The sequence below is a fragment of the Shimazuella sp. NTD248 genome (assembly GCF_059510395.1).
Window position 1 is genome coordinate 229,233 of sequence record NZ_JCAJZT010000002.1, and the last position, 115,343, is coordinate 344,575.

Consider the following 115,343-nt stretch of genomic DNA (forward strand, 5'->3'; position numbering starts at 1 on the left):
CATAAGTCCCCTTGCTTGTACATAAGTTGATAACATAACTTATGGAACAGGGGCATTTTAATATGAACTCAGACCTAATACTTGTATTGCTCATCATAACAGGACTAATTGGACGCTCTCCTATTATCGCGACAGCAGCAAGTTTTTTGCTCATTTTAAAGCTGATTCATTTGGAGCGATTTTTCCCTGGTGTGGAAAGAAGAGGTCTCGAGTTTGGTTTACTGTTTCTAACGATCGCCGTATTGGTACCTTTTGCATCTGGCAAAGTTACCATAAAAGATATTGGAGATATATTTACGACTCTTCCCGGTTTGTTTGCTTTAATCGGTGGACTTCTGGCAACTTATATGAATGGAAAAGGCTTGGACTTACTAAAGTTAGATCCCGGGCTGGTGATCGGGTTGGTTGTTGGTTCTATTGTCGGTATTGTATTTTTGCGTGGAATCCCTGTTGGTCCGCTGATGGCAGCAGGGATCACTGCATTTTTACTCAAAGTTTTCCAATATTTCGCTAAATGAATGATAGTTTTTTCACAAATAGGATTCGATCTTGCCCTTCACCATCATAATCTTCATGTACTTCCATGTCATTTATGACAATACTTCCTTTTTCCATCGTAAAACCTAACTTTGTGTGGTAAGCTATTGAATTTTTATTTACTGGAGAAGTTACACAGCGAACAGTATCCACTCCTTTTTTCTTAACTGTTTGAAAAAATAGGTCATATAATTTACGACCCAATCCACTTTTCCGGTAATTTGGATGAATTCCAACAAAATGAATATAAGCTTCTCGTTTTCGAGACTGGGATAGAATACCGATCAAAAAGCCAATTAATTCTCCGTTTTCTTCCACGATAAAACTCGTATCTTGAAAATGATCAAAAAATAACTTAGGTAACATATCACCCATATGACGACCATTCCACCAATCATTTATGACAGAAATCACAGGCTTATAATCATAAGATTCTACTGTTCGAATAAGCATAAATTTCTCCTTTTTATGTCCTTGTATTATTTTTCATTCTTCCGCTTTTGAACTGCCTTTCTTTACCTGATGAGCATACGATAAGAATACACTCCGTCTGGAGGTATTCCTATGACACAACCAACATCAAAAGATAATTGGGTAATCTTTTTATTTACTTCGTTTCTCTTTATATGGTTATACCTCGCTATTTCTCCTGTAAATCGATTGAATTGGGCGATAGAAAATGTTCTTCTTATTTTGTTTATCCTCTGCTTATATTCATTCTATAACAAAATACCTTTATCCCTCACTAGTTACACACTTTTAGCTGTTTTTCTTACCCTTCATACAATTGGTGCTCACTACTCCTATCATACACCGCTGGACAGATGGCTATCGTTCAAACGGGCTTATTTTGACCGTGTTGTACACTTTTCCTTTGGTCTCTGTTTTCTTTTGCCAGTCTATCAGATCATACGATTTTTTCATCCAATCAGCCGTTTATCAGCAATCCTCTTTGCAAATATATGTCTCCTCGCAGCAGGCGGCATGTATGAACTAATAGAAGTTTGGGTGGTGTCTTTCGTTGCACCTAGAGAAGGCGCCTTATTTCTCGGATTACAAGGTGATCCGTGGGATGCTCAACACGATATGCAAATTGCTTTAGTCGGTTCGATCATCGCTTCAGTCTTTTTCCTACTCTATTTATTTGTAAAAAAACAAAGAGCATGAACCTATCAAGCTCTTTGTTTTCATAGAAATCGATACTAACTTATGAAGTAGAAACAACAAACAAATCTTTTTACGTCTGTTATCCAAGTTGTGCCTCTATTTCTTGCACAAACTCCCAAAATGCAGAAGTTTTTCGCACTTCAAAACGAACAGATCGAGGAAATGGGTTGATGATTTCTTTTGGCTTTCCTTGTAAACCATGTGTAAACAGAAGAATTCGATCGGAGAGCAGGACAGCTTCCTCAATCTGATGGGTAATCAACAAAAACGTTTGGTCGACAGCCATCAAACTAGCCAGCCACTTTTGCATTTTGGTACGAGTAAGGGCATCTAAAGAAGCAAATGGTTCATCTAAACAAATCATATTGTGTCCGCTGGCTAATGCCCGTAGAAAGGAAACTCGCTGTTTCATACCTCCTGATAACTGGTGGGGGAAACTATCGGCTGCATCGACTAAACCAGCACGTTCTAACCACTGGCCCAGAGAAAAAGGATGTTTCTTTCTTGCCAGCTTATTCCCAAGAAGTATGTTTTCTTTCACTGTCTTCCAAGGAAACAAAGAACTGTCTTGCGGCATATATCCTACCATTCCACTACTTTTCAGTTCATGCTTACCTAGTTTCATCCCTCCAGTTGTGGGTGAATAGAGGCCGGCTAACAAATAAAACAAGGTACTCTTCCCACTGCCAGAAGGGCCTAAAATACTGACCGAGGTCCCTGATGATACTTCAAACGACACATTCTCTAACAATTTTTCTTGCTCTGGATAGTGAAAGGAGATATTCTCCACTGTTAAATCACTCATGATAGTTTCCTCTTATGCTTCCACCATTGTTCGATTAAACTGATCAAAAAGAAAAAACATCCACTCAACACAACTATCGTAATAATCGACACAAAGACGCGGTCTGTCCGAAATGAACTCGCTGCTTGTGTCATGATCATTCCTAGACCACGCTCGGTTCCCAGCCATTCCGCCACTACTGCTCCCATCACGCTGTATGTCGCAGATAATTTACAACTGGAAAAAAGAACTGGGATCGCAGACGGAAATGCTAAGTGACGAAATTTTTCCCACTTTGTAGCTCCTGACATCTCCAAATATCTCAGCAAGTTCCGATCGACTTGTGCAAATGCATCTACTAATGCAATTGTGATCGGGAAAAAACAAACCAAAATGACGACAAGCAACTTAGCCTCTATACCAAACCCAAACCATACGACTAATAATGGAGCTAATACAATGATCGGGACATTTTGGCTGAAAAGGAGAAGCGGAGTGACGATTCTTTTTAAGAACGTAGAAAAATAGAGACATACAGCCACCCCGACTCCAACCAAAATACTAAGAATAAAGCCGATAGATGCTATGACAAATGTTGCCTCTACATGCAAGAGGTACTCACTGCTTGTCCAAGATCGCCAGAGCTCTAATCCAACTACATAAGGCTTGGGCAACTGCCAAACAGGAAAATTACCAATGATTGAGATGATTTCCCATATAAACACAAGCACAGCGATCGAAAGTACAAGAGGGAATATTCTACGTTTCATCATCATATTTGTGAGTCAGCGCAGAAATGGTGATTCCTTCAGGTTTGTGTAAGATTTTAATTTGAAACATCGTCTGCGTGGCGCCTAAATCTAAAACCCTTTGATTCATCTCCGTTATCAGGTTTAATAAGTCCTCCCAATCCCCTTCTACAGTAGTATCCAATGCTCCAACTCGATATGTCAGCCCTGACGCCTCAATAATGCCTATTGCTTCTTCTATGAGCGGGATAGAGATTGAGCGATTGGTATCTTGCGGCAGGATTTGAATGCTTAAGAGCGTATTCATTCTAGTTGCCTCCTTGTGGAAGGAATTGATTGGTGTATGCTTTTTTCGGATCAAAATTCCCTTCTAATAATTGATGGCTTTTCATCCAGTTTGTATATCCACTCCATACCGACTCTTTTTGTAATCCCCAACTTTTCGCGTCTGCTTGATACCGAGGACTGAGCCACTTTTGACTCTCATGAACGAGTTTACTGTCTAAAGTAGGATTTTGTTTTATTAAAATATCTGCTGCTTCATCTGGATGTGCAATCGCAAATTGATATCCTTTGCTCACTGCTCGCATAAACGCTTTTACCACATTGGGGTCTTGCTTTATTTTTGCTTCTGAAGTGATCAAGACAGGAGTATAGTAATCGAGATCTTTATTTTGATCTGCTAGATATACCATATTTAGCTTGACGCCCTTTTGCTCTGCTTCGATCCCTTGCCATCCATAATAAATCCAGTAAAAATCAATTCCTTGTTTCAATGCTGTAAAGAAGTCAGTGGAGCCAACGTTTGTAATTTTTACTTTGCTCACATCCGCTTGATCCTTTTCCATCAAAGATTGAATCATTGCTTTCTCTACCAATGAACCAAATCCACCATATGTCTTCCCTTCAAAATCTTTTGGACTTTTAATCCCAGAAGTGGAAAGTGAAGCAAACCCAGAAGTATTGTGTTGCAGTACAGCTGCAATGGAGACGATGGGTACACCTGCAACCCTTGCCTGCGTTACCCCCTCTTGGTAACTAACGCCAAAATCCGCTTTGCCTGAGGCCACCAGTTGTTCCGCCGTTGATTTCCCCGGTTGTATAATGTGTACCTGTAATCCAGCTTCTTTGAAGTAGTTTTTCACCTGTGCAACATATAAGCCCGTATGGTTGGTATTAGGAGTCCAGTCCAATACAACTGTTACTTCTTTTTCTTGTGTTTTTTCAGATGAACAAGCTATTAATCCCAAACATAAAACGGAAATAAATCCAAAAATAAATAGTTTTTTCCAATACAATGTAGATATCCTCCTAGTCAAAATAAAAAACCACCCTGATCAAAGGATGGCCAAAATTGCGCACAAAAAAATATCCTTCCTACGCCGGCATTATCCGGATCAGGTGAAAGGGTCAGTATATCGATATACTATCTCAGCCGGCCATTCTCCAGCACCCCTGATTTTTATTCCGTTTTCAAATGAATTATATATTTTATACTATTGTTTGTCTATGAAAAGCGTATAAGTGGAGGAGAAAAAAATTTTCATAACATATTGATTCTTTGTTTGTTACCACATACAATGAAGTTGTCAGTCCCACATACAGCGGAAGAAAAAAGAACCGCTGGGGAGCCACCCTCCAAACATTTGGGAGGAGGACTCATGGATCTGAATGACATGCTCACTCGGAAGCCGAAGAAGCGCGAGAAGCGCTTCAACAGCTCCTGAGCACAAGGCCCCCTGTCCAGTTGGACAGGGGGCCACCTATATAAATAGATGCGCCCCCCTAGCAGTTTGCAGGGGGGCATGCTTCTGCCACAAACCGTGGAAAAGCAAAAGCTATTTTCTCTCTACACTGAGCAGCCTTACTTTCCGCTCGCTTGCTGCGGCGGCATGAGGAAAAACCTCTTTCCAGTCGTCGCAGTACACCGTAGGATGATCAAAACTGCCATCCTTACCGTAACGGTGCGAAGGGTTACCCCCTCCACACTTGATGTTGAAAACACAGTTTCCGCATTCAGTAGGCACTCCGTCTGGACCACTCTGACGTGCCATGATACCCGGATGCAGTAGCGCCTCATCAAATCGTGAAGACACTACATTTAGTCCAGTGGAAGTTGCGTTTTCACCGTTGAACTGGAGGTCGTCATCCTGCTCGATACTGCCGTCTACTTCGACAACCACCACAGCAGAAGGGGAGATACCAATCTCATCACTACTGCTGTCACCCATGCGGTTGACGTCGATCAGCGCCTCAAACAACGGAATATCTGGTCGCTGGCTATCCGCCAACCAACAGTCAAACAACTCGTTAATCCAGTTACCATAGGGCGTCAGACGCTTTGGCACTCGATCGGCATCATATGCCAACAGCCGATCAAACTGATGCACAGCCCGCTGTATCAAACTTCCTTGCGGCATTGGCGGTGGAGTTACATGATTGGCGTGTGGCAACAGGAAATTGATCCTTGGAATCCTCGCACCAATCTCTTCCTCCAGCTGATGGAAGGAGTCGTATACTCTCTTTGCCTTGTGCTCGATATCAATCACACACAGGATACCCTTGAACACTCGGAATCCATCTTCCGTCTGAGGGTATGCCGCAACGTGCTTTAGTCCGCGCAGAATTTGATCATAGCCGGGCTTCCTCCCACTACGAGTGATCCGGGACGCATTCATTTCCCGAAGTCCGCCATCCATACTGACACCAACCGTGATCCTTGCTTCTGCCAGCTGACGAACATTTCCTCGATTAAGCATGGAGCCATTCGTCTGGACAGTGGCAATTACCTTGCAAGGACTAACTGCCTCTTCTACCTTTTGCTTGTACTTGATCATCTTACTCACACCAGCGAGGAGCGGTTCCCCGCCATGAAAGACGATTTCGATCTCCTCTAGTTGATGCATCCGCACATGCTCCCCGATGCGGAAAGCAACTACGTCCATCAATTCTTCGGTGATCACTGCCGACTGAGCCTCAGACAGCCATTGCTCACTACGGTTTTTGTAGTAGTAACAGTACGGACAATCAAAGTTGCACCATTTATGCATCTTGAGCACGAAGATACTGAACGGTACTTGCGTGTCAATCATGCTTCCTCTTTTCTTCTCTCTTTGCCGTGATCATCACTTACCGCCTTGTCTTGATGGAAGTGATCAGGTAACTCAACCTGACCCTGTTGTAGTAGGCGATGCCGATCAAGGCGAACGGAATCAATGACAACACCATTCCTAGCCGGGTCATGGAGAACAATGCCACCACACAGCCAAGGCACTGACCAATACCAGTAATGAAAAAGAAGGTGTAGGTCCCTCTTCCCGTTTGCTTACACTGAGTGATCTCCAAGTAGGTGAACACCCTCACCGCCACACCAATCATGACTGCACCAAAAATACACAACACTACATCAATTTTGCCCGAAGTCGCAGCACCTGTCCAGATGAAAAGGAGGGCGATGGCAAACGCAACCAACGTACCGTGGGATACATTTCGACTGATCTGCCGCTGGACAGCTTTGTTTTTCTTTTCCAGCCGTTGAGTCAGCCAAACTTGCAGGGGACCACACACCCCATTGGTAAGTTCTCCAAAGAAGATCATCGCAACCGCGATCCATTCTCCCATGAAGAACACTGGCCACATCCTCACCGCAAGGGAACCTGCGATTACCAGCACATATTCCCATGAAAATTGTACTGACTTGTCTCGGGCGAGAAGTTGCTGGTAAAACGGCACCTTATCCTCATCAGGCTCTACAAAGGGGCGCTCCTTCACTGCTACTTCTTCCTTGAGACGCATCACTGCAATTGCTGCACCGATGAGAGCAGCCATGGAAATCGCAAACCATATCGTGGTCCACCCATGATGAATCATCGGAATGGCAAAGGCGGTACAAGCCGCAGATACATAGTTGAGTGTTCCCCAACCACTACGACCCCGAATGAGCAGCTTCTTGTCATCTCCAAGGAAATCATGATTGAGATGACCAGTCACACTGATAACTGGGAAGTATCCGAGTGCCATCAACATATATACCAAAGCAAACAGACCAAAGCTGTTTACAAAATTGACAGCGATCGTCCCCAAGGTCATCAAAACTAGTCCCATAGTCAGGACTGTTTTCCTGCTAATCGTACGAGCAAGGAGACCAGAAAATCCAGTGAAAAGAGCACCGAATAGATAAAAGAAGAGAAGGATGCCAGGGACAACCTCTTTTCCTACCTTTTCAGCGATCAACAGATTGGATCCAATGAGGGTAAACGAGACCCAAAAGGCCACGCAAATCCCCAGAATACTCGTCTTCCTAGTGCTTGCATTTGCCCATCGAAAGGGCTTTTCCAGCTTGAAATGGGGCAGCAAAACCATTACTTCTCTCTTTTCTACGAGTCCTACATGCCTAGTCAAATCATACCACAAGGAAATAAAAATAATCTATTTAATCATTTTATTGAAAAAAAACCTCTATTTCATTCAAAAACGGGACAACGCTTGAGAATCTCCTACTTAGCAAAGATTCTCAAGCGTTGTATACTTGCCCATCAAGACTTAGCTTTCCGCTTCATCATAATGGTGGAAATCAGGTTGCTCAACCTGATTCTGTTGTAGTAAACGATACCGATCATGACGAACGGCAGCAGCACCAAGATGATTCCCAGCATGGACAGGGAAACCAATCCAGGGACACATCCGAGACATTGAGCGATGCTACGGACAAAGAAATAGGTATATGCACCTCTTCCTGTCTGTGGGGACATGGTGATCTCCAAGTAAGTAAACACCCTCACCGCCACACCGATCGCGGCTGCACCAAGGATGCACAGCGTCGCACCAATTTTGCCCGGCGTCGCAGCACCTATCCAGATGAACAGGAGGGCGATGGCAAACACAACCAATGTACCGTGGGATACATCCCGACTGATCTGCCGCTGGGTGAATTTATTTTTCTTTTCCAGCCGCTGAGACAGCCACACTTGAAGTGGACCACACAGCCCATTGGCAAGCTCTCCACAAAAGATCATCGCTACCGCAATCCACTCTTCCATGAAGAACACTGGCCACATTCTCACTGCCTGCGAACCAGCGGTCACCAACACATACTGCCACGAAAAGTGAACCGACTTGTCTTTGGACAAGAGCTGCCGATAAAACGGCAGTCGATCTTCGTCAGGAACCGGAAACGGTTGCCCCTTGACAGCCACTTCTTCTTTGAGATGCAGGATTACATATATTGCGCCAACGAGAACAGACATGGAAATCACAAACCATCCCGTTGTCCACTCAAAAGTGATCATCGGAATGGCAAATGCAGCAAATGCCACCGTCACGTAATTGAGTGATCCGAAAAAGCTCCGACCTCGACCACGTGAATTATTGTCATCCGGAAGGAAATCCATGTGGAGACTAGCGGTAATGCTGATAACCGGGAAATATCCAATCGCCATCAAGATATAAACCAACACAAACAGCCCAAAGCTATTGACAAAGTTGACCGCGATCGTTCCCATCATCATCAGCACTAGACCAATAAGCAGTACGGCTTTCCTGCTTACTGTTCTTCCGATGAGACCGGAAAAACCAGAGAAGAGGGTTCCAAACATGTAAAAAAAGAGGAGGATACCAGGAACAACCTCTCTCCCTACTTTTTCGGCAACCAACAGATTAGATCCGAGGAGGGTAAACGTGACCCAAAAGGCCACTAAGTCACCCAGAGCGTTCGTTTTCCACGTACTTGCATTTGCCCATTGGAAAGGCTTTACAGGTTTGACTTGCAGCAAAACCATCATTTTCTCTTTCTGTGAGTCCTGCTTACCTAGTCACATCATACCACAACGAAAATAAGAAAATTCCGTCCATCACTAGAAAAACCTCTATTTTGTTTCTTCTTGTTATTATTCTATTGTTTATACTGTATATCATCAAAGACACAGCTGATAAAATCTACACACAGAAATTCAGCAAAGATATTTTTTCGAAACATACTGTCTTTTCATTTTCTCAAAGAGTATACTGAAATTGAAAGCTCAGCTAGAAAAACAAAAAGGATTAGCTGAGCCCGCTTGAGAGAGGTAGACCATGAACACCAACCAGCAGCAGCAGGGGAAGCATCCCTGGCTGGACAAGATCCCCACGTCGACGAACAACCAGCGCGGGTTCCAGAGCCGCGCCTGACAAGTGCCCTACTGATGTAGGGTGACTGGTCCCTCCTTCGGCCTTGCTGAAGGAGGGATTAAACATATAAAAATCTTACTATAAATGAGTTGATCCCCTCTTGTCATAATCACAGGAGGGGATCTTCGCTAAGCTCTCTTTCTAGTGCTTAGACCACTTTCATGATTCGGAGCGAGATGTGTCTGATGAGGTACTCCAAATCACGACAGTACACAGAAGGATTATTGAAATGACCATCCTTGTAGCGATGTGTGTGGTTTCCTCCACCACACAAGGTTTTCAGGGTGCACATTTGACATTTAGGAGAAAGTCCCTCAACACCCATCTGACGAGCAATGATCGCAGGATGATCAAGCGCAAGATCAAAACTGTCGGTCTGTACATTCAGCCCCGTGTATGGTGCACCTGCAAAAGCTGTTTTCAGGGCATCAACCTGTTCGATCTCCCCATCCGTTTCAACTACGACCGCAACATATGGGGACAACCCTACCTCTTCACTTGAACTCGTACCTCCCCTCAACAAGGAGATAATCGATTCGAAAAGAAGAATATGAGTTGTCAATTTCTTGTCGAAAAACCACCGGTCAAACAACTCACCAAGCCATACTCCATATGGTTTGTCGAGTTCCGTTGATACTTGGTGTGGATCAGGCGAGATAAGAAGCTTGAACTGTTCGATTACTAGATCAGTCCATCTTCTATTCACCGGAGCCTGTGGAAGTGTTTCATGGTTGGCGTGAGGCAGCAAAAAATTCACTGACGGTGGATTGAACCTCAGCAAAGATTCAAAGACCTCAATTGGTAGATTGTTCACATCAATCGTGCAGAGTATTCCTCGATACACACGGAAACCATCTCGTTCCTCACGGGAAGCGAGCAGATTTAGACCCCTTACTGTTTGTTTCAGTGCTGGTTTTCCCGCTAGGAACACACGATGACGATTGAGTTTTGCAGTTCCACCATCCAGACTAACTCCAATGCCGATTCTCGCCTCCTCCAACATTTGGATTCTCTTTTCGGTGAGGAGAGTTCCATTGGTTTGAATCGTCGCAAGGACATGGCAGCCGTCCCCAACTGCTTCCCGAATCAACTCGACGTAGTGAATCAGCAGCTTAACACCTGCCATCAATGGTTCTCCACCATGCAAAACCACAGAGATTTCTTCAAGCCCATATGCCCTCACATGCTCAGCAATTTGCCTTGCTGTGTCACGCATGACCTGCTCGGATACAACCCTCGGCTTTTCTTTCCAACTCTGATCTTTGCCGAAGTAGACATAGCAATAGCTGCATCGCAAGTTGCAGTCACCGAACACCTTCAAGACAAATTCTGTGAAAGGAAACTTCCTAATACGAACTGTCATCCTTTTTCTCTCTACCACTCCATCTCCTTCACTACCGTGTGTAGTAAAATCATAGAGTGGATTTATATCATTCTATCACAATTTTCAGAAAGAGTATGTAATATCACCTATTCGAATCTTTTATTAGGCGGCTGAACTTTCTTCCCTATTTTTAGCTTCATTATAAGAAACAAAGAACACCTATTGGGCGTAGATTATTCTTTCCCTTTAAAACGAGACAACGCTTGAGAGCCTCTTTCAAACCTAAACTCTCAAGCGTTGCTTATATCTACATCATGCCTTGCGAGCTTTCCACAAAGGCTTAGCGTAGAAATAGATGCCAATCAAGATAAATGGCAACGGAATCAGAAACATGCTCGATGAAAGGATTACCATCCCCATCATACAAGCGAAACAATGGCCGATACAACTAACAACAAAGTAGGTATATGACCCTCTTCCTGTCTGTTCCGCCAAATGAATTCCTAGATAGGTAAAGATACGATTAGTCACACCGATCAAGACTGCACCAACGATGCACAGAAAGTCAATCCTTGTCTGGATCAGAACAACTGCAATCGCCAGTGTAACCAAGGTAGCCAATGATACAACTTGAACAATATGTTTCTTTGCAAGTGTATCTTTGTTGTCCATCCACTCAGACAAGCAAACCTGAATCGGCCCGCACACCGCAATGATCATATCTCCACAGAAGATCATTGCGATAGCCACCCACTCATCCACAAAAAAGACAGGAGCCATCCTTGTAGCCAATGTACAACACACTACTAGAGAGTAGGCCCATGGAATGTTAATCGATTTCACGTTGATGATTTGCGGGAAAAATGGCAAAATATTTCTGTCAGGAACCTTCCATGGATGTTTCTTGACTGCCAAACCATCCTTTGTACAGATCAATACACCTGCTGCAACAAGAAGAACAGAGAGGGAAATGCAGATCCATACCATTGCCATTCCCTGAAGGATCAAATGAATAGCGAATGAACCAAAGGCCGATGTCGCAAAATTGAGGGTACCAAAAAAACTGCGACCTCGACTCCGTGAGTCCTTGTCGTCGGCTAGGAAATCCATATAAAGATTGGCTGTAATGCTGATTGCAGGAAAATACCCGATAGACATTAGCATATAAACCAATGCAAGCATGCCCACACTATTTACAAAGTAAACAGCAATGGTCCCACCTGTCATCACTGCTAGAGCAATGAACAAGACAAGTCTTCTGCTTACTGTTCGCCCAATGATACCGGAAATAGAAGTGGCGTCTTTCCCCAGCAGATAAAACAGGAGAACAACGACAAACACAAAAGACTTATCAATCTTTTGTGCAACCAATAGATTCGAACCGAAGATTGTGAACGAAATCCAGAAAGCCAAACAGGCTCCTATGACATTCGTCTTTACGGTATTTCGATTCGCCCATCGGAAATACTTTTGAATATGCAATCTCATTTTCTCTCTTTCTCTCGAAGGGAGATTACATGTTTAATCTCATTATAACACATATAATATTCTGTGAAATATGATCAAGCATCGATGTGAAACCAAAATATTAACTTCGTGATTCGAATAAGAAATCTTTTAAGATCTTGATTTAAAATAACCACTATTTACTTCAAATAGTGGTTATCTACAAGAGTTATTATTTTTTTGGTTTACCCAATAATGCAAACATGTGCTGTTTGTATGCTTCTACTCCTGGTTGATCAAAAGGATTTACACCTTGCAAGTAACTGCTGATACCACAGGCTTTCTCAAAGAAATAGACCAATTGACCAAAGATATAGCTGGATAGTTCTGGGACTCGTACAACGAGATTTGGAACGCCGCCTTCGGTGTGGGCAAGCAGGGTTCCCTCAAACGCTTTTTCATTGACAAAGTCCATAGGTTTTCCTGCCAAATAATTTAGCCCGTCCAAGTCTTGAGCATCACTTGGAATCGTGATCTGGTGCTCAGATTTATCCACAAACAGGACGGTCTCGTATAAATTTCGCAATCCTTGTTGAATATATTGCCCCATAGAATGGAGGTCTGTTGTAAATTGAACAGACGCAGGAAATACTCCCTTTTGGTTTTTCCCTTCACTCTCTCCGAACAATTGCTTCCACCATTCAGCAAAATAAGCTAAGGCAGGTTGGTATGTAACGAACAATTCTGTTGTATATCCTTTGCGGTATAACACTTGCCTTGCGATTGCATATTGGTAACAGCTATTTTTACTCCAATCTGTTACTCTATAATCATTCATCGCTTGGGCGGCACCTGCTAGCATCGCATCCGTATCCAATCCAGATACAGCTAGCGGAAGCAAGCCTACAGGGGTAAGAACCGAATACCGGCCACCAATATCATCATCGATCGTAAATGTCTCATATCCTTCATCATTTGCTAAGGTTTTTAATGCCCCTCTTTCTCGGTCTGTGGTCGCGTAGATCCGTTTACTTGCCTCTTCTTTTCCATAACGCTTCTCCATGTATTCCCGAAGAATACGAAACGCTACTGCTGGTTCTGTAGTTGTTCCTGATTTGGAAATAACATTGATACTAACATCTTTTCCTTCCAGCAAAGAATACAGATCTTGTACATAATCACTGCTTAAATGATGACCGAGGAAATAGACCTCTGGACCTTTGCGAACATCTTTTGATAGTTGGTTGTAAAAACGATGATGCAGCATCTCAATTCCAGCACGAGCTCCAAGATAGGAACCACCGATACCTATCACAAGTAAAACATCTGAGTTTCCCCGAATTCGTTTGGCTGCTTCTTTTAAACGACTATACTCTTCTTTGTCATATGTCTCTGGCCATTTCACCCAGCCAAGAAAGTCTGCTCCAGCAGCTTCTTTCATTTCACCCTGTAATTTTCTTTCTGCTAACTCTGCTTCTGCTGCTAATTGACTCAGTTCTTTTTCTCCCATAAAGGAAAGCGCATGCCCGTAATCAAAACGAATGGAACTCATCCCAAACCCTCCATAATAGAAATCTAAAAGCCTATTTAACCATCATAACATAACCTAAAATAATACCAATTACACCATAGTCTGTATCTCTAAAAGTGGTGGTATTTGAAATTAAATTACCCAAAAATGATAGTAATAATGCCGGTATACTCACCGATTTATCCAAAAAGATCACGCTTTGCACGTGATCTTCCAAATAAATTTCTACCTTTATGCTCTTGATATATAGGCTCCACTTCGAGTATCTACAATGAGACGATCTCCAACGTTCACAAACAAAGGAACTTGTACAGAGAACCCTGTCGATAATTTTGCTGGTTTACTTCCACCAGTTGCAGTATCACCACGGATACCAGGATCTGTTTCTACTACTTCAAGTTCTACTGTATTTGGCAACTGAATTCCAATTGTTTCTCCTTTATAGGAAACAATTTGGACTTCCATATTTTCTTGTAAAAAGTTAAGTTCGTACTCCAAACGCTCTTCTGGAAGACTAATCTGATCATAAGTTTGATTATCCATGAAGGTATACTCGCCGCCACTTTCATATAGATACTGCATCCGATGAGTTTCAACAAGAGCTTTTTGCACTTTTTCTCCAGCACGAAAAGTTTTTTCTTGGATGTTTCCACTCCGTAAATTGCGCAGCTTAGAGCGTACAAACGCTGCTCCTTTTCCCGGTTTTACATGCTGGAATTCAATGACAGACCATACATCGTTGTCAATTTCAATCGTGAGACCAGTTTTAAAATCGTTTACACTAATCATAATGCCTATTCACCTTTTCATTTACAAAATAATTAATTCCTTTGGTAAACTCGTTAATACTTTGTTTCCTTCTGGAGTTATCAAAATATCGTCTTCAATACGCACACCAAATCGATCTTTTAAATAAATACCTGGTTCAACTGTAACAACCATACCTGGAAGAAGAATATCGTCGCTTGTCATTCCAAGTCGTGGAAACTCATGTATATCCAATCCGATACCATGACCAGTTCCATGACCAAAACAATCTGCATAACCAGCTTGCTCAATAAAATCACGAGCAATCGCATCAGCGTCACTTGCTCGCATTCCTGGTACGATACCATCGATTGCCTTCTCATTCGCAGCAAGTACTATCTCATAAACTGTTCGCTGTTCATTCGAACAATGACCGATTGAAATGGTACGTGTAATATCAGAAACATATCCCTGATAATAACATCCAAAATCAAACGTTACCAGTTCACCCTTCTCTACTGATTTATCAGAAGCTACCCCATGTGGCAGGGCGGAACGAATTCCAGAAGCTACTATCATATCAAAAGATACCCCGCTTGCGCCACGCTCACGCATCAGCCATTCCAATCGGAGAGCAACCTGTTTTTCCGTCCATCCAGGTCTCAGTTCTGTCAGTAATTGGCGAAAAGAATCTTCTGCAATATGAATCGCCTTTTGAATATATGATAATTCTTTTTCATCTTTTTGCCCTCGAATCTGTTCCACTACACTTTCTAATGGTTCTAAATCAATATGCCCAAGAGCTGTACGAAGTTCTTGATACTCTGCATAGGAGAGATGTTCCGATTCAAAATGAAGGGAAGAAACACCTAAACTCCGACAAGTTTCTGCTACTTTTGGATACATTTGATTCCCTAGGTGTTCTACAACAGTAAAATCAGGCGATTGTTCTTTTACTTGTGACAAATAGCGAAAATCTGTAAGTAGATAAGCATCATCTTTCGTCAGTAGTACCACGCCAGATGATCCAGTAAAACCACTTATGTAATAACAATTACGTCGGTTTGTAAGGAGCAAAGCTTCTATTTCTCGCTTCCTCATGACATCTTGCAATCGAACAACTCGCTGATTCATCTTCATTCTCCTTCTAGCCACTCTCGAACTGCTGACAAAGCTAAATCATAGCTTTGGGTTCCAAACCCTACGATCTGACCTTTGCATGCTGGAGCAATAACAGAAGTATGGCGGAATGTTTCTCGAGTGTGGATGTTAGATATATGTACTTCAATCACTGGGACAGAAATCGCCCCAATCGCATCAAAGATCGCATAACTATAATGTGTATAAGCACCAGGATTTATAATAATTGCCTCATATGTATCAACCGATGAATGAATTTGGTTGATCAGCTCTCCCTCTATGTTAGATTGGAAGGTATCAACTTGACAACCCCATTTTTGAGCTTTTTCCACTAAACGCTTATTGACATCTTCCAGTGTCTCTGATCCATAATGTTCAGGTTCTCTCTTTCCTAATGTGTTCAAATTAGGACCATGTAAAACCAAAATGCGTGCCATTGATTTTCCTCCTTTGTCTCTTCCATATCTTATCATATTGCCACCACCTCTATTAATCTAGGCAAATATGGTACAATAGGAGAAATTAATGAGGATCTCTATTTGCAAATTCACTAACATTTCATTTGAATCCCGCTTGATATGCATGTCTTCCGCGTTGTTGTAAAGAACACAAAGGACGCTTCAGCCAAAACATATCTTCGCTGGGATCATTTGTATCTATTTTGGCTCAAGTTAGAGAAGGATGTTCATTTTAAGGTGGTGTATATATGCCTGATAAAATTGTCCCCTATGGTGGACAGGCTGTTATTGAAGGAGTGATGTTCGGAGGACGAAATACACAAGTAACTGCGGTTAGAAGAAAAAACGGTAAAATAGAAACATTAGAATTAGAAAAGAAACATATACCATGGGTTAATATGTTGAAGCGGATCCCTTTGATTAGAGGAATTGTTTCGCTTATAGAAGCTAGTGCAAGCGGTGCCAAGCATCTGCAATATGCCACTGAAATGTATGAACAAGATGAAGAAGGAACTACGATTGAAAAAGAAGAAACAAAAAAGACAGGAAAATTGGAAATGATGATTGGTGTTGCAATCGTCGGTGTTCTTTCGTTGATCGCGGGGAAAGTTATTTTCACCTTATTGCCAGCGGCACTTGCAAGTTGGATCTTCGATCCTTATGTCAAAAATATGATCCTGCAAAACTTGATCGAAGGCGGCATTAAAACCATACTGCTGCTCAGTTACTTATGGGCAATATCAAGAACCCCCATCATGAAACGAGTTTTTCAATACCATGGAGCAGAACACAAAGTTATCAGTGCCTATGAAAATTCAGAAGAATTAACAGTACAAAATGTACAAAAATATTCTACCTTACATTATCGCTGTGGAAGCAGTTTTATGATTTTCACTGTTATTGTTGGAGTGATTGTGTATTCCTTCTTCACTTATGATTCCGTATGGGACCGAGTATTGACGAGGCTGCTCCTATTACCACTTGTTATCGGTTTATCTTTTGAAGTATTAAAATTAACCAATTCAGCGCGTAACATCCCTGTTTTGCAATATCTAGGTTATCCCGGACTCTGGTTACAAAAACTAACTACTCGTGAACCGGACGATGATCAAGTAGAAGTTGCAATTGCTGCTTTTAAGCGCATGCGTGAATTAGATGAAGCATATGTAGAAAAAAAACAACTCTCCAGTACGGTTACTGAATCTGTCCAAACCTAAGCGAAAGGATGCGAAATCCATGAAAAAGGAAACCTCAAATAAACTGGTTACCTGGATAATATTTTCGTTTATCGGTATTGCTTTAGTGGCCGAGCTGATTCAAAATACTGTCCCAACACTTGTTTTTTTAGCATTTATAGCAGCTGTTATATATCTATATAAATTTCCACCAAAATGGCTTTTTAAGCTTTCCACACCAGGTAGGAAACCAAAATCAGCGACGAAGGCAAAAAAGCGCAAAAAATACCCATTTCGTGTGATTGATGGTAAGAAAAAAAGCAGTTAAATCGTAAACCTCCTGTGAAGTTAGAGTTGATCTCTACTTTTCACAGGAGGTTTACGATTTTGTAACAAAACAATCAATTATCTTATGATATCTAAATTGACTTTCACGAATGTTTGTACTATATTAAAAAAGCGTACATATGATTCCATTTTAAGCAGGGAGCGACATCATGGGTAAAATCACAGAGAAAGATACAAAAGCAACTATTCTTGGAGCACTCCGCCAAGCAGAAAAACAAATTGCTGATCTTGAAAAAGGAAAATTAAAAGCTGAACAAGAAACTACACAAAAAAAAGCAGTTGAAACGATAAAAAAAGCCGATACTCTCGTAGAAGTGAGCATGGAAGACAAAATCACTGATCTGAACAAATCCATCAATCAAGTACTAGGAAAAATCGGGGAAGATATCGCAACAGAATCCAAAAACCTGGAAACGATCAAGGATGCAATCGCTCTAAAAGAGACAGAACTAAAAGATTTGTTTGGAATCGAAAAGCAAGCGAATACATTAGCTGCACTAGTAGATGCTCATCAAGAATTAAAGTTAGCTCAAGAAAATGAGCTGATTAATGCTCGTGAAACTGCCGAAAATAAACTATCTGAAATCGAAACTATCATAAAAACAAAAACAGAAGAACATCAACAGCTACTAAAAGAGCAAGCTAAAGAATTATCCCAAAAGCAAAAGCGAGAAAATGAAGAGTTTACCTATGATTTTGCTAGACGTCAAAAAATCGAAAGCGATAAATTAGCAGATGAGCTTGCTGCTAAAAGAAAAGAATTCCAACAAGAATTAGAAATCAAAAACGCAGAACTCGCCGAACATAAAAAATCATTGAACGAACGCCAAACAGAAGTAGAAAAACGTGAACAGAAAGTAGAAAAATTAGAAGCAGAAGTAGAAGCTTTTCCAGTTAAACTTCAAGAAGTTAAAACAGAAGCAGATGCAAAAGCTAGTGCAGAAATCAAAAGAGTACTTGCAATCCGTGAGGCAGCGATGAAAAAAGAAGTAGAAGCTGATAAACGAATTCTTGAAGCCGAAAGAGATAACTTAAAAGGACAATTAGAAACATCTCTAAATACTAATAACATACTACAAACAAAACTTGATGAAGCTTACAAACGAATTCAGGAAATGGGAATTCAAATGGTCTCTAGTTCAAACGAATCCAAAGCATTTGATAAATTTGCTGCTCTTCTTCCTGAAAAAAATAACAGTAAATAAGTTGAATTATAAAAAGTCTAAGTTCTCATTTTTGAACTCAGACTTTTTTCTAACTATCCTGTAAAACGTCTTCTCCTAGAATCATCAGCCAAATCTGCTTTGCTTCGCATTTCCAGATAGCCAGAAAAGGTGAATTTCGTAAAGAAATTTTCCGCTGCTTTGACACCAGATTGAAACAATGCTTCTCGCTTTTTCATATCTATTGAAAAATCAGTTAATTTAACATCCAAGGCAGGTACAGTAATGGTTCTAACTTGATCCTGTTCTCGAATATAGCGATTATCATGTGCATCCATCATTGTCTCTAGTAGAGCTTTAAACATAGAGAGTGGACTATCGATGTTGTGCCCTGTTGGAGGATCATCGGAAGTCAAACGAAAACCAAATGTCGGCCATTCAGGATTGTCAGAGTCAAACAACCAAATTGGATAATTACTCAAAACAGCTCCGTCTACTAAGTAACAAGTCTTATTAATTCCTTTATTCTCCAACCGAGCTGGTTCGAAGAAGAAAGGGATGCTGCAACTCATACTCACTGCTTTAGCAACGGAAAAATGTGCGGGATCATGACCGTACACTGCTAAATCTTGAGGAAAGACAAGAAGATTTTCTAAAGTGATATCAGAAACGATGATATGAAGTCTCGTCTCTTTTTTTTCAAAATCTTTAAAGGTGCATACACCTTTTTGTGCTAATAATTGTTCCAGCCATTTTTCCAATCGATTTGTTGGATGAAGCCCCTTTTTAAACCAAAGTCTCGCACTAGGACCAAGAAAGGGAATATAGTCATACCAAGTAGGTGCCAAAAAATCAGCAAAATTTTTATTGATCATAATTTCATATAATTCTTGTCCAGAGTAACCAGCTGCCAAGAGTGCTGCTAATATAGATCCAGCAGATGTTCCTGCGATTCGTTTCCATTTATATCCCTTTTCTTCTGCTACACATAAAGCACCAACCAAGCCAATTCCCTTTACTCCCCCACCTTCAAACACGGCATCTGCCCACATGCTTTACACCTCCTACGTTTATAACAAATATATGTAGAAAAAAATCCCCTAGAATGTGAAATGTCTAGGGGATGATTTTCTCCTGAGATTTAAGGTCTTCCAAGTCCTCATAATCCTCAGTTTTAGGTGCCATTTGTAGTTGTTCTTTTACTGTTTTATTCTTTTCGATTATTTCCATTAAATTCTCAATACAAGTAATGGAATTCCAACTGAGATGATGTTCTATACCTTCAACGTCTTCATAGACGAATTCTTCTTTTACTCCGATCATGCGTAGAAATTGTTCTAATAGTTCATGCCGATGCACCAATCGCTTACCCATTTTTTTCCCTTTTGTTGTGAGCATTAAACCTCTGTATTTTTCGTAAACCAAATATTGGTTTTGATCTAACTTTTGTACCATTTTGGTAACCGATGAGGGATGTACTTCCAACGCTTCTGCGATATCGGAAACACGGGCATAACCTTTTTGATCTATTAATTTGTAAATATTTTCCAGATAATCCTCCATGCTAGGCGTTGGCATGTAAGTAAAACCCCCTGAAACTTCTTTTTATAAATAGTACCTACTATTTTATCACAAATAAACCTTCCATCGAAAGCAAAATAATTACACTATACAGTATGAGCTGCAAGCCGGATATAATCTACAAATATCTTCCCGTTCACCCCAGAAAAAGAAACAGCGACATTTCTAGTCCTAGAAGGAGGTGGAGGAACAATATCAAAATAAGATTTAAAGGCTAGTTTACTTGCTTTTGGGAGTAATATTTGTAGAGGTGTAGATCGTAGAATTTTTCCATTTTTATCCAAATACGATACAGTGGCAAATAAATTTGCTTCCTTACCGCCAGCTGTTGCATTAAGCAAACGAAAATAAAAATAATACGCGCAACCTTTTTCAATGGTGATAGGTTGTTTCTGTTTTAGTACGCTGCCGTTTTGAAGTAAAACGGATGCATCACCTTTGTATACAGGATTATGGACAAGTTTTACATTGACCCCTGTCCACGGAGCTAAACCATGACGAAATCCACCATTGGCAAGAATATTCGTATTTGTACAAGCCATCGAAACTCCCCACCCTTCTTCTATTACCTTTACCGTATGCGGAATAGTGGGAATTGATTGGGACTGTACAAAAGAAGAGCAGTATTTATTTAGTCCATAATCACTATCGGACAAAATTGCAGGGCGTCACAAGAAACTAATTTCAACTGAATTCCATCAATGTTGCCTTCAACTGCCTCATGAATTGCTTTTCCATGAAGATGACCATAAATACAATATTTTACGTTGTATTGTTTCATTAACTCCCAAAATCCAGAATTTGCCCCATTTTTATTAAGAGGAGGATAGTGGAGCATTACAATGATATCTTTTCCAAACTGTTTGGCAACTGCTGTTTCTAACGACAGACGTAAACGACCGATTTGGCGATCATAAATTTTTCGATCCTCTGTTTCATCAAAATTTCGATCAGTTGGCAATGTCCAACCTCTTGTTGCACAAATAACCTTTTCTTCCACCACTGTATAATCTGCATCTATCCATTCCATATCGGAAGGAAGAGCTTTTCTGATTTTATTTTTACTGTGATAATAATACTCATGATTTCCAGGAGAGAGAACTTTGCGACCGGGTAACTGCCCTATCCATTGTAAATCGTTCTGTGCTGTCTCTAGCTTCAATGCCCAGCTTATATCACCAGGGATCAAAACTGTGTCTGTATCCTTTATCAGCTTTCTCCAATTATCTCGGATATGATCATAATGTTTCTCCCACCCAAAAAGCTCCATTGGTTTAGTTATATCGTTTTCTGGATCTATTTGATCGATATCTACAGATTTATTAAAAGAAAGGTGAAGATCACTTATTGCATAAATAGCCACGCTTTTTTTCATTCCTTTCGATGTTTCTCCATAATAATAGGAATGTCAACAATAATGGTAGGATTCGAATTATCGATTATCTCTTAAAGTTCCAAGCCTCTGTGCGATACTTTTCCGCTGCTAATTGTTCTGCCAGTTGATATTCATATGTAGTAAGATTACTTCTTTGAAAAGTAATCCCTAATCCTTCTTCAAAACCATGATAAATAGCACGAATTACCTCGTCTGGATTCACATCTCTGTTCAAAAGTTGAGATAATGTACCCATTCTACTTACTAGCTGTGCTTTACTTTCTTCATTTGGAAATAAAAAAATTTTATCAAATGTCTTCCAATCGAAATCTAGCAAGATGCTCCCATGTTGTAATAAAACTCCTTGCTGTCTAGTTTGTGCACTCCCAATTGCTTTTCGTCCTTCAATTAAAAATTCCCCAGAACCCGGAGCATCAAAACATGCAGCTGATGTATTGCTTTGCATATAGTTTGGTGTTTCTAGATTTAGACTTAACTTTAAATTTTCTAATCCTACTGTAAAAGCTTGATTTAATTTTCGGTATGTTTCTTGAACAGAAGAAGAAACAAGTTCGTTCTTTTCAGAAAGTACAACACTATAAGTTAATTCTCGATCATGAAATACTGCCCTGCCACCTGTTATTCTGCGAACAAAACCTAAGTTTAATTTTTTCCTATTGTCATGATCGATTTGTCGATAGGATCGTTGAAAATATCCAATACTCAAAGTCGCTGGGCTCCATCCATAAAAGCGCAGTGTAGGAGGCACCCGATTTTCCCGATGCGCGATCAGGATAGCTTCATCGATCGCCATATTCCAATAAGGGTCTTTCCTCTCATAAGGGATATATCTCCAAAGCATTGTAACCTAGTCTCCTTTTTATCTTGATCAGAGTATATCAGAAAATACTGTTTCCGTCCCAATGTTATCAAGAATCAGGAGATACTGTTGTGGGCATAGCTAATGTATGGATAATACAGAAAGGAGTCAAATGATGAATCAATCTGTACAAGACGCAATAAATAAACAAGTAGCGAATTGGAGCCTACTCTATACCAAATTTCACAACTACCATTGGTATATAAAAGGGAGCACTTTTTTTGAGTTGCATGCAAAATTCGAAGAGCTATACCGGGAAGCCGATGAAATTCTCGATGAACTAGCAGAACGACTATTAGCTATTGGCGGTAAACCAGTTGCTACTTTTCAAGATATTTTAGCAAAAGCGAGTTTGAAAGAAGCAAATGGAAACGAATCAACTAATCAAATGGTGCAACAATTAGTAAGTGACTTTCAACAATTGACTAGCGAGCTACGGGAAGCGATTCATGCAGCAGATGAAACAAAAGATTACCCAACCGCCGATATATTAACTGGTATTCTTACCAAAATTGAAAAACACAACTGGATGCTGGAAGCATATCTCGGATAGCATTTATTTCAATCGCCTATAAAAATATTTGTCCCCCAGAGCGAATCACTTGCTCTGAGGGTCTTTGTGTGAACGAGACAACCATTTGCACAGACTGCATGTCTGTACTCTACTTGTTTTTTTTGGGCAGCTCCCATTCACCAGAGTAAAAGTATCGAGTGAAAATGGCCATCTGCATGAACCAGAACACTGAATCCAGGGTCATGATGGTAAGGAGACTTGCACCTAGCGAGTGTGCGATCCAAAGGGAAACTAGAAACACGAAGTTAGACCATCGGCCACTCTTCCGAAAAATTTTGGTCGCCTGTACGCCATCCAATGATCTCTGTACGATCATAGAAGGAAGTGAGACCAATTCGTTGATCATCTGAAAGATGATCCATGTCCCTGTCATTTCCACTACTTGTGTATTGTCGGAGAAAAAGAATGATGCGATACTCTCTCCCGTGAGGATAAGGATAGTCCCCACCACAACAACTACACCTGCAACAAACTTGACCGTACTCCATGTGTACCGCCTTACCAAGGAGAAGTCAGCGTTCCCATATGATTTAGACACATGGTAATTAACGGCCGATCCTAGTCCTGCAAGAAAGGCGAAGGCAATATCGCTGATCGTATCAGAAATGCGCTTGGCAGGCAGTGTCACTTCTCCATATCCTTGAAGAATATGCCAAAAGACTCCCATGCTCACACGATAGATCAGCATATTTTCCAATTTCGGGAATGCTTTCTTGAGGAGATACTTCTGAACATCCCAAATCGGCCCTGAAAACGCCAGTTTTCTTGCAAATACTCCCTCACGGAGCTTGTTCAGCAAGAAAACCATTTCTACTATGCGCCCTAGAATCGTTGCCCAAGCGACACCTTCAAGGCCAAATCCTAGAAGATATACCCCTAGAGTCCCAGCAACTACATGGGTGATGTTCCCAATCACACCACTGGTAGCGCTGATCCCCATTTGCTTAGTTCCTTGAAAGATCGACTTCATGGCCGATACAAGAAAGGTCAATCCGATACATCCTCCAACAATTTGGAAGTAGGAAGCGCCATATACCGCTACTGTCTCCTCTGTACCAGAAAATCGCAGGATTTGCACTGGAAAGACAGCAGCCAGTAAACCCACCAAAACCCCAAGGATCGCTGTGAGCACTACAGCGTTGATACTTACGGTTTGTACAAGCAGCGTTTCTTGATCACCACTAGCAACCAGTTTTTTCAACTTCTTCAGACTTTCTGGGAAGTTTTTTTTCTCTTCACTGGTCGACTGTCCGATCAACGAACGAGCCACTTCATTGATGGCATTGTCGAAAGCACTGCAAAAAAGCTGTACGATCAGCACTGCTGACACAGCAGAAATCGCAGCAATTCCTAGGTGAGATAGCAAAAGCATGTTGATTATGCTATATGCTAGTGTTGAAAAGCTATCCAAACTTCCCCACTTGGAAGTTTGGAGGACAGGGTACACCGTCAGTTGCTTTATTCTGTAAGTCCATGCGAACTGGAAAATGCCCAACAGTAACATTGTCGCTCCATGATTCGAGTGTTTTCTATCTACATTTATCTTAAATATCGGAATGTTCAATTGCAATAAAAACGGAAGTTTAAACAAATTTTATGTAGGTCGAAATTTATTTTTTCGCGAGTAGAAATGTTATATCATGATAAGGGGTTAGAATACTTATATGTCTTTTCGCAAATGAAACGAGGTTACAAGACCATGACATCTTATACACAAACAGAACCCTTTTCGGAGTCCAGCAAAAAAACAAAACGAACACGTGTATTTGTCTTTTTGTTGATTACGATGTTTATGATATCCATCGAATCCACAATAGTAGCAACAGCTGTACCTGAAATAGTAGCAGAATTAGGCAATTTTTCTGCTTATAGCTGGGTTTTTTCAGCATTTTTACTCATGCAATCAGTCACCACTCCTATATATGGAAAGCTGTCTGATTTATTTGGACGAAAGCCAGTTTTTTTGATTGGAACAGCCATTTTTTTAGTAGGTTCTCTTTTGTGTGGACTGGCCACATCGATGGGATTGCTCATTTTTTATCGATTTATCCAAGGGATCGGTGCTGGAGCTGTGATGCCGATTGCGACAACATTAGTGGGGGATTTGTATTCGCTAGAAGAACGTTCCAAGATCCAAGGCTATTTATCAAGTGTTTGGGGTATTTCTTCGGTGATAGGTCCCCTTGCTGGTGGATTGATTGTCCAATATGTAAGCTGGGCTTGGGTGTTCTGGGTCAATATCCCACTTGGCATCGCCAGTTTAATTGGGATTCAGCTGTACCTACATGAAAAAGTGGAAAAGAAAAAGCCATCGATTGATTACCTTGGTGCGAGTCTATTTTCCATTTCTATTTCCGCTTTGATGCTTATTTTGATTGAGGGTGGTTCTAACTGGGGTTGGATCTCTTCTCCTACTATTTCTTTATTTGTTGTATTTGTCATTACGATCGCAATTTTTCTCTGGTGGGAAACAAAAGCGACTTCTCCAATGATTCCACTATCTTTATGGAAAAATAAACTGATCGCGGTAGCAAATGTATCCACTCTACTAGCAGGTGCATCGATGATCGGATTGGCAAGTTTCTTACCTACCTACGTTCAAGGAATCATGGGATCTTCTGCACTTGTTGCTGGATTTGCCCTGACAGCTATGTCAGTAGGATGGCCAATCGCCGCAAGTGCTACTGCAAAATTGTTTCCAAAAATAGGATTCCGTTACACTGCTATTCTTGGTGGGATTTTTCTTATTTTGGGCTCCCTCTTTTTTATTACACTCGATCCGAGTAAAGGCCCTATTTGGGCTGGAATAGGTTCATTTGTAATCGGGGTTGGAATGGGGTTTGCTACTTCTACTTTTACGATTTCCATCCAGAGCAGCGTTGGTTGGGAGATGAGAGGGGTAGCAACTGCTTCTAGTATGTTTATGCGATCTGTTGGCACAACACTAGGAACCGCAATTCTTGGCGGGGTTCTCAATTTTCAATTGAAATACTATTTAGATCAGCATCATACAAACAATCTAAAACTCTCTTCAATCGACGCAGCTAATATTTTATTAGACCCTGTCAAAAAAGGCCAACTGAGTGAGGAAGCTCTGCACTTACTTCAGAATGGGCTGCAAACTGCTCTGCATACCGTGTTTTGGGGTGTTGGTGTATTTGCAGTATTAACCTTTTTGTCAACCTTATACTTTCCCTCTCTTCAAAAGGAAAAACAGCCGGAATCATAATCCCGGCTGTTTCTTTAATTTCGGCTCCATCTCAGTTTTGGCTTACGGGCAGCTAGTACTTCATCAAGTCGTTTCACTAAAGTATGGTGGGGTGCTTCTTGTACCATTTCAGGTGTTTCTTCTGCTTCTTTGGCGATTTGGATCATGGTATCGATAAAGTGATCGAGTGTTTCTTTACTCTCTGTTTCTGTTGGTTCAATCATCAAACATTCTTCTACAATGAGCGGGAAATAAATAGTCGGTGGATGAACACCAAAATCAAGTAATCGTTTAGCTATATCTAAGGTACGAACACCTGACTTTTTCTGACGATTACCAGAAAGGACAAATTCATGTTTACAAACCTGCTCAAATGGCAGATCATAATAGTCTTTTAATCTTGCTTTCATGTAATTCGCATTTAGTACTGCATTTTCGGACACTAGGCGAAGACCTACAGCTCCCATCGTCCGAATATAAGCAAAAGCTCGTACTAAGATCCCAAAGTTACCATAAAATCCTTTGACCCTGCCAATAGTATTAGGCAAGTCGGTTTCCAGATAATAGGTTCCGTCTTCTCTTCTTGCAGCAAGAGGTTTTGGCAGAAAAGGTACTAATTCTTTTTTCACTCCAACTGGACCTGCTCCAGGGCCTCCCCCACCATGTGGTGTCGTAAATGTTTTATGCAAATTGAGATGCACAACATCAAAGCCCATGTCACCAGGCCGAGCAATTCCTAATATCGCATTGGCATTTGCTCCATCGTAATAGAGTAAACCACCTGCTTCATGCACAAGCCTGGCTATCTCTACGATTTCTTCTTCAAAAAGTCCAAGTGTATTAGGGTTTGTCAGCATTAAAGCAGCTGTATCATCACCCAATACTTCTTGAAGAGCAGCTACATCTACAAGCCCTTTTTCGTTGGAAGGAATAGTAATAGTCTCAAACCCAGCAACTGTTGCACTAGCAGGATTGGTACCATGCGCAGAATCTGGTACGATAACTTTGTTTCGCAAGCCTTCCCCTCGACTTTGATGATAAGCTTTTATCATCATCAATCCGGTCCATTCCCCTTGGGCTCCTGCTGCTGATTGTAAGGTAACTCCATCCATACCTGTTATTTCAGCTAAGTCTTGTTGTAATTCAAATAAAAGCTGTAAGGCTCCTTGTACCGTTTCTTCTGCTTGATAAGGGTGAATTTTTGCCAATCCTGATAGTCTTGCAACATCTTCATGCACTTTTGGGTTGTATTTCATCGTACAGGAACCCAGTGGATAAAATCCATTGTCCACCCCATGATTTCTCCGCGAAAGTTCGGTGTAGTGACGCATGAGATCGAGTTCAGACACCTCCGGCAGATCTGCTGCTTCTTCTCGTGCATATTCATTTGGTAACGTTTCTACTTCTGGAACATCAAGTACTGGCAAACTATGGGCAATTCGTCCGGTACGACTCAATTCAAAGATGAGAGATTTGTGTGCTTTCATACCAATAATTCCTCCAATGCCTGACATAGCGCTGCAATATCTTCTTTTGTTCTCTCTTCTGTTACCGCAATGAGCATATGATCCGCTAGTTCTGGATAAGAAGTACCAAGATCGTAACCACCGATAATCCCGAAAGAAAGCAATTTATGATTGATCTCTTTGATCGGTTTGGATAATTGAACAACAAACTCATTATAGAATGGTGTTGAAAAAACTACTTCTACTTCATTGATCTTACTTAATTCTTGTCTGGCATAATGAGCTTTGTGGAAATTTTGTCTCGCCACCTCCTGCATTCCCTCTTTCCCCATCGCACTCATATAGACAGAAGCTGCTAAGGCGTTTAAAGCTTGATTGGAGCAGATATTAGATGTCGCTTTGTCACGGCGAATATGTTGTTCTCTCGCTTGTAAGCTCAGAACAAAGCCGCGGTTTCCATCTTCATCTACTGTTTCTCCAACAATTCTACCGGGAATACGACGCATCAAAGCTTTGGTAGTAGCAAAAAATCCACAGTGTGGACCACCGAAAGACGCAGATATACCAAGAGGCTGCGCATCACCAACCACGATATCTGCTCCATATTTGCCAGGCGGTTTTAACATTCCTAGTGAATTAGGATTACTACTGACAACAAATAAACCTTTATCCCGATGAGTTAGTTTCTCAATTGCCGTCAAATCTTCCAAATGACCAAAGAAATTAGGAGATTGGACGATGACAGCCGCTGTTTGGGAGTTTACTAATTCTTCTAATGCTAAAGTATCTGTTATCCCAGCTTTATAAGGTATTTCAATGATTTCATAGCCCAATCCATCAGAATTGGTTTGAAGAATTTCTCGAGCTTCTGGATGGACAGTACGAGAGACGAGAATCTGTTTTCTCTTTGTGACTCCTGTTGCGAGATTTGCTGCTTCTGCTAGGGCTGTTGGACCATCATACATGGAGGAGTTAGCTACATCCATAGCTGTTAGCTCTGCGATCATCGTCTGAAATTCAAAGATTGCTTGAAGCTCTCCTTGGCTGATCTCCGGTTGATAAGGAGTATAAGCAGTATAAAATTCAGATCGAGAAATAACATGACCAACTACACTTGGAATATGATGATCATATACCCCTGCACCAAGAAAAGAAGCGTGTGTATCAGTGGATATATTTTTACTTGCTAACTGCCGCATGTGACGAACTAATGTGGACTCCGCCATGGGAGCTGGTATTTTCATCTCCCCTTGAAAACGAATACTAGCAGGGATTTCATGGAATAAATCTTCTACTGTATCTACCCCAATAGTTGCAAGCATCTCAGTACGATCTTTTTCTGTCATTGGTAGATAGCGCTGTTTCATCCTCTTGCCCTCCTGTAAAATGGCGTTGGTACAAGCTTTGCTTTCACTCGTTTTCCTCTGATCTCTACTTCTACTATTTGGTCCATCTGAGCAAAATATGAATCAATAAGAGCTAAACCAATATTTCGTTTGGTCAATGGGGATTGTGTTCCAGAAGTCACTTCTCCTACTAATTGATCTTCTATATAAATGGAATAGTGACTTCGAGGAATTCCTCTGTCGATCATTTCAATTCCAACTTTTTTCCGCTTTACTCCTGCTTCTTTCTTAGAAAGTAACGCATTTGATCCAATAAACGCTCCCTTGTCTAACTTCACAGCAAATCCCAATCCTGCTTCCAAAGGAGAAATCTGAGCCGATAATTCTTGTCCATAGAGGGGTAATGCTGCTTCCAGTCTCAAAGTATCTCTTGCTCCAAGTCCACAAGGAATTAACTGATATTCCTCACCTGCTTGAAGCAGTTGTTTCCAGAGTTTCTCTGCATCTTTTGCATTTACATATAGTTCGAAACCAGCTTCCCCTGTATAACCTGAACGAGAGACCATAGTTCGAATTCCACATATATCGATGTTCATAGCAAATTGAAAGGAAGACAAAATCGCCAGATCAAAAGTCGTACAACGTTGTAAAATTTCCTCTGCAAAAGGTCCTTGCAAAGCGAGTAATGCCGTATCTAGGGAACGGTCTACAATCGTTACTTGATCATCTTGGAGTTGATCTTTTAACCAAGCAATATCTTTATCGATATTGGATGCATTGATAACGAGCAAAAATCCATTTTCCTGCGTTTGATACACTAATAAGTCATCAACTGTTCCACCATCTGGGTAACAAAGCAAGGAGTACTGAGCCTGACCTACCGTCAGTTTATGAATATCGTTGGTAGTCACGCGATTTACAAATTTCTTTGCATCCTCTCCCGTGATCTCCACTTCCCCCATATGAGAGACATCAAATAGTCCAGCACGTGTTCGAACTGCTTCGTGTTCATCCTTAATACTGGAAAATTGAACGGGCATCTCCCATCCACCAAAAGGAACTAGTTTTGCTTCATTTTTATATACCGAATAAAGGGCTGTTCGTTTTAATGCTGTCATCCTTGCACCTCCAAATCATTTCCATCAAAAAAGACAGAGAAATTCCTTATCTCATAAAGAATTCCTCTGTCCTTGGTACCTGAGAGTTCTGTCCTTGAGTGGACATGCCCCTTTGGCGGCTCATAAAGAGCGCTCTCCAGAGTGACGTCCGACGAGCCTCCTTTTGCCTGAGAGATTCACCTGTACAGGTTTGCTCCTTCGGCGCCAACCCCTAACAATACTGGGGTGTGGTCTCTCCTCTCGTCTTCAACCGTCAAAAGTTATGTATTTGTCTCCTCCATTTTGCCATAAAAACCGATCATTTGCATGCTTTATTTGAAAGAAAGTACGTCTTTTCCAGCTTGCCAAATTCTTTGTTTTTTTATAATTAAAATAGATCAAAATATTGAAGTGTACGATGGAGACACATGCGATACATCACTTTTTCCAGAATGCTATTCCTGCTAACTTCTTGTTCCTCTTTGGCTCAACTCCCCATTCAACTAGACAAGTTGGGCCTTAATATTGGTGAAGTAGTCGCTACCTACACTCTCATTCAATGTATCTTCATTGTTGTTGGCTCCGGTTTTTTTGTTTGGCTCACCGATTTCCTGAAAAAAGGAATTCGAGGGGTAGTGATGCTCTCACTTATCCTTTTCATCTGTGCCAACATTCTATACGCGATTGGTTACTGTTATGTAAACGTAGGAGTAATTTATACCGCGCAGTCGTTTCATGCTATGGCATCTTCTCTGTTTATGCCACATTTACCTCCATGATGCATTATTTACCAAAAAATAACTCATACTACATCAGATACCAATTATCTAAATGGAGAAGAAAAATGAATACACCTCCGATTCGTTTTCATCGTGAATGGCTGCCTATTTTCCAAGACCAAGTTGAAACAGATTCTGGATGGGCAAACTGGGATCGGTTTCAGCTTGCCATCGAAGCTGCCAAAGTTACTGCTGTACCTGAATTCGACACCCTTTTATGCCTAAATCAACTTCAAGGGATAGAGCCACTTCCTCATCAAATTGATGTCACCAAACGGGTCATCCAAGAAATGCGAGGCAGGGCGATTCTTGCTGACGAAGTCGGTTTGGGTAAAACCATCGAAGCAGGGTTGATTTTAAAAGAATATCTCATACGTGGTTTGGTACAAAAAGTATTGATCCTTGTACCTTCTTCACTCGTTTTACAATGGACAAGAGAACTAAACCAAAAATTTCAAATTCCAGCAGTCCCACAAAAAAAAGCATGGATGTGGGATAAATATGATATTGTGGTCGCTTCGATGGATACAGCAAAACGTGATCCTCATCGGGAAGTAGTTCTTTCCCAACCCTACGACCTGTTAATAGTGGACGAAGCGCACAAACTAAAAAATCGCCGAACAAAAAATTGGCAGTTTATCAGTGAAATGCAAAAAAAGTATTGTTTACTGTTGACTGCAACTCCTGTACAAAATGAAATGGAAGAACTATATAATCTAGTTTCCCTTTTAAAACCAGGGCAACTTGGCAACGAATCTCGTTTTAACAAAGATTTTGTTGCGGGAAAACGCTTAGCAAAAAATGAAGATCAACTGCGTCAAGAGATCAGCCGCGTCTTGATCCGTAATCGACGTAAAGAGAGCGATCTTCCCCTTACAGAGCGGATTGTCCAAACCATCCCAATCGAACTTACTCCAGAAGAAAAGGCCTTGTATGAAGGGGTGAGCGATTTTGTCAGAGATCGTTATTCTTCTGCTGCTGATCTCAAAAGTATGTTATCATTGCTCGTTTTACAAAAAGAAGTATGCAGTAGCCGTGATGCTGTTTTTTTGACGCTTTTTAAATTATTCCAAAAAGGTAATGGAGAGGAAGCATCTATACCTCCTGAAGTGAATCATTTGATTCACTTATTACGTGCAGTGACGACTTCTTCCAAAGTAGAAGCAGCGGTTAACTTAATTAGCGGTTTGGACGATAAAGTAATCTTATTCACAGAATATCGTGCAACCCAAGAAATGCTGATGCGGGCACTGGCAGCGAAAGGAATACATGCTGTACCTTTTCGAGGTGGATTTAATCGAAACAAAAAAGATTACATGATGGAGATTTTTCAAAAAAGAGCTCAAGTCATGATCGCAACAGAAGCCGGAGGCGAGGGAATCAATCTTCAATTTTGCCATCATATCATCAATTACGATATGCCTTGGAATCCGATGAGAGTAGAACAACGCATTGGACGCGTTCACCGTTTAGGTCAAAAAAATGATGTCCATATCTACAATTTTGCTACGATCGGGACAATTGAAGAACATATCATATGGCTGCTTCATGAGAAAATAGCACTTTTTGAGTCCGTTATCGGTGAGCTGGAAACCATTTTAGAGAGTCTAGAAAAGGACACTTCCTTAGAAAAAAATCTGATGGATATTATGATAAAAAGCAAAACCGATGAAGAAATTCGAATTCAACTCAGTCAAATCGGGGATCGCTTCCAAAACGTGAAAGAGGAGCACCTTCAGGAGAATGCTAAGAAAGAGGAGTTACTGTGGACCAAATAGCACTAAGAAATTTTACCGAAAGATACCTAGAAACCAATGGTTGCCGAATTATGGAATCTACTCCTTTCTATCTACATACTCAATTATCTATAGAAGCAGATAAAGATTTGGTCAATCGTCCCTATTATTGGATGTATGTAGAAAAAATGAATTTACCAGCAAATCCCCTGCAACTCTGCCTTGTTTTTGACCCTGAAAATCCACCTGAAGATAGACGAGCAGAATACCTTTTTTATGGATCACCAAGGTTTCGACAACTGTTACGATCCGCTCAGAAACAAGGTAAATTTGTCCGTCTCTATCAAGAACCTTCAGGCTGGTCCCAGTATTCTTCTCAATCAAAAGGCTACACACCTTGGCTATCTGTGCATTTTCTGATTTCCTATGTCTGTGATCAGAAAAAAGATCGAGTATCGTCTTATGGTATCAACTTGCAAACTGGTCAAATTAATACCAATTTTGCAGATGAACTCCATCAGTATAAATGGACACTCAAGCTTCCAGAAAAAAGGTATACATTAAGCCCCCGCATGACCATACAAGAAGCTGTTGGAGAAATCGAATATTTCCTTACCGAAGAATTGACAGAAGAAGATCATGGATGGGCGGAAGATGCCCAAAAGCGGCTGAAAGAGGAACTAAAACAAGTAAATACCTATTTTCCTGACGAAGCAAAACAAACGGATGAGCAAAAATCAACAAAAACAGCACGCCAAAGAGAATGTATCTGGCAATATCATCCACGGATCGAAGTAGACTTAATCTCCGCAGGTCTCTTTTATCTAGAAAGTGGATCGCAAAAGCAATAAGGCTAAGCAATTGTATGCTCAGCCTTAATATTTATCGTTTCCTACATAAATTTCGACGGCTCGGACTGGGGGGTCCGAGCCTCTTTCTAGTTCTTCGGCTTACTCTTGTAGGTATGGAAGCCTCCAAACCACACAGCAGCTGCCGCGAGGACCAGAAGGAGAAGAAAGGCAAATCCTATTCCAGACAACGGAAAAAGGAATACAACCACCACAACCAAAAGAAGCACGGCGACTGCGATCTTCCCGCCAAACACCGAACGCTCGTTGGTCGCAGAAGTTATCTCAGGAGTTTCCACACCAGTACCTTTCAGATCTACTAATTATAAATAGTATACTTATTTAACATGGAAATCACAACTGACTAAATCTTTCCAAAAATTGCTTTGTTCGCTCCATTTGTGGTGTTTCAAATATATCTTTTGGCTTTCCTTGCTCCACGATCTGTCCTTGATCAATGAAGATAATTCGATCAGCTACTTCTTTTGCAAACGATAATTCATGAGTCACGATCAACATCGTCTGGTCTCCCAATGCAAGTTGGCGAATGGTTGCTAATACTTCCCCGACGAGTTCTGGATCTAGTGCGGAAGTTGGTTCATCTAACAAAAGAACTTCTGGTTCCATTGCTAGTGCTCGGGCAATGGCTACCCGTTGCTGCTGACCGCCAGATAACTGATCAGGATAAGCATCTTGTTTTTCTTGTAAACCTACCTGTCTTAATAGTTGGTCAGCTTGTGACGCTGCTTTGCTGGGTGAAACACCTTTCACTTGAATCGGGCCTTCCATTACATTTTGTTTTGCTGTCATATGTGGAAAGAGATGAAAACTTTGAAAGACCATGCCCGTTTTCGCTCGTAATTGTCTTATTTCTCGTTCTGCTACTTTCTTTTTCTCTTGGAAGGAAAGAACAGCATTATTAATTTGAACAGTTCCAGATGTTGGTTTTTCTAATAAATTTAAACACCGTAAAAAAGTTGACTTCCCTGATCCACTCGGACCAATAATCGCAAGAACTTCTCCTCTTTTCACCTCGACATCTATCCCATGCAACACTGCTTGATCACCAAAACGTTTTACCAGATTGGAAACTTGAATCATCTGTCTTTCCTCCTATTTCGTAAATTTCCCATATCGATCTTCTAAACGGTCTTGGACCCAAGCAAGTATCGTACATACAATCCAGTAAAAAATAGCAACCAAAATATACATGGTAAGGTAATCAAATTCTCTACCGCCAATAATTTTGGCTTGATAGAGCATTTCTGGGACTGTGATCATCGAGAGTAAGGAAGTATCTTTCACCAAACTGAGCAATGTATTAGCCAGAGATGGCAGTGCCACTCGAAGTGCTTGAGGCATCACAATGCGTCTTAATGCTTGTCCATATGTCATATTTATCGAATAAGCTGCCTCCCACTGCCCTCTGGGAATCGAAAGCAGTGCTCCCCGGAAAGTTTCAGCAGAATACCCGCCCACATTCAACGAAAGACCAATAATCGCCGCAAGAAAAGGAGTCAGGTTAATTCCGATCACAGGCAAGCCAAAATATAAAATAAATAATTGTACCAACAATGGTGTCCCTCGAATGATAGATATGTATACCCTTGCTGGGTAACGTAAAATTTTGGCGGAAGACATTCTCATCAGAGCTACAATTAATCCGATTAATAATCCGATAACAATCGTGATCAATGTAATAATAATCGTATATTTTAACCCTTGCAAAACAAACCATGCAGAGCTTTTCGCTAACTGGAAATCAAATAAATTATTCCATTGTATTCCACCCAATGCGTTTCTCGTCCCCTCTTATATAGCTCCCTCTTACTATGCTCATGAAGGATTGTAGATAAACGGAAAAGTAGCTTGCCATAAAAGCTACTTTTCCTTAAACATCATTCTTATTTGGATACATCCATGCCAAAGTATTTATTTGATATTTTCGCAAGGGTACCGTCTTTCTTCATTGCTTCTAGTGCCTTATTCACTTCATCTACCAATTTTTTACTGTCTTTTGGAAACGCCAGCGCAGAAGATGACTTCTCTACTTGTTCTCCTACTGTTTTAAGAGGGAGATGAGTTTGCTTCATCATTTCTGCAATTGCTAAGCGGTCATTCATGCTCAAATCAATCCGGCCAGCTGCTACATCACGCATCGCACTCATCATATCTTCATAAGGAACGATAGTTGCACCAGCATCTTGAGCCATCTTTCCGTAATTACTTGTTGTAGTTTGACCTGCTTTTTTGCCTTTTACATCTTTAATAGAATGGATCGTAGTATTATCATTTTTCACCACAATTTGCGCATAAGACACCGTGTAAGGAGTAGAGAAATCAAATTTCTTTTGTCTCTCCGGTTTAATCCCTACTTGGTTTGCCACCATATCTATTTTTTTGGAAGAGAGACTAGTCAACATTCCATCCCAAGGAATTTCTTTGAACTGGACTTTGAGCCCTAATCTTTTTCCTACTTCACGAGCTACTTCTACATCAAATCCTGTTAATGCATTTGTTTTTTCATCATGATAACTAAATGGTTTATAAGTTCCTTCTGTACCAACTACCAATACTCCGCTTTCTTTTACTTTTGTATAGATGTCATTGGTGGTTCCGACACTACACCCTGCTAATAACAGAAAAGCCAATAGAAAGGGAGCAAACCATATTAAACGCTTCATACATCCGACTCCTCTTACCTTTATTAGTAAAAGCATGTTCCAAACTAATATTATTATACATAACTAAAAATTTAAGTCAATAAAACCAACTTGATAAGTCGGATTTAAATCAAAATAAAAATAGATAAGATAACATTGCCCTCTTATCTATTTCACATTTTTAGAAACGCTTCCGATTCGATTTTGGTAGATTTTCACTGTTCTGCATAAACAGCAACTGTGTCTCCACGTCATGAATTCTTTCTTGAAGATAACGTATCTCTCGATTCAGTCGATAAAATTCTTCTTCATACAGATTTTCTAATCGATCCATTCTCTTTTCTATTTCGCGTGTTTGATTGCTATATTGATTTTCCATCAACTCATAACGCCGGTCTACACTCTCTAAGAGAACTCGGATAATGTCATGCAACTCATCCATGCAAAAACACTCCTTACCGTGACGATAAAACTTGCAAACCCTAGAAAGAGATTTTGTTTATATTTATCCAAATAATACCATTTTTTAGTTTCTCTTATCAAGCAGGAATTTAGACTAGAGATGTGGAATAAAAGATGCCCCATCTCCTCTTCCAAAAAGCTGTTGGTATACTTTCATTGCATACGGATCAGTCATACCTGATATATAATCACAGACCACTCTTGCTTTATCAAAAGTAGATATCCCTTTCTTGATCGTCAGCCGATCATTATGGGGTAATAAATTTGGTTCGTTCATCATCGCTTCAAATAACTGCTTAACGACAAATCTACCCTTCCAAGCCATCGTTTGGACGGTTTGTGAATATACTACTTCATCGATTACTAATTGTTTTAAAATACGAAGCAGCTCAAATCGCTCTGCCATTAATTCAACGCGATACTTCAATCGAGGCGAACTCGCATCTACTTCGTTTTCTTTTAGCTCTACACCAAAAACAAAATAAGAAATCATTGCAGATATTAACTGTTTTAAATCATATTTAAAGTGATCGGTTCGCAAAAAATGTTTTTCAAACCCTGGAAAGGAAGACAATATTTTCGTCAAAGCAGAAGAATGAATGAAACCTAGATTGATCGCGTCCTCCACATCATGGGTTACATAGGCAATATCATCAGATAGTTCTAATAAGGAACACTCCCATGATTTCCGAACTGTCTTTTGGAAACCTTCCTCTGTCGTCTTGGTTTCCATGTAATAATTTTTTTCTTCCTGTGACAGAGGCTCCATCATCCAGTGAAAAGCTTCTTCGTCTACTTTATATATATTAGCCTTAGGCGGGTGTTCTTTGTTGGTACTTTTGCCAATCGCATCATCGAGAATGATAGGATATTTTACAATAGAATAGAGAAGAGCACGCGTTAAATTTAATCCTACGACTTTATCTCCTTCTATGCGGGATAAAATGCGAAACGTCTGGGCGTTCCCTTCAAATCCTCCATAATGATACATACAATCATGTAGAGCTTGTTCGCCATGGTGACCAAAGGGGGGATGACCAAGATCGTGAGCTAATGCTGCTGCTTCAAGTAGAGACACGTCAAGAGAAAAATCAGCTCCAAGTTTTGGATCATGTGCATTTAAAAAAATAACAATGCTGCGAGCTATCTGCGCTGCCTCCATGGAGTGCGTCAGTCTTGTACGATGTAAATCACCTGCTTCTGAGCCTATCACTTGGGTTTTGGCTTGAAGCCTACGAAATGAAGCACTATGTACGATTCGCCCATAATCCCGTTCAAATGGGTCTCTTGTTTCAAGTGGAGAAGTGAAGGCAGACTTCCTTCTCGCTGAATCATCTTGGGTATAACATCTATTCGTTAGATCGGAAGAAATAATCATTTTCTCAGCCCCATCTCAAAGAAAGTTGCAAATACTTGTGCTTTTTTCTACTATTTAAATTAAAGCAAAAGATTGTCGAAGGGAGTATGAAATGGATTTTTTTCATAACGTGTCCAAAGATTTCCGAAATGCTCAGTGGGATTTTCCCAAAGTCGATATCCCGATATTTAAAAACTTCCATCCTTTTTCCAATGAACAAGATTTTATTCTGACGATTGTTTTTATTATTCTACTATTACTACTCATTTTATCTCAACAAAAGTAAAAAAGTACAACCACATGGATTGTACTTTTTTACTTATTTACGCTCGAACTGTTTCACCTGAAAAATTTCTTGCGACTTCTCTCGCTTTTTCAATTGCGTTAGCAACAATTCCCTCTGCTTTACTCGGATCAAATGACATTCCTTCGGCAACAACAGTTTGAATATCTGTAACTCCTAGGAAATTAAGCACTGTACGAAGATAGCGATCTGCAAATTCCAATTCTTTCGCAGGTCCTTCAGAATAAAAACCGCCTCGTGCTTGGATATGCACCACTTTCTTTTCACCAAGCAAACCAATTGGACCATTTTCCGTATATTTGAATGTTTTCCCAGCAATACAAATCGCATCGATATATGCTTTCAATTTTGGTGGAAAGAGGAAGTTCCAGAAAGGTGTTACAAATACATATTTATCTGCTGCTACGAACTCATCTGTGAGTTCAGCAATTCGCTCTACTTTTGCTCTTTCATCTGCTGAAAGGTCTTCCCCTTTTGAAAGTTTTCCCCACCCACTAAATACATCAGCATCAATCATCGGTATATCCAGGTTATATAGATCGAGATGGACTACTTCATCTTGAGGATTTTCTTTTTGGTATTCTTCTAAAAATGCTTTTCCAGTACGCAAACTGAAAGACTCTGCGACTGGTTTTGGATTTGCTGTAATATACAATACTTTTGCCATTAATAATTACCTCCGCAATCTTAATCATTACTGCGATTATTGTTCTCTTTTTAATTGTGAATTATGTAAGTAAGATAGCAGTAAGAATGACAAACGTATTTATCCAAAAAGGGCAACGATAACAACAAAAAATCAATCTGGGATAAATCCTACATTTTTACCCATTCCCCGAAAAGGAAAACACCTACAACAATTTTTTACAACCGGGACCAGATCAATTATGTGGGCATTGTGCAGATGGTGTTTTAGCTGTGGGAGAGTTGGGGTATGGCTCCTGCTGGATATGATGCAGCATATTTGTATTGTCACAGTCTTCTCGTTCCTGAAACTACTAAACAAGTCTATAACACTTTTCGAGACGTACTGGAAAGCAAAGATGGATACATAGCACAGTTGTATGTGATAACGCAGAGTCGACCAAGGTGATTATATGGAGCTTGCAGGTCCTTTACATAAAGAAGCAAGGAAATTAAAAATGTTGATTGTTTAATCCTTTATCATTTTTCAAAACCAGAGTACAAAAAAATGAGGTGGTACAAACCACCTCACTTCTAATATTGAACCAATGTCTGTATGTCGATATCTCCTAATTTTTCACGTCCATCTAAGTAAGCCAGCTCAATTAAAAATGCTGCGCCTACCACTTCAGCATCTAGTTGCTTTACCAATTCAAGTGTCGCTGAAATGGTCCCGCCTGTAGCTAATAAATCATCTGCTATAAGCACCCGCTGACCAGGCAATATTGCATCTTTATGCATGACAAGCGAGTCTTGACCATATTCCAGATCATATGTGACTTCAATCGTTTCATGCGGAAGTTTATTTGGTTTACGAACAGGTACAAATCCAACTCCTAACGCATAGGCCAGAGGTGCTGCAATAACAAAACCTCTAGCCTCAGGTCCAACAATTAAATCAATTTTTTTATCTTTATAAATGTCTACTAGTTGATTGATCATGAATTGGTAAGCAGGACCATTTTTCAATAGAGTTGTAATATCTTTGAAGCGAATACCCGGTTGAGGAAAATCCGGGATAACGCGAATTATATCTTTTAAGTTCATGTACGTTATGCTCCTTTAATTGTTTTGCTCAATTCACGAAAAGAAGAATAGATAAGTGTCTGAAGTACTTCTGCTTGGTCTCTTCCTTGTTGATATATGTTGGATTCGAATAAATCACGTTTTATTGGATTAGCTATAACTTCTACTTGATCATCCTCAATGGCAATAAAATTTAATTCCTCAAAAACATCCATTAAAAAACGAATAACTCTAGCAGACATAGCAAGACGTTTACTCAATGCATCAATACTCGCCTGCATTGGGATACGGGTAGAACGTTTCGCCCAAAGTGTTTGATACATAAGCTTACATTTCTCACGACTGGGAACGACTGGTAAACGATATACCATATCTTCATCACCAAAACAAACATAGATACGCTCCGTATTCTTTAAACTTTGAATTACTGTTTTAAACCTCACAACGGATGGAGGAGCATCCAAGAGAGCAAGATGAGCAAATGGGAGATCGTGGGGAATATCGTCATCCCATGTGTACAATTGTCCTTCTTCTAAATTGGTATACCTCTCTTTGCTCGAAGAAATACATAGCACCGCTTTTCCAGCTAACTCTGCGACTCTAGCTTCTTTTCGATTGGTACGCCAATCAAATATTTGCAGATGAGGGATAGCCAAGTCTCGTATCAAAACCTGCGCTTTTCTTCTCCCATTCCACTCGTTTACTTGCAATTCTCCCACGATTTGAGTATTCGCCCCAACTGTTAATTGATTTGCAAGTTCACTACACCGAAAACGAACCGCTTCCAATTTATTACCACTATCATCTTTTAAATGTAATTTGAGATGATTAGATTGACCACCCATCCAATCTAATCGGTAAGCCTCTGTTTCTTCAATTTGAAACAAAGGAACTGGGTTGCCAATACCATAAGGCTCTAGTTGATTTAATGAATCAATTAACGCCGTATTTGCATCTGCTATTGAAATCTTTTCTTCAACCAGCGTTTCTTTTATATAATCTGCACTAGTCAACCACTCTTCGGCTAATTCTGTAAGCTTGGAATGAAAATGAGGCAGATTCGTTTCTGTTAGAGCCATTCCTGCTGCCATTTCGTGGCCTCCATAAGTCGATAGCAGTCTACTGGCTCCTGTCAATGCTCGATGCAAATGAAATCCACGAATACTTCTTGCAGACCCTTTTAAAAGACCTGTTTTCTGATCTTTTCCAAGTACAATAGTAGGTCGATAAAATGTCTCTACCAGCCTGGATGCAACAATCCCAACTACTCCTAAGTTCCAATCTTCTTTATATACCACGATTACTTTGCTGTGTAATTGTTTATCTGCTTCTACTTGGGCAACTGCTTCCATTGTGGCAGTATCTACCAATGTTTGACGTTCGATGTTTTTTTCATTTAATAACATCGCCAACTGCTTAGCTCGTGTTTTATCTTTCGTAGTTAACAATTCTACTGCTTCTGTAGCAGAAGAAAGCCTTCCAATCGCATTAATACGAGGACCTAGAGAAAATCCTACATGTCCAGCATTTACTTTTTTCTCAATCCCCGAAACTGCCATTAATTCAGTCAATCCTATATTGGTCTGTGAATTCATGCAGTTCAAACCAAAAGAAGCAAATATCCTGTTTTCTCCTTTTAAGGGAACTAGGTCGGCAATAGTACCTAATGCTACTAAATCAAGCCAACGAGTGGGAACTTCTCCCAACAAGGCTGTGGCCAATTTTGCAGCTACTCCGACTCCAGCAAGCTGTTTATCTGGATAGGAACAATTTGGCTTTTTGGGATTTAAGACAGCCACCGCTTCTGGAATTACCGCAGAAGGTTCATGATGATCAGTAATAATGAGATCTAAACCGATGGATTTAGCAAATGCAGCTTGTTCCACGGCGCTAATCCCTGTATCAACTGTCACCAGTAAACTTATTCCCTCGTCTTTGGCTGATTGAATGGCCGCTTGATGTAGCCCATATCCTTCTCGAAATCGATTTGGAATATAGTAGTCTACTTGTGCTCCAAGTACTTCAAATACTTGTAGCATCAAGCTTGTACTCGATACACCATCTACATCATAATCACCATAAATTCTAATTCGTTCTTGATTTTGGATGGCAGCTCTGATTCTCTCGACTGCTTTGGTCATATCATGTAGAAGAAAGGGATCATGCAAAGAGTCCAAGGAAGGTTGTAAAAACCGTTTGACTTCTTCTTTTTCACGCAGACCTCTTCGTATCAAAATGCGAGCTACCATGGGATGCAAAGAAAGCTCATCTTTTAATATTTGAATTTCCTCAGAAGCTACTGGTATCGTATTCCATCTAGATTTGGGATGTAGCAACTCCATACCCCCTCTCTTCCTTTGAACAATGATAAAACCGCGAAGTTCGCGGTTTATCTCTACCGATCATTTTTTCTCTAAAATGCTGAAACAAGCAGTCTCTATGCAGAGGATGACACTTTCTTTTGAATTGATTTCCATGTCCATACGATCCATATTTGACTTGCGATGAAAATGGATGAATATGCTCCCGAAACCAAACCTAGTATAAGAGCTAAGGAGAAATTGCGAATACTCTCCCCTCCTAGCAGAACCAAAGCCAATGCCGCTAAGAGAACAGTAACAACTGTATTAATAGAACGAACTAATGTTTGTCGAATACTTTCATTGACCATGGATGCTAGATCTTCCCATTTTTTAGGCTGCTGACGATCATAGTTTTCACGAATTCGATCGAAGATAACGATCGTATCGTTGATGGAGTATCCAATAATTGTCAGGATAGCTGCAATAAACACAACATCAACCTCGATTTGAAAAATGGAGAAGATACCAATTGTGAACAATGCATCATAAAACAACGTAATAACAGCTGCTATAGCAAATCGGTGTTCAAACCGAATAGACACATAAATAACAATAGCCACACATGCAAGCAAAGTAGCGATAATCGCGTTTCTCGCCAATTCACGACCAATGATAGGATCTACAACTTGCGATTGAACACTAACTTTTGTTTTAAATGCTTTGTTAAAAGCAGAGGTTATTTCAGCTACTTTGGCAGGATTTATCGTTTCAGAAGTACGAAAAATGAGTATATCTGATTTTTTCCCACCCACTCGTGCATTCGGATTTTGATATCCGAGCTTGGTAAGTATGTTTTTAGATTCATTGATATTCACTGTTTTACCAATGGAAATATCCAATCTCGTTCCGCTTACAAAATCTATCCCCAAATTTAACTGTTGTACAAACAAAGAGACAATTCCTGCAACAATCAGGAGAATCGAGATACCAAAAAACAATTTCCGTTTTCCTACAAAATCTATGTTATAAGTCACTAATCTCATCCTCTTTCACATTAAACCAGCTAGGCTTGTTCATCAGATTAGATTTAACCAATAAATTTACCATGATTCTTGATAATGCTACTGCTGTTAATAAACTTACGATGATCCCAGCCATGAGGGATACAGAAAATCCTTTTACTGCAGCTGTTCCAAAGTAAAAGAGTAACAAAGATGCAACAATCGTGGTCACGTGAGCATCAATAATAGTTAGGAAAGAACGTCTAGATCCCGTTTTCACTGAAGCACGAACACTCTTTCCATGCCGCAGTTCTTCTCTTATGCGTTCATTCATAATGATATTAGCATCGACTGCTATCCCAATTCCTAATATAAAGGCAGCTAGCCCTGGCAAGGTTAAGGTCATATTTAACGCATCAAAAACCAACAGCACAAGATAACCGTATGCAATCAAAGTAATAACGGCTACTAGACCTGGTAAGCGATAATAACCGATCACAAAAATAAATATAGCTAAAATCGCATAGGCACCTGCTTTCAAACTATCTTTTAATGCCTCTTCCCCTAAACTTGCATCTACTGCATAACTTTGAACCTCTGTGAGCTTAATAGGCAGTGCTCCTGCATTTAGCAGACTTGCTAAATCTTGAGCTTTGTCTACCGTCTCTTGTCCACTGATAGTAGCTCGTCCCCCTGGTATCGCTTGCACGATAGTCGGAGCACTCAACTCATTTTCATCTAAGTAGATGGGCATTGGCTGCCCTATGTATTTACGAGTAATCGCCTCAAATTTCTTAGCATCTGTAAGTTGAATTTCTACGAGCGGCTGATTGTTCGAATCATAACCCACTTTGGCACTACCTGGTTTTAAATCTGTTCCTTTTAGTAACACTTTCTTTCCAGTAGGGTCACGAAAAGTCAATTGTGCTGGCTTTCCAATAATATCACGAGCTTTTTTCTGATCCTTGACTCCGGCTATTTGTACACGGATTCGATTGGGGGGCTCAATGGTTATATCCGGCTCTGTAACGCCTAAGATATCAATCCGATTCCGGATCGCACTCGCTGTTTGGTTCAAGATATCTGTATTTACTTTTTGGTTGGGAGCAGCTTGATAAAGTACTTCAAATCCTCCCTGTAAGTCTAATCCTTTGGTAATCCTACCCCAGATTGTTTCGGTTGTGGACAAAACAGTTCCGAGAATGATTACAGTAAGGAGGACAAATATCACTATTTTACCGCGTTTTACTCTCATCCTTCATACTCCTTCATCTCTCATAAAAACATTGTCTGCAAAAAATTACAATTCCATTATCCCAGCAGAAGAATAACGTTGTCAAACATACAAAAATATACTATTACTTATGTACGAAAAAGAGCGACTCAAGCGAGTCGCATAAATTTTTAGGCTAATCAGCTTTATAAACACTTAACATCAGCCAGTTCATAAACCGATTTGCTTTTAAAGACATAATATCATTTACAAGACGATTTAATCTTGGCCAACCACGGCGATATCCTTCTGATACACATGCCCAAATTTGTTCCCCAGTCACATCTTCATATCCATACATACGAAATTCATCTGCTTTACTATCACATAAATCTTCTATACAATTTTTCAACTCTTGTTCTGTCAATAATTCGACATCGGTACGGTTTCGTTTCATACTAACTGCTCTTAATGCTTTTGCCATTTTTTTCATCCTTTCTCTCTATCTACTATCGCAAAAATTCGACATCTATCATGTCGCTTCCTGCTAATGGATAACTTTCAGACATGGAACCAACGGACAAGGCATACAAATTTTACAAAGGATCTGTGAACGAGAAGGGGAGGCTTATGACCAAACAAGGTTTTCTCTATGGAACCATTATCCTAGTTGGGGCTGGATTTATCACTAAAATACTAGGTTTTGTATATCGCATTGCCTTATCTCGGATTATTGGAGATGAGGGAATGGGATTGTTCCAAATGGTTTTTCCTATTTTAATCTTCGCTGTAGTAGTTACTACAGCAGGTATTCCTGTAGCTATCTCAAAATTGATTTCAGAAGCGGAAGCACGAGGAGAAGAAGATCGTGTTCCAGCAATACTTATTGTATCAATCTTTATCGTATTGATCACCAGTGTAATCATTGCCATTTCTATTTTTTTTGGGGCATCTAAAATTGCACATGTGTTACTCACAGATGGCAGGACGATCTATACTCTGTTAGCCATAACACCTGTTATCCCTATTATCGCTATATCTTCGATCTTTCGAGGTTATTTTCAAGGTCGACAAAATATGAGCCCTTATGCAATTGCACAAATCGCAGAGCAGATGGTAAGAATATTTACTGTTATTTTTCTAGCACAATATTTATTGCCATATGGAATTGCATATGCTGCTGCTGGAGCAATGTTAGGGATGGTAGTAGGAGAATTTGTAGGGATGATCTACATTTATATCAGTTATCGAAGAGATGAAAAGTATGTACCTCTCACCTTGTTTCAAAAACCAAAACACCTTATGAGAAGTCTGAAAGAAGTCTTACGTGTTTCTGTTCCAGTTACACTGAGTAGAATGATAGGTTCTCTCTCCTATGCGTTAGAACCTATTGTAGTTGCCCAGAGTCTCGCTATCGCTGGAATCGCTACATCTGTCGCCACTGCTCTTTATGGTCGATTGGAAGGAATGGCAATACCCCTCATTTTCTTTCCAACTTTTATCACCTATGCCTTAACCGTATCACTCGTGCCAGCTATAAGTGAGGCAGCTGCTCAAAATCAACCAAAACTTATCGAACATCGACTACAACAAGCAATTCGCCTCTCCCTTTTAATTGGAGCTCCTTGTACCGTTTTTATTCTGATTTTAGCTGAACCATTGTCTATATTACTCTACCACAAAAAAGAGATCGCACATATGATTTATATCATCGCACCTGTGTCATTTATTCATTATTTGCAAGGTCCATTTGCATCAGTCCTGCAAGGATTAGATAAAGCAAATATTGCCATGCGAAATTCGATTATTGGCGCAATTTTAAAGATTCCACTTATCTTTTTACTCGCTTCAAGACCCTCTCTAGGTATTGATGGAGTAGCTATCGCTATTAATATAGGAATTATTTTAGTCACAGGACTTCACTTTATCAGCATTTTAAAATATGTGCCAATTTCTTTACATCTAAGACCCATTTCGAAACTAACTTTTTCAGTGATAACTATGGGTGCAGTTGCTTATTATTTAATCCAGCAAGAAGGCACACCATTGCTGCAAAAAGTACTCTTAACTAGTATTAGCAGTTTTGGTATCTATTTTATTTGCTTGTTACTTTTCAGTCTTGTTCGAAAGACAGATGTAAATCGAATTCCTTATGTAGGTAAATGGATTGCCAAAGTATTGCCCAGCTAATGTTTTTTGTCTTTTGCATCAATAAATAGCTTACCTTCATAATTCACACTGACATAAAAGATATCTGACAATTCTTTATAACCTTTTTTACGCAGTTCTTTTTTTAGCCAAAAACGATTTTGACCGATCTGTTGTAATCCATCTTCTAAAACTTTTCCTTCGAGTACAACTGGAACAGGAGGATGAAAGGTCTGTAGATTTTTTAGTTTCATATCTTCTTTTGTCACTGCTGTTTTTCCTACTTTAGGAAAAACACTTAATTTTCCTGATGTCTCTAAGATGGCATACTCTACATCGCTGATATTGGATATATTTTTTTCTCTTAGCTGCATCATTAAATCATCTAAATTATATCTACTTTTCGCCATAACACGATCTAATATTTGACCATGTTGCACAATGACTGTTGGCTCCCCATCAATCAGTTTGCGAACACTTTTATTTTTCAACATGATAAAAGAGAGCAAGATCTGAAGTGTAACTATTGTAACAATTGGAGTAACCCCATTAATAATTTCTAACTTTTTATCTTCTATTATCATCGCAGATAGGTCAGCGAGCATAAAGGAGACGATCAAATCAAACACGGATAATTTTCCTATTTCTCTTTTTCCCATCAAACGCATCATCAACAAAATAAAAAAGTAGATAAAAGTTGTTCGGAGGATCAAGCTCAACATAGTAAATTGCTCCCTTTTCCACTCATGTCCTTTACTATTTTTACCTGATCCCAAGTTTCTATGAGAAAAAATGGTCATAAAAGAAACCTTTTTTCCATAGGTTGTACCAAGAATATCTAGGAGGTTCGACCTTATGAAAGATATCTTACGCACTGGATGGCATTCACCAATGGTGGCAGGACAAATGATACTATGGGCTTTTATTGTCGGATTATCTCTGATTACTGCTTTGTTTCTCCGATTTACTAGCCTGGAAACGAGCAGCTTACCTCCCATTACCTTCTGCATAAATGCAATTGCTCTCTTATCTGCGGGATTTGTATCAGGAAAACGTTCAAGAAAAAAGGGTTGGTATTACGGTGGTCTTCAAGGGATCATTTATACCTTATTTATTTGGCTGATAGCATTTCTCGCATTTGACACTAGTATGCGAGTTGATCCACTCGTCTTTGGAATATTTGCATTTGGAATCGGTGCCTTAGGTGGAATATTCGGGGTAAATACATCAAGATAAAAAAAGCGAGAGAGCCTATTTGGACTCTTTCGCTTCTTCTTTTGTTTCTGTAGGTTCAGTTGTGATTTCTTTGGTCTCAATGGGTGTTTCTTCTACTTTTTCTTTTTTCTCAGATGCTACTGGTGTATCTTCCGAAACTTTGGATTTGATTGCGCCACGCTCAAATACAAGTCTAGTAGTATCACTAACTTTTAGAGTTACTCGTTGCTCATTTAAATCAACAATAGAACCATGAAGTCCACCAATTGTAACTACTTTATCTCCCTTTTTCAAAGCAGAAAGCAGTTGTGATTGTTCTTTACGCTGTTTATTTTGTGGGCGAATCAATACAAAGTAAAGTAGCGCAAACATCACTACGATATACACAATACTCCATGAAGAACTGGTCATCAAGTTTCCTCCCTAAAATGCTTTTGTTGGATTTAGAGATCCATAATATTGGATCATAAATTCTTTTTGAAAATCGAGTAATCGATCTTCCATAATCGCTTTTCTTACTTGCTTCATTAAGTTTAATAAGAAATACAGGTTATGGTAGGTCGTCAATCGTAACCCAAACGTCTCATCTGCTTTGATCAGATGACGTAAATATGCACGAGAATAATTACGACAAGTATAACAATCACAAGCAGGGTCAAGCGGTCCAAAATCCCGTTCATATTTTGCATTACGAATCACCAATCTACCTTGGCTTGTCATCGTTGTCCCATTTCTGGCTATTCTCGTAGGAAGAACACAATCAAACATATCCACTCCAAGAATAGAGCCTTGGATCAATGCATCAGGGGAACCCACACCCATCAAATAGCGTGGTTTATTCACTGGTAAAAGTGGAGTAGTTACTTCCAATGTCTCATACATAAGTTCTTTGGATTCTCCTACACTCAATCCACCGATACCATAGCCGGGAAAATCGAGCTCGACTAATTGCTCTGCACTTTGTTTTCGTAAATCGGCATACATTCCGCCTTGTACAATCCCAAAGAGTGCTTGATCTTCTGGACGTTTATGTGCTTCTTTACAACGTTTCGCCCAACGATAAGTCAATGCTACAGAGTCTTCCACATACTTTCTCTCCGCAGGATAAGGTGCACACTCATCAAATGCCATCATAATATCTGCTCCGAGTGCGTTTTCGATCTCCATCACTCTTTCGGGGGACAAAAACAATTTTTCTCCACTTAAGTGAGAACGAAATTCTACCCCTTCTTCGGAAATTTTTCGCAGATTACTCAAACTAAAGACTTGGAAACCACCGCTATCTGTCAAAATGGGACGATCCCAATTCATAAAGCGATGGAGTCCTCCAGCTGTTTGCACGATCTCATGGCCTGGGCGCAAAAAAAGGTGATATGTATTACTTAAAATAATCTGTGCTTCCATCCCGACTAACTCTTCAGGACTCATCGTTTTCACGGTAGCCAGTGTTCCGACGGGCATGAAAATAGGTGTATCAATTGTACCATGTGGAGTATGTAGTTTTCCCAATCTCGCACCAGATTGCTCACATACTTTAATTAATTCGTAACGAACAGCCAATGTTCCTGTTCCTTTCTCACATCACTTGTTGAAATACACAATATCCATTATACACCAAAGCTTCTGCTGCTCAACCACCATTTTACTTGATCAACATGGCATCCCCAAAACTAAAAAAGCGATATTCCCTTTCTACTGCTTTCTTATATGCTTGCATCATGATATTTCGTGTGCTAAAAGCACTTACGAGCATTAACAAAGTAGATTTAGGAAGGTGAAAATTAGTGATCATCGCATCTACCACTTGAAACTTATATCCTGGATAAATAAAAATGTCTGTCCAGCCGTTAGTTTCCCTAATTCCATCTAAATGATTGCCGATTGTTTCTAACGTACGAACGGTTGTGGTTCCAACAGCAACAATTCTTCGACCATCTTGTTTAGCCTTTTTTATCAGCTCAGCTACCTCATGCGATAACTCATAATATTCCGCATGCATCGTATGGTTTTCCACTTGTTCCACTGCTACTGGCCGAAATGTCCCTAATCCTACATGCAACGTCACATAACCAATCTCTACTCCTTTTGCCTCCAATTCCCGAAGTAATTCCTCAGTAAAATGTAAACCTGCTGTAGGTGCAGCTGCAGAACCGATTTCTTGCGAATAAACCGTTTGATATCGCTCACTATCCTCAAGTCGCTCCCGAATATAAGGAGGCAGTGGCATTTGTCCTAATTTCTGAAATAGCTGTTCCACATCTCCCTCATACACTAGTTGAAAAATCCATCCCCCAGCTATATCCGTTGGAGAAACTGCAATCGCTCTGAGTTCTCCATCACCAAATTGCACAATTGCACCAGGTTTCATACGTTTAGCAGGTTTTACTAGCGCTTCCCATCGATCATCACCGAGGGGCTTTAATAATAACAACTCCACTTTCGCACCTGTTTCGATTTTTACTCCAAGAAGCCTTGCATGCCGGACACGACTGTTATTTAAAATCAATAGATCACCTTTTTGAAGGTAGGAAGGCAGATCTCGAAATGTAGCATGCTCTAACTCACCTGTCCTTTTATCGACAACCATCAGACGAGAAGCTGTACGATCATCTATCGGTTTTTGGGCAATAAGTTCACTTGGCAAATCATAATCAAACATAGATACATCCATCACGATCAACTCCAAAAAGAAAAGAGGCATAAGCCTCTGTTTTTACGTAGACTTAGGCCATTTCATACCTAAGTAATCGGCACATTGTTTCGTAACCATTCTCCCGCGTGGAGTACGCTCTAAAAAGCCTAGCTGCATCAAGTATGGCTCTAATACGTCTTCCACTGTGTGACTTTCTTCTCCAATAGTAGCTGCAATGGTTTCCAAACCTACTGGGCCACCTCGAAAATTGGAAAGGATCGATTTGAGTAATCGATGATCCAACTGATCTAATCCCATTTTATCCACCTGCATCCGATCCAATGCGCTAACTGCTGCATCCCTACTGATAAATCCATCACCTTCAACCTGTACATAGTCACGTACACGTTTGAGCAATCGATTTGCAACGCGCGGAGTTCCTCTTGAACGAGTAGCTAATTCAGCTGCACCTTCCTCATTCATCCCAACTTGAAGCAAATCAGCAGTCCGAAGCAATATTAAGGATAACTCTTCTTCTGTGTAAAATTCAAGCCTGCTGACAACTCCAAATCGGTCGCGCAGCGGAGCAGACAGAGAGCCTGCCCTTGTCGTCGCCCCAACTAGTGTAAATGGGGGTAAATCAAGGCGTACTGTCCTTGCACTCGGGCCTTTACCGATTATAATATCAAGCGCAAAATCTTCCATCGCAGGATATAATACTTCTTCTACTGATCGATTTAATCGGTGAATCTCATCGATAAACAAAACATCATTCGCTTCTAAATTAGTTAAGATTGCCGCTAAATCGCCTGGTCTCTCAATTGCAGGACCAGAAGTAGTGCGGATATTAGCTTCCATTTCATTTGCTATGATATGAGATAATGTCGTTTTCCCTAATCCAGGAGGGCCATACAATAACACATGATCGAGTGATTCGTTTCGTTGTTTTGCAGCCTCAATGTAAATCTTCAGATTTTCTTTTGCATGAGACTGCCCTATGTATTCTCTTAAAAACCTCGGTCGAAGGCTAAACTCCACTTGCTCTTCTTCCATGGCTAATTTAGCGGAAATAATCCGCTCCTCCAAATCACTCACCCCTTTTGCCTCAATGCTGCTCTTATCCAAGCTTCTACAGATTGATTTTCCTCAAAACTGTTGTTTGCTAATTGTGCTGCTTCTTTCTCATCATAACCTAGTCCCGTTAACGCGTCGATTACGATTTCTCGATCATTGGATTCAGGAACAATGGTTTGCGTGGATATTTCGATTGTTTTGGGCATCCAATGCGCTAGTTTATCTTTAAGATCCAAGATTAATCTAGCAGCTGTTTTCTTCCCTATTCCCGGAAGCTTTGTTAAAAATGCAACATTTTCAGCTTGAATTGCCGATACAATTTGAGCAGGTGTACCTGCAGATAATATCCCCAAAGCTGCTTTTGGGCCAACTCCAGATACGGCTAACAAGGAACGAAACAAATCTCGCTCTTCCTGAACTGCAAATCCATAGAGCAATGAAGCATCTTCTCTCACCACATGATGAATATAAACGATACTAGCAGCTCCCTCTTCAAACTGATAAGGGTTTACTACATAAACTTGGTAACCAATACCTTGAACATCAACACCGATATAATCGCTGTTTACTAAAAAAATTTCCCCACGTAATCGTTCAATCATCTCTATCTCAACTCTCCCTTATCTCGATCCAGCATGTACTTCGCAAATTGCAATAGCTAGTGCGTCCGCTACATCATCTGGTTTTGGGATCGCAGGGAGATGAAGCAATCGTTGAACCATCTTTTGTACTTGACTCTTCTCCGCTTTTCCAAATCCGGTAACCGCCATTTTAACCTGCAAAGGTGTGTACTCGGTTATAACAATATTACACTCTTCTGCCGCAAGCATAATTACTCCTCGGGCGGCACTAACCGTAAATGCATTGGTAACGTTTCGATTAAAAAAAAGTTTTTCAATTGCTATGACATCAGGCTGATGAAGTTGAAATAAATGTTTCGCTGCATCATATACTTCTTTCAATCGTTTAGGTGTCGGCATGCCCGCAGGTGTTTCTATACTACCATAGTCGATAGGGTGAAGTTTATTTCCCCGTCTCGTTAAAACGGAATAACCAACAATGGCTATTCCTGGATCAATTCCAATTATTTTCACAATTTTACTCCTCATGCTCCTCTTTTTCATACAATTTTATCTATTGTTTCCTCTTTTTCACGATGAATTTGAGACAATAACTGCAAATTTACTTTCCATATCTCTTCTTCTTTGATCGAATTAGCAAATAACTCAAACTCATCTGCCAATTCCCGCAAGCGAGCAATCGTTAAAAAAGTACCATTTCTTAGCCTAACTGCTATACCACTATTCATCGGAACTAGCTCTACTTGACCAACATGCCCGGTTTTGTGTTTTTTTTCACTCACATATTCTTTGATAAGAATTTCACGGAAAGGAATATTGTCTTGTTCAACCATGTTCAACAAATGATAGAGGTATTGGAGATTAATATTTTTATCTGGAGTAAGAGCAATTATTTTTCGATTTGCCATCTCCGTCAATGAATTCATAATCTGATCCTCTGATAAACCCGTAACTTCTACAAGAACATCCATATCATCAAATTGGATACAACTATGTAACAATATGTACTGTTGTTGGTTTAATCCCAATCTTCGGTGATATCGAAGCAATAATTTGAGTAGATGTTGTAAAAAAGATTGTTGGGTAGTCATGGTTTTGCCTTACCTTTCTCTCTATGTGGTGGCTTCTTTCCATTTTAGACCATCCTACCCAACCTGTCTATGAACCGACACATTAGTGAATTTCATTATTGACAAATTGTTTCCCATGAACATCATGTATATTTCCAATTGCGAAAAAAGCATCCTGATCTATATCTTGAACAATTGATTTTAATTTCGCTTCTTCTAAACGAGTAACGATGCAAAAAATAACCCGTTTTGTATCACCTGTGTAAGCACCTTCTCCATTTAAAAAAGTTACTCCTCTACCTAAATTATGTAATATGGCATCTGATATCTCTTTATACAAATCACTGATGATCCAAACGAATTTTGTTTCATCAAAGCCCTCAATCGTCGTATCTATGGTCTTAAATGCAATAAAATAGGCAATTAGTGAATACATCGCTCGATCCCAGCTGCCAAAAACAAAACCTGCGCTACCAAGAATAAACAAATTAAAAAACATAACGATTTGACCAATCGAAAATGGAATCCGTCTCGTGATCCAGATTGCCAAGATTTCAGTTCCATCTAATGAACCGCCGTATCGAAGAACTAAGCCAACACCAATACCTAGAATAATCCCTCCAAATATTGCAGCGAGCAGAGGATCATTGGTAATAGGTTTATGGTCTGCAAACAGAACCGTTCCAATTGACATCACCAAAACTCCAAACAAAGTAGAGATCGCAAATGTTTTCCCTATTTGCTTGTATCCAAATAAAAAAAATGGGAGGTTTAAGATAAATAAATAAAGACCAAGACTGATATTGGTTAAATACGATAGCATGATGGAAATACCAACTACTCCACCATCAATAACTCGGTTCGGAACCATTAACATTTCTAGGCTAAAGGCAACTAAAATAGCTCCTATGACAATGAAAATAACGCGTTTGATCAGCAAAACCCAAGATACTTGTTTTTGAGTGGAACTACTCAAGTGCAAAACCCCTTTCCATCTATGTATTTTTACCCAAAAACACAAAAATACTTATAGATGGAAAAAAACAACCCCTAATTCGTAGGAGTTGTTTGCATCTTTTTATCCGGATTGAACTTTTTATCAGAAGGAAAATCTTTTTCATGTGATTTATTCTGATGATTAAAACTTTTCGTCGATTCTGATTTTATTTTGGCAACCGGTTTTTTGGGATCCAATATAGGAGTTTTGGTATATGCAGGAGAATGGAGCATCTTATCAATCGTAACAAACTCATAACCTTGACTACGCAGATAAGCGATAAGCTTTGGCAGTACATCTACTGTTGCCTGAATGCTCTGTGCGCCAGCACTGTGCTGTAAAATAATACTCCCCTTCTTCAATTCTTTTTTCACAGTTGCCATAATCTTATCTGGAGATTGATGATTCCAATCCAGAGTATCTACATCCCAATAAATTAATTTATAGCCTTTTTTACCGACGACACTTTCCAATTTCTTATTCAGAGCACCGTATGGCGGACGGACCAAAAGAGGAGTTTTGCCAATAACGCTTGTCACTACATTATTTGTATCCTCGATTTGCTTCATAACAGCTGGTGCAGGCAATTTAGATAATACCGGATGGTTCCAAGAATGATTCCCAATCACATGCCCTTCATCGTAAATCCGCTTGAGTGAAGAAGGATAGCGCTTGGCCATGGTTCCAACCACAAAAAAGGTCGCTTTGATATGTTCTTTTTTTAAGATATCCAGAATTTTCGGCGTATAATTGTTATCAGGTCCATCATCGAAAGTTAGGGCTACTTGTTTCTTATATTTAGAACCGCGATAAAAAGATGTTTGGTACTGCATTTTTGTCGTTTCTAGTGCTTCTTTTTGCTTTAACTCGGAAATATTAACTTGTGGAACAGGTAAAGATTTTGCTTGTGTAAGTTTCATCGATTGACTAAATTGTTCGGCGGTATACTTGACTGACTTCTCCTTACTTTGTGCTTTAACAGGTTCTTCGTTTGAACAACCTGACAAAACAATTGCCACCGACAAAATAAAACACGCTAGTCGACCAAAAAAAGACAATTCCGATCACTCCCCAAAACCCATCCGTGAGGAATCTTTCAAAAAAGCCATGAATCCTCGAACACCGCTATTTTACCATAAACGATTTTCTTCGACAGCATTTTTCTTGAATGATTGGTGGACTTTGTTGCAAGTAAAAACAAAAGCTGGAGGTATGTTAAAAGGAACAAAAGTAGTGGATACGTTTGCAAACAATGATTCAAAAACAGCTTTCATTTGTCTGGAATATTGAAACGCCACTAACAAACCATCTGGTTTTAATACCTTATATATATCATGTGCTATTTGCGTTCTTATTTCCTGGGAAAAGTTTGCAAATGGGAGACTTGATATGACGACATCAACCGCTTTTTCTTCCAGCGTTTTTACCACATCTGTCAACTCAGTGGCATTGGAATAGAAATTTAAATTCGGAAAGGTGTTCTCTAACCTATTCCGCATTTTATTATTTTGTTCAAACACAAGGCCTTTGGTAGTAGGTTGAAGATTCTCTGCGATTATTTTAGTGAAAACTCCAGTTCCAGCTCCAAGTTCAACAATCGAATGAATATGAGAAAAATCAACAGATTGAAACATTCCTCTGGCAAGATAAGAAGAACTAGGAATAACACTTCCAATACGTCTTGGAGATTGAAGGAAAGAATAAAAAAAACGAATTTTATCATGGACGGTTTGTTTCATCTGAACACCTCACTGGATTCCCCATTTAATATAACCTAAACCAATCGGTTCATATGGTTTTATCATCATACGATTTTTTTTACTTAATTGTCGATGAAAATTAAAAAAAGATCACTTCAAAGAGTGATCTAAGCAGATAGGACGAGAAACTAGCTGTATTTTTCTATCTCCTCTTCATCCGCATCAAAATTAGTAAAAACTGCTTGTACATCGTCGTGATCTTCCAATGTCTCAATCAAATCCAGTACTTTCTTAATAGTTTCTCCTTTAACATGAATCTTATTTTCCGGAATCATCATTACATCTGCTGAAGAAATGGAGATATGATGAGCAGTCTGCAATTGTTCCTGAACTTCTTCTAAACGCTCAGGTACGACATAAACAATAAAGGATTCTTCTGTCATTTCTATATCCTCTGGATCTAAGTCAAGCAAAAGAAGCTCCATTTCCTCTTCCTCTATAGAGACATCTTCTTTGGCAATTTCAATGACACCATATCGATGAAACATCCAAGAGACACAACCTGATTCTCCTAAGTTTCCACTACGTTTGGTAAATGCAAATCGCACATCTGCTGCTGTCCGATTTCGATTATCGGTAAGCGCTTCAACTAAAACTGCGATTCCATCCGGACCATAGCCTTCATACATGATGGATTCATAATTACTTCCATCACCTTCTCCAGCTGCTTTTTTTATCGCCCGATCAATGTTATCATTTGGCATATTTTGTGATTTTGCCTTTGCTATCGCTAAACGTAATTGATTATTATTCGCTGGGTCCTTATCTCCTCTACGAGCAGCAACGTATATTTCTTTACCCAGTTTTGCAAATATTTTTCCTTTTATTGCATCTTGTCGTCCTTTTCGATGTTGAATATTCTTCCATTTTGAATGTCCTGCCATGTTATTCCCCTCTCCTACTTGCTCTTATCTAGAGATATTATAAGCCCCAATCACGAAGATAACGAAAATCGACACCAACTGTTCGATTGCTTATCTTTAAAATCAGAGGCATTCTTCGTTTATATTGATTTCGTGTAATCCGCTTAGTTACCTGTTCAATCAATTGATTAGAAAAACCTTGTTCTAACAATTGTTCCTTCGTTAAACGGCGATCGAGCAGATGATACAGCAATCGATCGACATCAAAATAAGAAAAACCAAGTTCTTTTTCATCCGTCTGATCTTCCCATAAATCAGCACTAGGAGCTTTGTCTAAAATAGAACGTGGAACACCGATAAATTTGGAAAGTTGCCGTACTTGCGTTTTATACAAGTCTCCCAATGGATTGACAGCAGATGCAGAATCTCCAAACTGCGTTCCATAACCGAGCAGTAATTCTGTTCGATTGCTTGTCCCAATCACTAATGCCTGGAAATGAGCAGATAAATCATATAAAATCGTCATACGCTCACGTGCCATTTTATTTCCTTTGCGAAGAGCTGTTGCTTCTGGCATTAACTCAAAATAAGCATCAATTTGCGGGCTAATGTCAACTCTCAATGACTGAACACCAGTATCGGAAATTGCTTCTTCTGCATCGGTAAGACTAGAAGCACTGCTTGTTCGATAAGGCATACAGACTGCGATAACACTATCTTTACCAAATGCTCGCACAGCTAAGTAGAGAGACAATGCAGAATCTATCCCACCAGATAAACCAAGAACCACCTTACGAAATCCTGCCTTTTCTACTTCTTCCTTTAATGCTGCTGTCAGTATTTCTACTGCTAATGGAGCATCCAATGTTAAGTAAGGAGCTGCAAGTAATTGCTCTTCTAATTGTGTCGACATATTCAAGTCCACCTCTTCTGTTCTAACCGACTCTGGCGAATACGAGTTAACTCTCTGATAGTAAGATCCAGATTCTCATCACGCAGTAATGGTGTTTCAAAACGAGAACGGCGAACTTCATCTAGATCGATATTTGCACAAAGCAATTGTTCCTCTAATCTATTTGCTCGAGCAACCTCATCTCCATAAGGATTTACAATGGCAGATCCCCCATAAAAACTGACTCCATCTTCTGTCCCTACTCGATTGCAAAACAACATGAACAAGCCTCCAAGTGCTGCTTGATTCTCCAAATTAGCATACCAAAAAGACTGCGAGCCAACTTCATTTTGGTCAAGGGACCTAGCTGGGGAATTGGAAGGGATCAAAATAATTTGCGCACGATCTTGAGCAAGCAAATATGGAGCTGATGGGTGCCACATATCTTCACAGATCAGAATACCCATTTGACCAAACTGCGTTGGAAAACTTCTTATTACTTCTCCACGTCCAAAATACCTGCCTTCATCAAACATGCCGTAAGTTGGAAGATAGACTTTTCTATGAATATGTACAATTTTTCCTTTACTTGCATAAAGGGTAGAATTATAAAGGATGTAATCTTCACTTATTTCCACAAAACCGAATACAATATCCAAACTCTTTGAGAGGGCGACTAGCTTACTGATATCTTCACTGTAAACAGACCGGCCTACATCATAGGTAAGATCTAATAGACTATATCCCGTTAAACTTAATTCTGGAAACAAAAGTAACTCCACTTGGTTTTGTTTGGCCTTTTCAATCCATTCCAAGTGAAGATCTAAATTTCGCTGTAAGTCCCCTAATACGGGACGAAATTGGGCTAATCCTACTCTCATTTTGTTGTTTTCATCCTCCTTGAACGCCTGTCTTCACCATCATAACATAATCTATGAATCTACTGAGTCTTTCCCTTCCTGAACCAAGTATTTATCTGTCCTACTCTTTGTAACCAGATAGGATAGTCAGAAGCGATCATTTCAATGTAGGGGATAGTTTTATTCCCGTCATAACCTGCTTTCTTATCTAGTATACCAATTGTCTCTCTTAGAAACTCATTAGGAAACCGAAAAAGACAAGCCAGTATTTGTTTTTCCCAGTCTTTTAATGGCTTAACAGATTCATAAGAACAAATTAATTCTTGCAACAAATGAATGTCCCATTGATGTTCTGTCATTATTCGAGAACATATTTGCCAAACATCTCCGATTTGCAGGTCATACTCAGCCGTTTCAAAATCGATTAACCACACTTGTTGATTACGATCGACGATCCAATTGTGATTTGCTAAATCCCGATGACTCAACATATGTTGATCTCTTGATGATAAAGCTAAATAAGGTAAACCCAATGCACATAATGTACGATAAGTCTCATTTCCATGTTGATAAAAAATAGAACCATATTCAGAAATCAAATGAGTCAGTTTTTCAGGTCTATCCTCACGCCGAATTAAATGATGATAAAAATCTTGTAGTCTGTCAAATAAACGATCGGATAAGAGATACGCCGCCTGAGGAGTAGGCGGCGTATTTAACTTTTGACCATGTTTGTGAAACTGAGCAAGTGTCTGCATCAAAGAGATGCCAATATCTCTATCTTTATAAATCGGACATTTTCCTTCAATATATTCAGATAAGAGCCAACATCCTACTTGCTTCGTCTGGGAAAAAGAATGAAATCCATTATTGCGAAGCTCTTGTTCGACATCTGACCACCAAACATGGTGTTGCCTATCCTTTATTGGTTTTGCCACCCATTTTCCTGTTTCCCCGATAACAAGCCAATAGTTTCGATATTCTTTTATTTCATGAATCTTCATTTGTAATCCTAATGACAATTGCTTTATATTTGGTTTAAGATTCATTCGTATACCGTAGAAGAGCTTTCTTTTTTCGCCTTTTTTGTTCGCGGATAAGACATAGGAGGGTAGACAGGAGGCTGGTATACAGGATAGGGTAAAAAGGGCATCGGTTCGAAACTTGACGTTGAAAAATAGGGTTGAAAACCGGGTTGAGTTGGAAATATCGGTGCAAATGGTGCCGCTACTGACGAAAACTCCTCCTCATCAAACTCATCTTCTAGATCCTCCCATTCCTCTTCATCCAGTTCCCAACTTAACTCTGTCTCCTCAACCGGCACAGGCTCCAAAAAAATAGGAGGAAGTTCATCTACTAATGCTTCTTCTTTCTCTGGTTTTGGAACGGAAAGAGGTACCTTACCCATGGGGATTCGAATTTTACTTCCTGGTTCTAATGAAACTTCTCCATTTAGATCAGGATTTGCTTCTAATAATCTTTCAAATGGCACATTATATTTTTGTACAAGCTCTTCAAAAACTTCACCTTGTCGAACAATATGGATTTTCATATTCTGCCTCCTATAAAAGCATATATCTACATCCTATGCACGAAGTGGGCTAATTTTGCTTTTTGATTTTTGAAATAAGACTTAGGTATGATTTCTTAAAGACAAATAAACGGTACAATACTTCAGTGGACCCTTAGAAAAGGAGATTTTGTATGCGGAAAAAGACGATGTTTCTTGTCTATACAGTGGCGGTATTCTCCACCCTATTTCTCATCACAGGGTTTGTATTAGGAGTAAAAGAGATACTTTTACCTCAAATCCAAACAGTGAAATCAACAGTACCATCTGAAAATGTGTCCGTAAGTAAAAACGGACTATTGCTCGGTTTAGGGGATTCGCTTACAAGAGGAATTGGAGATTCAACAGGAAAAGGCTATATCGGTCGACTCAAACAGACCATGGAATCAAAAAATCACTCTTCATTAAGTATGATAAACCTTGCTGTTAGTGGGCAAACTTCGCCACAGTTAGTAAAACAGATAAGAGACAAAGAGATACAAGATTTTATAAAAAAGGCAAATTGGATCACTATCACGATCGGGAGCAATGATCTTTTTCGGGGAAGTGGACAATTAGAAAATATTGACATATCAGGTGCGCAAAAAAGTTTAGATCAATATAAGAAAAACATGACTCAAATTTTAAGTGTCATAAGAAACTTGAACCCAAAAGCGACGGTTGTAGTTATGGGTATTTACAATCCGTTTGCGGGGTTAGAAAATGAAAAGATGACATCTGAGCTAGTGGCTGATTGGAACAGCGAACTGTTAAAGATCAGTGCAAACTACTCAAAAATAATCGTTGTCCCTACTTTTGATTTGTTTCAAATCCGTAATAAACAATTTTTATCTAGCGACCACTTCCACCCAAATGACACTGGTTATCAGCGTATTGCAGATCGTGTATTCCCAGTAATTCCATAAAAGGAGGACTTCCCGATGAAACCAGTCTTATCAGTCGAACACCTTACCAAAAAAATCGGAGGAAGAACGATCGTCGATGATATCTCCTTTACCGTAAATCCTGGTGAAATTTTTGGCTTTCTCGGACCCAATGGAGCCGGTAAAACAACTACGATTCGAATGTTAGTGGGTCTTATCAAACCAACATCGGGTTCTATTGCTATTGGAGGATATAACTTACAAAGCAATTTTTTGGATGCTATCAAACAAGTAGGATGTATCGTTGAAAATCCAGAACTTTATCCTTATCTTACCGGAAGAGAAAATTTGGAGCACTTTGCTCGAATGATCGATAATATTGACGAGGATCGTATTGATGAAGTAGTTCGATTAGTTGAATTGGAGAAACGAATTGATGAAACTGTAAAAACATACTCCCTTGGCATGAGACAGAGGCTGGGGATCGCCCAAGCTTTACTAGGAAATCCTCAACTGCTCATTTTAGACGAGCCTACAAATGGCTTAGACCCAGCAGGCATTCGTGAGCTTCGAGCATTCATACGTCAACTTGCGCAAGAACAATCTATCAGCATCTTCATCTCAAGCCACATCCTATACGAAATTCAGCTTCTTTGCGAACGCGTTGCAATTATAAGCCATGGAAAAGTGTTAAAGACAGCTGCTGTATCACAATTAGTAGGCGATGACAGCAAAGTAGAATGGTCATTAGACCCAATACCCGCAGCTATCAAACAATTTTCTGCATTGTCTTATATCAAAAATGTAGAGCAACTAGGCAAAGAACGCGTGATGGTGCACATGCCTGTAGAAAAAATCGCCGAGACCAACCAACTCTTACTCGCATCTGATATTCAGGTAAGTGCAATACGCCCAATGAATCAAACATTAGAAGATATATTTTTGGAAATGACCGGTGGTGAAGGAATTGGTTAAACTCGTTTATAATGAACTGCTAAAAATGTTCCGAAAAAAGCGCTTCTTAGTAGTAGTATTGATTTTAGCTGTATTAATCCCCATCTTTACATACGCTCAATATGTGACTGTCCAAGCTACCATCAAACAAATCGGAACATCGGATTGGAAAGCTATTTTGCAGCAACAAATTGTTGACAGTGAAAATCAGTTGACCTCTAGTCGAGTACCAGAAGAATGGAAAAAGTGGACAAAATTGACCATCGATCAACAAAAATACTATTTAAAAAACAATATCAATCCTACAGCTCCAGGTGCACCTACTTTCGTACGAAAATTTATGGAAGAAGCAGTTGCCTTATTTTTACCACTGATCGTCGTTATTTTAGCAGCGGATTTAGTTTCCTCTGAATATGCCAATGGTACGATAAAAGTATTGTTGACACGACCGGTAGCCAGATGGAAAGTGCTTCTAAGCAAATATTTGGCACTTATTTTGAGTATTTCGCTGGTCATGTTGATCACAGGACTATTGAGTTACCTGATATCTGGTATTATTTTTGGATATAAAGGCTGGAGTTTACCTGTATTAAGTGGATTTATCCAACAAGGTAATCAACTGATTACTAATCAAGTCCATCTTATTCCGCAATGGAAGTATATTATTTATGCATTTGGACTGGCTTGGTTTTCTGCGCTCGCTGTCGGTACGATATCTTTTATGGTGTCTGTGTTAGTTCGAAACACAGCAACGAGTATGGGAGTAATGCTGGCAGCAGTTATCTCCGGAAGCCTGCTAACTCAATTAGCACCGACTTGGCAGAGCTTGCGGTACTTCGTTTTTATCAATCTTCGATTGACCGATTACTTAGCAGGAAAGCCGATACTTATCTCAGGTATGAGTCTTCCCTTCTCCTTAGCTATCCTCGCTATTTGGTCCATCGTGGCAATTATTATTGCATTTGTCGTTTTCTCCAGACGAGATGTGCTGAATTAAAAAATCCTCACACGTTTTCTCAGCAAACGTGTGAGGATTTTTTATTCGCATTTACAATTTAACTTCAGAAGGAAATGCAGAAATACCATCATAGGTTACTAATTTTCTAAATTGGGTTATTAAATCTTGGAATACAGGACCTGGTACACCATCTGCAATTGGACGACCATCAACCTGTACAACAGAAATAACTTCTGCACCCGTTCCGGTTAATAATACTTCGTCAGCAATAAAAACATCATGGCGGGTAAATGGTTCTTCTTTCACTTGGTAACCTAATTCCGCAGCAATATCTATAATCGATTGTCTTGTGATACCTTTAAGGGCTCCCAGATAACAAGGAGGAGTATAAAGAACATTATCTTTTACCATAAATATATTATCACTAGAACCTTCTGTTACATATCCATCACTAGAAAGAATGATTGCTTCTTGAGCTCCAGCTTGCTTCGCTTCCGTTTTCGCTAAAATATTATTTAAATAATTAAGTGATTTCACACGTGGATTTAATGCATCGGGAATATTCCGACGAGTTGGAACAGTTACTACAGAAAGCCCTTTATCATAAAGTTCTTGTGGATATAGACGAATTTTATCAACAATGACGATTACATTGGCACCGTTACATTCTGCTGGATCAAGACCAAGCGGCCCATCCCCTCTTGACACAACAAGGCGAATATATGCATCCAACAACTGATTTTTGCGAACGGTTTCTACCACATGTGCTTCCAGTTCCTCTAAGGTATAAGGGATATCAAGGAGAATAGACTTGGCGGATTCATAGAGTCGGATCATGTGCTCGTGCAGACGGAAAACATTTCCACTATATACACGAATTCCTTCAAAGACTCCATCCCCATATAAAAAGCCATGATCGAAGACTGAAACTGAGGCTTCCGCCTTACGTTTATACTCTCCATTGATAAATACCCAACGTTCGCTTTCCATTTCTGTTCCTCCCATAATTTTTAATTATTTTTAAAAAGTATAAGCTTGAGATTCCCTACTTGTCAATGAATAGCTTGCTCCAAAAACGAGAAACACGGATAAGAACCAAGTACACGCGTCTGGCATCCAATCGCTTCTATTTCTTCTATTGTTCCTTTTAAAAGCACATGATCCACGGGCAATTGGGCATCAATTAAGAAAAAGTAATTTCCTAGACCTGTTTTTGTTGGTCTTGATTCAATATGAGTTAAGTTAATTTTTCGCCAAGAAAATGATGCCAACACTTGATACAAGGCTCCTGGATAATCACTAGGTAATGTGATCTGAAGACTCGTCTTATACTCTTTCGATTCTTTTTTCCACGTTTCCACACTTTTACTGATAACGATGAAACGAGTCACATTATTTGGGTGATCTTCCGCATGTGATTCTAAAATTTCTAATCCATTTAGCACGGCTGCCTGCTTTGCACCAATACAAACCCATGGTTCACTTGGAGATTCCGCAACAAGAGCGGCTGCTTGGGAAGTACTATCTGTAAACACCCACTCCGCTTGTGGGTACTTTTCTTTCAAATAAACACGACATTGAGCGATTGCTTGTGGATGCGACAAAACTTTTGTAATCTGATTTGCAGGAGTATGAATTTGCTCTGGGTGAGTTAAGATACATTGCGAGATTGGGAAAAGAAATTCGGCGACAATTGGTAAATCAACTTGGTGAACCAACCAATCTAGTGTAGCTGTGACAGAGCCTTCAATTGCATTTTCTACTGGAACAACCCCTAAGTCCACAGAACCTTTGTCGACGCTGCTAATCACATCAGGGATACTGGCGAGTGGGGTATGCTCATATATGTTAGATTGAAACAAGGACTCTGCTGCTTCATGGCTGAATGAGCCGATTGGTCCTAAGTAACCTACTTTTTTTAACATGAATATTTTTCTCCTACTCCATTTTTAATTTTTCGGTTGTACAATGAACTTTCATGGGCTGTCCAATCATTCGGTACTTATGTTACACTTAACATGAATTTATTTTTGATAAGGAGAAATAGCATGATATCCGTATTATTTGTATGTCTGGGTAACATCTGTCGCTCTCCAATGGCTGAAGCAGTTTTTCGTCATTACGTCAAAGAATCGGGCCTACAAGATAAGATTCACATTGATTCAGCAGGTACAGGAGATTGGCACGTCGGAAATATTCCTCATGTCGGCACCCGCACCAAATTGGATCAAGCTGGTATATGTCATGAAGGGATGGAAGCACGTCAAGTAGCTCCATCTGATTTTACTCATTTTAACTTTATCATAGCAATGGACAACAGTAACTTTAAAAATTTGACACGTTTATGTGGACGTCCTTGCCCTCACTTATATCGATTTGTCGATTTTCTTCCTCATACGACATATAAAGAAATACCAGACCCTTATTTTACTGGCGACTTTGATGAAACCTACGACTTAATTTCCTCTGGATGTCACGAATTACTCGATCAAATCAAAGCGAAATATCGACAACAATTAGTATAAGATATGTAAAAAACAAAAGCGGATGATATCGCTTTTGTTTTTTTATTACTTTTCAGTTTAAACGATGGATAAAGATTTTAAAAACTAAAAAAAGATAATTATGTTTTTTCTAATTAATGACTAGCAGTACATTGAAAAATAGTTTAATGTTATAAGTAACCTCTGGTCAAAGGAGACTGGTATGTCCGAGGAATGGAATAACCTAAGTAGAACTGTCTATGAAGCACGGCAGGATCTGGGTGAGTCAGCAAGTGATTCCACAGGTTCTCAAAAGAAGAAAGACCCGTACAGTGCGATCGTCGATCTCCGCCAGCGCTTCCAGTTCGAACCTTCTGTGCCCCAGAAGTGACCAGAGACGGCCGGACGACCCATCGACAAATGGGGTCGCCCGGCCGCCCGTTTTAATCCGTATCTGTATCTAATCCATCCGATAACTCAAACTCCATCTCCCCGATACGTACGGTATCGCCTTCTTTTGCTCCTCGCTTACGAAGCGCATCTTCGACACCCATTTGTTTAATCGTATTGGCAAAACGCATTAAGCTATCATGAAAGCGAAAGTTCGTCATCTTGATCAGTTTCTCAATCCGATGACCTTCGACGACATATACTTCATTTTCTCTGCGAATGGTGAAAGCTGGTTCTTCTCCTTCGCTTCTATACACTACTGTCTCTGCTGAAATCTGTTCGGATTGTTCTTGTTCTACTTCCTCTTCTTCCATCTTCTCTAATAAATCAGCAGCAGCAAACAAGACTTTTTTGAGTCCTTCTCTACTTATCGCAGATACTGGATAAACGGGTACATCTTGACCGATCTGCTCTTGGAATAATTCCAGTTGTTCTGCTGCTTCTGGCAAATCCATCTTGTTGGCTACGATAATTTGCGGTCTTTTTTCTAAGTTATGTTTATAAAGCCGGATTTCCTCATTGATTTGTAAATAATCTTCATATGGGTCACGACCTTCTGATCCAGCCATATCGATTACATGGACGATGACTTTAGTACGTTCAATATGACGTAAAAACTGATGACCAAGACCCACACCTTGGTGAGCACCTTCGATTAAACCCGGCAAATCTGCCATAACAAAACTTCGACCATCATCCACACGAACCACACCTAGATTCGGAATGATCGTCGTAAAATGATAAGCACCGATTTTCGGCTTTGCCGCTGAAACAACTGATAACAACGTCGATTTTCCCACACTTGGATACCCGACAAGCCCAACATCTGCTAGTAATTTCAACTCTAATTCTACCCATCGTTCTGCGCCGGGCTCTCCATTTTCCGCAATCTGCGGGGCAGGATTTACAGAAGTAGCGAAACGCATATTTCCTCTTCCACCACGACCCCCTTTAGCGATAATTGCAGTCTGGTGATGCGTTGTCAAATCAACTATCAATTCACCAGTCTCTGCATCACGAACGGTTGTACCTGGAGGGACCTTCACCACCATATCTTCTGCACCAGCACCGTGTTGATTTTTCTTTCGTCCATGTTCGCCTCGATCCGCTTTGAAATGCTTTTTGTAACGAAAATCGACAAGAGTACGAAGTCCTTCTTCAACTTCAAAAATGACATTTCCTCCGCGGCCGCCATCGCCGCCCCATGGGCCACCTTCTGCTACAAACTTTTCACGGCGAAAAGCAACCATTCCATTGCCCCCATCGCCGCCTTTCACAAAAATCTTGACTTTATCGACAAACACCTTCTCACCTACTCACACCTGTACGTAATATTAGTCGTTGTTGATTTTCCATCTCTAATTGCAGTTGTTTAAACTGATCTTTTAAGTTTGTCCATTCTCCAGCCGGAACATGAAGCTGGATGAGCTTATTTTCTGCATCGTATACTTGAAACGAAAAAAAGTTGGTTCGGTCGTCACCAGATAACTGCAAAATGACCTTTTGCCAATCGTATTTATTCTCTCCCATTTTTGCTAACAATTGAATACATGTGGACAACCAATTTACAATCGGCTCATTTGTCTTAGCAGGCTGTTCCACATAGGTTGGCAATTTCTGAACTTCCCATTCCCACTGGGGAAAATGATGAGACAAGGTCAATAAGAAAACCGCTAACTCCTCATCTTTTAACTCCGATATTTCCCTTTCTACCGTCGCCTGTTTTGCTAAACGCTCTAAGTATTCGCTTATTTTATCAACACGATTCATCATCTGATATCCCATCAACACTTGCACATGGTTCATCAGATCATGACGAATTTTACCGAGCAATCGCTTTGTTCTTGCCGCTTCTTGTTGCTGTTGTTCTTTTTTTGCCGCTAGAATATAAAAAAATAAACTGAGTAGAAAGACAACAATGATGGTAAAAAACCACACAACATCCATCGTAGTCAATCCCCATACTACAAGCACAACCATTGGAACTAGCAAATAAAAAGCAGAACGCGGCAAACCTATCGCTCCTTTTCTTCCTATAAGATAAAAAAAGAGTGACACTACCAATGTCTGAGTGTCACTCCTGTCTTTTACAATGTAATTACGCTTGTGTTGCTGCTACTTCTTCAGAGGCAACTGGGTAGATGCTTACACGTTTACGATCTTTTCCAAAGCGTTCAAAACGCACAACACCATCAGCAGTCGCAAATAGTGTATCGTCTCCACCACGACCAACATTGGTTCCTGGATAAATCTTTGTTCCACGTTGGCGAACCAAGATGTTACCAGCGAGTACGAATTGACCGTCTCCACGTTTCACACCTAGACGTTTGGATCGGCTATCACGACCGTTCTTTGTCGATCCTACCCCTTTTTTAGAAGCAAACAACTGTAGATTAAGTTGTAGCATAGGTTACACCTCTTTCCTTTTTATTTTATTTGTATTGAACATACTCTGGGTATCCTTCCGCGATACCCTTTAGCGATAAATCCATCGCCTGCATGAGAAGACCGAGCTGTGTACGTACTTCTTCTGTAGGCAAATCATCAGGTATACGGCAATCTACTCTGCCTTCTCCATCATCGGGTTGATGAACGGTGACACCTGTTATCTGCTCCATCGCATTTACCATGCCGATGGTCACAGCAGAAACGGCAGCACAAACAATATCCATTCCGTGCTCTGCAAAGTTAGCATGACCGGTTACCTTTATTTGCTCTACAAGACCAGCTTGGTTTCGCTTTACTCGAATGCGAATCATCTTACGCTTCGATAGATTCGATTACAACACGAGTAAATGGTTGACGATGGCCTTGCTTTTTCTTGTAGTTCTTTTTAGGCTTATATTTAAAGACGGTAATTTTTTTCGACCGTCCTTGTTTCAATACTTTACCGGTCACTTTTGCATTTTCCACTACAGGGCTACCTACTTGTACATTTCCTTCATTGGAAACGAACAACACCTTATCAAAGGTAACGGTATCTCCCTCAGCTGCATCCAATTTTTCAATAAAGAGCACACTATCTTTTTCTACGCGGTATTGTTTGCCGCCTGTTTCAATCAATGCGTACATCTTTTAACCTCCTCTATTATGAAGACTCGCCAAAAGTGAGGGAGGAGCTAGTCCATTTAAACCCTACTCTGTGCGGTAACAGACAACATGATACCACGGATCAGATAGAAGAGTCAATGATAAGTTATCCAGCAATAATCCATTTGGAAAAGACAAGATTAACCAATATGCTCCAGAAATTTTTCGAATGCACATGTTTGAAATAAGTCTTTTCGATAGACAAAATAAATATGAGAGTGCCGATAGTGATCTGGGATTGGATGCGTGCAGACTAATCCTTGATCTTCCATCATTTTCACCGCTGATTTTGGCAGCAAAGAAACGCCTAACCCTTTCTCCCTTTTGTATCACTTTTTATGATTATATATATCAAATTTAATCATTTTACATGATGGTTATATGCATATAGGATTATAACATATCCAATACAGAATGAGGGATTAACATGAAACGATCTTCCTTTATCTTTTTCATTTCGCTTACAACCATAGTAGCTGGTTTAAATTATCCCATTGGCAAAATGGGATTAACCTTTTCTTCTCCCTATTTACTGTTGAGTATCCGTTTTTTAGGTGCTTTTTTACTCATGTACCCTTTTATTTGGAAGTTACCTCATCCAAAACAAGTTGGGCTCTGGGTAAAAATAGCCACTATCGGACTATTTCAAAGCACCTTAGTTTTAGGGATGATCTACTTCAGCATGCGTACGATCACATCCGGCAATGCATCCATCCTTTCTTCGACCAATCCTATCTGGTTAGTGATCATCCAATTTTTGTTGTTGGGAGTAAGATATCGAGCCTTACAATGGATTGGCGTCCTCTTAGGATTTGCAGGTGTATTTTTAACCCAAGGGATGCAGTTGCAATTTGAATCAGGTGCTTGGATTGCTTTGTTAGCAGGAATTTTTTGGGCTATTGCTACCTTACTGATCAAGCATTGGGGGAAAACAATGAATACATGGGTGATGACTGCCTATCAGATGGGTTTTGGAGGCATTTTTCTCTTCATCGCTAGTATGTTCTTAGAAAAACCCATGTTTGATCTTCACGCTGTAGCTTTGTCCAAGCTTCTATTTGTGCTGATTTACTTGATCATCATGAGCTCCATCGTCCAATTTGTCACTTGGTTCTACTTAATCGGAAATAATGATCCTGCAAAAGTCAGTTCATTTCTGTTCCTTGTACCATTGATTGGTACGATTGGCGGCTGGCTCCTTTTACATGAAGTACTGCATTGGTATGTAGGACTTGGTGCCATCTTTATTGGAGTGGGCATTTATTTTGTCAACAGACCGGCAAAGGAACAAGAAATTCAGCCAACTGATCCCCTATTTCCTTCCAGTACACCTCAAACACCCACTTCTTGAATAGAAAACACATCAAAAAGACTTGAATCCTTCATCGATATTCAAGTCTTTTTGGCAATAATTCCTAATGTATATCTAATTTTCTTTATATAAAAAATATTGAAAAAATAGCGAAATTTAGTTATTATTAATTCAGTCGGCAAACGCCCTGTTTGCCGTTACTGAAAGGAGTACTCCCCATGGGTGACGAGGATCGGCAGAACGCCGAGGAAGTGGCCAAGGGTGACACCGCCGGTCAGGCGGAGTCCAACCCCGTTCCCCCGCCCCCGCCGGGGCAGTAGTTCCTAGCTCCTAGCGGAGCATAGACCGTCCGGTGTTGTCTTTCGACAAACACCGGACGGTCGCTCACTTTACAAGAGATATTTTTCATCATTATATTTATTTTAAGCGTCATCGATAAAGGACGATAATTCAAAAACGAATTGACGAAAGTGTACCACATATTTTGATGTTGAAAGAGTAATACAAATTGACCAATCAAGAAAAATCAAAAACTCCTAATCTAACTAAGTTAAATAACGAACGCAAAGAAATAACTAAACTGTAGTCCCAAACTTGACTTTGACTCGATGTAGGGTCTTTTTTATTTTCGGCTGGCTTTCATATAGACAGATTCCTAAAATAAATATTATTATTTAAAGAGTAAATGAACAAAAAGGAATGTGTAAAAAATGAATAATAGTCTCCAACTGCCAAAAGCTGCTGTGAGGGGTGCAGCTAGCGGTATACTTTTTATGGCTTTTTTTGGTGCCGTGTGGGCTTCAATCGGAATAGGGGGACTACAAGGGTTATGGTCTCCTTGGTCACTTGTAATATCGATCATCATAAGTGTATTGTTGTTGATCGGGGGTATTATGTTATTTTATCGTGCCCGTTCTTTAGAAAATCATTTCTCTCCCGAAGAAGCAGCACACTGGAAACGGGTGAATCGACAATTTGGGATCGTATTTGGTATAGAGGGAATTGCAATAGCTATAGCCAGTGTTGTTTGTAGTGCATTGAATCACTTTGAATTATTTTTTCCGATTATGGCCATTATTGTCGGGATACATTTTTTTCCGCTAGCGAAACTTTTTCAAGTTTCTTCTCACTACGCAGTTGGAATTATTCTTTGTATTTTGGGGTTGATTGCTTTTTTCTTACCAACATCTGCAACTATATCAGGCGTTTCTATTATCCCGACTTATGTGTTTATTGGATTTGGGGTAGCACTCACACTATGGATAAATGGTTTGTCTATTTGGATCACAACAAGAAAAAAATTAAACACATGAATATGCAGCTTTGTCACAAGCAAAAAAGCAAGATAGTTATCGAACTATCTTGCTTTTCTATTAAACGGAAAAATTGAAGTTTTTTCATTACAAATGCATCAAACAGAAAATCATAATATAATCAAACTTAAAATTCTTTTTGTATATGCTACTTTTAGGGAGAGACAGAACATGCAAATCTTTCAGAATCGAAGAAAACGAATTCAAATGTTGATATTAAGCTTATTCCTCACGATTTTATTGAGTGTCATTGCTTTATTTATTCTTGGTGTTCTTGTTGGGTTAGTGGATTTACAAACAGTAGAAAATCAAAGATGGATCTTGATTATTCCTTTTTCCTTCTTCTTGTTAATGAGTATTGTCTCCTTCATCAGTCTACGTAATCATCTCAACTATTTAAACGTTACGGAGCCCTTACTTACAATTACAGACGAGGGAATAACTGTTTTAGGATTAAAAGGAAAACAATTTTTTACTGCATGGGAACAAATCAAAGAAGTTCAATATAATAGATTAGGTCGAACAAAATTCATTCGCATTAAGGGGTATGAAAAAGCCCTTATGGGAACTATCCCTGTCAAAACGTTGAATGAAAATGTGAACGTAATATTAAGTGAAATCGAGAAATACAAATCCGTCCGGTACTTTTAGCAGGCAAAGATTGTGCATGAACTTGATGCACAATCTTTTTCTTTATTCCTTAGTAGAAAAATGAGTTTCTAACCAAGGTCGGATCACTGATAAAACATGATCTGCCTGCATCGCTTGTGTATGGTCCAAGCCGTCAAGTATTCGAACATCCCAATCATATGATTCTAATTCTTGACGCAGTCGGATCATTGGCACTGCAATGTCTACTTGTACATTTCCCCAACGTTCCCCATATTCGATTTTATCCGCTCCTCCAGCAAAACAAAGTTTTGGACATATGAGGGAGGATTGGATTTTCCTATCGTCAAATGTTTGTAAACTTTGATACAAGGTAACAAATTGTTTTGTTTGCTCTTCACTTAGTGTCACGTCTACGGTTGACCAATCAAATTCTTCTGATTCTGTTGTTTGAGGTGATGAGGAATATTTATTTAATGACTCTTTAGACATCTCATAAGTCGCCATCGTTACTTTCAGCATTTCTTTATATGGACCATCAATCGGAGGAAACCCGCCCATGATCAAACCAGAAATTCGATTTGTACGAATTGCTAACTGTAATCCACTCAATGCCAGCCAAGAATAACCATAATAAATAAATGTATCTGCACCTACAGCATCTGCGATAGTTAGCATGTCTGCTGCTACATTTTCTGGCGTCAACGTATTTGCCTTCGGTACTTGCTGAACATGCCCTTCATAATCGAATGCGATGACTCGGTATCGGTCACTTAGACCTTTCATTAAGTTTCGACCTAAAGCTGGGTCTACACCCCATTTTTTCATCTCCTCTGCTTGTGCCCCTTCTACTGGCTGCGGATTTACTGGTAGTAATAAACTTGGCCCTGTGCCTAAGACTTCAATCGTTATCATACTTCCATCATGTAATTTCGTCGCTGTTAGCAAACTAAACTCCTCCTCTTCTTCTACTCTCCCTTAAATACATAGCTCCCTGACTGGATCGAATGAATTAATCGATGTGTTACTTCTTGGGCATATCCAATATAACCAACCCACATCCCCACCAGTTCTGGGTGTTTCGAAGGATCAGATGGGATGAACTCTGTTGGCAATTTTCGGAGAAAGGATTCTGTTTCTTGCAAGTGAACAAGCCGATCCTCTAAAAGTTTCATTACATACTCGCGTGGCATAAATTCCATAAAGGCAATTCCGGCAGCCAACATTTGAAAATCGTTGCTTTTTAATGCTGCTTCCAACAGAATGAGAAATTCTGCTTCTCCTTTATTCGTCAATTGATACTCTGTTCGTGATGGGCCAAGTTTCACTCCACTCTTGGCAGAATCTATCGGCAAGATCATTTCCTGCGATTCGAGCTTTTCCAAAGCATGATAGATAGAACCTGGTTTCACACTTGTCCAAGTATCCGCTCTCCATGTTGTTAAATCTTGATAAACAAGATAACCATGAGCTACTTTTCTTCGTAAAAAGGTCCCCAAAACGAGTAATCGAACAGCTGACAATCTCTTCACTCCTTTTCATCAAACTAAGTATAATCAAATTATCACCGCTAGTCAAATTTGAATAGCTTAACATTTTATCAAAAGGCGGTTAGAATAAAATGGATAATATCTTCTAAAATTGTTTCTAAAGGTAGAACAAACAATGGATAAATTAAAAAATGTTTACAACTCTCGTTTTGTAAATCAGCTTGGTACAGCAGTAAAAAAAGAATATCCTTCTTTTGACGAAGAAGCCTTTCACCAGTATATTTTCCAGGCAGATTGGGATGATCTAGCTCTCAAACAGCGTATGCGTCGGATAACAATTTCCCTATATGAAACCTTACCAAAAGCTTATTTAGACACACTTGCTATCCTATTTGCAGTAGCTTCAAAGTTCACTGGTTTAACGGGACTCATCTTTCCTGACTATGTGGAACAATACGGCTTGAAAAATTGGGATGAATCGATATCTGCACTGGAAATTTTCACACCATACTCTACTGCTGAGTTTGCTGTTCGGCCATTTTTACTACTTAATCAACCGAAAATGTTGAATCAAATGTTCCGATGGTCTAACCATCCAAATGAACACGTACGAAGATTAGCAAGCGAAGGATGTCGTCCACGCCTTCCATGGGGGATTTCTATTCCATCACTCAAACATAATCCGTTACCCGTCTTACCTATCCTTGAAAATCTTAAACAAGATCCGTCTCTCTATGTTAGAAAGAGTGTTGCCAACAGCTTGAACGATATCTCCAAAACACATCCTGATTTAATTCTAGAGCTCGCTACAAAGTGGTATGGAGAAAATGAGCATACCGATTGGATTATCAAACATGCTTGCCGTACCCTTTTAAAAAAAGGCGATCAGCGTATCCTCTCTATTTTTGGTTACCAAGAAAACGCTGCTTTCGAATTGACACATTTTACTCATAGTCCAAACTCCATTCCAATAGGGGGCGATCTTAACTTTTCCTTTCAGATTCATTCACAAGATCAACAGAAATCGCGAATCGAATACGCAATTGATTTTGTAAAAGCAAGCGGAAAGACCAGTAGAAAAGTATTCAAAATAACAGAAATCGAGATGAAAAGTGGGGAAACAAAGTCCTACAGCAAAAGGCATTCATTTCGAGACTTATCTACTCGAAAACATTATGGTGGAGTCCATACTTTGACCATCCTTGTGAACGGAGTGGCAAAAGCCTCCTGTGACTTTCTGGTGGAAACAGATCAATAAAAAACAGAACGGTCCAAAAGATCGTTCTGTTTTATACTTTATAGTATCATTCGCATCAGAAACGCTGCATCTCGCATTCCATAAGAATCATGTCCGCTTTCTTGGGTGAGAAGTTGTTTTATTACAAAGAGATACCAAGAGAGCAGTTGTCTTGCATCTCCTTAGATAAACTGTCCTAATTGCTGTCCTTTTTTATGGAAACCCAGAATAGATGTGAATGTTTTGATTTTTTTATTTTAATTATCATAATTTTCGTATAAAATATACATCGTGAACTCTATCACCTATCACGTTTGGAGGAATCTATCATGAAACGATTAACATCTTATGTTCTAGCACTCTCACTCTTTGCCACACTTGTAATCGTTCCAAATCTAGCAGAAGCAAAAACACCAACAAAATCTTATGTCACCTATGTAGTGACAGGACAAGCTCGAATTTGGGAAGCCACTTACTCTTATCGGATTACATTAAAAAAGAAAGAATTAACCAAAGGTTATGGTACAGCTTCGAAAGGTGCACCTGACTGGGGAGATTTTAAGGAAAAAATCAAAGTAGAAAAACATAAAAACTTAACCCTTGAACTTTTTGAACAAAGTCAAGAAGATGGAAAAGAAATCAATAAATTGATCATTCCATTGGATCATTCTAAGTGTAAAACCTATCAGAACAATGCTTTTCGAAATGTAAAGGTAACCATAAAATAACTTATTGAAGTCTCCTAATTATGGAGGCTTTTATCTTTTTCATATATTCGTCTCTATCGTTAGAAGGCTCATTTCTGCCTTCTAATACTCGTTTATTCGTCCAACCTTACATAAAAGCCGGGGACTGGCACCATCGAAGACAGCACCAGTCCCTTGAAAGCTCCTCGCCTACTTGAAGGGCTTCGGACTCATGGGTCCTTGTCCCCTTGGAATGAGCCAGCCAGAGTACGACTCCGGTTCTAGCACCTCGATCAGGTATCGGATCGCAAGCTCCGGATCAACTGTTCTACCACAGGTGAAGCAGTTGATCGCTGCGTATCCTTCCTCAGGGTAAGTGTGAATGGTCAAGTGACTCTCGGACAGCACCACTGCAATCGTGACGCCTTGCGGGTCAAATGTCTCAGACTCCACACCCACTACCGTGGCACCGCACTCCTTGGCTGCACGGATTAACTGGACTTCTAACTCCCCCACATTGTCGAGGAGGTCGAAGTCCACTCCATAGACATCCAAAGTGACTTCCCTGCCGAACGTGGTGTACTTTTGCGACACCCATACTCCATGGTTGAAGCGAAGATCTTACCTAAGATTCTAATGGATCAATTATTTTTTGTAAATTATGAATAATCATTTCCACTTCCTCATAATTATATTTTTCTGGATCATCAAAAAAAGGTATCCTCTTTGTATTATATAGAGGATACCTTTTACCTAGCTGTCTATTAAATCATCAAAATCATTTAATTTCCTATTTTTTTGGATCACTTCCGATAGTGTTGTGGTTTCATCTTGTGATGATTTTTGAAATAAACTTGCTAAATTAGACATTTCATATGGAAATAATATCGTACTGCTCTTCTCTGCTGCGATTTCAGTCATAGTTTGCAAAGTACGCAATTGCATGGCGACAGGATGTTGACTGATGACCTTAGCTGCTTCTGCTAATTTTTCAGCAGCTTCATATTCCCCTTTGGCAGTGATGACTTTGGCTACTCGCTCCCGTTCTGCTTCTGCTTCTTTTGCCATCGCGCGGCGCAAACCTTCTGGAAGATCCATCGACCGTATCTCCACACCAGTAACTTTAATTCCCCATGGTTCAGTGGATTCATCTAATGTCTTACGCAATAAATCGTCTAATTTTCTCTGCTCTGTTAACATTTCTTGCATCGTATGAGCTCCAAGATTAGAGCGAAGCACGGTTTGTGCCACAGTGGAAGTTGCTTTTTTATAATTTTCTACCCCATGAAGTGCCTTTTGAGCATCCACTACTTGGTAGTAAACGACAGCATTGATTGTTACTGGGACACTATCTTTTGTAATAATATCTTGATTTTCTACATTTTCTACACGAATCCGCATATCTACTTTTTTGATCGACTCAAACAATGGGAATACAAATCTCACGCCAGGTTTTAAAGAACGAGCATAACGCCCAAGACGAATCACTACACCTTGTTCATATTGCTGAATTACTCGTAAGGAAGTGAGGATAAAAAAGAGGATTATTATCACAAGCGGCAAAAGAAGGATATACATATAGCCAACTCCTTTATGCTTAAAGTGGTATCACTCTAATGATAATATAAAGAAAAGGCTTTCAGTCAATAATTATTCACAATTTTGTGATATAAATAAATAAGCCCAATTCGAAGAATGAGGGCTCGTTTCAATGTTTTTTTATCGCTTTGTTGATCTCATCCACAAACTCTTGTAATTTTTCTTTTTCTCGAAAGGAAATATCGATGGTTGTTTGTTTCTTTTTTTCATTACTAATCAAATATAATTTATAACCTAGTCCTTTAGAAAGACAATACAATCCAGAAATGAGAAACAAGGAATATACAAAAATAGATACAAGTCCCACAATAACATCCAAGACCAAGCTATTCCCAACCATATATAGATAAAAATAAAGGAGCAATATTCCCGCAAGAAATCCACTCAAACCAAAACGCTTTTTTTCTTCTGCTTTTGAAATAATTTGCAGAGGATATGATTTTTCGCTATATCGCCCAATAGGAATCGTCCATAATAACCTTTTTCTGTCTATAACCTGAAGTTGATTGTTGTCTAACCTTATCTTTACTTTTGTCCAAGGAAAGAAAATGCTTTTCTTAAATTGGTATTCTTTTCCACTATCTTGTTTTTGTGCGTCAGTTGTATTCGATTTTTTGGACAATGGAACATCCTCCATTTTAGATTGCGAGTTAATTTCTTCGTTATTTACTATTTATTATAGAAGTGTTCGAGAAAAAGCGCAAAATGGAATCTATATAGGAGTCAGGATTAGCTCAAAAAGGCGAAAAACCTTATTTTTCATGAGTTCTCTCTCTGAAAATAAGGTTTTTCATTTATATTCTGTTCCCTATAACTTTGCTATCGCATTGTTAATACGATTTGCTATCCCATTCATTCTATTTCGCTCAGAATAGGAAATAGAAATGACTTCTCGCTCTCCTCCATGATTTAAAATATGAAGACGGTGGGGAAAAGCAGACGAAAATAATAAAATAACAAAGATATGTAAAGGTATGTATAACAGAAAAGTCCCCAGTCCATCAGATAGAGAAAAAGAGAAATCAATTAACATAACAAGAAAACTTATAATAAATCTACCTAGTCGAAACCAAGAACTAGTTGAAACACTAGAAAGCGATTTTAGCGGAAAGGTTAAGTTGTATTTTCCGGTCGGGATTAAACCTAACAAAAAGGTTCTTCCATTTACTTGCAACAGCTTATCATTGATACTCAAATTCACCTTATTCCAAGGAGTGAAAATACTTCTTTTGAATACATAGTTATCCTCATACGCGGGAGATTCTTCTAAACTGCTCTCTCCCACTTCCTCTACCACTTCACTTGAAATTTCAGTCCCATTTGCATTTACATCTACAGACAAGGTATATCCTCCTAAAATGAAATATTATTCCTATTTATAGGTAACAAACGTCTCTATTATAAAACTATTATTCATAAATTGCAAAATATATCCTATCTTACATTAATAAGAATTTCCTATCTCTTCGGAAAATAATGTAATCTTAGAAGAACCTCCTGTACCGTGCATACGAAAGCATTCTTACTGCTCTATTGGAGCTGCTGAAGAATCTTGTACTTTGTCATCCCATGTATCTTGATCGATTACACCATAGTAAGTTGTAAATATCCACTCCTCCTCCTCATCAAGAAGAAGGTCATACAATTTATTCATCACATAATAATCATTATCTGGCAAAGAAATATCCGCATCCATCTCTAAATCTGGTATTTTTTCATCCAGCTCTAAGAGATAATCTTCATCGATCATGCTACCTGTTTCTGTAACTTTAAAAAAACAGTTTTGTATTTCATGATGCACCCCTACTCGTCCAAAAAATAATCGGTATCAATCTTTTTTACCACATATCTCGCAGTCTCATGCACACCAACATTAAAATCGATCATATAGTCCGTTAACTGATCCCCATCTACTAAAATAATCTTTTGATTGAGATGTTTGACATATTCAACGGCATCCTTTGTAAACCGAGATGTTGTGATAAACACCCCTTTTTGGGCGGAACGACCGAGGATACTTCCCGCAAACGCTTGTAACTCTGGACGTCCCACTGGATTACTCCATCGCTTTGCTTGAATATATATCACATCCAAACCAAGCTTATCCTCCTTGATCATCCCATCAATTCCACCATCACGACTTAAACCCAGCTTCTCTTCATGCGCACCGCCATACCCCATCGCAACTAACAAGTTGACCACTAATTTTTCAAAAAAATACGGATTACAATCCTTGATTTTGTCTAGGAGGTCTTGTTGCAATGCTCTGCGAAGCTGTTTATAACCAGTTTCTAACACTTCTTCTGGCGTGTTGGTCTCTTCTTCCTCTACTTGAGTCTCTTCTTCCGATGTTCGGATCTGCTGTCGAAACTCTGCATATTCGGAGTATCTTTCTTTTAATATTTTAATCGTTAACTTCCTAGGCTTCTCTGCCAACAAATCCAAACCCCGCTTGGTAATTTGCAACTTCCCTCGCTCTGGACTATCTACCAAAGATGCCTTTATCAAATGAGATTTTGTCCAAGCGACTCGATTATCAAACCGCCTTGATCCACTAGATACTTGCTCTTCTCTCTCTTCTAGTGTCAGTCGAAACCGCTTCGCCAATCTCTCTCTCACATCTTTCAACGTATGTACTTTTTGATTGGATAAAGTTCGGAGGAATGGGAGGAAAATATTTTCAAATTTTGGTATTGCCATCGTTCGACTTCCTTTATGTTTACTGATAATTATTATGTAAGTGTACATTTAAATTGAATTTTCCAATTATATTATACATCAAGAAATCCATCAGAAAAAGCGAGCTAATAATCAGCTCGCTTTCTACTTAGATAAAATCCTTTTTACAATGGCATATGGTTGTATAATAGACTCACCTAACGAGGGCCATGTAACTTTCAAAAAACCATACTTCTGTGAAAACTGTTTTATCAAGCATTTCTTTGCTGCTCGATAGTTTAAAATCTTAACGATAAGCTGGGATGTGTAACATTTGATCAACTGTTACTATTTGATACCCTTTGGAGTTCAAATATTGAATCAAAGTAGGCAGCATCTTTACAGTTGCCGACCGATTACCGCCACCACTATGATCTAAAATAATACTTCCATTTTTTAATTCTTTTTTAATGGTATTAAGAATTTGCTCAGGAGTTCTGCCAGGTTTCCAATCAAGCGTATCCACATCCCAATCTACAATTTGAAATCCATCCCTTAGAATAACTTGTTTTTTTCCTTTAATTGCACCATAAGGAGGACGCATGATAGCTACATCCTTACCTGTTATTTGTTTCAATTGTTGTCTGCACCGATTTATCTCCCATAAAACTCTTTGATCCGTTAGTTTTGGTAAAAGGGGATGATCCCAAGTATGGTCCGCGATTATATTTCCATTGGCAACAATTTGCTTCACGATATTTGGATATTGTGCCGCGTTTTGACCAATTAGAAAGAAAGTCGCATGAACATGATATTTGTTCAATATTCGGAGTATAGCTGGAGTATAAATATTATCTGGACCATCATCAAAGGTAAGAGCGACCCATTTCTTATTGCGGCTACCATTAAAATAAACCGATTTTTTTCCATATTGGATCTCTGCTGGAGAAAGTGGTTGTTCATGAACATTCATTGCTTTTTTCATATGATTATTAGACAGAATGATTGTTTTTTCTTTTTCAGTAGGGCTTGCTGCCTCTGTATTCATACAACCACTTAAAAGGACAAACAAAAATAAACCACTTATGACTAATAAACTCCGAACCATTGATTAGATCTCCTATTTTATATTTTCAGACTAATAATATTCTATCAAAAGCTTATTTATAATAATAGTACTATACACAGAAAGTACTGATTCTTTTGAAACAGCCTCCATACAAGGTCAGACGAATTAGGTGTTTTTGAGAAAATCCACGAATTTTCATAGCTTCTTTTCAGCCATCGTAATTTTTGTCATGTTTTTTTACTATGTAGCGTATCTACTTCCTATTATTTGTGGTAGACTATTCAGAAAAAAGACAAGGAAATTTTATTTATATGAAAAATTACTTATTAAAAAGCTCGCTAATTTCTTTTCTTTTATGTTTAGTATTTATTGTTATGGTGTCTGGCATTGAAAGAATTCTGCTCTTTTCTATTTTTCTCTTCATTCCCACTTCACTGGCTTTAGTCCCTACAATAAAGAGAATGAGTGGAGATAGTTCCAGATATCATGCCCTTCTATCCAAATGTCATATATTTTTTGCCCTAATCATGGGAATTGCATTGTTATTTCCTACTGGAAGCACACTCTGTAAAATATTATCAATCGTTTGGTTGATCTATTCATTTGCACTATTTGGTTATGGAGTCAGACGTTTGATGGAACGAGGATATTATGTCATAGAAGAAATTGCAGTTGATTCAAGTTTCTTATATGCTTTCCTTGGCGGCATTACGCTCAGTATGTACTGCTTTTCTACCAATCCGAGCATCGCTTATCATTATCTAAGCACCACTTTCCATTTTCAATTTACTGCAATCTTATCTGCACTCTTTATTGGATGGACAGGCAGGATACTTACGATCGATGGAAAACTTGGTTTCTTATATCGCTGTGTTGTTATCGGTATAATAGTCAGTCCATTGCTCATTGGAATTGGCATGCTCACCAATCCTTGGACTCAAAACATAGGGTTATGGATTTATACTTTATGCATAGTAGCATATTGCTATTTTGTCTTTTTCCGTATCGAGAAAAAGAATGTTATCACTGATCTTTGCATTCAAATATCTGCAATACTATTAGTCGCCACCTGCATTTTGTCTATTATCAATGGTATATACCAATTGCATGGAGTCACATGGATTCGATCGAATGTTTGGGTGTATTATCATGAAATTCCGATTGCTATTGGATTTGTATTAGGACTGATTGGATGGTATTACCGAAAACCGTTAGAGAGGAGAAATTTATATCAACTCCCTCAAATCAACATCAATGGAAAATGGTTTATCGGTAAAAATTTCTTACAAGAAAATGGATATGAAGAAGAAATCGTTTCTCATGCTGGTATCTTAACAAAGGTGGAAAGGTTCAGAAGAAGCGATCTTATGATCGATCAGCTCCATCCAAAAGTAATCTCTTTCATGGAAAATACATCATTATATGATATTTCTCTTCACGCCCATTGGACCAAAGGGGCTTGGCTCTTTGAAAAATTACATAAAGCATTGTCAAATAAAATACAACAAGCGAATATCCCCTCTCCTGGGGAGGGTATAAGAGAGTTAGACAGTAAAATCATTAGCATTCATAACCCTCACCAATATTGGAATAGAAAATTAAATGCTTGGATTTGTGCTTATAAAGACTCCGATGACACTTATATTGCTGGTGTTTATTCCGAGCATGAATACGATGGTGAACGATATATTCACTTCACTATGCCAGTACCAAATTACAATCGAGCAACGTTTTATCGGCTGGAACATGGTATAAATGGGTCCCTTCAATGCACTTCAGTACCAAGAAGAGGGGGAGACGGTGATGAAGGTCATTACCTCATGACAAAAAACTTTTCTCTCCGGATTCCATTCAACGAGAATCTCATCATTTGGGTTGATGAATATGGAAGATTGCAAATGACTCACCGTTTTTGGTTTTGCGGAGTGAAAGTTCTTAATCTGGAATATGAAATGATTGCAAAATAAAGGAAACACGAAAGCGACAACATGATGTAGTTGTCGCTTTTTCGTTAAAAATTAATTTTGTAATTTTTGATTATTTCAAATAAAATATTACATAATCTTCCTCTATACTTCTGCACCAGAATATAGTTCGAAAGAAGGAGGGTGTAACAATCAGGGTTTAATTTTTTCTGACAGTTTAAATCCTGTATCATATAATATGAATAAAGCCAAAGTAATTTACCTGCAAAACAAAAACGGGGATCAGCCGGCTTTAGACACCATTTACGTGATGGCTCAAAAAGCAAATGCTGGTGATAAATCATGTCTTCGTCTCCTGCCACTAATTCGATTGGGTCTGCGGGATATGGAGAAACATGGAATTCCTGAATGGGATGCATTTCAAGATTATCAATTTGTCACCACAGAATCGAGTAGATTTTTAGTTACCCTTAATGTCGTCAGACGATTAGATCACAGTCCGCCACTTTTGGAACTTCAAGTAAATGAAGATCATTTTCCAACGGATAGCAAAAAAGAAAGCTATTTTTTTCGAATGCTGTTTTTTACTCATTATCATAATGGAATACAGTATGTTTGTTGTACCGAATCTATCATGATGAAATCAAAATCTAGTATAGCGTTTACCAAAATGGTAACACAATCCCTAAAAATGCATGCTGATTTTATTCGTAATCCTATTAAATATATAGGGAGATGATAGAGCGATGAAAAAGCCTACCACTCATCAAGAATTGATGAGTTTTCTTGACCAGACGCCAAAGATGAACGAATTTATGGAAAGTTTCCCTGTACAGATGAGGAATCTTATTTTTGACCGCCGTATTCAACTGGGCTGGACACAAAACGAACTAGTTCAACAAGTAAAAAAAGTAACTGGTCACGCTATTACACAGACAACCATCTCTAGAATCGAGGGTGGAACCCCTGGAATCACCAGTGATACGTATGACAAAGTATTGCAAACACTAGGCATGAAAAGGGTAGAAGTAGATTTTTGGGAAAATCCCGATGAGAAGTAGCATTTCTTTAAGACGACAAAGAGCGACCTGATCCTCAGGTTGCTCTTTGCATTTAGGTATTACCTCACTGGATTGCCATCTATGTGAAACAAACAAATAATTTACGGGTCCCCATCATAGGCACACACAGATAGTGTGCTTGCACAAAGTGCTTGACCTATGGGGGAGTAGACCCTCTGTTGAGCTCAGCTAGTTGCTGCTCATATCTACCAGATTCGTGTGGACAGTGCAGAGTCGGGCATATCCCAACCCAAGGCGCTGCTCTGCAACATCGTCACTTTTGAGCTTGTTCCACGCTGCATCGTAACAGCGCATTGCTTCATTCCTTTTCACCTGGAGGTCAGGGGAGGAGATGTCTCGAAAGACGATTGCTGCGGAAAGATAGGACTGGGCTAGCTCCGCATACCCCAGACCTCGAACAGAGTTCCCTTCCTGGAGTGCTGTCAGCGAGGACCGGATGATGGTTATAACCGCATACTCACTCACATACTTCGGACTCCGGGGATTGGACGCATAGACCGTAGCGAGCCGGGCATACCCCCATCCCAAACTCTGTTCAGCAGCATCGTCACTACCGAGCTTGCTCCACGCTGCATCGTAATAGCGCTTCGCCTCTCTCCCCAACTCGAAACGAATTGATGCAACTGCTGCTGCGAGATAGGAATGGGCTAGTTCCGCATAGCCTACACCTCGATCCTGATTCCTTTCACGAAGGGCAGTCTTTGCTTCCCGGATGATGGCCATCAATCCCTGCAGCTCTTCTCCTGCCATTTTGATTGAAATGGCAGGAGAAATGGACGCATAGATGGTGGCCAATCTGGCATATCCCAAACCCAAACGCTGTTCCTGTGCATCATCACGTTCCAAGAAGCTTCGCGCTTTCTGAACTTGGGGTTCTACGTCGATGGAGAATACAGACGAAAGGATGTGAGATTGAACTAGCTCCGCATAACCGAGGCCACGAAAGGAATGCCTTTCTTCAAGTGCAGTCTCCGCATCCTGGATCATGCTCTCTGCAGTGTCGATTTGCGAAAATGTCAAATGCATAGCTTGATACTCCAACAGATGGTCGAATGCCTTTCAGGACTTATTTCCATTGTAATACGATCAGACTTAGAATCAAAGAAACAATCATTTCAATATTCCTTATTATTTTGGTTGTTTCCCAGCATACACGTCGTAGTTTGTCCCATGAATATAAGTAATCCCTTCCCCCATCTCCACTACCTGTGCGCCAAGTAACGTAATCTCCATTCTTTTCCCATCTTGGCTGTGAAGAATGAGTTTACTAATCGGTTTATCTGACAGAGAAAGCTGATTTGCCGGCTTTCGATCAAAATAGTAATCAATCCTCATCTCCTCTTTTCCCAAAGACAACTTCGATCCGCTATAAAGCTGCCAATGTGGACTGATCTTCAGGAAATCCACAAAATCTCTCACCTTGTCTCTGCAACCTTCTACGATAAGTTTTAGTGCCATTTTTATTCCCCTTTCTTTTGGTGCCAACCACGAATATCGAATATTCCAATAAATAAATCCCAAAAAACAGATGAGCAATCAAATAATAGAGATAAGGCAGGCTGATCAGTTAACCATCTAAAATAGGCTGATTGCATTGTACAATAGGTAGAAATTAATTTGCAAATTTATCCTTTTTAGAAAAAATATCTATTTTCTTTTCTAAATATTGATACATACAAACCAATAGCGGACAATTTCTCGACAAAAACAAGAAAGCAAACTCTAAGATATGGAAGAAAAAGAAGGTTTTAAACAAAAGATGGCGAAATTTTTTAAAAAAAATTACAATAAAATCGGGTAACTGAATCAGGAGGGTTATCGGCATGTCAAAGCAAATGGGTAGTGCACTGCGCTCTATACGCAAAGAGAAAGGATTACGGATCGCCGATCTCGTAGAAAAAGGTCTCTCTTCCGCTACCATAAGTTTTATCGAGCAAGGCAAAAGTGTCAAAGAAAGCAAGCTTCACCGATATTGTGAAAAACTAGGTGTTCAACCAACACAGTTTCCACATCTCATCGAACACCAACAAAAATCGAATTCACAACTCCAGATGCACTTATCTTTACTTGAATCCAAAATTCAACTCCATCTTGACGACAGCTCCCTGCTCGCAGAACTTCGCAAGTTAGAAAAACAAGGGGAAATGTTAAGTACGATATCCTTTCTCAAAGGCTTGTACTATTTTAACCGGAAAAATTGGGATCGTTCCCGCAATTACTTGGAGAAAGTAGTGGAGACAGCTACCAAGCAAAAAGATTTTTCCTCTAATCTCATCGCTTCTGCTTATAAGGAGCTGGCGAGGATTAGCTTTTTTCAAAAGAATGATCTAAATTCTGCCCTGCATTATGTTCAGTTGGGGTTGGATGGATATGATTCCAATGGTGATAGAGATGAAATAAAGTTTTTCTTGATGATTGGAAAAGTAATATACCTCGAAAAATTTAATCAGATTGATGATGCCTTACATACCTTAGATTTGCTTTGGCTTGAATATGCTAGCATCTCAGATTTAGAAGTACTTCTTAATATGTATGAAATCAAAGCATCTTTATTAAACCGAAAAAGAGATTTTAATGAAGCAATAAAGTACGCAATCGAAGGTTACAGGTTAGCAAGTAAAAATAAAAGTTATCGAAGAGCGGTGGAGCTTCTAACCACTTGGGGTAACATTTTAACTAATCTAGAAGACTATAAAAATGCAGAACAAATATATTTACTAGCTCTTGAATTCAAAATCAAAAAGAAAATCGATGGAAATAACTTGTTTGTTTCCACCTACACACACCTTGGATTACTCTATAGCAAACAAAACCACATAGAAAAAGCAAGAAATTACTTTGAGAAGGCATTAATTGAAGGAAAACAATCTAAAGATGCACCAAGATATTGCTTTGCTTTAATGTCTTCTGCTGATTTTGAATCAAATCAACGTAAATTTCCAAGTGCTGTACTTTACTATGAAGATGCAAAAAAACTAGCAAAAGAATATCATCTAGATAACTATCTTGAAGTAATCCTTGTACATTTGGCAGATTGTTGGAAAAAAGCTGGTGAAATGGGTAGATATATCCAGTCCCTAGAAGATGTACAAAAAATGTTGTTGCTAAAAGGAGGGGACAACCTTGGATAGCGAGCCACCATGAATACATCAAAATAGATAATAAAGCCATTCAGAACCTATAATGTCTGATGGCTTTATTTGTTTTGTACTGATTACAAATTCAATTTGCTCTTTTCCGCTTTGAAGTAGACTTCATCGTATATTCATGTATTTGTTGTATCGTTTGAGCTATATTCTCCCTGCATAAATCCTTATAAGTAAAACGCATCACTTTCCAGCCGACACGTCTCATATAAGCATCTCGATTTCGATCATGCAGACGTGCTTTTTCACTCGAGTGATATTGGTACCCATCACATTCCAGTGCTAACTTATGTTTTGGAATCGCAAAGTCGATCCAGTATGGTCCTAGGGCATGCTGTGGCGCAATTTTCCCTTGGAAGGTATACCGGAGCTCATAGTAAAGCATCCGCTCCAATGGGCTGTCTGTTTGAAACATCAGTCGATCAAGCGAAGGAGCATATCCTTGTTTCCATTGCTCATATAAAAATTGGATTGCGAAAAACGGATAAAAGGGAATTTTCAAATTACTTTTAACAGAACGCTTGAACTCAATATACTTCCTTCGTATAACTCTATACTTTTTATACACTTTACTATCTTTATTCAACTAAATGTTACACCTCCTTATTTCATAATACTATAAATTCGGTATATTTTTATATTAAATAACAAACACTCGTATAAGCGAGTTTTGTTAATTTATAAATTGATATTAACGAAATATGTGATCATAAATATTAATATAATCAATTTTTATATTGATATATTCAATCTCTAATTATATAATGTGTTTAAGAAAGGAGATCGATATGGCATTTCCGATGATTACCACATGTCCCGTTTGCAGTCAGCAGCTGCAAATTACACGTCTTCAATGTACACACTGCCACACTACGATCGAAAATGAATTTCAGCTTTCCAAGTTAGCTACCTTAGCAAAAGAACAGCTTTATTTTATTGAAATCTTTTTAACCTGCCGTGGCAATATCAAAGAAGTGGAAAAAGCGTTAGGAATTTCTTATCCAACCGTCCGTGGAAAATTGGATGAAATTATAGTGGCTTTAGGACATTCAACCCAAAAGAAACAAGATGATGTGAACAAAAAAGAGATCGTCTCTTTGCTGGAAAAAGGGGAAATCAGCCCAGAAGAAGCAATGGAGATGTTAAAAAAAGGATAGGAGTGATTCAAGATGAAAGAAGAGATCGCCAAAATATTGACGATGGTACAAGAGGAGAAAATCACAGCGGACAAAGGAGCAGAATTAATCGAATTGCTAAAGGATGAAAAACCTTCAAACGCTTCGTCTCATACAAACTACCTGAAGAAAATGCTGAGAATCAGAGTCAATTCTGCTGAGGGAGACAAAGTGAACGTCAACATACCGCTTAATCTTGTGAAAACCATCTTAAAAGCAGGCCATCATATCGCAGAAAAATTTCCCGAGTCCGAAAAATATGTAAAAGATATTGATATGGATTTACTAATCCATGCCATCGAAAACGAAGCAGAAGGACAAATTGTAGATATTACCTCTGCGAATAAAGACACTGTTCTAGTTGTAATCGAATAATGATAAAAGTGGTCATTCGAGCGGAAAAAAAACGCTATACCATCCCTCTCCCCTATTCCGTCTTGCATATCATAAGCCTAGTCCTTTGCAGCAAATGGTTTTGGAGAGCGATAAACAAAGGAACAAAAAACATCACCTTCCCTGTTCCTACTTTGGACAAACAGACCCTCCAGCCTGTCCTCTCAGAACTAAAGAAATATAAGGGTGTAACAATAGCCGATATCGAAGATAAAGATGGGAATGGGGTACTCATTCGTTTGTAAGGACGATTTGTCAGAGAACAATCAGCAAAACATAGAACTGTACCCTTCATACTATAAGGTACAGTTTATTGCCGTTCATTTGTGCCATTTCAAGTATTGGCAATTTGCAACAGTTGACTGTTTGATTAAGATACATCCCATTCCATTTTATTGTTTGAGTTTAGACTCCTCTTGTTTATAAAACGCCACAACAGCTTCAGCCATCTCACGAATTTTATCATGTAATTCTTTAGGCTCCATCACTTTCATCTGGTTTGCAAATCCTAATATATACCCCTTTGCTTCCTCTTCGGTATTGAATAAAAGTTTCACAGATATCCAGCCATCCTCATTTCTATTTCCATATTCAACAATTTGCACAAAGCGATCGGTAAATGTCAGCCTTGGTAAAATAGACGGACTGACTGCCACCCACACTTCATAAATCGGCAAGTTTTCTACAAAGTCTTTTGTGGAAGATCTCCAATACCCCGCAAGATCAAAGTCTTTTGGTCTTTCAAATGTTTCCTTTACAGGTTTCGCTACTTGAATGCGTGATGCTCGATAAGTTCGAATTTCATCATTATCTTTGGAAGCAATAAAGTACCAGCGACTCCCTTTCGCTACCAGTCCAAGGGGTTTAACAAGGCAAATACTCGTTCTTCCGTCTGCCCTTTGATATTCGATTTCTAATTTATTTTCCTTCCATATCGCGTTTTTCAGCATTTCAAATGATTCGATTTTTTCTTGCTGCTGCCGCCATGTACTTGTATCCACATGGATTCGATTCCATACCTCATTGGCACTTTCGCGATAATTCAAAGGCAGCGAGGCGATAAGTTTGTTTCTAGCTTCCTGTGAAGAACGAGTTAAACCCAATTCGTCTAGTAATTGTACAGAAGGAGAAACAAATAAGGCACGTATTTCGGATTCTTTTAACCCTGTTAAATTTGTTTGATAACCTTCTAATAATGACCAACCGCCATTTTTACCACGCTCTGCAAAAACAGGGATACCCGTTCCGCTTAAGGCTTCCATATCTCGGTAAATTGTTCGTTCGGAAACCTCTAATCTCTCTGCTAATTCTTTGGCTGTCATTTGGCCTTGTGACTGTAGCAACAAAAGAATAGATATCAATCGATCCCCTCTCATATTACTCTCCTTTCAATACAGATGAAGTGTATTTATTTAATGAAATATGACACAAGTTGTCAAGAATTATCCTTTATGATAAAGCTATCTTACACCTGAAAGGAATGGATACATGAAATCATTAGAAGGAAAGATCGCTCTTGTAACAGGAGGCAGCAGAGGAGCAGGGCGCGGTATTGCTATCGAACTAGGAAAAGCAGGAGCGACCGTTTATGTTACAGGACGCAGCAGCAAAGGGAACTCCACCAACAACTGGCCTGGAACCATCGATGATACCGTCTCACAAATAGAGAAAGCAGGCGGGAATGGGATCGCCGTTCGTTGTGATCATACCAATGACTCAGAGACAGAAGCTGTGATGAACCGAATTCGCAGCGAACAAGGCAAGCTCGATATTCTAGTAAATAACGTATGGGGCGGGCACGATCTTTGGAGTGATGCAGAACCAAAACCTTTTTGGGAATTCTCGTTAAAACAATGGGATACCATGTTTACCGCGGGTGTACGTGCTCAACTTGCTACCAATTATTTTGCAATCCCATTACTCCGTGAAAAGCAACAGGGACTCATTGTCCATACGACTTTTTGGGATCAAGACAAATACATCGGAACCTTTTATTACGATTTAGCCAAAAACGCACTAGCTCGCATGGCATATGGCTTATCCATCGAACTAAAACAAGATCATATCCCTGTAGTAGCAGTTTCACCAGGATGGATGAGAACAGAACTGGTACTATTAGGCTTTCAAACCGACGAACAGAATTGGCAGGAAATCGATGCTTTGAAAAATACAGAAAGCCCTCATTATATCGGACGTGCCATCACAGCCTTAGCAAATGATCCCAAGATCCTGGACAAGAGCGGACAAGTGCTAAAAGTTGGCGATCTAGCAAAGGAATACGGATTTACTGATATAGATGGTCGATACATTCCCCCGTTTACCATATAATCGCTAAGTTTTTTTATTGAAAGATGCAATGCTCCTTCCTCTCAAAACAAGTTTAAAAACAAAAAAGCAACCTTTGTTTGAAGGGAAGTAACAAAGGTTGCTATACAAATTTTTAATATATGTTATACCCCATTTCAAATAATACTATACATTCCAACCATTCGAATAATACTACATATATATCTACTCATAGAGTACCTTTATTGCAGACTCGCTCGTTGCCTTCTCCATGATATGTATATGGAATTCATTAAAGCTAGCACTATGGTTAAACAAATTCATACCAAACTAATGCTACATTCATTATTATCCCTCACTTCTAATAAAAGTTTGTCTTTACATTTGGCTCTTTGAGGAGATGCTGTTTGCTTTTGTCTTTACATGATGGACAAATGCTTTCTGCTGGACATTTGTCACCATATCTAGGTTCGAAAATAGAAATAGAATGATGCGTGGAAGTACCTGAACAAATAGCACCATCCTTGAAACAGTAACCTCTGCCTATATTCCAAAGTACTTGATTAATGACGGCCATAGAAGCATATTCAGTTAGAATATCTCCAATGGCAGCTATACAATTTCGTATTCTAATATCAAACTCTGAGGAAACTTCTTCCCCTGTTTTGATCTTTCCACCGAGAACAGGATCTATAACCTCTACTAAACCTAATCGCAAGCATACACGTATAACATGATAATCTACAGGAAGTTTAACCTTTGAAAAATCACTAAATTTACAGATATTTGCTTGATGCAAATAAATAACAAGAACCCTCGATTTCTTTTCCTCTGGGTCAGCATATGCAGGAAATGGACGCAATTTATAAAAGAGACCATGATGACCAAATATTTCGTAATTTGATTCGGATAATAAATTCGAAAATCTCCCATTAAAGCGTTCCAATAACAAGGCAGCAGTAGAATGCACTCCATCTAAACGCTCATCAATCCGGTCAATGTTCGCAACACCGTTATCATCTAGGAAAATACTTTTAAAATCCTCTGTAGTCATTTGACTGAGTTTTTCACAATCCAATTGGCTTGGATGAGCTAAGAAATGCCGCTGCGATGCGAGAAATAAATAATCAGTACCTCGTACTAGTTTCCCATCAACTCGGCCAGATATATTAGCAGTATGTTGAATACTGGAGACCATCACCATCCAGTATAGCCCCCACCAATCAGCCTCTTCCCTGGTTCTTACAATGGGAACCGTATCTATAATTGGAATTTGCTTATGAATTTCTTTTATCTTTGTTCCAAGATGATGAACACGATCTAAATTAATTTCCAACCCACTCTGGCTCATCGTTTTATCCCCTTGATTGAGATCAGATTCAGCAAAAATCTCATACAATCTTTTTGGCATAAGCAATTTGCTCACCACAAAAAGATTGAATTTACAAATATTTCATCGGATATTCAGCAGTTTCTATATATACTCTTTGGAATCGATAATGAAGCACCTGGTTAATTAAATATCCGAAAGCACATCTGCATCTATTTCCGAATGAATAATATTTTGTCTGCCGATTAAACGCTCCAACACCTTCACCCCTGCATCATGACTTACATTTCCACCATTAGAAGCAGAGTAATAAGCTAAAACAATAGGATGAATATGATGTTCAAATAAATCAACTGCCGTCTTTAAGACACAACAATCCGTATCAATTCCAACGATAAATACTTTTTCAATGTTGTTTTCTTTAATAAATTTCAATGTCTCTTTGTTAATAGCCGAATATATCCCCTTTTTAAATACATTCGTAGCAAAAGGTTTTATTTGAGGATGTAACTCTTGTTCCCATGTGGTAGATAATTTTCCCCAATGAAGGAATTCCCTATAAGGACTGGCCTCTTCATTTATAAATTGGGTGAATGCAACATAATCAAATAAGCCCTTCTGCAACAGGTTTGTTATTCTTTCAAGTACAAATTTCGTCTTGCTGCTCACAAATCCATTTTGAACGTCCACCACAAATAACAGTGTGCTCATTGTACACCCTTTCATCGTATCTATTTTTTATCATAATTTATATACTGAAAATTTAAATTTGTGAATCTGAATTAACTCAAACTTTTAAAGTAACTTTATCCCCTAAGGCTAAGCATTTGATTATTAGGTCATATGATGTGAGTTAATAGAAACGGGCATGCGATATGCAACCCGTTTTCTTTATTCTATAGTCACTCTCAAAAACTCGATTCTCTGAGATATTTAAAAATTTGACTCCAAAGCGCAATTTCATCCAGCTACTCGGAAAAGGATGATTGAGACAACGGATTTTATAGCAAATATTGAAAATATTATCTAATTATGGTTAGATAAAAGTATGTCTGTTTTGATCTGATGAAAATATGTGCTCCTCGCTTGATCGAACATGATGTTCTCGGCTGAGTTGAGCTGCATGTTTGCTCGATCGCGTTATCGTGAAAACAGCTGCCTTTGGCAGGAACCAGCGATAGCAACGCAGGTAGAGGGCTTTCGCCATTCCCTGCACAGTTTTACCTATAGCTTTTCGTCTGCCTCAAGCAGACACTGTGGACGGTTGCCAATGCGTCATGCATCTGGCCGCGTGCGACGTGACTGATCTCCCTTAATAAAAGGGGGAAATATGAATGGAAAAACAAACGAAAGTTGTTGTTGACCAACAGTCATGTCAAGAAGTAGAGGGAATAAACACTTACCTGGTAGAGAAGATCGAGGAGAAAGAAGCCAAAATCGACTCACTGCTCGTCGAGCTCCAAAAGCAGCAAGAAAAAACCAATGTGTGGGAAAATCAGGCACTTGAAGCTGAGACTCGATTTCAATCGACTGCACAGGAACTCGCTGCAACAAAAGCCGAGCTCAAAAAGGAGCAAGCAGCAAAAAACGAGTGGGAAAACCGGGCCATCAAAGCCGAGGAAGCTCTTGACAAAGCGAACTCCGGTAAATGGTGGAAAATGGTGCTACATTGGGTTGGAACGATGATCCTGACAACCATTGTCGGGAAAGCAATCGAAAACGGTTCTACCCAAACAATAAATAAGACCTCATCGCTTTTTCAAGTCGATAAGATCTTATCCTTCCCCTATGAATACGCGGTTCAGGCCTGGCAGCTAGTAACCCGTATATTCGTAGGTTAACACATATTTGACGGGGGATCGGTCACGTCGCACGCGACCTGATCACCGTCCACACCAATTTTATAAGAAGCTGAGATTACTGTCAAGAAATCTCTTGGAATATATTGGTTCAACATCGCTTTCGATCCAGCCTCACTAGCGGAATGTTGTCCATCTTCCACTTGGTACATTCAGCTTCCTTTTCCTTTTTTGGAGTAGCTTTTATTCAATAATCTCTAAAGTTCGTATATCACCAGAGATGTTGTAGAGGTTCCAAAGATATGTAAAATTCATAAAATAAGCAAGCTTTTAGCTCATTAAAACAAATAATACTGAATTGAATTTGATTCATAGGTCAGCTAATAGGAAACGGGCGTGCGATATTCAGCCCGTTCTCTTAATTGACTAAACATTTTATGATAACTGTTCTTGGAATACTTCTTTTAAGAGTTCGATTGCACTTTCTTCTGTTGGATCGTTGATGCCAAGTTCGCCACGGAATGCTTTGGAGAGGATGGATTGTTTTAATTTTTCAATCGACTCATCCATGTTTATAATTTCCTGTAATTTTTTTTCTTTTTCAATAATCTCTTCGATTTTTTTAACTTTTTTCTCAAGTACATCGATAGGTGGTAACAACATTTCATGATTCTTAAACTTTTCAAACTCAATACTGTTAACAGTTGTTCCAGACTTAGAATAGTCACGTAACAAACTTTTTTCATTACCTTTTATGTACCACACAAAATACCTATTAATTAACTCATTTCCAGAATCAAAAACTTTTATGTCTTGGTTTACTGTAGATTCCTTCGTAATAATGGCAATAGGAAGTGCTCGTTGTAGAATTCCACTCCTAACCACCATAGCTATTGAACCTTTTTTAACTAGTTTTGCAGAAGAATTAATAAGTCCAGCTTCTGTAATATAATCCTTGCTTTCATTTATATAAATATTCTTCATATCTTTAGGTGAGATCCACGGAATTTTGCCGTTCCAATATTCTTCTCTCTGTTTACTTGGTGTCCCACCTCCAAATATACTGAATAAATCCTTAATTTTTATCTTTTTCCAAAAATCAGATACATTATTTTCATTTAATTCTTCATCAAGTATTGTTTGAATAATACTAGTTCGACGAAGTTCAAATGTTTCCTTTGCTTCCTCTATCAATTGCTTTGCTTTGTCAATTTTATTTAAAAGAAGTTCAATTTTGCCAATAATTCGTTTTTGTTCATTTTTATTAGGCAAAGGAATTGCAATCGAATTCAGGTTTTTCGCATAAATGGCAGCAACATTAGTTGTACCACTTTTAATATCATTTAATAAAATTTTCCCATATTGTGAGTTCAAGAAATAATTAACTATATTCGGATCAACATTTCTTAAAAAGCGTACTCTTAAAATATTATTGTTAAAAAGTACTGGTTCCGAGACCAACTCACTATCAAAAACACTACTTTTCCCTACCAATTCGATACTGTTTCGAGTATTGAATAAAAAATCCCCAGATTTTAACTTATATTGTTCTAACTCTTCTGTACTTGCATCAACTTTCACTAGATTCTCCAAAATTAATCTACCATTACTTGTTATATTATTCATTTTTAAATACATGAATTTTTTTATATTAGACTGTTCTTGGCTAGATCTAACTAAGCCTAACTTACTTTCACTAACTAAATTTCCAAACTTCACCCACACCCAACTCTTTGGAATTTCATAAAGTTGCTTTCCAGCAGGTATAAGTGCTTCATTAAACAGTTCTTCTACTGTTCTCAACTTATTGCCTTTTTTACTCATTCTCATGCACCCCAACAGTTTCAACTACTTTATAACTACTTACTTCTAATGTTCTATAGTTTGTCACGTTCTCAACTGCTTTAAGTTCATCTACAACTTCATTCAACAATCCTACTGCTTGCTGTAATTTGGAAAGCGCTTCTTTCGCAGATTCGATCGGATCAGGAAGATTTTCATACTCCGATAGTGACTTGTCTGCAATCAACCCAATATCCAAACTATCCTCTTTCCTCACAATTTCCTCACGAGTAAACACATTCCAACGCTCATCCACAACTTTACTTCGATCTTCCGAAGTATAAGCTGTTATAAAATCAGCAAAATGCTCTTCTCTCAATGGATTTCGCTTCCCAAAGCTTGGCATATTGGTGCGAAGATCATACACCCAAACATTTTTTGTACTACCCATTTCTTCTGTACCACGTGTAAAGAAAAGAACATTGGTCTTTACTCCTTGAGCATAAAAAATACCAGTAGGCAAACGCAAAATCGTATGTAAATTACACTTATTCATCAAATCTCTTCGAATTTCCACTCCTACTCCACTTTCAAACAACACATTATCAGGCAAAACAACTGCTGCTCGGGCTTTGCCATTTGCTTTTAATGCCCGATAAATATGTTGTAAAAAATTAAGTTGTTTGTTGGTTGTTGTATAGGTAAGGTCAGAACGAGTTAATCTTTCCCCACCTTGTTTGGTACCAAATGGAGGATTGGTTAAAATACAATCGTAATTTTTTAATCCTTCTCCTAAGCTGGAAAGGGTATCGCCTAGAATAACTTCCCCTTGAATATCATGTAGAAGTGCATTCATCATTGCCAAGCGGTGAGTATCTCGTACTAGCTCCACACCTGAAAACGCCTTTTCCAATTGAAAATTATAATCCTCTTCCTTTAAGGTGTAATACTCATTTGTTGCTTTGGATACATGATTATTTGCAGCGATCATAAAACCAAAGGTTCCACAAGCTGGATCATGACATCGCTCTCCCGGTTGAGGATTTACTAGTTTGACAATAACATTAATCAAGGAACGAGGAGTAAAATACTGCCCTGCTCCCGATTTTAGTTCACTCGCATTCTTCTCTAGTAAACCTTCATATAAATCTCCAAAGTCTTCTTTATCCGAACTGTACCAATCCAATCCATCCATAGACCGAATTAGTTTCTCTAGGTTCTTTGGTTCGTCGATATTAGTTTTTGCATTGGCATAAATTTGGCTAAGGATATCATCATTTTGTGTATTTCCAAGCTCATTTAGAAGATTCACATAGTGTTTCTTTAGCTCTATTCCATGTCTACTGGTAAGGGATTTCCATCGATATTGTTCTGGTATTTCCTTATCCCGACCTTTTTCCTCCATCATTTTTAAAAACAAGAGATAAGTGAGTTCTGTCACATACTGGTGGTACGTGATACCATCATCTCTTAATACATTACAAAGGTTCCAAAGCTTCTGTACGATTTCATGGTTATTCATTTATGCTTGCTCCTTTTGATAAAGCTCATCATTGATTTGGTTTAAAATAGATTTCAATTCACCTTTAAATATTTTGTTTAGCCTTTTATACCCGCCACTATTTTTAAATGGCTGGGCTTCAAACGCTTTTTCCGGATCAGGATCTAAAATGGTGTTACTCAACAATTGGCTTTCAATTTTTTCAAGCCAGCTCTTTTGCAGAGGAGGCCATACTTTCCTATTATAAATCTTTTTCATCGCTCGTTTAATACGTTCTTGTTTACTGATTAAGGGATCGCCAATCGCATATCTGCGGATAAAACTGATAATATCAGCGGCTATTTCCTCATTTGTGGAGTGATACCAAGCTGTTTGCAGGTTTTTCTCTGTAAATCCTTTTTGATCTAACTCCAACGCTAGTTTCCTTAGTTCATTTCTGGTTAATTCTTTTGGTCTGGTGCAAATGACTTGTATCGCTGGGATTAGGTTCATATTTTCATTGATAAATCGATGAAAACTGTCTAGGTAGTCATCCGGTTTTTCCGCAGCTCCATAACCTCTTGTTACATCAATTAGCTGATCTTTGTGTGTAGAAATATACTGACTTGATGGACGACCTCGATTTTCATCTAAGTATTTCAACAGCTCTTCTTTGTTTTTTAGTTTCTTTACGATTTGTTTACCTTTTGCCTCTTTTAACCAACCAATAAACTCGTCTAAGGTTTGTCCATCATTTAAGACTTGAAAATCTTTAAAATCTTGATCATCCCAATGCTGCTTTTTTCGCTGGATTTTTGCAATGAGTTCTTGTTTCCGGTCATCTTCATAGTAAGTGCCTTTAAACGTTTTTAGTTCTTCGAATAATTTCTGCACAGAAACGCTTGGATTAGCAACAACAGGTTTTATACTGGTGTATGGTTTTAAACTCTCATATAAACCAACAGCATCATAAATCTTAAAATGCGTTTTATTTATTTCTGGACATAGTCGAGTTGCCCTGCCCAACATTTGCTCATAAAGAATTCGCGAACGAATCCGTCTCATAAATACGATATTGGATATTTCAGGAACATCAATTCCAGTTGATAATAGATCAACGGTAACTGCGATCTTTGGAAGTTTTTCATTTTTGAAACGTTTAATCATTTGACTTGGATCTTTAATCGAACCTGTTATTTTCACAATGAGGCTATCATTGATTGGACCGTGACATTCTGCCATTTCCTCTTTTAAGATTCGAACTATCATATCCGCATGATCATCGGTAGCAGAAAAAATAAGGCTTTTTCCTTCTGCATAGGGATCAAGATATTCCGATAAGCCATTTAAAACAACTCGGTTAAAATTCTCTGTGATTACTTTTTTATTAAATCCAGTCACATCAATTTTCACTTCGTCTGCTAATACTTCCGTTTCGACAGTTCCTGAATCAGCATGATAGACTTCTACCTTTTCCCCTACTTTCCAATTTATTCCCATTTTTTTCAATTCGGTATTAAATTGGTAGGGTGGTTCATGGTCTACAAGATGGCCGTCTACCACAGCTTCTCGATACGTATAAGTAAATACAGCGTTTCCAAAGATTTGCACGGTATGAAGCGCAGGTGTTGCCGTCAGTCCAATTTTCACCGCATCAAAGTAGTCGATTACTTTGCGGTATTTACTAATATAATCCTGATGATCTCGATACTCCAGCTCATAATCTGACATCTCTCTATCTAGAGAATATCCTCTATGTGCCTCGTCCACAATGATACAGTCATATTGATCAACAGTCGGTACAGATTCCTCTTGATAAAATAAGCGCTTTACCATTCCTTGAACAGTTGCGATTTGAACTTTTGTTTCTTCTTCTGGAATATGGTTCTCTTTTAGTGTCTGTAAATCAAAAATCTCCGTAAAAGTTTGGAAATTTTCTAATCTAGAGTCTCTAAATACATCCTCTGCTTGTTTTCCTAAAGCTTCCCGGTCAACCAAAAACAATATCCTCTTAAATCGATTAAACTTTATTAATCTATAAATAAGACCTAGTGCCATTCTTGTTTTACCAGTACCTGTTGCCATTTCTACAAGAATTTGACGTTGATTTTTTTCCATTGCTTTTTCTACGGAAAGAATTGCTTTTTCCTGGTATGGTCGTAATTTCAAATAACTTAACGTTTCATTCCGTAATTCTTCTGTAGATTTATCAATATCTTGTTTTAAGAGGTTATGTAAACCTTGAGGAGAATACCAAGCTTGCAGTGGTTTGGAGTGATTGGTAGATTTCCTTGCATCTAACATCCATATTCCTGATTTGTACTCCAATTGTTTAATATAAGGACGACCATTTGTTGCAAATAAGAAAGGTACATAAAAATCCCCATATGGTCCGAGAATGATTTCATTTGCTCTCTTTCTTACATGCCTAGCATATATTTTCGCTTGTTCGATATCGGACATGACATCTTTTCGTTTTCGCTTTGCTTCTACTAAACCTACTAATTCTAGGCCTACAAACAACGCATAATCAGCTATACCTTCCCAACAAGGCCACTCTGCGATTGCTTTATTCTTTCCTTTCTCTGGTCTTGAACCTTTGCTATACCGAATATTCTCTGTATCTACTTCCCATCCTGCTTGTTTTAGCTGTTTATCTATTAATACTCTTGTTTCTGACTCGGTATATTTCAACTGATTTAAATAGCGATCAGTCGTGTTTTTCCTTTTTTCTTTGAGTAGTTTTATATCTAATTCGGAACGCTGTTTTTGCTCTATTCTTAATATCTCAAGCTCCTGTTCTAATTTCTCTACCTTTTCATCGTAAACTTGATTCATTTTCTCTAAATCTACATTCACTTCTCTTCGTATAGGAACGATAAAGCTAGGAGCTTGAAAAGAATAATCCACATATACTTCCATAAACCAAACACCTAAACGATGAGCAAAACGAAGAGCAGTGAGTGCTTCTGATTCATTGCCATAAACATCGTGGGCAGCAATATTTCCGATTCGTCGTAAGGAATCCAACATATTTATAAGTTCATCATCTAATATATCGTTTCTTTTTAAGATATTAATTCTTTCCACTTGTTTCACACCATAAGGCTCTTCTATATTTTCAAATGCAAGAATAAATTTAGATAATGTTTCTCCAAATAAGCGTGTTTTAAATAAACTTGTATGCGGATCAGTATAGACATTCTTTTCCGCCAGTTCTCCTAAATTAGCTAGGATACTCCATTGACCCGTAAAAAATGAGAAGTTACTTCTCTTCATTCAAACACCTCAATAAAATAGAATTTTCAAATTTAATTATATACGAAATAATTAATAAACGTAATAGGTGTGAAAATATCTCATATTGCATCAGTTACTTTGTACCTTGAATTATTATGCTATAATTTTGACTATGCCAACTATTGCATAAAGAGGTGATTTCATGAAGTTGGGCTTTAAATCTAACGATTTTATCGGCAGGGATACGGAACTAGCGAAGTTGCTGGATATATATGAAGATACCAAAGCAGGAAATACAAATGTGGTGATACTGGAAGCAGATACAGGGATTGGGAAGACGCGGTTAATTCAAGAGTTGTATCATTACTTGACGATTCATGATGATGACCCCAATTATTGGCCGGATAACTTAGAAGATACGAAGCACACGATGACGATTGTGCCAGAGTTTGATGTGCTGGAAAATAACAAGGAACTCCTAATGCCTTGGCTATGGATGGCATTGCGGTGTCCCAATACGGATGAACGGAACAGCCGATATCATACGACAGCATTAAATCAAATCCGCAAGCAAGTCAAGTTGCATCTCGGTGGGTTGATTGAAAAAAAGCGGCAGAGTGAAGATAACAAGAAGGCGATACGCAATGGGGTTTCGCTCTTTATTAATTATGCTTTCCCCGGGAGCGGAGCGGCATTGGGACTCATCTCCGACATCCTTTCCGGACTAGATAATGGGCTAAATACATATGAATCTCTTCGAAACATGTGGAGTAATTGGCGAACCAATAAAGAAAATCAACACCGGGATCGCAATACTATCCTTGCTCAACAGGAATACACCTCTTTTATCGATCAGACGATGAAGATTTTCTCTGCCATACTTTCTACCAATAAAAAAGAACATAAGTTACCGCTTATCTTGGTAGTGGATGATGCGCAGTGGGCTGATCCTCTAACGCTATCTTTCACAAAACGGTTAGTGGAAACAAGCATAGATAAAAAATGGCCGATTTTGATTTTATGTACGTGCTGGGAATCTAGTTTAAAAGAACAAAACTTAACATCAACAGGAGAGAATTTGGCTCACTTTGGAGCTTTGGTAAACCAATTACAAGCTATCAGCCAAACTCATCTCATCAAAATGAGAAAGTTACGAAATAGCGATGTCGAGCAGATTATTAGTATGGAGCTAAGCAATATTAGCACTGTAGCAAAGAAAAAATTGGCGATAGAGTGCAGTGGTGATCTTGAGCTGCTTTGGGATTCTATTAAGAGAATAAAAAATACGCCCGGTTTTATCGGGGCGACTGGTGAAATGCAAATTCCTTTATCGCGTTTGCATTTCAGCTCCAATAAAAAGAAAGAGATCGCACGAGAAAAAATTTTAGATTTAGGGATACAGAAGGTTTTGTTGCTTGCATGGGGCAGTGCACAAGGGATTAAGTTCTCCAAACCTTTTTTAGAACGCTGTATCCAGAAATTCAAACACGAATTTTACGTGGACATGTCTCATTTTTATCATTTAGAGACACCCTACAATCTCATAAAAGTAAAAAAACATGTCCTCTTTGAGGAAATGTCCTCATTCAATCGACGTTTATACTATGAAATCGCGAGAGAAATATTAGAAGATTTACCACATCGTCCGCAAATTGAGGCGATGTTATTGGAATTTTATATAGAAATCATCTCCACTTCGCAAATTGATACACTTGATAGCAACGAGCAAATCACAATTTATGAAGAGTTCCGTTATCAAGTGGAAAAAAGCAACCAGCAAGCCCCCCTTCATGAACTGTACACCCAATCGGGTATCCGGTTACTCGAACTCTGTTTGCAAAATGGGTTCTTTAAAAGTTGTATGGAGGTTGGGGATAGTCTAATATCCTCTTCTCACTTGTCCAACGATAACTATAAATATGTCCTAAATATCTTAATCAAAGCCTCTTTTGATGCTGGAGAAGTAGAGTTGGAAGAAAAATATATCAAATTATACTCGGAGAATACGTTTCTCCATAACGAAAAAGATCAGGATTTACTTGGACTTCTCTACAAATCCAAATATCATCAACGACTTTTTCATACCGAAAAAGCCGTATCTCTCGCAGAGAAAGCGGTACAGAAAGCATCATCTACAAAAGATTATCAAGCATACAAATGCCATGAACAATTGGTAAACGCCTATTTTTATGCAGGACAAAATCAACTAGGCTTTGCAGCACTGACGAAAATGGAACTAGATTTTCAAGATTTTTTAGAAGATAACGAAAGGATAAACGCCTCCTTTCATCATACATTTTCCCTTTTATGCCATAATGTCGATTTAAATCAACAAGTAGTAGAACAAGCATCTACTTGTAAAAAAGCTTATTCTGGCTTTCATGATACTTATAATCAGATGTTATCTAGTGTGAATTTAGCAGATGGGTATATGGGTATCGGAATGTTAACGGAAGCAGAAAAAGAAATAGATCGTGTGTATAAGAAAGCTAAAGCAAGTAATTGGGTGAATGCCCACAATATCGCCGCAATCTGTTATGGAAACATACTAACGATACAAGGACGATTATCGGAAGCCTTTCAGTACTATGAGGAAGGAATTCACCTATCCAAACAAATCAAACATAATTGGGATTTGTATTATGGGTTGATTTGGCGATCTATTTGTCTTGCTAGGTTTGGTGATCCACTCTCTATTTCGAATCTAATTACTTACAAAGTGGAGTGTGATAACAGAGGGTATGAATACTTGTCTTCTTTGGCCGCAACGTTCTCGTTATTAGCTGCTGCTTTTTTAGCAAAAACGCATCCCCATTCAAGAGAGATGTTGGCATCGATCAAAAAAGACTCTACTCCGGGCTTATACGCACAAGCCATCGCAGCATATCTGAAGCTGAAAGATGTGGTTCCAAATGAAAAAACACAACTTGCGCAAGAGATGATAGAGTCAACTTTAAAATGTGAGGGTATAAAAGGTTTTCCCGAAATCATCAGTGATTCAATCCAAAGAGTCCGCAAGGAAGATCTTGGAGATGATTCCCTGCTTTCTTCTTTTAAAGATTGGAACGAAAGATATGTTCACCCTGTTCTTCACTTCCGCTATGATGTTTTGCAACAGTTAGAACAAGAGTATGGAACAGAACCAAAAATAAAGAATTGTGCTTTAAAGTGTGAGGCGATCTGCTGTTATGATGGGGTATATCTCTTAGAAGATGAAGAAGAAATGATAAAAACGACTGTCCATCGATACCCCGAATATTTTCAACATCTCCCTAAAGAATTCATTGTCGATGGAAATTGGCAAAATATCCAAGTAGGCAGAAAAACAGCTGTTAAACCGCATACCTACAAATCTGAGCATTTTCCCAGTCATTTTGAAAAAAACCGTTGTGTATTTGCCTTAGAAAATGGACTATGTTCCTTGCAAAAAGCAGCTACAGAACTAGATTTCCACCCATGGAAGTTTAAACCTACTGCATGCTGGTCTTTCCCCATCCGATGGAAAAATGGAAAAATATCAGGTCCATCTACCAAAGAGGAACAAGATCCAGATTATATCGATGAAAACTACCCTGGTTATAGCAAATTTGTCCCATGTGCAAAACATCAAGATGAAGGAACAAGTTGGTTCAAACACTATCAGCAGGAATTGCAATACTTAAAACAGAAAACCAAAAAATAGAGCGGCTTCGGCCGTTTTTCTTATACTATATGTAAAAATAATTTCATCTTAATAGAGAATCCACCTTTTGCTAGTGGTTTATGTCAAAATAATAAAAAACGCTTAATCCTTGTACTTCGGATCAAACGTTTTCATTCGTGTCTTATTCAACTATAAAGAATTAGCAAAGAACGATAATCGCATGAATAATAACTGCTATCATTTTTTCAACCTCCCATAAGTGGCGATTTCATCCGCAGGTATTTCTATTTTTGATATGTATTGAAATAAATGATGCGGGTTTGCCAAAAACTATTCTACAATATTATTTCCTTTCTGTTTGTTACATTTTTTAGATTATATATTAAATTTAACCAATGAATAATTCCTAAATACAAATTCTATTTTATGGTTTCGGAATCTCCTAAAAAAATCCATTTATGGACATATGATAGTTTCAAGATGTTCCACTTGGTATTACCATACGTAATATCATCTCGAATTTACTCTTTGTTGGCATTTTTGAACAAAGACTTCAAACAAAGTTTTAGACTCAAGCTGTTGGTCTATCATCATCTCTGGATGCCATTGAACCCCGACAACAAAACGGTCTCCTCTCATTTCTATGCCTTCAACTACTTCATCTGGAGCAGTTACCGTTACATCAAAATTTTTTCCGATCTTCTTTATACCTTGATGATGAAAGCTATTAACAAGAACTTTATGTTTATTTAAAATGGAGTATAGTTTCGAATTCGTTTCTATATTTACTGGATGAGTTGCGTGAAATTTAGGGGCCTGTGGGGAATGATTGATCGCCTCTCGTTTTTCATCCTGTAAATTTTGATAAAGTGTTCCTCCATCTGCTACGTTAATCAATTGACTTCCACGACAGATAGCTAATACTGGTATTTCCATTTCATATAAAACTTTTTGAGCAAGTTGAATTTCGTGCTGATCTCTCTTTGGATCAATTTGTCCCAAACCAAACTTAGGTAATTCTCCATAACATTGTGGATCGATATCTGATCCTCCTGAAAAGAGAATTCCATCTACGATAGATAGAATAGGTATAATGGAGTCAAGGTTTTTGGTGATTGGTATGATAATTGGAATTCCCCCTGCAAACTCTACAGCTCTTATATAATCATCAGCTAATACTTGCCATTCTTGCCCTTTCACCCCGATATGGATTTTAGTACCAACCTCTTCTTCATAAGAATAATTCGCCGTTATCCCGATAATCGGTTTCATAAAATTCCCCTCCTGACTCAATTACTCTTCTTCTCATAACTTTCTCTATCGAATTGGGAAAACAATCACTTCCCTAAGTTACAAATCTTGCTCTTTTAAACCGTTTAGAATATATGACATCTTGAATACTAGATTTGAATTTTCGACTTGGCAGTTCATTTGATAATAAAATAAAAGTATATTTATATATACGAGAAGATAATACCTTTAATAGGAATATTTTCTTGTTAAAAAAAGAGATTTGGCTGATGTTGAATGGGTCATATCCGAAGCGTTTTTACACCCTTTTCTCCTCTTTTTCTCATTTTTACCCTATTCTATCTCTATAAAAATATTACTCTTCTTATGATGAATAAAAACATTGAATCTAAATCAAATTTTTTATCAATTTTGTATTGACAAAATCCGATTACACTTGTAATCTTAAGATAGAAATATCAATTACAAGTGTAATCGTTGAGAGAAGGAATGGTTATGAAGCAATTACCACGTATTTCGCAAGCTGAGTGGCAGGTGATGAAAGTATTTTGGACAATTCCTCTGACCACTGCAAATGATGTGATTGACACTCTCAGTGATGATGCTGAATGGAAGCCTGCAACGATCAAGAGTCTGATCAACAGATTAGTCAAGAAAGGAGCACTGGGCTTTAAACAAGAGGGAAAAGTTTATCTTTATTATCCATTGGTAACAGAAGAGGAATGTTTACAAGCAGAAAGTAAATCGTTCCTCCAGCGTCTCTACGGGGGTGCGTTGAAACCTCTTTTGGTCAACTTTTTAAAACATGAAGATTTAACGAAGGAAGATATTGAGGAACTAAAACAGATTCTAAATGAACGGAAGAGCTGAAGATGGACAAAATTGTATTATCATTGATTGATTTATTTCAATGGATCTGTACCACTTCAATCATGGCTTTTGTCTTGGTAGGTTTGATCCTACTCGTAAAAGGAATCATGAAAGAACGCCTAAAAGCAAAGTGGCAATATCTAATATGGTTTGTTCTATTATTCCGATTGATCTTACCATGGACACCTGAAACTTCTTTTAGTCTGTTTAACTTGTTTTCCTTAGTGGATGAACAAAAAGCCCCAATCAAAGGAATCACGCAAGACGATAGGACCCAGCTTCAACTAACATTTACCGATGATACGAAGAATCCGCTGTCTTCTGTCACTTCTCTTCATATCAGCACTTGGGTTTATATTGGCGCGTTGGTTATTTGGATACTCGGGGTTGTCCTGTTCACCATCTATCTTTTCCGAATGAATCGAAAGCTTTCTAAGAAATTGAAGTACACTTCAAAGATTATCGATGATGCGATCTTAACGCTTTTCGAACAGTGTAAGGAAAAAATGGGAGTAAAATCATCCATTTCCCTACTAGCAACAACAGAGGTGGAAAGTCCCACTTTATACGGATTTGTGCGACCGAAACTATTGATTCCACTCGATGGACTTCAAGAGTTCGATCACAATGAATTAAAGTATATCTTCCTTCATGAACTAGCTCATTATAAACGCAAGGATATTTTGGTGAACTGGATCATGACAGTATTACTTATCTTTCACTGGTTTAATCCAATCCTATGGTATGCCTATCATCGGATGCGAGAAGATCAAGAGCTGTCCTGTGATGAAATGGCGATCTCACACATTCATTCTGATGAATTAAAAAACTATGGGCATACGCTTATCAAGTTATTGCAAATTAACTCGGTAAAACCGATATTACCTGCTGTAGCAAACTTTTCTGCAAACAAAGCTCAGCTAAAAAAGAGAATCATCATGATCACCTCTTTTCAGCGAAAATCGATCGTCTGGTCTATCATTGGTTTGTTCAGCATTCTTCTCATCGCATTTGTCACCTTAACTAATGCAAAAGCTGCGGAAATAAAGCCATTGGTAAATAAACAGATCCAAGATTTAGTAAACGGAGATAGATCAGCTTGTGAATTCGGCCAACAATAATGAGGTTGGCCAATATAAAAATTGCCAATATTCCGTCTTTAATATTGGCTACTACAAAACATTTGGAGGAATAACATCATGAAAAAATGGACTTTGGTACTTTCCAGTTTGGCAGCTTTCATTCTTCTCGCAGCATGTTCCAGTCAACCTTACTCTCAGCAGCAACAACAACAAACATCATCGACATCTTCCAACAATAATGCAAATACAAACAATAGTAACAACAACGATTATAACAGTGATTATAGTAGTGACAACAATTCAAATTCCAGTAATCAAACTTCAACCTCAGCTGGTGTACAAGTACTGGAAAACGATAAAGTTGGAAAATATTTAGCTGATTCCAATGGCATGACATTATATTACTTTAAAAAAGATCAACCTGGTGTCAGCAATTGTAAAGATGATTGTCTCGTAACATGGCCACCATTTACAACGGATAAATTATCTATTCCAAACGGTCTAAACAGCCAAGATTTTGGAGCTATTAAAAGAGAGGATACAGGACAAAAACAAGTTACTTATAAAGGATTTCCATTGTATTACTTTAGCAAAGATAAAACAAAAGGTGATACCAATGGGCAAGGGGTAAAAAATGTGTGGTTTGTGATTAATAATAACTCCTATTAATAGGATAAATACCATCAAATTTACATTAATAGAAAATATGAGGTTCGAAAGATAGGAAGTTCAACAAAATACTATGCTATGAAATTATGAGTAAAAAAAGCCGATTTCCTCTACTTGAGGGAATTGGCTTTTTGATCTTCTTATTAGATGTGGTTGGCTTTTCTTAAGTCTTAATATATTATGCACAAAAAGATTTGTCTACGTAAAAATCAGCTAGACATACGTGACTATCTATTAAGATTTGGTGGATTGGGCTGCGAACATCGCTCGCAGCCCGATCCTGAAGCCCCTTACATCATGCTGGGACTAGCGGAGTCTTCCTCCCGGGCCCGGGCGGAGTGGGCTCGGGTGGAGTCTTCCCCCCGGGCATGGGCGGATCACCGCCGCCTCCGTATTCCAGCAGCATCTTGGGTTCCTCTCGGATTCGGGTCGCACTCTTATCTGGCGACTCTCCACACCAATTATATGGAAACTATCGAATAATATCAATCCTGTAAAATCATTTTGTACCCATAGTAATGCGAAAGAACTCCTACAAAAAACGCCCTCCTAAGGAAGGACGTTTCGATTTATATTTTATTACTTTGTTCCCACATGTTTATTCGACCAATCGACTACCGCTTGATAGTAATCAGGAGCATTCTTTTGATAGTTTAAATTATGCCCTGCATCAGGAAGTACATATGCATCTAAATCTGCGGTATATAATAGTCTTTCTCGAAGCAATAGTGCCCCTTTTGTATTACAGGACAGCGCAATGTTACAGAACATGGCATCTTTTGAACCCATCACCAAATATACGGGAACTTTTATCGTTGGGGATACGGTGATAGCTGCTAGTAAACTCACCATGTCATCCTCATTGGAGACTCCCGTTCCTTTTGTAACATCATCGACATCATAGATTTTCGGATCTGTATCATCAGGGTTATAAAAGAATTGGCGAGTCTTTTTGAGCAGAGATAAATAGCCAGGTGGTAAATTTTCATCTTTAAATACTGGGTCCTCTTCTGCTGGTACGGTCCCAGTTATCAAGGAAAGTACTTCTGTATTAAAGGTATGAAGTAATCCAGTTAAAACCAATCCATCGATTTGACCATATTTGGCTGCTTCCACAGTGGAGACAATGGAACCGAGGGAATGACCAACTAAAATTACTTTTGGAAATTGATATCCTTCCACTTTTCCAGCACGCAATTGTTGGATAACTTGATACACAATATAAGCATGGCGGTCCACGGTGATCTCATCTGCTGGGGGCTTGCTGCTCTTTCCTGTCCCTAATCGATCTAGGCTCAAAGTAGCATATCCTGATTTGTTGATCGCATCTACATAGGAATAAGTCTCCGGCTGATAAGGAAAATCCCAATATGTACTGGTCAAAGTAAATCCAGGAACCAATACTTGGATCGTCTTACCGGAGGGGTCTCCTTGACTACATAGATTTCCAGTTACTTGATAATTTGCAGGTTGCCCCTCTTCTAGTGATACTGGAAAAGAATGGCTGATACATGTCTTAGCTGTTGAAGTTTCACTAGCAAAACTGAGAACAGGTTGAAAAAACAAAGACATAACTAAAAATATTCCACATACAAGGGACAACGGACGATAGAAAAAACGAGAAACCATACTTTCTACCTCCTAGCATATAATGATATAACTTTCAATATAATTATAGTTATATCACAATATTTTCTATTCTACTATTATCAATTATTAGACAATCCCTCTACTAGATTTGAGACTTTCATTCACTCTTTTTATTCCTACAAAAACATACCCCGCTTTTTAGCGGGGCTGCGTTTGGGTTGCTTACCTAAGAAATAATACTCTTCTCGAACTTCCTTTTTAAAACAACTGTCTATTCCCAAAGAAACTCCATGACTAGCAGTTTATTTATCAGAATGAATTTTTCCTGATGGTATTCCAGACAAATAGCCTACTCCTCCGGTCTGTTGAATACCTAAACCTTCTTTCATTGCTTCGATTAATTCATCTTTATCTACTGCTGTAATTTGTTTACCATTCAGATCTTCACCAGGATGCTGGTAATTACTTAAGATATAACGACCGCTTTTCAGATTGTCAACTGCTCTTAAACCTGTTGCTTCTGCTCCAACTGGAACGGATAGTATTCTTGCTAGTTTCTTTGTTTTTACATTATAGGCCCATACAAAGTTATTCGTGTGTAGTGCACTATCTTCTCCTATATATAGGGTGTTCATATCTTCCGAAAAGCTCAGATTATCAGGATTTGCGACTTTATCTGGGTCAGCAGTATTCCCATATGCATCCGGTTTTGCTAAATCCTCACCAACGATTAATCCTTTCATCGAAGTTGGTACTAATTCGCTATGGATTGGACTACCGACTTTATCCTTTTGATCATTACTTAGATCTAATTCATATGTTACTCCAGCATTGATTACTGGTAATTGGATATCGTCTTGAACACTGCCTTGTTCTTTCTGCATACTACCACTTACATATGACATCGCTACATATGCTTTCTTGTCTTCCTTATTTACAGCGATGCCTTCCATTTTATTAAACTCGGATGTTGCACCTAGCATCGCACCGTATCTACGGGCCTCTAGGAAAGCAGCTGCTTTTTCCATACCCGGTTTTACTTTTAGGTATTCGACTTTTTTATTTGCCGCAGTTTTGATAGTGGTAAAGCCATCGGCAGGTTCTGCTGCCGTTTCAAAAATATCGCTGAATTTTGTACCTTTATCTACAATTGCTTTAATTTCATTGTCTGTAGCATGTCCAAGTTTGATCCACGACAGATTTCCAGCTCCACCGTTTTCTGCACTTGTTTGGTTAAATTTCGAGGCATACAATGTTCCAGAAGAGAAGTCTTTCTTTTTATCCGCTATATACATGAATAACATCGTATTTCCACCATCATCACCAAACAATGCAGTTTGATTGTCTGGTAGAACTTGCATTACTTCATGAGAAAACCGACCAGTGCTGTAATGCTTCACTACAGACGGATTTCCCTTTGCATCAATCGATATTTCAGGTATCCAACCATAATAGTAAGGATTCGCTTTTGATTTATCTCCAAAGTAAAATTGTGCAAAGTTGGTAACGTCTCGATGCGAACTGGAGGAAGAGTCTTCATATGACCGAGCATCTGGTTCATATTCTTCTGAACCTAGGTGTGTACCCCACGCGGTTGTTGAACCATTACAGGGAGTCCATAAACCGTTTACACTAGAAAAATTAATTTTTTTGGAGTTAATAACCGTTAACTCACCTGTCTTCTTGTCTTTTCCCAGTTTTGTAAGTGTCATGGAAGCTGGCAGACCAGAAATTTGTTTCCCTGCATTATCAATGGAATCATATTCATAGTGAGAAATAAGATAATAACTTCCATTTTTAACAAGAAGACTATTGGAGTCAGGGGCATCTGAAATATAATAAGAAGGTTGGCTTGGAACACTTTTATCGACAATCGGATTGCCATTCACATCGATAGGAGTTCCAGCAGGAATCATGTCCCCTTTATTTGACACTATCTTATCTTTTGATAAAAAAAGTTGTTTATAATCAAGTGGAACTTCTTTTACACTGCCATCTTTGTAGGTAATTTTTACTTTGGCGTCCGTGTAAGTCTTCACCATATCTTTGATATTTTTAGGGTAATCCATGGAATGAAACTCAACACTACGGATTTGCTTATGCTCGGATAAAGTAGAATGATAGCTTTTTTGTTCAGCAAAAGCGTTGATGGCAAAGGAACCAATGATTACTAGCGATAAACAAATGGATACTCTCTTCTTCACTATCTCTCGCCTCCTAATTTTTTGACACTATTATTAAAACATCAATTTATTAAGAGAGTGTAGATTAATGAATGTTATTGTATATTTTCATTTAAATATTTAATAAAAATATATTAATTTCACTTATCTAACTGCAAAAAAGCGAGCGAATCTCTTCAATTTCGCTCACTTCGTATTCTATTTTAATAGTTGGGTATAACTTAATCTAGTTCAACAAAAATACGGAAAAAACGGTCGGAGCAAGAATTGTGATAAAAAAAGCGATTCACAACTGGATAAAGAAAACAATCTCTTTACATGGATTGCGATACCGATTGTATGATGAGTACCTAGTTTCAAAACTGATAGGATTTCATGATAAACTAAACTTATCTTCTACTCTTCTATAAATAGAGGTGCCAAGAAATGAATATTGGACAACACTACTTACAAACTGCCATCACTACTTTCCAAAGCATGAAGTCACTAGGGGACAGAACTTTTGCTCAGTTAACTCATGAGGAACTCCATTTACAACCGTCTTCCGAATCCAATAGTATCGCTGTCATTGTCAAACATATATGTGGTAATACTCGTTCACGGTGGACGGATATATTCACGACAGATGGAGAGAAGCCAGACAGAAATCGCGATGCCGAATTCGAAAGAAGTGATGAGAGCAAAGAAGCATTGCTTGAGGCGTGGGAAACTGGGTGGAATATTTTATTTACCACACTAGGCTCCCTCACACCGGACGACCTAGAACGTAAAATCAAGATTCGCGGAGAAGATCATACTGTTTTACAAGCCATCGAGCGGCAAATCGCTCATTACTCCAATCACATGGGACAGATCGTGTATATTGGTAAGCTGATAAAAAATGATGAGTGGAAAACGTTGAGTGTTGCCAGAGGAAAATCAGAAGAGTTTCTACAAAAAATGCTTCGAAATCACTCAAAATAAACGTTAGAAAACAATAAAATCTATCTAAAAATGAAAAACAAGAGGATTACTTATCCCTCTTGTTTTTCATTTCCTAAATCTATGGGAATATTCAACTCGAGTATAAAGCTGGAATTATCTTTCTCATTGCTCCATTCATTTGGGGACACGATTATCATGAGAACCCTCCTTTATGTATGTTTGTGTCTATTTATTATTGTACCATTTATTCTGAATAATGTAAATACAAGTAAGAAAGCCCCTATAATTAGGGGCTTTTCCTATTCCAGCTATTATTTTTTGGAAAGCGTATTGATATTTTCTTGAGGAGCTAAGACGTTATTTACTTTCTCAACCACGATTGTTTTATCAACGGTAAAGGTAGCTACTCCTTTAAGATTTTCTGATGATGCTCCTACTTTTACTTGATAGGTGCCTTTTTCCAATATCCATGCAGATTGACTTTCATCAAAAGATGCTAAGTCTTTTGCATCCAATTCAAACGTTAACTGCTGTTTCTGACCTGGTTTCAATTCTTTTGTTTTCTCAAATGCTTTAAGTTCCAATGCTGGTTTTTCTAGCTTACCAGTTGGAGCACTCACATAAACTTCCACTGCTTCTTTTCCTGCTTTTTTCCCTGTATTTTGTACGGTAGCAGATACTTTGATCTTATTATTAAATTGCTTTTGGTTCACTTGTATCTGACTGTAATCGAAATTCGTGTAAGATAGACCATATCCAAATTCATAAGCAGCTTTTACATGAAAGGTCGTGTTATAACGATAGCCCACATAGATGTCTTCCCCATAAACTACTTTTGTTGGGTTATCCGTTGGAGTTCCAGGGAAATTATTAGCCGATGCGACATCGCTATATTTCAATGGGAAGGTTTGTGCCAATTTACCTGATGGATTAACAGCTCCTGATAATACATCCGCTACTGCACTTCCTGCTTCTTGTCCAGGTTGCCAAGCTAACAAGATACCATCCACTTTATCTCTCCAGCTTGCTACTTCAATAGGACCGCCGATGTTCAAAACGACAACTACTTTCTTCCCTAGTGCGTGATATTTAGCAGAAACATTGGTGATCATTACTTGTTCTTGATCGGATAGAAGGAAATCTCCTTTTTCATTTTTCCGATCTACACCTTCTCCAGAATTTCTTCCGATCACAATGACAGCTGTATCTGTTGTTTTCGCAGCTGTTTGAATCTCTTCTTCACTCACCGATTTTTCTGGAATCGGTGGAGTAACTTTCCCAAACGCAGCACCATAAGGACTATCGGTAATTTTGTATTCATCCATTTGTCTTAAAGTTGAAATATAAGATTTGTAACTCTTGTACAATGTTTCATCTAACTGGAATCCTGCATTTTTCAAGCCATCTGCTATGGAAACCGTATAGGCAGCATTCACATCCCCACTGCCAGTACCGCCTTTGATCGTTTCGATCTGGGTATTTCCAAACAATCCAATTTTGCTATCTTTGCTTAATGGTAAAGATACATTGTTATTTTTTAGTAATACCATCCCTTGTGCCGCTGCTTGACGAGCTACTTGAGCATGTGCAGTTAGATTTGGTTTGTCAGAATGCTTCAATTTTTTAAAGGTTGGGCTTTCCAACACTGTTAATAGGAAGTTTTTAATATTGCGATCCAAGATCTTTTCATCCAATGTACCATTCTTGACCGCATTTTCGATAGCTGTAGATTGTGCGGCTGATCCTGGCATGATAAGATCATTTCCAGCCTTCATCTGTTCGACTGCATCTGTGCCAGCAAACCAATCACTCATCACAAAACCTTTATAATTCCAGTCATTACGCAGTACTGTTGTTAATAAATCTTTATTTTGTGAAGCAGTAGTTCCATTGATTTTATTATAAGAACTCATCACTGACCATGGCTTAGAACCTTTTACAGCTATTTCAAAACCTTTGAGATAAGTTTCTCTCAATGCTCTTTGCGATACAACTGTATCAACGGTCATCCGATTCGTTTCTTGGTTATTTGCAGCAAAATGCTTGATGGTAGCTCCTACTCCATTTGACTGCACACCGTCTACCATTGCAGCCGCCATTTTACCGGCAATCAAGGAATCCTCGGAATAGTACTCAAAATTTCTTCCATTCAATGGATTGCGTTGAATATTTAAGGCAGGTGCTAATAAAACATCAATCCCGTATTCTTTGACCTCGTTCCCCTGTGCTTTCCCAACAGAATTTACAACATTGGTATCCCATGTTGATGCTAATGAAGTAGCAATTGGAAACGCAGTCGTGTAGTAAGTTTTGGTGTCCCCTTCTCGAGTCGGAAGGATTCGAAGTCCAGCAGGTCCATCAGCAAAAAGTAAACTGGGAATTCCAAGTCGGGAAATTGCATAAGTTTTTCCAACTGCTCCAGC

Annotated in this window: 119 protein-coding genes, 1 pseudogene, 2 riboswitches and 1 other annotated feature (2 of these 123 cut by a window edge); of the genes and pseudogenes, 39 read left to right on the forward strand and 81 right to left on the reverse strand. The window is 38.9% G+C overall.

Annotation, left to right across the window (positions count from 1 at the left end; all coding sequences use genetic code 11):
* Together AC5WOE_RS05785 and AC5WOE_RS05790 are read left to right on the forward strand one after the other, a co-directional pair.
* Positions 1–5, forward strand: partial view of a 2-phosphosulfolactate phosphatase gene (locus AC5WOE_RS05785; protein ID WP_496052130.1) — the 3' portion only. It extends 706 nt beyond the left edge of the window; the window shows 5 of its 711 coding nt (coding positions 707–711); its start codon lies off the left edge, out of view; it ends in the stop codon at positions 3–5.
* A 57-nt stretch (positions 6–62) separates the two neighbouring features.
* The gene (locus tag AC5WOE_RS05790) at positions 63–518 is read left to right on the forward strand and encodes a DUF441 domain-containing protein (protein ID WP_496049656.1); all 456 of its coding nucleotides are present in this window, start codon (positions 63–65) and stop codon (positions 516–518) included.
* Here AC5WOE_RS05790 and AC5WOE_RS05795 read toward each other — a convergent pair.
* Complete coding sequence (locus tag AC5WOE_RS05795; protein WP_496052131.1) at positions 511–990, reverse strand: GNAT family N-acetyltransferase; 480 nt, start codon at positions 988–990, stop codon at positions 511–513. The genes AC5WOE_RS05790 and AC5WOE_RS05795 overlap by 8 nt on opposite strands.
* 111 nt (positions 991–1,101) lie before the next feature.
* Between AC5WOE_RS05795 and AC5WOE_RS05800 the strand changes: the two genes are divergently transcribed.
* Positions 1,102–1,704 (forward strand): DUF2238 domain-containing protein, encoded by a 603-nt coding sequence (locus AC5WOE_RS05800; RefSeq protein WP_496052132.1) that lies wholly within the window; start codon positions 1,102–1,104, stop codon positions 1,702–1,704.
* Between the two features lie 79 nt (positions 1,705–1,783).
* Here the strand turns inward: AC5WOE_RS05800 and AC5WOE_RS05805 are convergent, their stop codons facing one another.
* The 7 genes from AC5WOE_RS05805 to AC5WOE_RS05835 all read right to left on the reverse strand — a co-directional run bounded on the left by AC5WOE_RS05805 (position 1,784) and on the right by AC5WOE_RS05835 (position 9,014).
* On the reverse strand, positions 1,784–2,509 hold the full coding sequence (locus AC5WOE_RS05805; protein ID WP_496052133.1) for an ABC transporter ATP-binding protein: 726 nt from the start codon (positions 2,507–2,509) through the stop codon (positions 1,784–1,786).
* Positions 2,506–3,258 (reverse strand): ABC transporter permease, encoded by a 753-nt coding sequence (locus AC5WOE_RS05810; RefSeq protein WP_496052134.1) that lies wholly within the window; start codon positions 3,256–3,258, stop codon positions 2,506–2,508. The genes AC5WOE_RS05805 and AC5WOE_RS05810 overlap by 4 nt, the downstream gene beginning before the upstream one ends.
* Positions 3,248–3,544 carry a thiamine-binding protein gene (locus tag AC5WOE_RS05815; protein WP_496052135.1) on the reverse strand — a complete coding sequence of 99 codons (297 nt, stop codon included), beginning with the start codon at positions 3,542–3,544 and terminating at the stop codon, positions 3,248–3,250. The genes AC5WOE_RS05810 and AC5WOE_RS05815 overlap by 11 nt, the downstream gene beginning before the upstream one ends.
* 1 nt (position 3,545) lies before the next feature.
* Complete coding sequence (locus tag AC5WOE_RS05820; protein ID WP_496052136.1) at positions 3,546–4,535, reverse strand: ABC transporter substrate-binding protein; 990 nt, start codon at positions 4,533–4,535, stop codon at positions 3,546–3,548.
* A gap of 58 nt (positions 4,536–4,593) precedes the next feature.
* Positions 4,594–4,704, reverse strand: a riboswitch (TPP riboswitch).
* 371 nt (positions 4,705–5,075) lie between these two features.
* Entirely contained in the window at positions 5,076–6,329 is a 1,254-nt protein-coding gene (locus AC5WOE_RS05825) for a radical SAM protein (RefSeq protein WP_496049650.1), read from the reverse strand.
* 37 nt (positions 6,330–6,366) lie between these two features.
* Entirely contained in the window at positions 6,367–7,638 is a 1,272-nt protein-coding gene (locus AC5WOE_RS05830; protein ID WP_496052137.1) for an MFS transporter, read from the reverse strand.
* 134 nt (positions 7,639–7,772) lie between these two features.
* Positions 7,773–9,014: an MFS transporter gene (locus AC5WOE_RS05835; protein WP_496049648.1), complete on the reverse strand. Its 1,242-nt coding sequence runs from the start codon at positions 9,012–9,014 to the stop codon at positions 7,773–7,775.
* A gap of 276 nt (positions 9,015–9,290) precedes the next feature.
* On the opposite strand from AC5WOE_RS05835, the gene AC5WOE_RS05840 reads away from it, so the two are divergent.
* The gene (locus tag AC5WOE_RS05840; protein ID WP_496052138.1) at positions 9,291–9,422 is read left to right on the forward strand and encodes a hypothetical protein; all 132 of its coding nucleotides are present in this window, start codon (positions 9,291–9,293) and stop codon (positions 9,420–9,422) included.
* 128 nt (positions 9,423–9,550) lie between these two features.
* Here AC5WOE_RS05840 and AC5WOE_RS05845 read toward each other — a convergent pair whose 3' ends face one another.
* The 6 genes from AC5WOE_RS05845 to aroQ form a co-directional block, all read right to left on the reverse strand.
* Positions 9,551–10,765: an FxsB family cyclophane-forming radical SAM/SPASM peptide maturase gene (locus tag AC5WOE_RS05845; protein ID WP_496049646.1), complete on the reverse strand. Its 1,215-nt coding sequence runs from the start codon at positions 10,763–10,765 to the stop codon at positions 9,551–9,553.
* A gap of 273 nt (positions 10,766–11,038) precedes the next feature.
* Positions 11,039–12,214, reverse strand: coding sequence for an MFS transporter (locus tag AC5WOE_RS05850; protein WP_496049645.1), 1,176 nt, complete (start codon positions 12,212–12,214; stop codon positions 11,039–11,041).
* Positions 12,215–12,404: 190 nt separating this feature from the next.
* Entirely contained in the window at positions 12,405–13,724 is a 1,320-nt protein-coding gene (locus AC5WOE_RS05855; RefSeq protein WP_496052139.1) for a glucose-6-phosphate isomerase, read from the reverse strand.
* Positions 13,725–13,934: 210 nt separating this feature from the next.
* Positions 13,935–14,492 carry an elongation factor P gene (efp, locus tag AC5WOE_RS05860; RefSeq protein ID WP_496049643.1) on the reverse strand — a complete coding sequence of 186 codons (558 nt, stop codon included), beginning with the start codon at positions 14,490–14,492 and terminating at the stop codon, positions 13,935–13,937.
* 21 nt (positions 14,493–14,513) lie between these two features.
* Positions 14,514–15,584 carry a M24 family metallopeptidase gene (locus AC5WOE_RS05865; RefSeq protein WP_496052140.1) on the reverse strand — a complete coding sequence of 357 codons (1,071 nt, stop codon included), beginning with the start codon at positions 15,582–15,584 and terminating at the stop codon, positions 14,514–14,516.
* A gap of 2 nt (positions 15,585–15,586) precedes the next feature.
* Positions 15,587–16,027, reverse strand: a complete 441-nt coding sequence (gene aroQ / locus AC5WOE_RS05870; RefSeq protein ID WP_496049641.1) for a type II 3-dehydroquinate dehydratase — start codon at positions 16,025–16,027, stop codon at positions 15,587–15,589.
* A gap of 269 nt (positions 16,028–16,296) precedes the next feature.
* On the opposite strand from aroQ, the gene AC5WOE_RS05875 reads away from it, so the two are divergent.
* The 3 genes from AC5WOE_RS05875 to AC5WOE_RS05885 all read left to right on the forward strand — a co-directional run bounded on the left by AC5WOE_RS05875 (position 16,297) and on the right by AC5WOE_RS05885 (position 18,776).
* Positions 16,297–17,265 carry a DUF1385 domain-containing protein gene (locus AC5WOE_RS05875; RefSeq protein ID WP_496052141.1) on the forward strand — a complete coding sequence of 323 codons (969 nt, stop codon included), beginning with the start codon at positions 16,297–16,299 and terminating at the stop codon, positions 17,263–17,265.
* 19 nt (positions 17,266–17,284) lie between these two features.
* On the forward strand, positions 17,285–17,551 hold the full coding sequence (locus AC5WOE_RS05880; protein ID WP_496049639.1) for a hypothetical protein: 267 nt from the start codon (positions 17,285–17,287) through the stop codon (positions 17,549–17,551).
* 169 nt (positions 17,552–17,720) lie between these two features.
* Positions 17,721–18,776, forward strand: coding sequence for a hypothetical protein (locus AC5WOE_RS05885; RefSeq protein WP_496049638.1), 1,056 nt, complete (start codon positions 17,721–17,723; stop codon positions 18,774–18,776).
* Between the two features lie 53 nt (positions 18,777–18,829).
* Here the strand turns inward: AC5WOE_RS05885 and AC5WOE_RS05890 are convergent, their stop codons facing one another.
* From AC5WOE_RS05890 to AC5WOE_RS05910, 5 genes are all read right to left on the reverse strand, one after another.
* Positions 18,830–19,786, reverse strand: a complete 957-nt coding sequence (locus AC5WOE_RS05890; RefSeq protein WP_496049637.1) for a patatin-like phospholipase family protein — start codon at positions 19,784–19,786, stop codon at positions 18,830–18,832.
* 64 nt (positions 19,787–19,850) lie between these two features.
* Positions 19,851–20,312 carry a transcriptional regulator MntR gene (mntR, locus tag AC5WOE_RS05895; protein ID WP_496049636.1) on the reverse strand — a complete coding sequence of 154 codons (462 nt, stop codon included), beginning with the start codon at positions 20,310–20,312 and terminating at the stop codon, positions 19,851–19,853.
* Between the two features lie 89 nt (positions 20,313–20,401).
* Positions 20,402–20,857, reverse strand: a complete 456-nt coding sequence (locus AC5WOE_RS05900) for a hypothetical protein (RefSeq protein ID WP_496049635.1) — start codon at positions 20,855–20,857, stop codon at positions 20,402–20,404.
* A gap of 89 nt (positions 20,858–20,946) precedes the next feature.
* A complete protein-coding gene (locus AC5WOE_RS05905) occupies positions 20,947–21,690 on the reverse strand; it encodes a metallophosphoesterase (protein ID WP_496049634.1) in 744 nt (247 codons plus the stop codon).
* Positions 21,691–21,754: 64 nt separating this feature from the next.
* Positions 21,755–22,552 (reverse strand): lipoate--protein ligase family protein, encoded by a 798-nt coding sequence (locus tag AC5WOE_RS05910; protein WP_496049633.1) that lies wholly within the window; start codon positions 22,550–22,552, stop codon positions 21,755–21,757.
* Between the two features lie 133 nt (positions 22,553–22,685).
* Here AC5WOE_RS05910 and AC5WOE_RS05915 point away from each other — a divergent pair, with 133 nt between their 5' ends.
* On the forward strand, positions 22,686–23,123 hold the full coding sequence (locus AC5WOE_RS05915) for a Dps family protein (protein ID WP_496049632.1): 438 nt from the start codon (positions 22,686–22,688) through the stop codon (positions 23,121–23,123).
* Positions 23,124–23,232: 109 nt separating this feature from the next.
* Here AC5WOE_RS05915 and AC5WOE_RS05920 read toward each other — a convergent pair whose 3' ends face one another.
* Positions 23,233–24,648 (reverse strand): MATE family efflux transporter, encoded by a 1,416-nt coding sequence (locus AC5WOE_RS05920; protein WP_496049631.1) that lies wholly within the window; start codon positions 24,646–24,648, stop codon positions 23,233–23,235.
* A gap of 195 nt (positions 24,649–24,843) precedes the next feature.
* On the opposite strand from AC5WOE_RS05920, the gene AC5WOE_RS05925 reads away from it, so the two are divergent.
* On the forward strand, positions 24,844–26,373 hold the full coding sequence (locus AC5WOE_RS05925) for an MDR family MFS transporter (protein WP_496052142.1): 1,530 nt from the start codon (positions 24,844–24,846) through the stop codon (positions 26,371–26,373).
* Between the two features lie 14 nt (positions 26,374–26,387).
* On the opposite strand, the gene gcvPB is transcribed toward AC5WOE_RS05925, so the two are convergent.
* The 3 genes from gcvPB to gcvT are packed head-to-tail and all read right to left on the reverse strand — an operon-like array spanning position 26,388 to position 30,282.
* Positions 26,388–27,839 (reverse strand): aminomethyl-transferring glycine dehydrogenase subunit GcvPB, encoded by a 1,452-nt coding sequence (gene gcvPB, locus AC5WOE_RS05930; protein WP_496052143.1) that lies wholly within the window; start codon positions 27,837–27,839, stop codon positions 26,388–26,390.
* The gene (gene gcvPA, locus AC5WOE_RS05935; RefSeq protein WP_496052144.1) at positions 27,836–29,185 is read right to left on the reverse strand and encodes an aminomethyl-transferring glycine dehydrogenase subunit GcvPA; all 1,350 of its coding nucleotides are present in this window, start codon (positions 29,183–29,185) and stop codon (positions 27,836–27,838) included. Before gcvPA ends, gcvPB begins: the two co-directional genes overlap by 4 nt.
* Complete coding sequence (gene gcvT / locus AC5WOE_RS05940; RefSeq protein WP_496052145.1) at positions 29,182–30,282, reverse strand: glycine cleavage system aminomethyltransferase GcvT; 1,101 nt, start codon at positions 30,280–30,282, stop codon at positions 29,182–29,184. Before gcvT ends, gcvPA begins: the two co-directional genes overlap by 4 nt.
* Positions 30,283–30,427: 145 nt before the next feature.
* Positions 30,428–30,532, reverse strand: a riboswitch (glycine riboswitch).
* A 157-nt stretch (positions 30,533–30,689) separates the two neighbouring features.
* On the opposite strand from gcvT, the gene AC5WOE_RS05945 reads away from it, so the two are divergent.
* From AC5WOE_RS05945 to AC5WOE_RS05955, 3 genes are all read left to right on the forward strand, one after another.
* Positions 30,690–31,040: a hypothetical protein gene (locus AC5WOE_RS05945; RefSeq protein WP_496052146.1), complete on the forward strand. Its 351-nt coding sequence runs from the start codon at positions 30,690–30,692 to the stop codon at positions 31,038–31,040.
* Between the two features lie 65 nt (positions 31,041–31,105).
* Positions 31,106–32,818 carry a DEAD/DEAH box helicase gene (locus tag AC5WOE_RS05950; RefSeq protein ID WP_496052147.1) on the forward strand — a complete coding sequence of 571 codons (1,713 nt, stop codon included), beginning with the start codon at positions 31,106–31,108 and terminating at the stop codon, positions 32,816–32,818.
* The gene (locus AC5WOE_RS05955) at positions 32,806–33,627 is read left to right on the forward strand and encodes a YqhG family protein (RefSeq protein WP_496052148.1); all 822 of its coding nucleotides are present in this window, start codon (positions 32,806–32,808) and stop codon (positions 33,625–33,627) included. Before AC5WOE_RS05950 ends, AC5WOE_RS05955 begins: the two co-directional genes overlap by 13 nt.
* Positions 33,628–33,978: 351 nt before the next feature.
* Here the strand turns inward: AC5WOE_RS05955 and AC5WOE_RS05960 are convergent, their stop codons facing one another.
* The 6 genes from AC5WOE_RS05960 to AC5WOE_RS05985 all read right to left on the reverse strand — a co-directional run bounded on the left by AC5WOE_RS05960 (position 33,979) and on the right by AC5WOE_RS05985 (position 39,077).
* On the reverse strand, positions 33,979–34,725 hold the full coding sequence (locus AC5WOE_RS05960; RefSeq protein WP_496049624.1) for an amino acid ABC transporter ATP-binding protein: 747 nt from the start codon (positions 34,723–34,725) through the stop codon (positions 33,979–33,981).
* Positions 34,726–34,737: 12 nt separating this feature from the next.
* Complete coding sequence (locus AC5WOE_RS05965) at positions 34,738–35,418, reverse strand: amino acid ABC transporter permease (protein ID WP_496049623.1); 681 nt, start codon at positions 35,416–35,418, stop codon at positions 34,738–34,740.
* Positions 35,419–35,528: 110 nt separating this feature from the next.
* A complete protein-coding gene (locus tag AC5WOE_RS05970; protein ID WP_496052149.1) occupies positions 35,529–36,308 on the reverse strand; it encodes a transporter substrate-binding domain-containing protein in 780 nt (259 codons plus the stop codon).
* Positions 36,309–36,468: 160 nt separating this feature from the next.
* Positions 36,469–36,729: a hypothetical protein gene (locus tag AC5WOE_RS05975; RefSeq protein WP_496049621.1), complete on the reverse strand. Its 261-nt coding sequence runs from the start codon at positions 36,727–36,729 to the stop codon at positions 36,469–36,471.
* A gap of 114 nt (positions 36,730–36,843) precedes the next feature.
* A complete protein-coding gene (locus AC5WOE_RS05980; RefSeq protein ID WP_496052150.1) occupies positions 36,844–38,127 on the reverse strand; it encodes an anti-phage deoxyguanosine triphosphatase in 1,284 nt (427 codons plus the stop codon).
* Positions 38,128–38,429: 302 nt separating this feature from the next.
* Entirely contained in the window at positions 38,430–39,077 is a 648-nt protein-coding gene (locus tag AC5WOE_RS05985) for an FMN-dependent NADH-azoreductase (protein WP_496049618.1), read from the reverse strand.
* 267 nt (positions 39,078–39,344) lie between these two features.
* Between AC5WOE_RS05985 and AC5WOE_RS05990 the strand changes: the two genes are divergently transcribed.
* Positions 39,345–39,503 carry a hypothetical protein gene (locus AC5WOE_RS05990; protein ID WP_496052151.1) on the forward strand — a complete coding sequence of 53 codons (159 nt, stop codon included), beginning with the start codon at positions 39,345–39,347 and terminating at the stop codon, positions 39,501–39,503.
* A gap of 125 nt (positions 39,504–39,628) precedes the next feature.
* On the opposite strand, the gene AC5WOE_RS05995 is transcribed toward AC5WOE_RS05990, so the two are convergent.
* From AC5WOE_RS05995 to AC5WOE_RS06015, 5 genes are all read right to left on the reverse strand, one after another.
* Positions 39,629–40,141, reverse strand: coding sequence for an adenine phosphoribosyltransferase (locus AC5WOE_RS05995; protein WP_496049617.1), 513 nt, complete (start codon positions 40,139–40,141; stop codon positions 39,629–39,631).
* 5 nt (positions 40,142–40,146) lie between these two features.
* Positions 40,147–42,456: a single-stranded-DNA-specific exonuclease RecJ gene (gene recJ / locus AC5WOE_RS06000; protein ID WP_496049616.1), complete on the reverse strand. Its 2,310-nt coding sequence runs from the start codon at positions 42,454–42,456 to the stop codon at positions 40,147–40,149.
* Between the two features lie 101 nt (positions 42,457–42,557).
* Entirely contained in the window at positions 42,558–43,457 is a 900-nt protein-coding gene (secF, locus tag AC5WOE_RS06005; RefSeq protein ID WP_496049615.1) for a protein translocase subunit SecF, read from the reverse strand.
* Positions 43,447–44,679 (reverse strand): protein translocase subunit SecD, encoded by a 1,233-nt coding sequence (secD, locus tag AC5WOE_RS06010; protein WP_496049614.1) that lies wholly within the window; start codon positions 44,677–44,679, stop codon positions 43,447–43,449. Before secD ends, secF begins: the two co-directional genes overlap by 11 nt.
* 154 nt (positions 44,680–44,833) lie before the next feature.
* Positions 44,834–45,121 (reverse strand): post-transcriptional regulator, encoded by a 288-nt coding sequence (locus tag AC5WOE_RS06015; RefSeq protein ID WP_496049613.1) that lies wholly within the window; start codon positions 45,119–45,121, stop codon positions 44,834–44,836.
* Between the two features lie 146 nt (positions 45,122–45,267).
* Here AC5WOE_RS06015 and spoVB point away from each other — a divergent pair, with 146 nt between their 5' ends.
* A complete protein-coding gene (gene spoVB, locus AC5WOE_RS06020) occupies positions 45,268–46,827 on the forward strand; it encodes a stage V sporulation protein B (RefSeq protein WP_496049612.1) in 1,560 nt (519 codons plus the stop codon).
* Here spoVB and AC5WOE_RS06025 read toward each other — a convergent pair.
* Positions 46,824–47,507 (reverse strand): DUF421 domain-containing protein, encoded by a 684-nt coding sequence (locus AC5WOE_RS06025; protein WP_496049611.1) that lies wholly within the window; start codon positions 47,505–47,507, stop codon positions 46,824–46,826. The two genes, spoVB and AC5WOE_RS06025, sit on opposite strands and share 4 nt — an antisense overlap.
* Before the next feature lie 133 nt (positions 47,508–47,640).
* Between AC5WOE_RS06025 and AC5WOE_RS06030 the strand changes: the two genes are divergently transcribed.
* Positions 47,641–48,021, forward strand: a complete 381-nt coding sequence (locus AC5WOE_RS06030) for a TIGR04086 family membrane protein (RefSeq protein ID WP_240873911.1) — start codon at positions 47,641–47,643, stop codon at positions 48,019–48,021.
* 15 nt (positions 48,022–48,036) lie between these two features.
* On the opposite strand, the gene yajC is transcribed toward AC5WOE_RS06030, so the two are convergent.
* The 15 genes from yajC to AC5WOE_RS06105 all read right to left on the reverse strand — a co-directional run bounded on the left by yajC (position 48,037) and on the right by AC5WOE_RS06105 (position 60,281).
* A complete protein-coding gene (yajC, locus tag AC5WOE_RS06035; RefSeq protein WP_496049610.1) occupies positions 48,037–48,411 on the reverse strand; it encodes a preprotein translocase subunit YajC in 375 nt (124 codons plus the stop codon).
* 12 nt (positions 48,412–48,423) lie between these two features.
* Positions 48,424–49,560: a tRNA guanosine(34) transglycosylase Tgt gene (gene tgt, locus AC5WOE_RS06040; protein WP_496052152.1), complete on the reverse strand. Its 1,137-nt coding sequence runs from the start codon at positions 49,558–49,560 to the stop codon at positions 48,424–48,426.
* Between the two features lie 82 nt (positions 49,561–49,642).
* A complete protein-coding gene (gene queA / locus AC5WOE_RS06045; protein WP_496049608.1) occupies positions 49,643–50,671 on the reverse strand; it encodes a tRNA preQ1(34) S-adenosylmethionine ribosyltransferase-isomerase QueA in 1,029 nt (342 codons plus the stop codon).
* A gap of 42 nt (positions 50,672–50,713) precedes the next feature.
* Positions 50,714–51,718: a Holliday junction branch migration DNA helicase RuvB gene (gene ruvB, locus AC5WOE_RS06050; RefSeq protein WP_496049954.1), complete on the reverse strand. Its 1,005-nt coding sequence runs from the start codon at positions 51,716–51,718 to the stop codon at positions 50,714–50,716.
* Between the two features lie 5 nt (positions 51,719–51,723).
* Positions 51,724–52,308: a Holliday junction branch migration protein RuvA gene (gene ruvA / locus AC5WOE_RS06055; protein ID WP_496049607.1), complete on the reverse strand. Its 585-nt coding sequence runs from the start codon at positions 52,306–52,308 to the stop codon at positions 51,724–51,726.
* Positions 52,309–52,326: 18 nt separating this feature from the next.
* A complete protein-coding gene (gene ruvC / locus AC5WOE_RS06060) occupies positions 52,327–52,800 on the reverse strand; it encodes a crossover junction endodeoxyribonuclease RuvC (RefSeq protein ID WP_496049606.1) in 474 nt (157 codons plus the stop codon).
* Between the two features lie 26 nt (positions 52,801–52,826).
* Positions 52,827–53,378, reverse strand: coding sequence for a hypothetical protein (locus AC5WOE_RS06065; RefSeq protein ID WP_496049605.1), 552 nt, complete (start codon positions 53,376–53,378; stop codon positions 52,827–52,829).
* A gap of 82 nt (positions 53,379–53,460) precedes the next feature.
* Entirely contained in the window at positions 53,461–54,333 is an 873-nt protein-coding gene (locus tag AC5WOE_RS06070; protein ID WP_496049604.1) for a YitT family protein, read from the reverse strand.
* A 74-nt stretch (positions 54,334–54,407) separates the two neighbouring features.
* Complete coding sequence (locus AC5WOE_RS06075; protein ID WP_496049603.1) at positions 54,408–55,412, reverse strand: polysaccharide deacetylase family protein; 1,005 nt, start codon at positions 55,410–55,412, stop codon at positions 54,408–54,410.
* A gap of 72 nt (positions 55,413–55,484) precedes the next feature.
* On the reverse strand, positions 55,485–56,093 hold the full coding sequence (locus tag AC5WOE_RS06080; RefSeq protein WP_496052153.1) for a class I SAM-dependent methyltransferase: 609 nt from the start codon (positions 56,091–56,093) through the stop codon (positions 55,485–55,487).
* Between the two features lie 149 nt (positions 56,094–56,242).
* Positions 56,243–56,998 (reverse strand): YebC/PmpR family DNA-binding transcriptional regulator, encoded by a 756-nt coding sequence (locus AC5WOE_RS06085; RefSeq protein ID WP_496049601.1) that lies wholly within the window; start codon positions 56,996–56,998, stop codon positions 56,243–56,245.
* A 37-nt stretch (positions 56,999–57,035) separates the two neighbouring features.
* The gene (locus AC5WOE_RS06090) at positions 57,036–57,890 is read right to left on the reverse strand and encodes an NAD+ synthase (protein ID WP_496049600.1); all 855 of its coding nucleotides are present in this window, start codon (positions 57,888–57,890) and stop codon (positions 57,036–57,038) included.
* Between the two features lie 2 nt (positions 57,891–57,892).
* Positions 57,893–58,750 carry a nitrilase-related carbon-nitrogen hydrolase gene (locus AC5WOE_RS06095; RefSeq protein WP_496049599.1) on the reverse strand — a complete coding sequence of 286 codons (858 nt, stop codon included), beginning with the start codon at positions 58,748–58,750 and terminating at the stop codon, positions 57,893–57,895.
* A gap of 59 nt (positions 58,751–58,809) precedes the next feature.
* Positions 58,810–59,733, reverse strand: a complete 924-nt coding sequence (locus AC5WOE_RS06100; RefSeq protein WP_496049598.1) for a phosphotransferase — start codon at positions 59,731–59,733, stop codon at positions 58,810–58,812.
* A 41-nt stretch (positions 59,734–59,774) separates the two neighbouring features.
* A complete protein-coding gene (locus tag AC5WOE_RS06105) occupies positions 59,775–60,281 on the reverse strand; it encodes a LysM peptidoglycan-binding domain-containing protein (protein WP_496052154.1) in 507 nt (168 codons plus the stop codon).
* Between the two features lie 152 nt (positions 60,282–60,433).
* On the opposite strand from AC5WOE_RS06105, the gene AC5WOE_RS06110 reads away from it, so the two are divergent.
* From AC5WOE_RS06110 to AC5WOE_RS06120, 3 genes are read left to right on the forward strand one after another with little or no spacing between them, the layout of a single operon-like run.
* Positions 60,434–61,204 carry a GDSL-type esterase/lipase family protein gene (locus AC5WOE_RS06110; RefSeq protein WP_496052155.1) on the forward strand — a complete coding sequence of 257 codons (771 nt, stop codon included), beginning with the start codon at positions 60,434–60,436 and terminating at the stop codon, positions 61,202–61,204.
* A 15-nt stretch (positions 61,205–61,219) separates the two neighbouring features.
* A complete protein-coding gene (locus AC5WOE_RS06115; RefSeq protein WP_496049595.1) occupies positions 61,220–62,137 on the forward strand; it encodes an ABC transporter ATP-binding protein in 918 nt (305 codons plus the stop codon).
* Complete coding sequence (locus AC5WOE_RS06120; protein WP_496049594.1) at positions 62,121–63,113, forward strand: ABC transporter permease; 993 nt, start codon at positions 62,121–62,123, stop codon at positions 63,111–63,113. Before AC5WOE_RS06115 ends, AC5WOE_RS06120 begins: the two co-directional genes overlap by 17 nt.
* Positions 63,114–63,164: 51 nt before the next feature.
* Here AC5WOE_RS06120 and ilvE read toward each other — a convergent pair whose 3' ends face one another.
* Positions 63,165–64,064, reverse strand: a complete 900-nt coding sequence (gene ilvE, locus AC5WOE_RS06125; RefSeq protein ID WP_496049593.1) for a branched-chain-amino-acid transaminase — start codon at positions 64,062–64,064, stop codon at positions 63,165–63,167.
* A 62-nt stretch (positions 64,065–64,126) separates the two neighbouring features.
* Positions 64,127–64,999 carry a prephenate dehydratase gene (gene pheA, locus AC5WOE_RS06130; protein ID WP_496052156.1) on the reverse strand — a complete coding sequence of 291 codons (873 nt, stop codon included), beginning with the start codon at positions 64,997–64,999 and terminating at the stop codon, positions 64,127–64,129.
* Positions 65,000–65,122: 123 nt separating this feature from the next.
* Here pheA and AC5WOE_RS06135 point away from each other — a divergent pair, with 123 nt between their 5' ends.
* Together AC5WOE_RS06135 and AC5WOE_RS06140 are read left to right on the forward strand one after the other, a co-directional pair.
* Positions 65,123–65,599 (forward strand): low molecular weight protein-tyrosine-phosphatase, encoded by a 477-nt coding sequence (locus tag AC5WOE_RS06135; RefSeq protein ID WP_496049591.1) that lies wholly within the window; start codon positions 65,123–65,125, stop codon positions 65,597–65,599.
* A gap of 181 nt (positions 65,600–65,780) precedes the next feature.
* Positions 65,781–65,948, forward strand: a complete 168-nt coding sequence (locus AC5WOE_RS06140; protein ID WP_496049590.1) for a hypothetical protein — start codon at positions 65,781–65,783, stop codon at positions 65,946–65,948.
* A 52-nt stretch (positions 65,949–66,000) separates the two neighbouring features.
* On the opposite strand, the gene obgE is transcribed toward AC5WOE_RS06140, so the two are convergent.
* From obgE to AC5WOE_RS06170, 6 genes and pseudogenes are all read right to left on the reverse strand, one after another.
* Positions 66,001–67,311: a GTPase ObgE gene (obgE, locus tag AC5WOE_RS06145; protein WP_496049589.1), complete on the reverse strand. Its 1,311-nt coding sequence runs from the start codon at positions 67,309–67,311 to the stop codon at positions 66,001–66,003.
* 4 nt (positions 67,312–67,315) lie between these two features.
* Entirely contained in the window at positions 67,316–68,020 is a 705-nt protein-coding gene (locus AC5WOE_RS06150) for a Spo0B domain-containing protein (protein WP_496052157.1), read from the reverse strand.
* A gap of 85 nt (positions 68,021–68,105) precedes the next feature.
* Complete coding sequence (gene rpmA, locus AC5WOE_RS06155; protein ID WP_240873877.1) at positions 68,106–68,414, reverse strand: 50S ribosomal protein L27; 309 nt, start codon at positions 68,412–68,414, stop codon at positions 68,106–68,108.
* Between the two features lie 25 nt (positions 68,415–68,439).
* The gene (locus AC5WOE_RS06160) at positions 68,440–68,766 is read right to left on the reverse strand and encodes a ribosomal-processing cysteine protease Prp (RefSeq protein ID WP_496049587.1); all 327 of its coding nucleotides are present in this window, start codon (positions 68,764–68,766) and stop codon (positions 68,440–68,442) included.
* Position 68,767: 1 nt separating this feature from the next.
* Positions 68,768–69,079 carry a 50S ribosomal protein L21 gene (gene rplU / locus AC5WOE_RS06165; RefSeq protein WP_496049586.1) on the reverse strand — a complete coding sequence of 104 codons (312 nt, stop codon included), beginning with the start codon at positions 69,077–69,079 and terminating at the stop codon, positions 68,768–68,770.
* 12 nt (positions 69,080–69,091) lie between these two features.
* Positions 69,092–69,167: a sequence feature (ribosomal protein L21 leader region), on the reverse strand.
* A 70-nt stretch (positions 69,168–69,237) separates the two neighbouring features.
* A pseudogene (locus AC5WOE_RS06170) lies at positions 69,238–69,402 on the reverse strand (LysR family transcriptional regulator); the annotation flags it as partial.
* Positions 69,403–69,524: 122 nt separating this feature from the next.
* Here AC5WOE_RS06170 and AC5WOE_RS06175 point away from each other — a divergent pair.
* The 3 genes from AC5WOE_RS06175 to AC5WOE_RS06185 all read left to right on the forward strand — a co-directional run bounded on the left by AC5WOE_RS06175 (position 69,525) and on the right by AC5WOE_RS06185 (position 72,373).
* The gene (locus AC5WOE_RS06175; RefSeq protein WP_496052158.1) at positions 69,525–70,448 is read left to right on the forward strand and encodes a DMT family transporter; all 924 of its coding nucleotides are present in this window, start codon (positions 69,525–69,527) and stop codon (positions 70,446–70,448) included.
* Between the two features lie 671 nt (positions 70,449–71,119).
* Positions 71,120–71,722 carry a hypothetical protein gene (locus AC5WOE_RS06180; protein ID WP_496049583.1) on the forward strand — a complete coding sequence of 201 codons (603 nt, stop codon included), beginning with the start codon at positions 71,120–71,122 and terminating at the stop codon, positions 71,720–71,722.
* Between the two features lie 171 nt (positions 71,723–71,893).
* Positions 71,894–72,373: a hypothetical protein gene (locus AC5WOE_RS06185; protein ID WP_496052159.1), complete on the forward strand. Its 480-nt coding sequence runs from the start codon at positions 71,894–71,896 to the stop codon at positions 72,371–72,373.
* Between the two features lie 42 nt (positions 72,374–72,415).
* Here AC5WOE_RS06185 and AC5WOE_RS06190 read toward each other — a convergent pair whose 3' ends face one another.
* Together AC5WOE_RS06190 and AC5WOE_RS06195 are read right to left on the reverse strand one after the other, a co-directional pair.
* A complete protein-coding gene (locus AC5WOE_RS06190) occupies positions 72,416–73,279 on the reverse strand; it encodes an alpha/beta fold hydrolase (protein WP_496052160.1) in 864 nt (287 codons plus the stop codon).
* A 20-nt stretch (positions 73,280–73,299) separates the two neighbouring features.
* Positions 73,300–73,854, reverse strand: a complete 555-nt coding sequence (locus AC5WOE_RS06195; RefSeq protein WP_496052161.1) for a PadR family transcriptional regulator — start codon at positions 73,852–73,854, stop codon at positions 73,300–73,302.
* A 142-nt stretch (positions 73,855–73,996) separates the two neighbouring features.
* On the opposite strand from AC5WOE_RS06195, the gene AC5WOE_RS06200 reads away from it, so the two are divergent.
* Both AC5WOE_RS06200 and AC5WOE_RS06205 read left to right on the forward strand, forming a co-directional pair.
* The gene (locus tag AC5WOE_RS06200) at positions 73,997–75,079 is read left to right on the forward strand and encodes a DNA alkylation repair protein (protein WP_496052162.1); all 1,083 of its coding nucleotides are present in this window, start codon (positions 73,997–73,999) and stop codon (positions 75,077–75,079) included.
* Between the two features lie 308 nt (positions 75,080–75,387).
* On the forward strand, positions 75,388–75,786 hold the full coding sequence (locus AC5WOE_RS06205) for a Gmad2 immunoglobulin-like domain-containing protein (RefSeq protein WP_496052163.1): 399 nt from the start codon (positions 75,388–75,390) through the stop codon (positions 75,784–75,786).
* 168 nt (positions 75,787–75,954) lie between these two features.
* Here AC5WOE_RS06205 and speD read toward each other — a convergent pair whose 3' ends face one another.
* The 7 genes from speD to AC5WOE_RS06240 form a co-directional block, all read right to left on the reverse strand.
* A complete protein-coding gene (speD, locus tag AC5WOE_RS06210; RefSeq protein ID WP_496052164.1) occupies positions 75,955–76,338 on the reverse strand; it encodes an adenosylmethionine decarboxylase in 384 nt (127 codons plus the stop codon).
* A gap of 159 nt (positions 76,339–76,497) precedes the next feature.
* Entirely contained in the window at positions 76,498–77,322 is an 825-nt protein-coding gene (locus tag AC5WOE_RS06215) for an SPFH domain-containing protein (RefSeq protein ID WP_496049576.1), read from the reverse strand.
* A gap of 130 nt (positions 77,323–77,452) precedes the next feature.
* The gene (locus AC5WOE_RS06220) at positions 77,453–77,965 is read right to left on the reverse strand and encodes a hypothetical protein (protein WP_496049575.1); all 513 of its coding nucleotides are present in this window, start codon (positions 77,963–77,965) and stop codon (positions 77,453–77,455) included.
* 186 nt (positions 77,966–78,151) lie between these two features.
* The gene (locus AC5WOE_RS06225; RefSeq protein ID WP_496052165.1) at positions 78,152–78,685 is read right to left on the reverse strand and encodes a hypothetical protein; all 534 of its coding nucleotides are present in this window, start codon (positions 78,683–78,685) and stop codon (positions 78,152–78,154) included.
* 180 nt (positions 78,686–78,865) lie between these two features.
* The gene (locus tag AC5WOE_RS06230) at positions 78,866–79,144 is read right to left on the reverse strand and encodes a hypothetical protein (protein ID WP_496049573.1); all 279 of its coding nucleotides are present in this window, start codon (positions 79,142–79,144) and stop codon (positions 78,866–78,868) included.
* A gap of 2 nt (positions 79,145–79,146) precedes the next feature.
* Entirely contained in the window at positions 79,147–80,043 is an 897-nt protein-coding gene (locus AC5WOE_RS06235; protein ID WP_496049572.1) for a restriction endonuclease, read from the reverse strand.
* 265 nt (positions 80,044–80,308) lie between these two features.
* Positions 80,309–81,109: a polysaccharide deacetylase family protein gene (locus AC5WOE_RS06240; protein WP_496049571.1), complete on the reverse strand. Its 801-nt coding sequence runs from the start codon at positions 81,107–81,109 to the stop codon at positions 80,309–80,311.
* A gap of 335 nt (positions 81,110–81,444) precedes the next feature.
* Here AC5WOE_RS06240 and AC5WOE_RS06245 point away from each other — a divergent pair, with 335 nt between their 5' ends.
* The 3 genes from AC5WOE_RS06245 (at position 81,445) to AC5WOE_RS06255 (ending at position 84,056) form a co-directional block, all read left to right on the forward strand.
* On the forward strand, positions 81,445–83,037 hold the full coding sequence (locus AC5WOE_RS06245; protein WP_496052240.1) for a YndJ family transporter: 1,593 nt from the start codon (positions 81,445–81,447) through the stop codon (positions 83,035–83,037).
* Between the two features lie 196 nt (positions 83,038–83,233).
* Positions 83,234–83,734: a hypothetical protein gene (locus AC5WOE_RS06250; RefSeq protein ID WP_496049569.1), complete on the forward strand. Its 501-nt coding sequence runs from the start codon at positions 83,234–83,236 to the stop codon at positions 83,732–83,734.
* 7 nt (positions 83,735–83,741) lie between these two features.
* On the forward strand, positions 83,742–84,056 hold the full coding sequence (locus AC5WOE_RS06255) for a helix-turn-helix domain-containing protein (RefSeq protein ID WP_496049568.1): 315 nt from the start codon (positions 83,742–83,744) through the stop codon (positions 84,054–84,056).
* A gap of 189 nt (positions 84,057–84,245) precedes the next feature.
* Here the strand turns inward: AC5WOE_RS06255 and AC5WOE_RS06260 are convergent, their stop codons facing one another.
* Both AC5WOE_RS06260 and AC5WOE_RS06265 read right to left on the reverse strand, forming a co-directional pair.
* Positions 84,246–85,103: a hypothetical protein gene (locus AC5WOE_RS06260; RefSeq protein WP_496049567.1), complete on the reverse strand. Its 858-nt coding sequence runs from the start codon at positions 85,101–85,103 to the stop codon at positions 84,246–84,248.
* 102 nt (positions 85,104–85,205) lie between these two features.
* A complete protein-coding gene (locus tag AC5WOE_RS06265) occupies positions 85,206–85,535 on the reverse strand; it encodes a hypothetical protein (RefSeq protein ID WP_496049566.1) in 330 nt (109 codons plus the stop codon).
* 365 nt (positions 85,536–85,900) lie between these two features.
* On the opposite strand from AC5WOE_RS06265, the gene AC5WOE_RS06270 reads away from it, so the two are divergent.
* Complete coding sequence (locus AC5WOE_RS06270; RefSeq protein WP_496049565.1) at positions 85,901–87,208, forward strand: helix-turn-helix domain-containing protein; 1,308 nt, start codon at positions 85,901–85,903, stop codon at positions 87,206–87,208.
* Positions 87,209–87,299: 91 nt separating this feature from the next.
* Here AC5WOE_RS06270 and AC5WOE_RS06275 read toward each other — a convergent pair whose 3' ends face one another.
* On the reverse strand, positions 87,300–87,809 hold the full coding sequence (locus AC5WOE_RS06275) for an endonuclease domain-containing protein (RefSeq protein ID WP_496049564.1): 510 nt from the start codon (positions 87,807–87,809) through the stop codon (positions 87,300–87,302).
* 202 nt (positions 87,810–88,011) lie between these two features.
* Between AC5WOE_RS06275 and AC5WOE_RS06280 the strand changes: the two genes are divergently transcribed.
* Genes AC5WOE_RS06280 through AC5WOE_RS06290 form a run of 3 tightly spaced genes read left to right on the forward strand, consistent with a single transcriptional unit; the run spans position 88,012 to position 89,036 of the window.
* On the forward strand, positions 88,012–88,380 hold the full coding sequence (locus AC5WOE_RS06280; protein WP_496049563.1) for a DUF2089 domain-containing protein: 369 nt from the start codon (positions 88,012–88,014) through the stop codon (positions 88,378–88,380).
* A 12-nt stretch (positions 88,381–88,392) separates the two neighbouring features.
* On the forward strand, positions 88,393–88,773 hold the full coding sequence (locus AC5WOE_RS06285; protein WP_496049562.1) for an SHOCT-like domain-containing protein: 381 nt from the start codon (positions 88,393–88,395) through the stop codon (positions 88,771–88,773).
* On the forward strand, positions 88,773–89,036 hold the full coding sequence (locus AC5WOE_RS06290) for a hypothetical protein (protein WP_496049561.1): 264 nt from the start codon (positions 88,773–88,775) through the stop codon (positions 89,034–89,036). The genes AC5WOE_RS06285 and AC5WOE_RS06290 overlap by 1 nt, the downstream gene beginning before the upstream one ends.
* A gap of 147 nt (positions 89,037–89,183) precedes the next feature.
* On the opposite strand, the gene AC5WOE_RS06295 is transcribed toward AC5WOE_RS06290, so the two are convergent.
* The gene (locus AC5WOE_RS06295; protein WP_496049560.1) at positions 89,184–90,167 is read right to left on the reverse strand and encodes a helix-turn-helix transcriptional regulator; all 984 of its coding nucleotides are present in this window, start codon (positions 90,165–90,167) and stop codon (positions 89,184–89,186) included.
* A 112-nt stretch (positions 90,168–90,279) separates the two neighbouring features.
* On the opposite strand from AC5WOE_RS06295, the gene AC5WOE_RS06300 reads away from it, so the two are divergent.
* A complete protein-coding gene (locus AC5WOE_RS06300; protein WP_496049559.1) occupies positions 90,280–91,119 on the forward strand; it encodes an SDR family NAD(P)-dependent oxidoreductase in 840 nt (279 codons plus the stop codon).
* A 319-nt stretch (positions 91,120–91,438) separates the two neighbouring features.
* Here AC5WOE_RS06300 and AC5WOE_RS06305 read toward each other — a convergent pair whose 3' ends face one another.
* Together AC5WOE_RS06305 and AC5WOE_RS06310 are read right to left on the reverse strand one after the other, a co-directional pair.
* Complete coding sequence (locus tag AC5WOE_RS06305) at positions 91,439–92,488, reverse strand: queuosine salvage family protein (RefSeq protein WP_496049558.1); 1,050 nt, start codon at positions 92,486–92,488, stop codon at positions 91,439–91,441.
* A gap of 105 nt (positions 92,489–92,593) precedes the next feature.
* On the reverse strand, positions 92,594–93,118 hold the full coding sequence (locus tag AC5WOE_RS06310; protein WP_496049557.1) for a cysteine hydrolase family protein: 525 nt from the start codon (positions 93,116–93,118) through the stop codon (positions 92,594–92,596).
* 623 nt (positions 93,119–93,741) lie between these two features.
* On the opposite strand from AC5WOE_RS06310, the gene AC5WOE_RS06315 reads away from it, so the two are divergent.
* The gene (locus AC5WOE_RS06315; protein WP_496049556.1) at positions 93,742–94,248 is read left to right on the forward strand and encodes a hypothetical protein; all 507 of its coding nucleotides are present in this window, start codon (positions 93,742–93,744) and stop codon (positions 94,246–94,248) included.
* Here AC5WOE_RS06315 and AC5WOE_RS06320 read toward each other — a convergent pair.
* The 4 genes from AC5WOE_RS06320 to hsdR all read right to left on the reverse strand — a co-directional run bounded on the left by AC5WOE_RS06320 (position 94,245) and on the right by hsdR (position 100,747).
* Positions 94,245–94,418, reverse strand: a complete 174-nt coding sequence (locus AC5WOE_RS06320) for a hypothetical protein (RefSeq protein ID WP_496049555.1) — start codon at positions 94,416–94,418, stop codon at positions 94,245–94,247. The genes AC5WOE_RS06315 and AC5WOE_RS06320 overlap by 4 nt on opposite strands.
* Positions 94,419–94,641: 223 nt before the next feature.
* A complete protein-coding gene (locus AC5WOE_RS06325) occupies positions 94,642–96,030 on the reverse strand; it encodes a restriction endonuclease subunit S (protein ID WP_496049554.1) in 1,389 nt (462 codons plus the stop codon).
* Entirely contained in the window at positions 96,023–97,510 is a 1,488-nt protein-coding gene (locus tag AC5WOE_RS06330) for a class I SAM-dependent DNA methyltransferase (RefSeq protein WP_496049553.1), read from the reverse strand. Before AC5WOE_RS06330 ends, AC5WOE_RS06325 begins: the two co-directional genes overlap by 8 nt.
* Positions 97,511–100,747: a type I restriction-modification system endonuclease gene (gene hsdR / locus AC5WOE_RS06335; RefSeq protein WP_496049552.1), complete on the reverse strand. Its 3,237-nt coding sequence runs from the start codon at positions 100,745–100,747 to the stop codon at positions 97,511–97,513. It abuts the gene before it with no gap.
* A 163-nt stretch (positions 100,748–100,910) separates the two neighbouring features.
* On the opposite strand from hsdR, the gene AC5WOE_RS06340 reads away from it, so the two are divergent.
* Positions 100,911–104,390, forward strand: coding sequence for a DUF3109 family protein (locus tag AC5WOE_RS06340; RefSeq protein WP_496052166.1), 3,480 nt, complete (start codon positions 100,911–100,913; stop codon positions 104,388–104,390).
* A gap of 471 nt (positions 104,391–104,861) precedes the next feature.
* On the opposite strand, the gene AC5WOE_RS06345 is transcribed toward AC5WOE_RS06340, so the two are convergent.
* Positions 104,862–105,623 (reverse strand): gamma-glutamyl-gamma-aminobutyrate hydrolase family protein, encoded by a 762-nt coding sequence (locus AC5WOE_RS06345; protein WP_496049550.1) that lies wholly within the window; start codon positions 105,621–105,623, stop codon positions 104,862–104,864.
* A gap of 474 nt (positions 105,624–106,097) precedes the next feature.
* Between AC5WOE_RS06345 and AC5WOE_RS06350 the strand changes: the two genes are divergently transcribed.
* From AC5WOE_RS06350 to AC5WOE_RS06360, 3 genes are all read left to right on the forward strand, one after another.
* Complete coding sequence (locus tag AC5WOE_RS06350; protein WP_496049549.1) at positions 106,098–106,472, forward strand: BlaI/MecI/CopY family transcriptional regulator; 375 nt, start codon at positions 106,098–106,100, stop codon at positions 106,470–106,472.
* A gap of 2 nt (positions 106,473–106,474) precedes the next feature.
* Positions 106,475–107,593: a M56 family metallopeptidase gene (locus AC5WOE_RS06355; protein ID WP_496049548.1), complete on the forward strand. Its 1,119-nt coding sequence runs from the start codon at positions 106,475–106,477 to the stop codon at positions 107,591–107,593.
* A gap of 78 nt (positions 107,594–107,671) precedes the next feature.
* The gene (locus AC5WOE_RS06360; RefSeq protein WP_496049547.1) at positions 107,672–108,223 is read left to right on the forward strand and encodes a COG4315 family predicted lipoprotein; all 552 of its coding nucleotides are present in this window, start codon (positions 107,672–107,674) and stop codon (positions 108,221–108,223) included.
* 579 nt (positions 108,224–108,802) lie between these two features.
* Here the strand turns inward: AC5WOE_RS06360 and AC5WOE_RS06365 are convergent.
* A complete protein-coding gene (locus AC5WOE_RS06365; RefSeq protein ID WP_496049546.1) occupies positions 108,803–109,852 on the reverse strand; it encodes an alpha/beta hydrolase in 1,050 nt (349 codons plus the stop codon).
* 263 nt (positions 109,853–110,115) lie between these two features.
* A complete protein-coding gene (locus tag AC5WOE_RS06370; protein WP_496049545.1) occupies positions 110,116–112,017 on the reverse strand; it encodes a PhoX family protein in 1,902 nt (633 codons plus the stop codon).
* 405 nt (positions 112,018–112,422) lie between these two features.
* On the opposite strand from AC5WOE_RS06370, the gene AC5WOE_RS06375 reads away from it, so the two are divergent.
* Positions 112,423–112,959 carry a DinB family protein gene (locus tag AC5WOE_RS06375; RefSeq protein WP_496049544.1) on the forward strand — a complete coding sequence of 179 codons (537 nt, stop codon included), beginning with the start codon at positions 112,423–112,425 and terminating at the stop codon, positions 112,957–112,959.
* Between the two features lie 272 nt (positions 112,960–113,231).
* On the opposite strand, the gene AC5WOE_RS06380 is transcribed toward AC5WOE_RS06375, so the two are convergent.
* Positions 113,232–115,343: the 3' portion of a beta-glucosidase gene (locus tag AC5WOE_RS06380; RefSeq protein WP_496049543.1), read on the reverse strand. The gene runs 255 nt beyond the window's last position; only the last 2,112 of its 2,367 coding nucleotides appear in the window; the start codon falls outside the window, past its right edge; it ends in the stop codon at positions 113,232–113,234.

Excerpts from the sequence above, each read along its gene's own strand:
- pheA (WP_496052156.1), bottom strand. The coding sequence starts at position 64,999 with ATGTTAAAAAAAGTAGGTTACTTAGGACCAATCGGCTCATTCAGCCAT.
- AC5WOE_RS06180 (WP_496049583.1), top strand. The coding sequence starts at position 71,120 with ATGAATAATAGTCTCCAACTGCCAAAAGCTGCTGTGAGGGGTGCAGCT.
- gcvPA (WP_496052144.1), bottom strand. The coding sequence starts at position 29,185 with ATGAAACAGCGCTATCTACCAATGACAGAAAAAGATCGTACTGAGATG.
- AC5WOE_RS05875 (WP_496052141.1), top strand. The coding sequence starts at position 16,297 with ATGCCTGATAAAATTGTCCCCTATGGTGGACAGGCTGTTATTGAAGGA.
- AC5WOE_RS05980 (WP_496052150.1), bottom strand. The coding sequence starts at position 38,127 with ATGATTATTTCTTCCGATCTAACGAATAGATGTTATACCCAAGATGAT.
- AC5WOE_RS06030 (WP_240873911.1), top strand. The coding sequence starts at position 47,641 with ATGAAAGATATCTTACGCACTGGATGGCATTCACCAATGGTGGCAGGA.
- AC5WOE_RS05985 (WP_496049618.1), bottom strand. The coding sequence starts at position 39,077 with ATGGCAAAAGTATTGTATATTACAGCAAATCCAAAACCAGTCGCAGAG.
- queA (WP_496049608.1), bottom strand. The coding sequence starts at position 50,671 with ATGGATGTATCTATGTTTGATTATGATTTGCCAAGTGAACTTATTGCC.
- AC5WOE_RS05960 (WP_496049624.1), bottom strand. The coding sequence starts at position 34,725 with ATGATTCAAGTTTCCAATCTGGTAAAACGTTTTGGTGATCAAGCAGTG.
- AC5WOE_RS05910 (WP_496049633.1), bottom strand. The coding sequence starts at position 22,552 with ATGCTTTGGAGATATATCCCTTATGAGAGGAAAGACCCTTATTGGAAT.
- AC5WOE_RS05825 (WP_496049650.1), bottom strand. The coding sequence starts at position 6,329 with ATGATTGACACGCAAGTACCGTTCAGTATCTTCGTGCTCAAGATGCAT.
- AC5WOE_RS06200 (WP_496052162.1), top strand. The coding sequence starts at position 73,997 with ATGGATAAATTAAAAAATGTTTACAACTCTCGTTTTGTAAATCAGCTT.
- yajC (WP_496049610.1), bottom strand. The coding sequence starts at position 48,411 with ATGACCAGTTCTTCATGGAGTATTGTGTATATCGTAGTGATGTTTGCG.
- AC5WOE_RS06330 (WP_496049553.1), bottom strand. The coding sequence starts at position 97,510 with ATGAATAACCATGAAATCGTACAGAAGCTTTGGAACCTTTGTAATGTA.
- AC5WOE_RS05795 (WP_496052131.1), bottom strand. The coding sequence starts at position 990 with ATGCTTATTCGAACAGTAGAATCTTATGATTATAAGCCTGTGATTTCT.
- AC5WOE_RS05995 (WP_496049617.1), bottom strand. The coding sequence starts at position 40,141 with ATGAACTTAAAAGATATAATTCGCGTTATCCCGGATTTTCCTCAACCG.
- aroQ (WP_496049641.1), bottom strand. The coding sequence starts at position 16,027 with ATGGCACGCATTTTGGTTTTACATGGTCCTAATTTGAACACATTAGGA.
- AC5WOE_RS06345 (WP_496049550.1), bottom strand. The coding sequence starts at position 105,623 with ATGAAACCGATTATCGGGATAACGGCGAATTATTCTTATGAAGAAGAG.
- AC5WOE_RS06315 (WP_496049556.1), top strand. The coding sequence starts at position 93,742 with ATGGAAAAACAAACGAAAGTTGTTGTTGACCAACAGTCATGTCAAGAA.
- AC5WOE_RS06235 (WP_496049572.1), bottom strand. The coding sequence starts at position 80,043 with ATGGCAATACCAAAATTTGAAAATATTTTCCTCCCATTCCTCCGAACT.
- AC5WOE_RS05975 (WP_496049621.1), bottom strand. The coding sequence starts at position 36,729 with ATGGATGAGTTGCATGACATTATCCGAGTTCTCTTAGAGAGTGTAGAC.
- AC5WOE_RS05805 (WP_496052133.1), bottom strand. The coding sequence starts at position 2,509 with ATGAGTGATTTAACAGTGGAGAATATCTCCTTTCACTATCCAGAGCAA.
- AC5WOE_RS05800 (WP_496052132.1), top strand. The coding sequence starts at position 1,102 with ATGACACAACCAACATCAAAAGATAATTGGGTAATCTTTTTATTTACT.
- AC5WOE_RS06100 (WP_496049598.1), bottom strand. The coding sequence starts at position 59,733 with ATGAAGATTCATGAAATAAAAGAATATCGAAACTATTGGCTTGTTATC.
- AC5WOE_RS06015 (WP_496049613.1), bottom strand. The coding sequence starts at position 45,121 with ATGGCAAAAGCATTAAGAGCAGTTAGTATGAAACGAAACCGTACCGAT.
- hsdR (WP_496049552.1), bottom strand. The coding sequence starts at position 100,747 with ATGAAGAGAAGTAACTTCTCATTTTTTACGGGTCAATGGAGTATCCTA.
- AC5WOE_RS06280 (WP_496049563.1), top strand. The coding sequence starts at position 88,012 with ATGGCATTTCCGATGATTACCACATGTCCCGTTTGCAGTCAGCAGCTG.
- AC5WOE_RS05855 (WP_496052139.1), bottom strand. The coding sequence starts at position 13,724 with ATGAGTTCCATTCGTTTTGATTACGGGCATGCGCTTTCCTTTATGGGA.
- AC5WOE_RS06265 (WP_496049566.1), bottom strand. The coding sequence starts at position 85,535 with ATGGCACTAAAACTTATCGTAGAAGGTTGCAGAGACAAGGTGAGAGAT.
- AC5WOE_RS05945 (WP_496052146.1), top strand. The coding sequence starts at position 30,690 with ATGCGATACATCACTTTTTCCAGAATGCTATTCCTGCTAACTTCTTGT.
- AC5WOE_RS06320 (WP_496049555.1), bottom strand. The coding sequence starts at position 94,418 with ATGTACCAAGTGGAAGATGGACAACATTCCGCTAGTGAGGCTGGATCG.
- AC5WOE_RS05900 (WP_496049635.1), bottom strand. The coding sequence starts at position 20,857 with ATGGCTTGTACAAATACGAATATTCTTGCCAATGGTGGATTTCGTCAT.
- AC5WOE_RS06205 (WP_496052163.1), top strand. The coding sequence starts at position 75,388 with ATGAAACGATTAACATCTTATGTTCTAGCACTCTCACTCTTTGCCACA.
- AC5WOE_RS05865 (WP_496052140.1), bottom strand. The coding sequence starts at position 15,584 with ATGAATCAGCGAGTTGTTCGATTGCAAGATGTCATGAGGAAGCGAGAA.
- AC5WOE_RS06260 (WP_496049567.1), bottom strand. The coding sequence starts at position 85,103 with ATGCATTTGACATTTTCGCAAATCGACACTGCAGAGAGCATGATCCAG.
- AC5WOE_RS06090 (WP_496049600.1), bottom strand. The coding sequence starts at position 57,890 with ATGTCGACACAATTAGAAGAGCAATTACTTGCAGCTCCTTACTTAACA.
- AC5WOE_RS06350 (WP_496049549.1), top strand. The coding sequence starts at position 106,098 with ATGAAGCAATTACCACGTATTTCGCAAGCTGAGTGGCAGGTGATGAAA.
- AC5WOE_RS06185 (WP_496052159.1), top strand. The coding sequence starts at position 71,894 with ATGCAAATCTTTCAGAATCGAAGAAAACGAATTCAAATGTTGATATTA.
- AC5WOE_RS06175 (WP_496052158.1), top strand. The coding sequence starts at position 69,525 with ATGAAACGATCTTCCTTTATCTTTTTCATTTCGCTTACAACCATAGTA.
- AC5WOE_RS06160 (WP_496049587.1), bottom strand. The coding sequence starts at position 68,766 with ATGATTCGCATTCGAGTAAAGCGAAACCAAGCTGGTCTTGTAGAGCAA.
- AC5WOE_RS06115 (WP_496049595.1), top strand. The coding sequence starts at position 61,220 with ATGAAACCAGTCTTATCAGTCGAACACCTTACCAAAAAAATCGGAGGA.
- AC5WOE_RS05880 (WP_496049639.1), top strand. The coding sequence starts at position 17,285 with ATGAAAAAGGAAACCTCAAATAAACTGGTTACCTGGATAATATTTTCG.
- efp (WP_496049643.1), bottom strand. The coding sequence starts at position 14,492 with ATGATTAGTGTAAACGATTTTAAAACTGGTCTCACGATTGAAATTGAC.
- AC5WOE_RS06305 (WP_496049558.1), bottom strand. The coding sequence starts at position 92,488 with ATGCCAAAAAGATTGTATGAGATTTTTGCTGAATCTGATCTCAATCAA.
- AC5WOE_RS06300 (WP_496049559.1), top strand. The coding sequence starts at position 90,280 with ATGAAATCATTAGAAGGAAAGATCGCTCTTGTAACAGGAGGCAGCAGA.
- AC5WOE_RS06065 (WP_496049605.1), bottom strand. The coding sequence starts at position 53,378 with ATGACTACCCAACAATCTTTTTTACAACATCTACTCAAATTATTGCTT.
- AC5WOE_RS05835 (WP_496049648.1), bottom strand. The coding sequence starts at position 9,014 with ATGGTTTTGCTGCAAGTCAAACCTGTAAAGCCTTTCCAATGGGCAAAT.
- AC5WOE_RS05925 (WP_496052142.1), top strand. The coding sequence starts at position 24,844 with ATGACATCTTATACACAAACAGAACCCTTTTCGGAGTCCAGCAAAAAA.
- AC5WOE_RS06105 (WP_496052154.1), bottom strand. The coding sequence starts at position 60,281 with ATGAAAATCCATATTGTTCGACAAGGTGAAGTTTTTGAAGAGCTTGTA.
- AC5WOE_RS06295 (WP_496049560.1), bottom strand. The coding sequence starts at position 90,167 with ATGAGAGGGGATCGATTGATATCTATTCTTTTGTTGCTACAGTCACAA.
- AC5WOE_RS05920 (WP_496049631.1), bottom strand. The coding sequence starts at position 24,648 with ATGTTACTGTTGGGCATTTTCCAGTTCGCATGGACTTACAGAATAAAG.
- AC5WOE_RS05990 (WP_496052151.1), top strand. The coding sequence starts at position 39,345 with ATGGCTCCTGCTGGATATGATGCAGCATATTTGTATTGTCACAGTCTT.
- AC5WOE_RS06285 (WP_496049562.1), top strand. The coding sequence starts at position 88,393 with ATGAAAGAAGAGATCGCCAAAATATTGACGATGGTACAAGAGGAGAAA.
- secD (WP_496049614.1), bottom strand. The coding sequence starts at position 44,679 with ATGAGAGTAAAACGCGGTAAAATAGTGATATTTGTCCTCCTTACTGTA.
- AC5WOE_RS06080 (WP_496052153.1), bottom strand. The coding sequence starts at position 56,093 with ATGAAACAAACCGTCCATGATAAAATTCGTTTTTTTTATTCTTTCCTT.
- AC5WOE_RS06270 (WP_496049565.1), top strand. The coding sequence starts at position 85,901 with ATGTCAAAGCAAATGGGTAGTGCACTGCGCTCTATACGCAAAGAGAAA.
- ilvE (WP_496049593.1), bottom strand. The coding sequence starts at position 64,064 with ATGGAAAGCGAACGTTGGGTATTTATCAATGGAGAGTATAAACGTAAG.
- AC5WOE_RS06095 (WP_496049599.1), bottom strand. The coding sequence starts at position 58,750 with ATGAGAGTAGGATTAGCCCAATTTCGTCCCGTATTAGGGGACTTACAG.
- spoVB (WP_496049612.1), top strand. The coding sequence starts at position 45,268 with ATGACCAAACAAGGTTTTCTCTATGGAACCATTATCCTAGTTGGGGCT.
- AC5WOE_RS06290 (WP_496049561.1), top strand. The coding sequence starts at position 88,773 with ATGATAAAAGTGGTCATTCGAGCGGAAAAAAAACGCTATACCATCCCT.
- AC5WOE_RS06250 (WP_496049569.1), top strand. The coding sequence starts at position 83,234 with ATGAATAAAGCCAAAGTAATTTACCTGCAAAACAAAAACGGGGATCAG.
- gcvPB (WP_496052143.1), bottom strand. The coding sequence starts at position 27,839 with ATGAAAGCACACAAATCTCTCATCTTTGAATTGAGTCGTACCGGACGA.
- AC5WOE_RS06240 (WP_496049571.1), bottom strand. The coding sequence starts at position 81,109 with ATGGTTCGGAGTTTATTAGTCATAAGTGGTTTATTTTTGTTTGTCCTT.
- rplU (WP_496049586.1), bottom strand. The coding sequence starts at position 69,079 with ATGTACGCATTGATTGAAACAGGCGGCAAACAATACCGCGTAGAAAAA.
- AC5WOE_RS06215 (WP_496049576.1), bottom strand. The coding sequence starts at position 77,322 with ATGTATATCCTTCTTTTGCCGCTTGTGATAATAATCCTCTTTTTTATC.
- AC5WOE_RS05890 (WP_496049637.1), bottom strand. The coding sequence starts at position 19,786 with ATGTGGGCAGATGCCGTGTTTGAAGGTGGGGGAGTAAAGGGAATTGGC.
- rpmA (WP_240873877.1), bottom strand. The coding sequence starts at position 68,414 with ATGCTACAACTTAATCTACAGTTGTTTGCTTCTAAAAAAGGGGTAGGA.
- AC5WOE_RS06025 (WP_496049611.1), bottom strand. The coding sequence starts at position 47,507 with ATGTTGAGCTTGATCCTCCGAACAACTTTTATCTACTTTTTTATTTTG.
- AC5WOE_RS05790 (WP_496049656.1), top strand. The coding sequence starts at position 63 with ATGAACTCAGACCTAATACTTGTATTGCTCATCATAACAGGACTAATT.
- AC5WOE_RS06365 (WP_496049546.1), bottom strand. The coding sequence starts at position 109,852 with ATGGTTTCTCGTTTTTTCTATCGTCCGTTGTCCCTTGTATGTGGAATA.
- AC5WOE_RS06110 (WP_496052155.1), top strand. The coding sequence starts at position 60,434 with ATGCGGAAAAAGACGATGTTTCTTGTCTATACAGTGGCGGTATTCTCC.
- mntR (WP_496049636.1), bottom strand. The coding sequence starts at position 20,312 with ATGCCAACGCCTAGCATGGAGGATTATCTGGAAAATATTTACAAATTA.
- AC5WOE_RS06245 (WP_496052240.1), top strand. The coding sequence starts at position 81,445 with ATGGTGTCTGGCATTGAAAGAATTCTGCTCTTTTCTATTTTTCTCTTC.
- AC5WOE_RS05885 (WP_496049638.1), top strand. The coding sequence starts at position 17,721 with ATGGGTAAAATCACAGAGAAAGATACAAAAGCAACTATTCTTGGAGCA.
- AC5WOE_RS06135 (WP_496049591.1), top strand. The coding sequence starts at position 65,123 with ATGATATCCGTATTATTTGTATGTCTGGGTAACATCTGTCGCTCTCCA.
- AC5WOE_RS05850 (WP_496049645.1), bottom strand. The coding sequence starts at position 12,214 with ATGAGATTGCATATTCAAAAGTATTTCCGATGGGCGAATCGAAATACC.
- AC5WOE_RS05815 (WP_496052135.1), bottom strand. The coding sequence starts at position 3,544 with ATGAATACGCTCTTAAGCATTCAAATCCTGCCGCAAGATACCAATCGC.
- gcvT (WP_496052145.1), bottom strand. The coding sequence starts at position 30,282 with ATGACAGCATTAAAACGAACAGCCCTTTATTCGGTATATAAAAATGAA.
- AC5WOE_RS06310 (WP_496049557.1), bottom strand. The coding sequence starts at position 93,118 with ATGAGCACACTGTTATTTGTGGTGGACGTTCAAAATGGATTTGTGAGC.
- AC5WOE_RS06360 (WP_496049547.1), top strand. The coding sequence starts at position 107,672 with ATGAAAAAATGGACTTTGGTACTTTCCAGTTTGGCAGCTTTCATTCTT.
- AC5WOE_RS05915 (WP_496049632.1), top strand. The coding sequence starts at position 22,686 with ATGAATCAATCTGTACAAGACGCAATAAATAAACAAGTAGCGAATTGG.
- AC5WOE_RS05810 (WP_496052134.1), bottom strand. The coding sequence starts at position 3,258 with ATGAAACGTAGAATATTCCCTCTTGTACTTTCGATCGCTGTGCTTGTG.
- AC5WOE_RS06325 (WP_496049554.1), bottom strand. The coding sequence starts at position 96,030 with ATGAGTAAAAAAGGCAATAAGTTGAGAACAGTAGAAGAACTGTTTAAT.
- AC5WOE_RS05970 (WP_496052149.1), bottom strand. The coding sequence starts at position 36,308 with ATGAAGCGTTTAATATGGTTTGCTCCCTTTCTATTGGCTTTTCTGTTA.
- AC5WOE_RS06375 (WP_496049544.1), top strand. The coding sequence starts at position 112,423 with ATGAATATTGGACAACACTACTTACAAACTGCCATCACTACTTTCCAA.
- AC5WOE_RS06340 (WP_496052166.1), top strand. The coding sequence starts at position 100,911 with ATGAAGTTGGGCTTTAAATCTAACGATTTTATCGGCAGGGATACGGAA.
- AC5WOE_RS06140 (WP_496049590.1), top strand. The coding sequence starts at position 65,781 with ATGTCCGAGGAATGGAATAACCTAAGTAGAACTGTCTATGAAGCACGG.
- AC5WOE_RS05950 (WP_496052147.1), top strand. The coding sequence starts at position 31,106 with ATGAATACACCTCCGATTCGTTTTCATCGTGAATGGCTGCCTATTTTC.
- AC5WOE_RS06355 (WP_496049548.1), top strand. The coding sequence starts at position 106,475 with ATGGACAAAATTGTATTATCATTGATTGATTTATTTCAATGGATCTGT.
- AC5WOE_RS05905 (WP_496049634.1), bottom strand. The coding sequence starts at position 21,690 with ATGAAAAAAAGCGTGGCTATTTATGCAATAAGTGATCTTCACCTTTCT.
- AC5WOE_RS06255 (WP_496049568.1), top strand. The coding sequence starts at position 83,742 with ATGAAAAAGCCTACCACTCATCAAGAATTGATGAGTTTTCTTGACCAG.
- AC5WOE_RS06085 (WP_496049601.1), bottom strand. The coding sequence starts at position 56,998 with ATGGCAGGACATTCAAAATGGAAGAATATTCAACATCGAAAAGGACGA.
- ruvA (WP_496049607.1), bottom strand. The coding sequence starts at position 52,308 with ATGATTGAACGATTACGTGGGGAAATTTTTTTAGTAAACAGCGATTAT.
- AC5WOE_RS05845 (WP_496049646.1), bottom strand. The coding sequence starts at position 10,765 with ATGACAGTTCGTATTAGGAAGTTTCCTTTCACAGAATTTGTCTTGAAG.